Here is a 115,343-nt window from a genome sequence, read left to right as displayed (position 1 = left end):
CGCCTGAAGGCACGGCTCTGGGACGCCCGCGACCGGGGCGACACCGCCGCGGCGCAGCGGCTCGTCCCGCGGCTCCTGGCGCTGATCGACCGATTCTGACACTCCACAAAGGACTCGAATGACGAACGACACCCTCGTCCTGGTCACCGGCGGGACCGGGCACCTCGGCGGCCACACCATCGCGCGGTTGCTGGCGGGCGGCCACCGCGTCCGCACGACCGTGCGCGACCTGGGCCGGGCGGCCGAGGTCCGGGCCATCGCCGGTGCGCCGGACCTGGAGGTGGTGGCCGCGGACCTCGGCGCCGACGCCGGCTGGGCCGAGGCGGCCGAGGGCGTGGACTTCGTGCTCCACGTCGCGTCCCCGTTCCCACCCGCGTCGCCCGTCTCGTCCGTCTCGCCCGAGGAGGTGATCCGCCCGGCCCGTGACGGCGCCGTCCGGGTCCTGGCGGCGGCCCGGGAAGCCGGCGTCCGGCGGGTGGTGCTGACGTCGTCGTTCGCCGCGGTCGGCTACAGCGCGACGCCGCGCGAGGAGTACACCGAGGCCGACTGGACCGATCCCGCCGACCCCAACAGCGCGTACATCCGGTCGAAGGTCATCGCCGAACGGGCCGCGTGGGAGCAGGTGCGGGCAGCGGGCGGCCCGGAGCTGACGGTGATCAACCCGGCGGGGATCTTCGGCCCGGTCCTCGGCGGGCGGCTGTCGTCGTCGGTCGCGCTGGTGCGGGCGATGCTCGACGGGGCGATGCCGGTGGTGCCACCGCTGTCGTTCGGAGTGGCCGACGTCCGGGACGTCGCGGACCTGCACGTCCGGGCGATGACCCACCCACGGGCAGCGGGAGAGCGCTTCCTGGCGGCGGCGGGGAGGTCGATCAGCTTCCTGGAACTGGCTCGCATCCTGGCGGCGACCGTCGGGGGCGACGGCCTCCCGACGGCCGAGCTGACGGCGGAGCAGGTGCGCACCGCAGCCGAGACCGACCCGGCGATGCGCGAGGCGGCCGGCCGTCTTGGGCGGGTGCCGGTCATCCGCACGGATAAGGCGAGGGACGTGCTGGGCTGGCGGACCCGCCCGATCGAGGAGACGGTGGCCGACACCGCTCGCAGCCTGCTGGCCGCCCGGGTCGGTTAGGGCCGCGCGTGCGGTCCGCCACGCGTGAGCTGGCACGGCCCGCAGCCTGCTGGCCGCTCGGGTCGGTTAGGGCCGCGCGTGCGGTCCGCCACGCGTGAGCTGGCACGGCCCGCAGTCTCCTGGCCGCTCGGGTCGGTTAGGGCCGCGCGTGCGGTCCGCCACGCGTGAGCCGGCACGGCCCGCAGCCTGCTGGCCGCCCGGATTGACTAGTGCCGCGGCGTTGGGGCTGCGTGCGGCTCGCCGCGCATGGGCCGGCATCGCCCGCCGCCGGGATCGGTCGGCCCGGCGCCGTTGGGGCTGGGTGCGGCTCGCCGCGCATTCCCGACACCGGCCGCAGCCGGGATCGGTCGGCCCCGCGCAGGCAGGGCTGTGTGCGGCTCTCCACGCATCCCCGACACCGCCTGGCCGCCTGGATCGGCCGGCGCCGCGCGGCCGGTCTGCGTGCGGCCCGGCACGCATGAGCCGGCGTCCGAACCCGCCGTCGGCCCACGGCCGCGATGCCACCCAATCGGCCAGTCGCAGCCCACAGTCCACTTCGGACGGTCAGGCCAGGCCGGCCGCCTTGCGCAGCAGCACCGAGCGTTCCCTCTCGTTCGTGCACAGCCGGGCCGCCAGCTCCAGCTCGGCGCGCGCCTCCGGATGCCGGCCGAGGCGGGTCAGCAGCTCGCCTCGCACCGTCGGGACCAGGTGGGAACCGGGCAGCCGGTCCGCCGCGACCAGCTCGTCCACCATGGCCAAGGCCGGCGCCGGCCCCGAGGCCATCGCCACCGCGACGGCCCGGTTGAGCTCGACCACCGGCGACGGCGCGACCCGGCCCAGCGCTTCGTACAGCAGCACGATCCGGTCCCAGTCCGTCTCCTCGACCGAGGCCGCCGCCGCGTGGGTGGCCGCGATCGCCGCCTGCAGGCCGTAGGGGCCGAGACCGCGCGCCGATGCCTTGGCCAGTGCCGCCAGCCCGCGGCGGATCGCCGAGACGTCCCGGCGGCGGCGGTCCTGGTCCTCGAGCAGGACCGGCTCGCCGTCCGGGCCGGTGCGGGCCGGGAACCGCGCCGCCGTCAGCTCGCACAGCGCGAGCAGGCCGTGCACCTCCGGCTCGGCCGGCAGCAGCGCGGCCAGTGTGCGGGCCAGCCGGATCGCCTCGTACGCGACGTCGGGGCGCAGCAGCCGCTCGCCCGACGTCGCCGTCGACCCCTCCGTGAAGATCACGTAGATAACGCTGAGCACCCCGCCCAGCCGCTGCCGGCGCTCGCCGGCCGCCGGCAGCTCGAAGGGCACCCCGGCCGCCGCGATCGTCTTCTTGCCCCGGGTGATGCGGGCCTGCACGGTCGGCACCGGCACCAGGAACGCGCGGGCGATCTCCTCGCTGGACAGCCCGCCGACCACGCGCAGGGTCAGCGCCACCCGGGCCTCAGGGGAGAGCACCGGGTGGCAGCTGACGAACATCAGCGCCAGGACGTCGTCCTCGATCCGGTCGGGATCGACGTCCCCCTCGGTCTCCGGGGCGGCCGCCAGCAGGGCGTAGCGGTCCTGGAGCGCGGTCCGGCGGCGGATCGCGTCGATGGCCCGCCGCCGGGCCGTGGCCCGCAGCCAGCCGGCCGGGTTGGCCGGCGGGTCGAGCGGCCACGACACCAGCGCCTCGGCCACCGCCTCCTGGGCCGCGTCCTCGGCCAGCCCGAAGTCGCCGGTGAACCGGGTCAGCGCGGCGATGATCCGCGCCGACTCGATCCGCCAGACGGCCTCGACCTCGGCCGTGTCCATCAGTTCCCGGCCTCGGGGACCTCGTCGTCCCCGGCCACCCGGCGGACCTCGATCTTGGACCCGCGGGCCGCCGGCATCCGCCTGGCCCACTCGACCGCTTCCTCCTTCGAGGCGACGTCGAGCAGGAAGTAGCCCCCGAACAGCTCCTTGGTCTCCCCGTACGGCCCGTCGGTGACCACCGGGACCTCGGCGCCGAAGTCGACGACGACGCCGCGCTTCGGGTCGTCCAGCCCTTCGGCGGCGAGGAGGACGCCCGCCTTGAGCATGTCTTCGATGTACTCGCGGGTGGCGGCCATCGACGCGTCGATGTCGGCCATCATGGCCGCGTTCGACTCGTCGGTGCCCCGCATGATCAGCATGTACTTCGCCATCGTCGTCTCCTCGTCCGGCGGGGCCGCCTCTCGGCCTTCGCCCCCTTATGTCGAACGGGCGACGCGCGGATCAACACGACCCCGGAAGTATTTTCACCCGAGCTCGTCGAGCAGCCGGCGCGCCGCCACCGTCGCCCCGTCGGTGCGCATCTCGCGGCCCAGCGCCGCGGCCCGCGCCCGGGTCTCGGGGGCCAGCGCCGTGTCGAACGCGGTGGTCAGGGACTCGAGGGTCGCCGTCGGGCCGTCGAGGGCCGCGCCGGCCCCGCGGGCGGCCACCTGCCCGGCCCAGTACGGGTTGTCCGCCAGCGGGATGGGGACCACGACCTGCGGGACACCCGCCCGGGCGGCCGTCTGCGTCGTGCCCGCGCCGCCGTGGTGGACCACCGCGGCCAGCTCGCCGAACAGGCGCTGGTGGTTGACGTCGCCGATGGCGAAGCAGTCCGCCACGTCGAGGTCCGCCCAGCCACGGGAGACGAGGACCCGGTACCCGCGGGCCCGGGCCACCTCGACGGCCCAACGGGCGATGTCCGGCGACGGGCTGATGCTGCCGAACCCCACGTAGACCGGCGGTGCGCCGGCGTCCAGGAACTCCACCAGCTCGGGCGGCAGCGGACGCTCGTCCGCCAGGCTCCACGCGCCGGTCTGGACCACTTCCCGGCCCGGCGCCTCGGGCCACGGTCCCAGGACCGGGTCGGCCGCCAGCCACGGCCGGTCCGAGTAGACGTGGTCGCGGACGTTGTCCACCGGAGGCAGGCCGAGCGCGGCCCGGTGGCCGTTGAGCGGCGCGCGGAACTGCGCGTTCACCCGCTGGGCGTCCTCGTCCCACCGCGTCGCGTTGGCCCCCTCCGGCTCCGGCCAGCCCGGCCGCGGTGGCGGCGCGTGGTGCGGGGACGGCAGGTTGACCGCCGCGTAGGTCGCGTAGACGTACCGGATGCCCGCGGCTTCGGCCACCGACCGCGCGGCGACTTGGGCCAGACCGGCGGCCACCAGCGCGTCGCAGCCGTCGGCCGCGGCGGGGAAGACGTCGAACTGCGTGTTGACCAGTTCGGTCCGGTAGCGGGACAGCTCCGCCGCCGACGGGGGAGCTGTCGCGCGCATCAACGCCCGGACCGGCGGGCCGACCGGCACCAACTCGATGGCGAGGCCGCCGAGCCGGTTCGCGAACTCTTCGTCCGGCGGGGTGCACATCCGTACCTCCGCACCGAGTTCCCGCAGCCGCACCGCGAGTGCCACCAGCGGTTCGACGTCGCCGCGCGTCCCGTACGTGGACAGCAGCACTCGCATTCGCGCCCCTCTTCGCCGCCGATTCGGTCGTGCCCGCGGGAAGTTTACCGGCCGGCCCGGTGATCGACTCGCTCTCGCGCGAAGCCGCCTTCGGTGACTACTGTGGCGCGTAAGGGCTCCTGACCGTCAACAGAACTTGAGGGCCATTCGATGCCTGTTTCGTCCGGACCCATCCCCGACGTTTCGATCATCCTGCCGTGCGCCGGACTGGGAACGCGCTTCGGAGCGCCGTACGCGAAGGAGCTGCATTGCCTGGCGCCCGGGGTCACCATCCTGGACCGCAGCCTGGAGGCCGTCGTCGAGCTGGTGAAGAGCGGGCTCACCGTGCGCGTGGTCGTCGTGTTCGGGCCGCACAAGCTGGACACGGTGAAGTACCTGGCGCGCTACGCCGGGACCTTTCAGATGGTCTTCGTCTACCAGGACGACGTGGCCGAGCCGGGACTCGACGGGGCGATCCGCTCGGCCTTGCCGATGACGCGGGGACCGGTGGCCCTGGTGCTACCTGACATCGTTGTCAGCGAGGTCGGCAGCCTGCTCGCCGCCCTGCGGCAGACCGGCGTGGCGGGGTGGAGCGTGGTCGCCGCCGAAGAGCGGGATCCCGGCACCCTGCGGCAAATGGGCGCGCTGGCGGTGGCCGGCGGGGACGGCGTCGTGACCGTCGAAGCGGCCGCGGAGAAGCCGGCGGACCCCGCGGGCTTCAACGCGCTCTGGGGCATCGTGGCGGTCGCCGAGAACGAGGCCCACCGGCTGCCGGACGTGGCGCGGAGGGACGCGGACAGCCCGCTGGCCGGCGCGGTCGCCCTCATGGTGGAGCGGATCGTCAACTACAACACCACCGACGGCTGAACGTCCACAGTGGACTTCACGAGGAGAAGCATGCTCGACGACGTGATGACGGCGCTCGGTACCGTCCTGCCCCGGCTGGCCGCGGTCACCGGCACCCCCGGGGTCGCCGTCGCGGTGGCGACGAGCGACGAGCTGCGCACGGCCGCGACCGGGTTCGCCGACCTGGCCGCGAGCACGCCGATGACCGCCGACACCCCGGCGCCGGCCGGCTCGCTCACCAAACCCGTGACGGGGCTGGCTTTCATGCAGCTGGCGGAGGCGGGCATGGTCGGTCTCGACACGCCGGTCGACGAGGTGCTGCCCGCGGGACTGCGCGGTTCCGGCGCGGCGCCCGTCACCACCGCGATGCTTGCCGCCCACCAGGGCGGCTACTACAGCGACATCGTCACCGCGACGGCGCGCACCGCGCCGGCCGAGCCGATCCTCGGCTACGTCCGGCGCCGGCACGAGATCGGGCGCGCCGTGGAGTACGGCGGGGTGCTGCCGCTGGTGACCACGCCGGGGTCCTACTCCTACTCGAGCTTCGGCGTCGGGGTGCTGGGCGGCGTCGTCGAGCACCTGACGGGCGAACCGTACGGTGCCCGGGTCGAGCGGGACGTGTTCGCCCCGACCGGGATGCGGGCCACGAGCATCGACGACGGCACGCGGAGTCCCGGCGGCGCCACCGGGTACCTGGCGTTCGGCGACTGGTGCCTGCCGAGCCCGCCGCTGCGCACGTCGGCGTACCCGGGAGTCGGGATGTACACGAGCGCCGCGGACTTCGCGCGGCTGCTGCAGTCGTTGCTGCGCACCAGTGGGGGCGACCGCGGTCTGGTCGGCCCGGACTCGCTCGCGGCGATGGTGACCCCGCGCGCGCCCCGCCCGAGCCCGCACGGCGTCCGCTCGTTTTCCGGACTGACGCTGGAACTCGCCGACCCGGACCTGGGCGACGACTGGTGGTGGGGGCACACCGCGGCGTTCCCGTGGGGGTTCTGGTGGGAGGCGCGGGTCTGGCCGCACCGCGACCTGGCGGCGGTGGCGGTGGGCAACCGCTGGGACATGGCCCGCTTCCACAACCCGGCCACCCGCAGCGCCCCGGGCCTGGCGGTCGAGTGGGCGGGCCGCTGGGCGGCGTCCGGCGCCCCGGCGAAGCTCCCCGACATGGACGGGCGCCCCCGCTGGACGGGACCCCGGCCCACCCCGGAAAGCTCACGCTGGATGGGAGTCCTGGTCGGCGAACGCACCCACGGCCTGCTCGCCGTACCCGAGCCCTTGCCGACGGCGAAGCTGACCGCGGGCGCCCGTTCCCTCGGCGACGGCGACTCGGACGGCTGGGACCCGGACGCGTTCGCGCGAGGAGTGGAGCAGGCACGGGCGGTGGCCCCGGACCCGGAGGCGCTGGGGGTACTGGGCCGCGAGCTCGGCCCGGCGGCGGCGCTGTGGATGCTGGAGTGCGGAGCATCGAGCGCGGACGTGACGATGCCGGTCGGCTTCTACGCCCGCGCCTGACAGCGAGCGCTGCTCCGCTGTGGCCCGGTCGGGTTTGTCGGCCGGCCGCCGGCGCCCAATGTGGCCTTGGGGCGCGGCCAAGCGCGGCTCGCCCGCTCAGCGCAGGCGGCCCGCCGCCGGCGCCCCGATGCGGGTCGCGTCCCACGCACCGAAGGCCACATCGGGCTGCGGCCAAGCGCAGCTTGCCCCGTTCAGCGCAACCGCACCTCCAGCGCGACCCGGTGGCGGCCACGCGGCAACGGCACCCACGCCGGCTCACCCACCGGCCGCACCGCCGGGAACCGGTCGAACAGGCTGCGCAGCGCGACCTCGGCCTCCACCTTCGCCAGCGCCACACCCAGGCAGAAGTGCGGCCCCCAGCCGAACCCCACACTGCCCTCGCGGCCGCCGTTCGCGGCCTGCCAGCGGACGTCCGCCGCGTGGGGGTGGGCGAACTGGGCCGGGTCGCGGTTGGCCGCGCCCAGCACCACCTGGACCGCGTCGCCCGCGCTGATCCGGACGCCGCCCACCTCGAGGTCGGTCGCCGCGTAGCGCAGGCGGGCCAGCTGGACCGGGCCGTCCGTGCGGACCAGCTCGCGCACCGCCGCCGGCCACAGCTCCGGCTCTGTGCGCAGCAGCTCCCGCTGCCCGGGGTCGCGCATCAGCGCGAGGGCCGCGTTGGACAGCATGTGCGCCATGGTTTCGTGCCCGGCGAGCACCAGGAACACCACGAGCGCCACGGCGTCGACGTCGGTCAGGTCGTCCTGCGCGACGACCTCGCTGAGCAGGTCGTCGCGCGGCTCGGCCCGGCGCCGGTCGACCAGCGCGTGGCAGTAGGCGAACATCTCGCCCAGCGTCGGCGTGATCCGCGCCGGGTCGCCCTCGACGAGCACCTTGCCCCAGCGCCACCAGTCCGCCCAGTCCGCTTCGGGCACCCCGACCAGCTCGCAGACCACCGCCATGGCCAGGGGATAGGCGTACTCGTCGATGAGGTTCGCCGTCTCGCCCAGGCCGTCGAGCAGCCCGTCGACGATCTCCTGCACCCGCGGGCGCAATGCCGCGACCCGGGACGCGCTGAAGGCGTGGCTGATGCTGCGGCGCAGCCGGGTGTGCTCGGCGCCGTCGAGGCTCAGCAGGCTCGCCCGCAGGTACGGCAGGTGCTCGGGCGGTGTGCCCAGCGCGAGGAACGCTTCCTCCTGCGTCTGCGCGCCCTGCCCCGGCAGGCCGGTCGGGTCGTTGCGCACGGCCGGGTCGGAGAGCACCGCGCGGGCCGCGTCGCTCCCGGTGACCAGCCAGCCCACTTCGCCGCCGGCCAGCCGGGCCCGGCAGACCGGTGCCTCGGCGAGGACGCGGTCGTAGCCGCGCATGGGGTCGTCGAGGACGGCCGGATCGCGGACGTCCACCACAGGTTCGGACGACATGTCAGCCTTTCAGCGGGCCGCCGTTGATCGCGACGCGGTTTCCGAAACGGGTGTACGGGTAGTAGTCGTACGTCGCGTGGTGCTGGACGCAGCGGTTGTCCCAGAACACCAGCGTGTTCGGCTCCCAGCGGACCCGGCACGCCAGCATCGGCCGGTTCGGCACGACCGAGAACAGCAGGTCGAGCACCGCCTGGCTCTCGTCGGCCGACAGCTGGGGGATGCGCGAGGTGTAGGCCGGGTTGACGTACAGCAGCGGACGGTCCGTCTCCGGGTGCCGCACCACCACCGGGTGCTCGCTGACCGGGGGCTCGTAGCCCGCCGGGATCTTGTGACCGCGGAAGGCGTGCGCGCCGTCGTGGATCGCGGTCAGCCCGGCCAGCAGCTCCTTCAGCTTCGGCGACAGCATGTCGTACGCGAGGTGCATGTTCGCGAAGAGCGTGTCGCCGCCGCTGCCCGGTTCGGGCATCCGCGTGATGTGCAGCATCGAGCCCAGCGACGGCTCGGCGTCGGCGGTGCCGTCGGCGTGCCAGCCGTTGCCGAACACGGTGGCCGCCTCCGGGGCGGTCGCGACCTCGAGGATGTACGGGTTGCCGTGCTCGGGCGGCGGGTTCACCGGCCGCAGCTCGCCGAAGTGCGCGGCCAGGCGCTGGTGGTCGTCCGGCGTGATGTCCTGGTCGCGGAACACCAGCACGTGGTGGTCCAGGAACGCCGTCTTCAGCTCGGTGAGCTGCTCCTCGGTCAGTTCGCGGGACAGGTCGAGGCCGGTGACCTCGGCGCCGATGACCGGGGTCAGGCCCCGCACTTCCAGGGTCCGGAAGTCGCGCGCCGGTCGCGTGGTGATCCGCTTGACGGCGTCGAGTTCGTACTGCTCCATGGTTTCCTTTCCGTGGGTCTCACAGTCCGATGGCGGCGGCCACCGCGGTGACGTGCGGGGTGCGCACGATGCCGTAGTGGGTGGCGGGCAGTTCATGCCAGTGGCTCGGTTCGGGCAGGAGGGCTCGCCAGCCGCCGCGGTCGGCCACCGGCAGGCCGGGCTCGGGTTCGGTGGCCAGCCAGACGTGGCTGGGTGTCGTGGCCAGGCGCGGCAGCTCGTGCCCGGTCATGCTGCGCAGGTTGGCCCGGCACGCGCGGGCGAGCCGCCGGGCGTGCTCGCCCGCGGTGCCGCCGGAGGCGCCCAGCTCGCGCTCGAACACCGTTTCCAGCTGCGCGTCGCTGTAGTCCGCGGCGCTCGCGCCGGGCGGCGGCGGGTCGATGAGGTGCAGCGCCCGCACCGGCTGCCCGGCCGCCTCGGCTTCGGCGGCCATTCCGGCCGCCACCCAGGCGCCGAACGACCAGCCGGCCAAGTGCCAGGTGTGGCCGGGAAACCGCTTGTGCAGCGCCGCGTAGTAGCGGTGGGCCCGGTCCGCCACCGGCCAGCCGGGCGGTTCGGACCGGCTCAGCGCGGGGTCGGCGATCACGCAGACGCCGAGTCCGGGAGCCAGCGCCTCGACGAGCGGCCGGTAGGCGTGGACGTCCCCGCCGACCGGGTGCACGAGGCACACGACTTCGCGGCCGGCTCCCTCGCGCCAGACCTGCACCGCTACTTCGCCGGTGTCGGCGGCTTCGGAGAGCTTCGCCAGCAACGCGGCCATCGTGACCTCGGGCCCGAGCCACGCGAGGTCGAGGTCGACGCCGTAGAGACGTTTCACCGAGTCGACGACGTCCAGCAGCGTCAGGGAGTCGGCGCCCAGGTCGTAGAGCGGGACGTCCGGGTCGAGTTCGGCGACGCCCAGCAGCGCGCGGACCTCCTCGGTGAGGTCTGCTTCGGCCGGTTTCGGCGTGGCCGGCGTGGTGTCGCGTTCGTGGAACCCGCGGGCGGTCTCGAGGCCGGTCGTCGCGACCAGGAGCTGCGGGAGTCCCGTCCCCAGCGCGCGGGCGAAGGTGCGGCGGCCTTCGTCGGCGCTGAGGCCGACTGTGAGGTGCGCCTGGTGCCGGGCGTCGGTTTCCAGTGCGGTGACGGCCATGCCGGTGTCACGCCAGACGTCCCAGCCGATCGAGAGGCGGGCGGTCGGGCCGTCGCGGTGGGCGAGGGCGTCGAGGAAGCCGTTGGCGGCGGCGTAGTCCAGCTGGCCGGTGCCGCCGAACTGGGCGGACAGCGACGAGCAGTAGACGGCGTAGGCGGGCCGGTGGCGTTCGATGAGCTGTTCGGTGAGCAGGGCGCCGGCGAGCTTGACGGACTGCGTGCCGTCGCCGCGGGTGGCGATGAGCCCGCCGTCCGGGGTGCCGGCCGCGTGCACGATCCCGGCGAGGGGAGTGCCGATGTCGTCGGCGGTGACGGTGGTGACGTCGGCGGCGAGCAGGTCGACGCGGTCCGCCCAGGGTTTGAGCGCGTCGGGCAGGAAGGGGTGGCGCGCCAGCAGGATGACGCGGCCGGCGGTGCGGGTCAGCAGCTCTTCGGCGACGGCGGTGCCGATGCCGCCGGTGCCGCCGAGGACGAGGTGGGTCCCGTCGGTGATGGCGGGCAGGCCGGCATCGACGGGCGCGCTTTCTTGCGTCCACCAGAACCCGGCGCGCAGGGCGACGCGGTCCGGCGGGGTCGGGCCGGTGAGGAGATCGGCGAGGGCGTCGAGGTCCGGGGTGGGGAGGTCGGCCCAGTGGCCGGGGATCCGGCTTTCCTGCGGTCCGACGGAGGTGACCCCGGCGAGCAGCCCGGCTTCGGGGCGCGTGACGGCGCCGTTCGCGGGCGCGGCCCCGGCGGAGACCCACCACGTCCTGAGTGGACGGTCGTGGGCGGCCCGCAGGAGTGCGGCGGGGGTGTCGAGACAGGCCCAGGTCGCCTGGCGCACCGATGGTTCGCCGAGAGGGCCGGTGATGCCGAGCGGGAGGGTGTGGAGCCAGTCGATCTCGTTGCCGTGTAGGGCGTCGAGGACTTGACGCAGGGACGCGGTGTCGGCGGGGTCGGCTTCGAAGGTGTCGGGGCCTAGGCGGGCGAAGTGGTCTGCCGCGTGGACCCGCACGACGCGCGGGTAGGCGGCGTCGAGGGTGGGGGCGGTGAGCGGGCCTTCGCCGGAGATGACGAGGACGCGGTCGGTGCGGGTGGTGGGTGTGGTGGTGGCTCGGCGGAGACGGACCCAGGTGGGCTGGTGCAGCCACGCGCTTTCGGGCAGCCGGGAGACGGCGGCTTTCCGCGGGAAGTCGAAGTCGCGGGCGTCGAAGGCGGGGGGCGGGAAGTCCCATGGTGCGGGGGTGGGGGAGTGGCCCCAGTCGATGGAGGCTCCGGCCAGCCAGGCGGAGGCCAAGTCGGCAGGAGGCAGCGATGTGGTGAATGAGCCGTTCACGTCACCGGAGCCGACCTCGCGGGGCTCGGCCGTGCGCAGCCAGGCGACCGCCGCGGCCGCGTCTTCGCACGCCGCCGCCAGGCGCCAACGGCCCTCCGGACGGCCCGACTGCAGATGCCGCAATACGTCCACATAGGACTCCGGGTGCGCCGCCAAGTACTCCGCCACCCGACCCGCCTCGAGACGCAACGCCGAAGCGCTGCGAGCCGAAAGCACCAAGCACCGCACGGGTTCCGCGCGCGCCGCCGGCACCGGGCGGACCGGCTCCAGCACCACGTGGGCGTTCGTCCCGCCGATGCCGAAGCTGCTCACCCCGGCCACCCGCGGCCCCGCCGGCCACGGCTCCGCCCGCGTCGGCACCCGGAACGGCCCCAGGTCCAGTGCCGGGTTCGGGGCGTGGAAGTCGACCGTCGGGGGGAGTACTCCGTGGTGGATCGCCAGGCTCGCGCGGATCAGGCCCACCACGCCCGCCGCCGCGCCCAGGTGGCCGATTTGGCTCTTCAGCGAGGAAAGCGCGCACGAGGAGACGTCGGGCATCGCCTCGCGCAGGGCCGCCACCTCGATCGGGTCGCCCAGGCGCGTCCCCGTTCCGTGCGTCTCCACGTACCCGACGTCCGCGCCCGAACGCCCGGCCCGCCCCAGCGCGGCCTGGATGGCCGTACGCTGCCCGGCCGGGGACGGTGCGCTGTACCCCTGTTTCACCGCGCCGTCGTTGGTCAGCGCCGAACCCGTTATCACCGAATACACCGTGTCGCCGTCGCGGCGGGCCGCCGACAGCGGCTTCAGCACCACCACGCCGACGCCGCTCGCCCCGACCGTGCCGTCCGCGTCGTCGCTGAACGGGCGGCAGTGCCCGTCCGCGGAAAAGATGTGCTGCGGCCGGTAGCGGTACCCCTCGGCCAGGGTGACGTCGACCAGCACGCCGCCCGCCAGCATCACGTCCGCTTCGCCGCCGCGCAGCATCGCGGCCGCCTGGTGGACGGCGACCAGCGAGCTCGAACACGCCGTCTGGGTCGTCAGCGCGGGGCCACGGAGATCCAGGTGGTACGCGACCTTCGTGGCCAGGAAGTCCTTCTCGTGGTGCAAAGCGAGCTGGAAGCCGTCCGGCAGCGCGGCCGGGTCGGCTTCGCGCAGCATCCGCTGGAAGTACGTGTTCTCGCCGCAGCCCGCGATCAGCCCGACGCGCCCCGCCGCCCCGCCGGCGTGGGACAAGCCGGCGTGGGACAGGGCTTCGACGCAGGCCATCAGCAACTGCCGCTGCTGCGGGTCCATCAGCGCCGCATCGCGGTGGCTGATCCCGAAGTGCTCCGGGTCGAACGCCAGTGGCCCGTCGAGGAGGCTGCGCGCGCCGACGAGCCCCTCCGGGGCCGCGAACTCCTCGATGCCCCGGCGGCCGGTGACGACGAGGTCCCAGAACGCGGCCAGGTCCGGCGCCCCGGGCAGCCGCACCGCCATCCCGACGACCGCCACCGGCTCGTCGGCGACACCGGCGGTAGCACCGGCGGAAGCCGGGGCCGGGCCGCTCTCCACGTGCCGGGTCAGCTCCCGGAGGGTGACGTGCTCGAAGAGGTCGGCCGCGGTGAAGCGGTACCCGGCCTCGGCGCAGCGCAGGTGGAACCGCATCAGCGAGAGACTGGTGGCCCCGGCGGCGAAGAACGTCTCGTCCGGCCCGATCGGCGCCCCGGTCACCTCTTCGAACAGGGTCGCCAGCTCGCTCGACGACGACGTCCCCCGCCGCAGATCCGTGCCCGGTGCCCGGGCGGCGGCGTCCCGGTCGAGCTTCCCGCTGGGCGTGCGCGGCAGGGCGGCGACGACGCGGAAGCGGTCGACCCGCGCGTGCGGCGGCAGCAGCGGCGCCAGGTGTTCGCTCAGCTCGTGCGCGGCCGGCGTCCGGCGGCACTCCAGGAACGCGGCCAGCCTGCCGTCCTCGGGCACGACCACCGCGTTGACGACGTCGGGGTGCCGCAGCAGCGCCGCCTCGACCTGCCCCAGCTCCAGGCGGTACCCGCTGAGCTTGACCTGCCGGTCGGCCCGGCCGTCGAAGTGCAGCAGCCCGGCGCGGTCGAAGTGCGCGAGGTCGCCGCTGCGGTAGTACAGCTCCGGCAGCTCCGCGAACTTCTCCGGAGCCGCTTCGCCGAGATAGCACCGGTTCGCCGCGAGACCGCCGATGAGCAGCTCGCCGACCTGGCCCGGCGGCAGGGGCGCGCCCGCGGCGTCGGCGACCCGCAGCACCGCGTTCGCCACCGGACGGCCGATCGCGGGCCGCTCGGGCCACTCCGCCGGGTCGCCGTCGAGGGTCAGCGCGCTCACGACGTGGGTCTCGGTCGGGCCGTAGTGGTTGTGCAGGCGCGCACCGGGCAGCCCGGCGAACCACCGGCGGATGGCCGGCGTGCACACCAGCTGCTCGCCGGCGGTGATCACGTCCCGCAGCCGCGACGGGTACCGCCCGAGCCGCACGCCGTGCTCGGCGAGCAGCTGCAAGGCGACGTAGGGCAGGAAGATCCGCTCGATCCCGGCGGTTTCCAGCTGCTCCAGCAGCGCCGGGACGTCGTGCCGCCACTCCGGCCGGACCAGGTGCAGCCGGCCGCCGCCGCAGAGGGTCGTGAAGATCTCCTGGAACGACACGTCGAACGACAGCATCGAGAACTGCTGCGTCGACGCGGGCGGCGCGTCCTGCCACTGGAGCAGGTTGGCCAGCGTGCGATCCGGGACGCGCACGCCCTTGGGCACGCCGGTCGAGCCCGACGTGAACAGCGTGTAGAGCGGCCGTCCGGCGTGCCGGACCGGGACGTCCGGCGCCGGGCCGTCGGCGAGCGTGACGAACCGCCGTTCGACGCCGGCGTCGAACGTTTCCCCCGGGGTGAGCAGGACGCAGCTCGGCCGGACCTGGTCCAGCACGTCCCGCAGCAACGCGGGCGGGTACGCCGGATCCAGGGGCACGGCGGTGATGTTCAGCCGCGCCAGCGCGAGGAGCGCGACGACGTGCTCGGCCGACGGCCGCAAGTACAGCGCGACGTCGGTGGCGTCTTCGGGCAGCGTGGCGGCCAGCCGGGCCGCGTGCGCGTCCAGCTCGGCGTAGGTCAGCGTCGTGTCGCCGGTCAGCGCCGGGGCGTCGGGCGTCCGCGCGACCTGCCGCGCGAAGCCCTCCGCCACGGTCTCCCACGTCAGCTCCGCCGCGGCACCCCGGCCGTGGTCCCGGTGGTCCGGAGTCCGGGCGTCGCCGTGCAGGGCGCGGTCGAAGACGTCGCCGAGGGCCGTCGCCTCGGCTGCGGTGAAGTGGCCTTCCCCGTACTCCCACAGGCAGTCGAAGCCGTCCGGCCGCTCCACGACCGACAACGTGAGCGCGCACTTCGCCTCGGCCGCTTCGATCCACTGTGGACTGACCGAGCAGCCGGGCAGCCGCAGTGCGCCGAAGTCGGTGTTCTCCAGGACGAACAGGTAGTCGAAGGCCGCGTAGCCCGGATCGAGGTCGGCGAAGGCGACGTCCTGGCCGTCCAGCGCCGCACCGGACGCTTCGCCGAGCCGGCGCAGCTGGGTGTCCAGGTCCTCGTCCGGGGCCACGGAAAGGGGCAGCCGTACGGTGTTGGCGAACATCCCCACGCTGTCTTCGAACTCCCGCACCGGCCGGTTCGCCACCGGCGCGGCGATCCGGGGCCGGGTCCGCCCGGTCACGGCGTAGAGGCTCCACGCGAACACGCCGAGCAGCAGCTGGAAGCGGGTCAGGCCCAGCTCGGCCGCCCAGGCGTCGACGCGCTCGCGGTCGATCCGGGTCGTGTGCAGCCGCCCGGCCAGGGACGCTTCGCCGAGAGGCTCGGCTTCGTCGGACCGTTCGCTCAGTTGAGCGTGGTAGCCGGGGGCGGCGAACCAGCGGGACTGCCAGCCGGCGAAGTCGAGGGGCGTGTGCGCGTCCGATCGTGCCGGCGCGCCGGACAGCTCGCGGAAGAGGATGTTGAGCGACCAGCCGTCGACCGCGATGTGGTGCAGGCACAGCAGAAGCGTCCCGTCGGGCCGCCAGGCCGCGCGCAGCGGCCGGCCCGACGCGAGGTCGAACGGTGCGGTGAAGAAGTCGTCGGACGGCTCGGTCCACGGGTCGTACGGCGCCTTCGCGACCTGCCGCAGGCCGTCGGGGGTCGCCTCGAAGGCGGTGCGCAGCGCCGGGTGCCGGTCCACGAGCGCCCGCACGTCCCGGCGAAGCGCGTCGACGTCGGGTGAGCCGGTGACGCGGAAGGCGAGCGGCACGTGGTAGGCGGTGGAAGCCGGATTCCGCTGCTGCAGCAGCCAAAGCCGTTGTTGCTCGCTGGTGGCCGGTGCGGACGTCGCCGTCGTCGGGGCACCCGGTTCCGGATAGGCCGCGCGCCCGGCACCGGCGACGGCGGCCGCGAGATCGGCGAAGGTGCCGCGCTGCACCACCGAAGGCGCCAGGTCCGCGCCCCAGCGTTCCCGGATCGCGAACCGCAGCCGCAACGCCTTGAGCGAGTCGCCCCCGGACCGCAGCCACGTGTCGCCCGGGTGGAGCTCCGGGACGTCGAGGACGGCCGACACGACGTCCAGGACTTCGCGCTCCCAAGAGGTCGCCTCGCCGCCGGTGTCCGGCCGCCACGGCGCGAAGCCGCCGGCCAGCAGCGCGGCCTCGTCGACCTTCCCGTTCGCGTTCCGGGGCAGCTCGCCGACGCGGACCACGTGCTGCGGCCGCATGTAGGACGGCACGGTTTCGCTCAGATGAGCTTCGAACGCCTCGTAGGAGAGGTCGCCCGCGACGAGGAAGGCGAGCAGCTCGGCCGTGGCCGCGTGGCGCACGGCCACGTGCACCTGCCGGACTTCCGGGTGCGCGAGCAGCCGCTGCTCCAGCTCGCCCGGCTCGATCCGGAACCCGCGGACCTTCACCTGCCGGTCGGTCCGCCCGGCGTAGGCGAACCGTCCGCCCGGCAGCACGCGGACCAGGTCGCCGGTGCGGTAGAACCGCGCGCGGCCCTCGTCGAGCCACGGCAGCCGCACGAACCGCTGCCCGGTTTCCGCGGGCAGGCCGCGGTAGCCGAGCGCGACCCCGGCCCCCGAGAGGTACAGCTCCGCCAGCTCGCCTTCGGCGGCCACGCGCTCGTCCGCGGTCACCGCGACCGCGCCGGTGCCGGGCAGCGGGCGGCCGATCGGCACGACGTCGCCGTCGAAGCCCCGCGGGATGGCGTAGCTCAGCGCGAACGTCGTCGTTTCGGTGGGGCCGTAGCCGTTCTGCAGCCGCGTCGGCGCGTCCGGGTTGGCCCGGTACCAGCGGCGGATCAGCGGGGCGTTGAGCTGCTCGCCGCCGATGACGACCCGGCGCACCGTCGCGAAGCTGTCCGGCACGGTCTCGGCGACGGCGTTGAACAGCGTCGCGGTCACGAACATCGTGTCGACGCGTTCCCGGACCAGGGCATCGGCGAACGCGCGCGGGTCCCGGACGGTGTCGTCGTCGAGGATCACGCACGTGCCGCCGGTCAGCAGCGGCACCCACACCTCGAAGCTGATCGCGTCGAACGCGGGGTTGGCCAGGCAGGCGAACCGCGTGCCGTGGTCGAGCCAGCCGGGTTCGGCGAGCCGCAGGACACCGGCGTCGCGGACCTCGACGCCCTTGGGCCGGCCGGTCGTGCCAGAGGTGTAGAAGAGGAACGACGCCGGCGCGGGCTCGGCGGGGACACCGGCCTCGGCCGGCGTCAGCTCGGGCAGCTCGTCCTGCACGACGACGACCGCGCCCGCGTCGGCGAGGATGACGTCGCGGCGCGCGGGCGGGCTCAGCCGGTCCAGCGGCACGACCTGCGCGCCCAGGCGCAGCACGCCCAGCATGACGAGGATCAGGTCCGCCGACCGCGGTAGGCCCACGGCGACCGCGTCACCCGGGCGAACCCCGCGGCGGGACAACGATTCCGCGACCGCCGCGGCCCCGGCGTTCAGCTCGGCGTAGGTGAGCCGGCGCGGGCCGTCGGACACGGCGACGGCGTCCGGGTGCCGCAGGGCCCGGTCGTGGACACGGCGGGCGATCGAGGTCATCGCGCCGCCAGCTCGGCGGTGATCACCTTGGCGACCAGCGGCAGCGCGTCGCTTTCGAGCATGTCCCAGTGCCCGCAGTCCGCCGGGACGACCTCGAACTCGCCGCGGACCCGGCGGCGCCAGAACTCCGCCGTGCCCGGCACCGTGTCCTCGCCGACCGCCTGCACGAACACCACCCGCGCCGCCGACTCGCCGGGATCGTGCTCGCGCGCGGTCCGCCGGTTGTGGTTGTACGTGCGGTGGTAGCGCTCGATCTGCGCGTCGTCGATCCCCGGGTACATCCCGTTGAAGCGGACCAGCTTCTCGCGGAACTCGGCCGCGGACACCGGCTCGATCGCGGCCTTCGCGGCGGGGTCGTCGGTGGCGGTGGTGTCGAGCAGGACGACGCTCACGCGCGGGTGGTGCGCCGCCAGCCGCCGGCCCATCTCGTAGGCGACCAGGCCGCCGTAGGACAGTCCACAAAGGACCAAGGCTTCGCCGGGCCGCGGGTCGACGAGCCGGAGGTACTCCTCGGCCATCGCTTCCACGCTCGGCAGGGGCTCTTCACCGGCGTTGAGCCCGGGGGACTGGATCCCGGCGACACCGGCGTCGCCGGGCAGCGCGGCGCTGAGCGGCAGGTAGCAGAACGCGGTCCCGCCGGCCGGATGCACGCACACGACGCGGGCCGCGCCGGCACCGCGGCGGAACTCGATCAGGCTGCCGGCGCCGGACGGGCCGTCGGTACGCAGCAGCGCGGCCTGGGCCTCGATGGTCGGGTGCAGGATGACGTCCCGGATCGGCAGCTCGCGGCCGAACTCGGCGCCGATCGCGTGGGCGAGCTTGATCGCCGAGATCGACGTGCCGCCGACGTCGAAGAAGTCGTCCGAGACGCCGATCGCGGGGTGCAGCAAGAGGGTTCGCCAGATCGTCAGCAGCGCGAGCTCGACGTGGTCGCGTGGAGCGGCGGTGTTGACCGCTGCGGGCGCGCTCGCCCGGGCGTGCGCCAGGACGGCGTCGCGGTCGAGCTTGCCGCTGCGGCTCAAGGGCAGCCGGTCGAACTCGGCGAACACCGACGGGATCATGTAGTCCGGCAGCCGGTCGGCGAGCGCGGCGCGCCACTCGTGTGGCGAGCGTGCGCCGCCCGCGATCCCGGCGACCAGCCGCGGCTCGCCCTCGCGGTCCACGAGCACGGCGGCCTCCCGGACGCCCGGGACGGCCAGCAGCGCGGCCGTCACTTCGCCGGGTTCGATGCGGAACCCGCGCAGCTTGATCTGGTCGTCGCGGCGGCCGGCGTACTCGGCTTCGCCGCTCGCGAGCCACCGCGCCAGGTCGCCGGTGCGGTACATCCGTTCGCCCGGGACGAACGGGTCCGCGACGAACCGCTCGGCGGTCAGCCCCGGCCGGTGCAGGTATCCGCGGGCCAGGCAGTCGCCGGCCAGGAAGACCTCGCCCACGACGCCCGGCGGGACCGGCCGCAGCCGCTCGTCCAGCAGGTACAGCCGCGACCCGGGCAGGGGCCGCCCGATCGGCGCCGGGCGCTCGGACGGCCGGGGGGCGAAGTGGGCGGTGGCGTAGAGCGTGGCCTCGGTCGGTCCGTAGCCGAAGCAGATCCGCAGGCCGGGCAGGGCCGCTTCGAACCGGGCGAGCGCGGCGTCGGTCAGCGGTTCGACGCCGGTGAGGACCTGCCGCAGCGCGAGCCCGGCCACCCGGCCGGGGTCCTCGTCGATCCACCGGACGTAGGCGGGCGGCAGGAACGCCTGCACCACAAGGTGTTCTCGCAGCCAGGCCATCAGCGCGGCGGGGTCGGGCCGGACGTCCTCGGGCACCACATGCAGCACGGCGCCGGTGGTCAGGGGGAGCAGCAGCTCGTGCACCGAGGCGTCGAAGCCGATGCTCGACCACACCGACGTCGCCTCGCCGGGGGTCGCGCCGAAGCGGTCGAGCCACTGGTCGAACAGGGCGAGGACGCTGTGGTGGGTCACCGCGACGCCCTTCGGACGCCCGGTCGACCCCGAGGTGTAGATGACGTAGGCCGTCTCCCCGGGGCCGGTCGTGACCGGGTGCCGGGTCGCGTCGCCTTCGGCTTCGAGGGCCGCGACGTCGTCGCCCAGTACCAGCACGGGGCGCGCGTCCTCGACCATCGCCGCCCGGCGCGCGGCCGGCTGGGCCGGGTCGAGCGGGAGGTAGGCGGCGCCGGTCTTCAGCACTCCCAGCACGGCGACGACCAGCTCCACCGACCGTCCACTGAGGACGGCCACGACCGCGCCCGGCCCGGCTCCTCGCGCGCGCAGGGCGTTCGCCAGCTTCGTGCTGCGACGGTCCAGTTCGCCGTAGGTCAGTGCCGAGCCGTCGCAGACGAGCGCGGGGGCGTCCGGGGCGCGGTCGGCGTGCGCGGTGAACCGGTCGACTAGCCCGCCCGGTCGCCGGCGCGGACTCGGCCCGGTGCTCCAGGTCGTGAGGATCTCGCGGCGTTCGGCGTCGTCGAGGAGCTCGTAGCTCGCGATGTCGGCACCGGGTCGCGCGGCCAGCTGTTCCAGCAGCCGCACGAGGTACCCGCCGTACCGCTGTGCGGTGGCGTGGTCGAAGAGGGCGACGGCGTAGTCGAGGTGGCCGAGGACGTCGCCGTTCTCGTCGGCCAGGCCGAGCGCCAGGTCGAACTTCGCGGGGGCGTGCTCGACGTCGAGGGATTCGACGGCCACGCCGGGCAGCTCGAGGACGTCGTGCAGGGTCGGCACCCAGGCGAACATCGTCTGGAACAGCGGGGTGTGCGCCGGGCTGCGCGGCGGGTTGACCAGCTCGACGACCCGCTCGAACGGCAGCTCGACGTGGTCGATCGCGCCCCTCAGGGCCGCGCGGACCTGCTTGAGCAGGACGGCGCCGGTGGGGGAGCCGCCCAGCTCGGCGCGCACGGCGAGCGTGTTGACGAAGAAGCCGATCGTCTCGGGGTACTCGCCTCCGCCGCCGCGGTTGGCGGTGGGGACGCCGACAACGATGTCAGTTTGCGCGGAAAGCCGGGACAACAGGATGAACCAGCAGGTCAGGATGGTGGAGTAGAGCGTGACGCCGTGCTCGCGCGCCACCGCCTTCAGCCGGGCGGTGAGCTCCGGCCCGAGCGCGACCGGCACCCGGGCGCCGCGGTGGTCCTGCCGGGCCGGGCGCGGCCGGTCGGCGGGCAGCTCCAGCACCGGCGGCACGCCGTCGAGCCGGTCCTGCCAGTACGCCTCGTGCGGCGCCGGGCCGGGGCCGGCCAGCCAGTCCTGCTGCGCCCGGGCGTGGTCGCGGTAGGGGCGGGTTTCCGGCAGGTCGGCCGACGCCCCGCTCATTTGAGCGGCGTAGAGGGCGCCCAGTTCGCGCAGCAGCAGTGTGCGGGACCAGCCGTCGAAGACGACGTGGTGGACGGTGATCAGCAGGACGTGGTCCTCGTCGCCCGCGGCCAGCAGCCGGGCGCGGGCCAGCGGGGCACGCGTCAGGTCGAACGGTTCGAACGGGTCGGTGCGCCGCAGTTCGGCCGCTTCGCCCGGTCGTCCGGCGACGTCGGTGACGACGCAGGGAAACCCGTGACCGGCGGATTCGACGATTTGCACGGGCCCGCCGTCCTCGACGACGATCCGGGTGCGCAGGGTTTCGTGGCGGTCGGCGAGCGTGTCGAACGCCCTTCGCAGCGCCTCGCGGTCCAGCGGGCCCCGCAGGGCGAAGGCCATGGTTTCGTTGTAGGCCGGGCCGGCGCCGTCCAGCTGGGAGACGGTCCACAGGCGTTGCTGACCGGACGACAGCGGCGCGGACACTCGCATCGAGGGCGGCCTTTCGGGGCGGGCGGGCGAACCGGTACTGCGTTGTTCCGTCGCCGCCGAGGTCGGGGAAACGCTCTCTGTCTGTCCGGACAGTTAACACCACACTGTCGGGTGAGGACGAGGGGTGACAGAAGTTTGCCCGGAAGTCCTTCGCACGCAGGGACGGCCGCTTCGGCGTCAGATCTTGCGGTACCGGCTTTCGAGCAGCGCGAACACGCCGTAGACCGCGATCCCGGCGGCCAGCACCAGCAGCAGGATCTGCCCGTACGGCTGGACGGCGAGGGTCTTGAGCGCCGGGTCCAGACCACCGGCCTTGGCCGGGTCGTACTCGACGGCGGCGACGACGAACATCGCGCCCACGGTGCCGTAGGCGAGCGCCATGGCGCACCAGCCGACCTGGCCGAGCCGCTCCGTCGACCGCCGCACCGCCGGGGACGCCCCGTCGAAGTCGAGGTCGTGGACGAACTTCTTCCTGATCCCGCGGTAGGCGAGGAACGCGGCCACCGCGACCACGGCTCCGCCGGCCGAGACCACCGCCGCGGCGCCCCAGTCCTCGGCCAGGACCGTGGCCACCACCGAGCCCGCTTTGCCGGAACCGCCGATCGCGGTCTTCGCCGCGCTGTAGGCGACGAGGCCGTACAGCACCACCTCGACGCCGCTGGCCGCCCGCCGGACCCACCGCCGTCGCGGTGCGGCGTGCCGGTGCCCCGCGATCGCCTCGGTGAGCTGCCACAGCGCCAGCAGCCCGGTGCCGGCGGCGATCAGCCAGAGCAGCCACGCTCCGCCGCCCGTGGCCACGATCTGCAGGGCGCCGGCCTTGTCGGCCTTTTCGTTGTCGCCCAGCGCGACCTGGGCCGCCAGCCACGCGACGACGAAGTGCACGACGGCGTAGCAGGCGAGGCCGATTCGGGCGAACAAGGTGAATCCTCGGATGTCGGGCACGGGGGAATCCTGGTCCACGCCGGCCCGATTGACCAGGTGTCCGCCCGTTTTCGCCGTCGATCAGCGGATCGCGTCGTGCGGCAGGACCGCGTGCACACCCCAGGTCTCGTTGGCGACCTGGGTGATCCGCAGGTCCACGACGGGGCTGGCGAGCGCCAGCGCGGTCGGCTTGTCGACGTCGTGGAGCCGCTGCAGCCAGGTCAGCATGGCGTCCAGCGCGTCGGCCGTGGCCTGGTTGAGGTCGGCGTCGAACCCGAAGGTGAGCCGGCCTTCCGGGGTCACGGCGTGGATGCCCGGGACCTCCGGTTCCGCCGCCAGCGTCAGGGTGACTTCGGTGGTCATCGGGCATTCGATCGCCGTCCCGCCGACTTCGCCGTGGCCTTGCGCGGCGTGGCCGTCGCCCAGGTGCAGCAGTGCGCCGGGCACGGTCACCGGCAGGACCAGCGTGGACCCGGCCACCAGGTCGCGGCAGTCGATGTTGCCGCCGCCGGCCGCTCGCGGCGGAATGGTCGAGTGGGGTCCCGGCTCGGCCGGGGGAAGGCCGACCACGCCGAGGAAGGGCGCGACGCGGACGGTGTGGCCGAGGTTGCTGGTGGCCGTGTCGTCGCCGATGTCCCACGTCAGGCGCGCGGCGGGTCCGCCGGCGACGCCCAGCCTGCGGTTGAGCGCGGTGTCCTTCACCCCCGCGGTCGTCCAGCCCCAGTCGCCGGGCGTGATCGACCCGAAGTGCACCCGCAGGACCATCCCCGGCTCGGCGCCGCGCACTTCGATCGGCCCGGTCAGGCAGTGCCCGCGCCGGTCCGCGAACAGCGTGGGGCCGTTCAGCCGGCGTTCCAGGTAGCCCCCGGCGTCGAGCGAGCCGACGACGACGGAGTCGCCGGAGGACACCGTCAGCACGGGCGGGGTGGCCCGGTCGAAGACGTCGATGGTGGTCTCGCGGGTTGCCGGCAGCCGGTGCTCAGCCATGGTTCGCCTCCTGGTGACGAGCGTGGTCAAGGCTCGCACGAAGGATGATCACACCCGCGGCGGCCCGGTCGGCGGGGTGTGTTTACATGGAAACTTCGGGGTCAGTCAGGTGACTGAGGCGGGGGACGGATGAGCAACCCATTGGTCGCGGAGACCAAGGATTCGACGACGGCGTATTCGGGGATTTCGCTGCTGGAGTCGGCGGCCGACCTGAAATCCGCGATCGAAAGCGGTGACTGGGCGTCGGTCGCGATGGGTGCCGTCGGTACCGCCCTCGACGCCCTCTCCATGGCCATGGACCCGTTCGGGGCGATCCTCGCCGCCGGCGTCGGGTGGCTCATCGAACACGTCGGCCCGCTGAAGGAAGCCCTCAACGGACTCACCGGCAACGCCGACGAAATCGCGGCACAGTCGGAGACCTGGAAGAACATCGCGACCGAACTGGGCAGTGTCGGGGAAGACCTGACCGGGATGGTCAAAGCGGACACGACATCGTGGGCCGGGACCGCCGGCGACACTTACCGGCAGCGGGCGCAGGACACGGTCACGTTGCTGGAAACCGCGCAAAAGGGCTGTGAAGGCGCTTCCAGCGGGGTGAAGACCGCCGGTGAGGTCGTCGCGGCGGTGCGGGCGCTGGTGCGTGACATCATCGCGGAGCTGATCGGGCACTTGATCAGCTGGGCGCTGCAGGTGATCTTCACCTTGGGCATCGGTATGACCTGGGTGGTCCCGCAGGTCATCGGCGCGGTCGCGAAGACGGCGTCGAAGATCGCGGATCTGGTCAAGCGGCTGGTGACCGCGCTCAAGGCGTTGGTGCCGCTGTTGAAGCGAGCGGGTGATCTGTTCGGTGACGCGGCGAAGGCGCTGAAGAACATCAAGCCGGGCAAGGCCGCGCCGCCGCCGAAGCACGCCGACATCAAGGGCAACCCGAAGGACCTGGACGGGCCCAAGGGCAAGGGCGGGGACGACTCCACCACGGCCGCGGGCGACCACTCGCCGCCCAAGGGCGACCCGCCGCCGAAGACCGATCCGCCGCCGGCGAAGAACGACCCGCCCAAGACCGATCCGCCGCCGGCCTCGCGCGGCCTCGACGACCCGCCCGGCGGCGACTCGACCAAGTCCGCCGGCGCGAAGGACTCCGGCGGCTCGAAGGGGCCCGACCGGAACACCGCCGAGACCAAGGAACCGGTCTGCAAGGAAGGCAGCGGCGACCCGATCGACGTCCAGACCGGGGACGTCCTGGTCACCGAGACCGACCTCGCCGTGCCGGGGCCGCTCGGCCAGCTCATCGTGCGCAACCACGTCTCGTCCTACCGGGCCGGACGCTGGTTCGGGCCCTCCTGGGCGTCGCTGGTGGACGAGCGGCTGACCGTGGCGGACGGGACCGTCACCTACTACAGCGTCGACGCGATGATCCTGCGGTTCCCGCTGCCCGCGCCGGGCCGGTCGGCCACCGCCCCGCACGGTCCGCTGCGCCGGCTGCACGGGCAGGGCGCCGAGTACGTCCTGGAGAACCCCGCGCGCGGCACCCTGCACCGGTTCGTGCCGGCCGACGGGAACCCGGACCTGTTCCTGCTCAAGGAGATCCGCACCGAAACCGGGGGGTACGTCGAGCTGGACCACGACGCCGACGGCGCGCCCACGCTGCTCACGCACTCCGGCGGCGCCCGGATCGCCTTCGACGTCGGCGGCGGCCGGATCCGCGCGGTCCGCGCGCTCTCCGAAACAGGCGACGTCCTCGTCGCCCGCTACGACTACGACCCCGCCGGGCACCTCAGCCTGCGCGCGAACTCCTCGCCCCGGGCCGCCCGCTACACCCACGACGCCGAGGGCCGGATCACCGGCTGGACCAACCACGTCGGCGCCTGGTACCGCTACGTCTACGACCAGCACGGCCGCTGCGTGCGGGGCGTCGGCGACCAGGGCTACCTCGACACCACGCTCGCCTACGCCGACCGGCGCACCACCGTCACCGACTCCTTCGGCAAGCAGACGGTGTACGAGTTCGACGACGACGGCAACACGGTGGCCTTGACCGACCGGCTCGGCGGCGTGACCCGCCGGGAGTGGGGGCCGCGGGACGTGCTGCTCGCCCGCACCGACCCGCTCGGCCGGCGCACCGAGTTCGAGCACGACCCGGACGGGCGGCTGGTTTCGGTCCTGCGCGCCGACGGCTCCCGGGTGCTGATCACCGGCCGGAGCGAAACCGAGCTGACGATCGAGGTCGCCGACGGCGGCCGGGTCTTCCGCCGCCGCTACACCGCCCCGAACCTGCCGGACCCCTACACCGACCCGCTCGGTGTGACCGGCGACCAGCACCACGAGCACACGGCGGAGACCGGGACCGCGCCGGACCTCCCCGCGCCCCGCGTCGAGGCCGATCTGTTCGGGCGGCCGCGGGCGATGGAGGGTGCCGGCGGCCGGGCCGCGTACGCGTGGACGGTCGAAGGCGCCCTGCGGGAAGTCCTCGCCCCGGACGGAACCCGCCGGCAGTGGACGTTCGACGGCGAGAGCGAAGAGACGTCCCGCACCGACGAGCTGGGCCGGGTGGTCCGCACCGAAAACGGTCCGATGGGCACGGTCACCGCCATCGTCGACGCCGCCGGCGCGCGCACCACCCAGCGCTACGACACCGAGCTGCGGCTGGTCGCCGTGACCAACCCCGCCGGGCAGACCTGGCACTACGCCTACGACGCCGAAGAGCGGCTGCTCGCCCAGACGGACTTCGCCGGCCGGGTCACCCGGTGCGCGTACGACGCCGCGGGACAGCGGGTGCGGCTCACCGGCCCGGCCGGGGAGACCGTGGAGTCCCGGTACGACCTGCTGGGCAACCTGACCGAGCGGATCAGCCCGGCGGGCACCGAGACCTACCGCTACGACCCGGTCGGCCGCCTCGTGCGCGCGACCGGACCGGACGGCGTGCTCGAGCTGACGCACGACGCCGAGGGCCGCGTCACGCACCAGACCACCGCGGCCGGGACCACCACCTTCGGCTACCCCCGCGGCGCGAAGACCCGGCGCACTCCGTCCGGAGTGGACGTCCAATGGGGACAGCACCCGGACGGCGCGGAGCTGCTGCGGATCGCCGGCACCGAGCTGACCCTGCACCAGGACGCCGCCGGCCGCACGCTCGGCCTCGCCGCCGGGCCGAACCCGTTGCTGCGGCAGGAGTTCGACGCGGCGGGCCGGCTCGCCGCGCAGCACACGCCGGCCGGGGTGACGCGCTACCACCGGCGTCCGGACGGCAGCGTCGGCACCCGGGAGGACCCGGCCGGGGGAGTGCGGTACGAGTTCGACCACGCCGGCCGCGTCACCGCCGCCGTCCACCACGGCGGAGCCGAGCGCTACGCCTACGACGTGCTCGGCAACCTGATCTCCTCCTCGCCGGGCACCGGTCCCGAGGCGGGCCCGCGCCAGTACGCCGGTGGTGTGCTCGCCGCGGCGGGCGCGGTGCGCTACGCCCACGACGCGCAGGGCCGGCTGGTCGGCCGCACCCTGCCCGCGCCGGACGGGACGGCACTGACCTGGACGTTCGGCTGGGACGCGCACGACCACCTGGTCGCGGTGCGCACGCCGGACGGCACCCGGTGGCGCTACCGCTACGACGCGCTGGACCGGCGCGTCGCCAAGGAACGGCTGGACACCGCGGGCGCGGTCGCCGAACGCGTCGACTTCGCTTGGGACGGCACGAGTCTCGTCGAAGCCCGGCACACCGCCGGGGGCGCGCCGGTGGAGACGCTGACCTGGATCCACCACCCCGACGAGGACCGCGTGGTGGCGCAGGCGCGCACCCTGCCCGACGGGCGGGTCGAGGTCTCCGCCGTGGTCACCGACGAGGTCGGCACCCCGACCGAGCTGGTCAGCCCGGACCACGGCACGGTCAGCCCGGTGCGGACGAGCCTGTGGGGCCTGACCGCGGCCGGCGCGCGCCCGCCGACGCCGCTGCGGTTCCCCGGACAGTACTTCGACGCGGAAACCGGCCTGCACTACAACGTCTTCCGCTACTACGACCCGGCCAACGCGCGCTACATCTCGCCGGACCCGCTCGGCCTGACCCCGGCGCTGAACCCCGAGACCTACGTCGAGGACCCGTTCCTCGCCGCCGACCCGCTCGGCCTGACCCGCAACAGCGGCAAGGTCGTCAACTACGCCGACGACCCGACCGCGTTCCTCGACGACGACGCCACGTTCGAATCCGCGGCCCCGTGCAAGAAGGCCTCGAAGAAGCGCCCGAACCCGAACCAGGGCGCCGGAAACGGGGCCTCCGGGTCCGGCTCCGCCGTCAAGAAGCCCCGGACCGGCCGGTACGACCCGCCGATCACCGGCCAGGACAACGTCTCGCACGGGAACTCCGGCCGCACGGTGATGGAAGGCGGCGGGAAGTCGGGCGGCGGCTCACTCGACGGGTCCGGGCGGGGGAGCCGCCCCGGCGGCACCACCCCGGCGGGCAACCACCTCACCGACGTCAACGAGCTGAACGGGACCAAACACGCGAACTTCGACCCGCGCCTGCAGGCCGAGCTCGACAAGCTCAAGGGCGATGGCAAGAACGGCTACAAGCCCGACACCGACGAGGGCTACTTCATCAAGGGGCACCTGAAGAACAACGAACTCGGCGGCTCCGGAACCGCCGACAACATGACCACGCTGTCCCGCAAGGCGAACTCCCAGATGTCGGGCAACTTCGAGAGCAAGCTCAAGCAGGCCGACATCCAGATCGGGCAGTTCAAGGACACGGTCAACCGGATGGGCGACACGGAGCTGCAGCGGAAGATGAACGACTGGGGCATCAGCGGGAAGCCCGCGGACTTCCGCAAGGAAGCCCAGGGCCTCAAGGTGGACTACTCGGTCACGGCCAGCGACAACGTCAAGTGGCCGGACGCCAAGAACCCCTCGGAACGAGGCATCCGGGACCACGTCACGCTCGACGCCGGCTACGACGGGCTCACTTCGAACGTGCAGAAGTTCATCCAGCACAACAAGCCGGACAACTTCCTGACGGAGTTCCCGCCGAAGGGGACGAAGCTGGACACGGTCAGCGGGGCGTTCGACCCGCCGATCAGCTGGGGGTCGAACCGGCCGATGCCCAACCTCGCCGAATGACGCGGTGCCCGGGCGGGATCGTCCCGCCCGGCCGCCGGGGCTAGCGTCCCACCTGGGGGCCGATCATCGAGTTCACGTCGATCGGCCGCGGGATCGCGCCGAGCTGCAGCAGCAGGTCGGGAACCCGCTGCAGGCGCCGCGAGTCCAGCGACGAGCCGTAGCCCGGCAAGGTGAGCAGCTTGGCGGTGTCCTCGTCGATCTTGGCGAACCGCACCAGCAGCGGCTCGACCTTGGAGCGGTCGTTGAGGGCGTCGTGGGTGGCCTTCTGCATGGCGCGCTGGAACGCGGCCAGGGTCTTCGGGTTGTCCCGCACCCACTTCCTCGTCGCGCCGTAGCCGGTCAGCGGGAAGTCCTGCGTCGCACCGGTGTTGATGTCGATCACCGGGATCGCGCCGGCCGTCTTGGCGGCCTGCGTGATGTACGGCTCCGGCAGGTACGCGGCGTCCGCCTCGCCCTGCTGCAGCGCCGCGGCGATGTTCGGCAGCGGGATCAGCACCCATTTCACCTTGCCGAAATCGACGCCGTGATCCTGCATCACCGAGCGGGTGAGGAGATCCGAGGCGGTGTTCTTGGCCGTGATCGCGATCTTCTTGTCGGCCAGGTCGAAGATTGTCTTCACGGGAGAGTTCGGAACGGTGACGATCGCATTGGACTTCGGGTTGACCGAGGTCGCGTCGGCGACCAGCTGCATGTCGGCGGCGCCGGTGCTCTTCGCGGTGAAGAACGGCGGGTAGGTCGAGAACGCGATATCGGCTTCACCGGAGATCGACTTCGTCAGCGAGGCCTGGCCACTGGCGGCGATGATGGAATCGACGCTGAGGCCTTCGGCCTTGAAGTAGCCGTTGTCCTGGGCCAGCCAGAACGGTGCGAGATCGGTGGTGGGCAGGATCGAGACCTTCAGTGTCGTCTTTTCCAGGCCGCTGCCGCTGGACGAGGAGCTCGTGCTGGCCGAACCGAGTGCGCCGCAGCCGGTGAGGACCATGACGGCGGCGACGGCGAGTGCGCCGTGACGAGCGCGAACCCGGCCACTGCTCCTGGTGATTCCAAACAAGTCGTGCTCCTCGAAGGAGATGACGGTTGATCTACCGAATCCGGGGAAGATCCGTGATTCATTCCCCGGTGTCTGTCAAGCAGGCCACTGTAGGACCTCGACAACACTTGGCAGGTGCCATGACCGGGAATTCACCACAATGGAGGCATCAATGCTTGATCGAGGATCTTGGTCCGGTGGCCGAACCGCGGACATTTCTACGGATCATGATGGCTGATTGAGGTTCGGGCCACCGATTCCCGGATGTGCGGCCGCCGGAAACGCGGATTCGAGGGGGCTGCTCCGATCGGGTAACCGATGTCGCGGACCGTGCGAACGGATGCCCGATCGGCCCAATGGGAGGTGACCGATAGCGAGTGTCCGCACAATTTGCGATTAATCGCAAAAGCGTCGTCTCGACGGTCGTGCGGCGTCGTCGGGAACCGGCGCGCCGGCGGTCTTGTGGCCGGCGCCGCTCGCGAGGCACTTCGGAGATCCGCTTCGGGAACGGGCCGGAGTGCGCCGCGGCGGACTGCGGAAAACGTGGCCCCGAGGACGTCGCGCAATGCAAAAGTCAGGGGTCCGGTGATCACGCTCGCGGCGGCGGCGGACCGGCGAATTCATGCTATCGAAATCAAATGGTTGCCGTCGTTGTTCCGGCCGGCACGGTATAATCAGGGGCTTGAGCCAATTGCGGAGGAAGCCCGCGGGGGAAGCCGGAATGATCGGGCCGGCATCGGGGTGGCCGTCGGGGTGGCATTGTCGAAATCGTCGAACGATGCGTGCCGCGGACATGGGGACGGCCGCAGCGGGAAGGGGTGCTCCCGGCTGCGGCCGCGGGGGCCGGTTCCCTCAGTTGTAGCCCATTTCGTCGGGTGAAACACCGATCGGCACTCGGTTGTCCGGCCCGGTGACGTGGCTGGACTCGGATGTCTTGTCCGTGCCACCGGCGGCGACCGCCGCGGCAGCACCCGGAACGCTCAGTGTGAAGACGCTCAACGTGACCGCGGCGCCGATGGCGACCGCTCGCTGAACCCGCATCATTCCTCCGGTGGTCGATCGTGCACGAATGACTGTTCGGGGTTGGCGGACCTTTTGCGGCGCCGGAGTGACCGGCGGATGGTGATCCACCACTACCGGTGGTGGAATCACGCTGTGATCACGAATCGGGAAATTTGTCGAAATGGATGTTTGAGGACGGACTGCGGCTGCCCATCCGGGCCGTCCAAGCATACCTCTTGTTGGGTAACGTTTTTCCTTCTATTATCGCCGGTGTGCGACCGCTCACGGACGGTTCCGAGCTTCTGGTCGGTCGGGACGACGAGCTGTCCCGGCTGGTCGGCTGGATTCGTGAGGCGGTCGAGGGGCGCGGCCGGGCCGTGCTGGTGGACGGCGAACCGGGCATCGGCAAGTCCGCGCTGGTGCGCGCCGGCGCTGCCGCCGCCGAGAGCGCGGGTTGCCAGGTGTACTGGGGAGCCGGTGACGAGCTCGGGCAGGCGCTGCCGCTGCTACCGCTCCTGGACGCCCTGCAGATCGCGCCGGTGACGCGGGATCCCCGTCGTGACGCCATCTCCGGACTGCTGGGCGGCGAAGCCGTCGCGGGCAAGGGCGCCGACCTCGCCGCCGCGGCCGCCGAGCAGCTGATCGCGCTGGTGGACGAGCTCTGCCAGGACGGGCCGGTCATGCTGGTCGTCGACGAGCTGCAGTGGGCCGATCGCACGACGGTGGCGGTGTGGAGCCGGATCGCCCGCTCGGTCCGGCGGCTCCCGCTGCTCCTGGTCGGGGTGATGCGCCCGGTGCCGCGCCGCGACGACCTCCGGTCGCTCTTCCGGGTCGTCGGTCCGGCCGAGCGGCTGCGGCTGAGCCGGCTGGCGGAACCGGCGGTGCTCGAACTGGTGGCCGCGCTGGCCGGTGGCAGACCGGGTTCCCGGCTGGAGGAGCTCGCCGCCGGTGCGGCCGGGAACCCGTTGTACCTCACCGAACTGCTCGACGCGCTGGCCAGGAGCTCGTGCCTGGAAGTCGATCCCGCCGGTGTCGCGGAGCTGACCGGCACGGCCAAGCCGGACTCCCTGCCGGAGGCGATCGCGGACCGGCTGGGTTTCCTGTCCGAGGCGGCGCGCACCGTGCTGCGGGCGGCGGCGCTGCTCGGGGACGGCTTCTCGGTCGCGGACCTCGTGACCGTGCGGAACAGCTCGCTCGCCGAGCTGATGCCGGCCCTCGACGAGGCGCGGGCCGCCGGGGTGCTGGTGGCGGCCGGTGACGACCTGGCGTTCCGGCACACGTTGATCCGCCGGGCGTTGTACGACGAGATGCCGACGGCGGTCCGGGTCGCCTGGCACCAGGACGCCGCGTTCGCGCTGGCCGAGGCGAGCGCCCCGGTCGAGCGGGTCGCGCGGCAGCTGCTGCCCATGGTGTCCACAACGGACAGCCGGGTGCCGGTGCCCGCCTGGGCCGTGCGGTGGTTGCTCGACGTGGCCACGCCGTTGATCGGCCAGGCCCCCGAGGCCGCGGTCGCGCTCCTGCGCCGGGCGGTGCGGGACGCGCCGCTCGACGACGCCGTGACCGGCGCGCTGGCGTGCCGGCTGGCCGACGCCTACTACCGGGTGGGCAACGTCGCCCAGGCCGAGCGGATCGCCTCCCGCGCGCTGGACCGCGTCCGCGACCCCGACGTGGTCGTCGACCTGCACACGACTGTCGTGCAGTGCCACGGGATGACCGGCCGCTCCGCCGAATCCCTCGCCACGCTGACCGAAGCACTGAAGCAGCCGGGGCTGGAAGCCCGGCACCGGGCCCGGTTGCTGGTGCTCATCGCGCGCACCCACCGCGACCTCGGCGAGGTCGACACCGCGGGCCGGGTCGCCACCGCGGCGCTGGTGGAGCTCGGCGCGGTCGAAGACCGCTGGGCGACCGGCTGGGCGCTGCACGTGCTGAGCCTGGTCGCGATGATGCGGGGCGACTGGACCGGCGCGCTGCCGCTGTTCGAGCGCGCGATGGTCATCGTGCGGGGCGATCCCGCGCTGATCGACCTCACCCTGCTGCTGCGCATCAACCAGTCGGTCACCTTCGGCGCGCTCGACCGCTACACCGACGCGCTCGCCGCCGCCGGGCGGGCGCGGGAGCTGGCCGACCGCACCGGCAGCGCCGTGCGGCTGAACCAGGTCCAGAGCGCGCTCGGGCAGCTGCTGCTCGGCGCCGGGCGCTGGGACGACGCGCTGGCCGAGGTGGACGTCGTCCCGGACGAGCGCAAGGACCCGAGCGTCGTGTGCTGCGACCACGGGGTCGCCGCGATCATCCACTTCCACCGCGGCCAGGCGGCCGCGGCGAGCCGGCACCTCGAGATCGCGGCGCCGTACTCGGAACGCATCGGCGACCGGGTCGTGGAGTCCCTGGTGCGGGCCCGCTGCCTGGCCTTCGAGCACGCCGGCACCCCGGAGCTGGCGCTCTCGCTGCTGATCGACGTGCTGACCGGCGAGGACGCGGGGGAGGACCTGCTGGGCGACGCCGCCCGGCTGGCCGCGGCGACCGGCGACGCGGGGACCGCGGCGCAGATCGAAGCCAGGGCACGCGCGATCGCCGCCGAGTCCACCGTTCCGCACCGCCTCGCGCTCGCCTTGTACTGCCGCGGTCTGCTCGAGCGGGACGCGCCGACGTTGCTGCGGGCCGCCGACGGCTACGGCGAGGCGGGCCGGCCGCTCTCCCGGGCCAAAGCGCTGGAAGCGGCCGCGTTCGCCTTCGCCAACACCGAGGCCGAGGCCGAGGACCGCGGCTCGGCGCGGGCGGCGTTCACGCACGCCATCGACCTCTACTCGGAGCTGGACGCGCAATGGGACGTGGCGAGGCTGCGCGCCCAGTTCCGGGCGTTCGGCATCCGGCGCGGCCCGACGGCGAAGCACCGCCAGGCCACGCACGGCTGGGACAGCCTCACCCCGACCGAGGACAAGATCGCCGCGCTCGTGGTCGAAGGCATGTCGAACCCGCAGATCGCGGCCCGCCTCTACCTGTCCCCGCGCACGGTCGGCACGCACGTTTCGCACATCCTGACCAAGCTCGGCGTGAACTCGCGCATCGACATCGCCCGCGAGGCCCGGCACCGGTTCGCCTAGGGCCGCGCCCCGGGGCAGCGGACGTCCGAAGTGGACGGTGCGGGTCATCGTCTCAGACTCCGACCTCCGGAGCGCTGTCCTGGGGGCGCACGACGAGAGCGCGCGAAACCGGCTTCGCCGAAGTGGTCCGGCGCGTCACCGCGGCGTGCCCGCTGACCACCTGGCCGAGCAGGATCGCCAGCACCAGCAGCAGCGGAGTCCGCCAAGTGCCGGTGTAGGTGTGCAGCCAGCCGCAGGCCAGTACGCCGAATCCCGCGATGACGTAGCCCACTCCCTGCACGACGGCGGACAGGGAGAGCGAGCTGCCCTTGCTGCGCAACGAGATCGTCGTCAGGGCGAACGCGAGCCCGCCCATGCCGGTGCCGGTGGCCGCGGCCCACAGCCAGGGCGCGGCCGCCGGGGCGAGGAGCAGGCCGCCGACGCCGATGACGTTGGGCACGGCCAGTGCGACGACGAGCAAGGTCTGGTTCTGCCACCGGCGCGTCCAGCCCGGCACGAGCCACATCATGGGCAGCCCCATGGCCATCGACAGCGCGAGGCACGCACCCGCGGTCCCCGGTGGGACGCCCGCGTCGCGCAGGATGCCCGGGAGCCAGCCCATGACCAGGAACGTCACCGTCGAGATGAGCCCGAAGTGAATGGTCAAGGCGGAGGCCGGCACCCACCCGGTGGCCGCCCGCGGCGACCCGAACTCGCCGGGGGTGCGCTGCCACACCTGCTGGGCCAGCAGGGCCACGACCGCCCACAGGCCGAGGGCGACCCGCCACGACGACGACATCACGACGGCCGGCGTGACCAGCGCGCCCGCCGTGCTGCCGAGCCCGAGCCCGAGGGTGAAGGCGGCGGACCCGTTGGCCAGCAGGGGAAGCATGGTGCCGAGCACGGCGATGGACAGGCAGGCCAGCGCCGTCCCGATCAGGAGTGGCGCCGGCCCGCCCAGTACCCGGCCGGCCAGCGACAGCACCAGCCCGAGGAGGGCCACGGTGATCGTCCGGTGCGTTCCCACCCGGCCGCACAGCCACGGGGTCGCCCAGCCGCCCAGACCGATCGCCCACAGGGGCAGCGCGACGAGCACGGCGGCGACGAGGGCACTGGCGGCGGAGATGTCGGGAAGAGCGGCGCCCAGGCTGGTCACGGCCGGTCTGAGGTTGATGGCGAGGATGAAAATCACGGCCGTGGAGACGGTGGTAGCACGGAACATCGCTCCTCCTCGGGGGTGGAGGTCCGGAGCGGCGTACTCCGTAGAGCAATGCTTCTTCACACGTGTGAAGCAGACATCCGTCACCTGACGTATGTACGAAGTTACGTTGTGGCGCAACGATTGTGTCGTGCTTCGGCAGCCTGCGGATGGGCGTGCATCGGCACGGCCGAAGGGGATCTCGGCGGCCCGTGGTGTGACTAGTTCACGCCGGAAAGAGTGGATCAGTGGAAGATTCTGCCCTCACTTCGGCCCGGACGCGCACTTAGAGTGACACGCGTCCCGAGCGCCGGGCCCGCCTCCGGGGCCGGACCCGCCGACCGAAAGAGCAGACCCATGCCGGACCAAGCGCGCGTCCCCGGAGACGGCGTCCTCGACGGGCTGATGCAGCCGCGGCCGCTCACGATCGCGCACATCGTCGACCGCGCGGAGCGGCTCTTCGCGCACAAGCCGGTCGTGACGGCCGGTTCCGGGCGGCTCACCTACGCCGAGGTGGCCGGCCACACCCGGCGGCTCGCCACCGCGCTGGACGCCCTCGGCGTCCCGGCCGGCGCCCGGGTCGCCACCTTCGCGAGCAACAGCCGGCGCCACCTGGAGCTCTACCTCGGGGTGCCGGCCACCAAGCGGGTGCTGCACTCGATCAACATCCGGCTGTCGGCGGAACACCTCGAGTACATCGTCAACCACGCCGAAGACGACGTCGTGTTCGTCGATCGCGGGCTGCTGCCGCGCATCTGGCCCAGCGTCGGCCGGCTGCCGCTGGTGCGGCACTGGGTGGTGCTGCCCGACGGCACCGACGGCGAGATCCCGGCGGACCCCCGCATCGCGCACTACGACGAGCTGATCGCCGCGGCCGAGCCGTTCGCGGGGTCGTTCGAGGACGCCTTCGAGCTCGCGGACGAGAACCTGGCGTCCGGGCTGTGCTACACCTCCGGCACGACCGGGCCGCCGAAGGGCGTGCTCTACAGCCACCGCTCGACGGTCCTGCACTGCCTGGGCACGCTCGCGGCCGGCCTCATCGGGATCAGCGAGAGCGACGTCGTGCTGCCGATCGTGCCGATGTTCCACGCCAACGCCTGGGGCCTGCCCTACGGCGCGATGATGGCGGGCGCCGCGCTGGTCCTGCCCGGCGCGTCCGCGGACCCGGCGCACCTGCTGGGGCTGATGGCGGCCGAGCGGGTGACCGTCGCCGGGGCCGTGCCCACGGTCTGGACCAGCCTGGCCCCGCACCTGCGCGAGCACGACCTGAGTGCCACGCGGTTCCTGCTCGGCGGCGGCTCCGCCGTCCCGCCGGCGCTGTCGGAGACCTACCGCGCCGCGATCGGCGTCCCCATCACCCATTCCTGGGGGATGACGGAGGTCAGCCCGGTCGGCGTCATCGGGGGCACGCGCACCCAGCACCGGGACGCGAGCGAGGCCGGGCGGCTGGCCGTGCGGGCGGCCCAGGGCCAGCCCCTGCCGCTGGTGAACGTGCGGATCGCCGACGTCGAGACGGGCCGGGAGCTGCCGTGCGACGGCGTGGCCGTCGGCGAGCTGCAGGTGGCCGGCCCCTGGGTGGCGGGCGGCTACTACCGGGTGGACGCCCAGAGCAGCTTCACCGGGGACGGCTGGCTGCGCACCGGGGACCTGGCCACCATCGACGCCGAGGGCTACCTGCGGCTGGTGGACCGGATGAAGGACCTGATCAAGTCCGGCGGCGAGTGGATCTCGTCGGTCGAGCTCGAGGGCGCCATCGCCTCCCACCCCGACGTCGTCGAAGTCGCCGTGGTCGCCCGGCCGGACCCGCGGTGGATGGAACGCCCGGTCGCCTACGTCGCCCTGCGCGAAGGCAGCACCGCCACGGCCGAGGAGCTGCTGCGGCACATCACGCCGCTGGTCGCCAAGTGGTGGCTGCCCGACGAGTTCGTCTTCCTGCCCACGCTGCCCAAGACGGGCACCGGCAAGCTATCGAAGCTCGCCCTGCGGGACTCGGCCCGGATCGCCTGAGGCGCCTCACGCCGGGGTGGTCGCGCGGAGCTGGTGCAGCCGCAGCCCGAGCCGCAGTTCCAGGTCGTTCTCGCGGCGCCAGTCGAGGCCGAGCACGGTGCCGGCCCGGTCCAGCCGCTTGAGCAGGGTGTTGACGTGCAGGTGCAGCGCCCGGGCGGTCGCCGCGACGTTGGCGTGGTGGAGGTAGTAGGCGCTGAGGGTGTCGACGAGCCCGGCGTTGCGCCGCTCGTCGTAGTCGAGGAGCGCGCCGATGGAGCCGGCGAGGAAGCGGTCGAGCTCGCCGGCCCGTTCGGGGTCGAAGACCATGGCGTACAGCGCGTACTGGCGCGTGGTGGCGCCCAGGTCGGTGTGCCCGAGCGCGCGGACCACCGCGCCGCAGCGCCGGGCGAGGGAGAAGGCGCGGGACCAGTCGTGGTCGACCGCGCGTTCCCCGACGACGACGAGCGGGCTGCCCAGGGTGCGCCGCAGTCCACTGTGGACTTCCGCGGCGGTCCGCTCGTCGTCGCCGCCGGGGAGGATCAGCGTGGCCCGGCCCAGGTGCTCGCCCGCCAGCCCGGCGCGCTCCCGCGCGATGCCGTGCAGGTGGCGCGAAAGATCGGTCGAGGCCACGGTGGGGGAGTCCGCGACGAGGACCAGGTCCAGGGCGTCGACGTCGATGTTGCGGGCGCGGGTGCGGGCGCGCTGGGCCGTGCTGATCCCGGGGCCGCCGACCATGAGCTCGGTCAGCAGCTCGCCGCTCAGCCGCTCGCCGGCGTCGGCGACGGCCCGCTCCTTGAGGATGAGCAGCCCGAGGATGTGGGTGGCCCGCTCGAGGGTGCGCAGGTCCATCGCGTCCGGGACTTCGGTGCCGCCGGCGGGTTTCCGGCTCCACGCGAGGGCACCGAGGTAGCTGTCGCCCGCCTGGATCGCGGCGACGCTGTGGGCCGTCCCGCCGGCGCCGGCCGAGAACGCGCACCGGCCCGAGCGTCGTGCCTCCTCGACGGCGCCGGCCAGCTCGGCGTCCACCGGATCCGGGCACGGACTCGACGCCGAGTCCCGCCGGACGACGGCGGTGCCGGTGTGGCCGACGAGCGTCACGCTGCCGCCGAGCTGGTCGGCGAGCAGCTGGGCGACCTCGCCCGGCGTCCCGCCGCCCAGCACCGCACCGGTCAGCGCTTCGTGGATCTCTTGCGCCCGTTCGCTCTTCCGGTACGCCACCCGCAGCTCTCGCAGCGCGGTCCGGCTCGCCTCGTAGAGCCGGGCGTTGTCGATGGCCACCGCGGCGTGGTCGGCGAACGCGTTCAGCAGCGCGATCTCGTCGGCCTGGAAGGACCGCTCGGAGCGGTCCGCGGCGAACAGGGCGCCCACCGCCTCGCCCCGGATGACCAGGGGAACACCGAGCAGTGCCACGAGTTTCTCGGTGGTGACCAGGCGGTCGAAGTCGCGGTCGTGCTCGATCGCGGTCGCGGCGGCGTAGTCGCGCACCCAGTGCGGGCGCCGGGAGGCCAGCACCTTGCCCCCGAGTCCCACCCCGGTCGGGATCGCCGCCGCGAGGAAGGTGGGGGAGACCGTGCCCTCCGCCGCCTTGGCCGACAACCGGCCGTCGGCGCCGACGAGGGAAAGGTAGGTGAAGTCCGTGCCGATCAGGTCGTGGGCGTGGTGGACGATCGACTGCAGCACCTCGTCGAGCTCGCCCAGCGCGGTGAGCGACTTGACGGTCGCGTACAACGACGCCAGCTCCCGCTGCCGCCGTGTCTCCGCCGTACCGGATCCACTGGCCACGGTGCCTTCCTTCCTCGGCGGTGAGTGGACGAAAGCGCCACCGTTGGGGCGGCAGGAGTGGGTGGTCCACACCTCAACCCCAGCGTAACGGCGTCCTAACATGACCGCCATCACCGGGCTGCGCTCAAAGACGAAGGCGGCATCCATGGCAATTCCCCTCACCCAACCCGAAGGACAGTCCGGCCACGCCGACGCCGGCTCGTCCCCGACCCGGCGGCGGGCCTTCCGCAGGCTGCTGGCCGCCGGGCTCGTCGGCAGCTCGATCGAGTGGTACGACTTCTTCCTCTACGGCACCGCCGCCGCCTTGGTGTTCCCCAAGGTGTTCTTCCCGCACGCTTCGGCGCTGACCGGAACCCTCCTCGCGTTCAGCACGTTCTGGGCCGGCTTCGTGGCGCGGCCGATCGGCGGGGTGCTCGCCGGGCACCTCGGGGACAAGTACGGGCGCAAGCCGGTCGTCGTCGCCTGCCTGGCGGTCATGGGGGCCGCCACCTTCCTGATCGGCTGCCTGCCCACCGCGGCGAGCGTCGGCGCGCTGGCCCCGACGCTGCTGGTCATCCTGCGGTTCGTGCAGGGGCTCGCCACCGGTGGCCAGTGGGGCGGCATCGTGCTCCTGCTCACCGAGTCCGCCGGCCCCAAGCGGCGTGGTTTCGCCGGGACCTTCGGGCAGACCAGCGTTCCGGTCGCCGTGATCCTCTCGAACCTGATCTTCGTCGGCGCCAGCGCGCTGATGCCGGACGCCGCCTTCCTCAGCTGGGGCTGGCGGATCCCGTTCCTGCTCAGCGTCGTGATGTTCTCGGTGGTCCTCTACATCCAGGCCAAGGTGGAGGACACGCCGGAGTTCCGCGAGCTGCAGAAGGAAACGGCCAAGCCCGGCGAAGCGGTGGTCCGGGCCCCGCTGGCCCAGGTCCTGCGCAGCAAGGGGGGCACCATCCTGCTCGGCTGCGGGCTCCTGTCCGCCACCAACAGCCTGTTCTACGTCAGCATCTCCGGGCTGTTGAGCTACGGCACCGGTTCTCTGGGGCTCAAGCGGAATTCCCTGCTCGCGGTCGTGCTGCTCGCGTCCGTGGCGATGCTTGTGGTCATCCCGTGGTCCGGCCACCTCTCGGACAAGGTGGGCCGCCGGCCGCTGATCCTGATCGGCGGTCTGGGCGTCGCGGTGTGGGCCTTCCCGTACTTCGGGCTCGTCGGCACCGCCTCGCTGCCGCTGATCTTCGTCGCGGTGACGGTGGGTTTCATCTTCCAGACCCTCACCTACGGCCCGATCGCGAGCTTCCTCGGCGAGCTCTTCGCGCCGGGCGTCCGCTACTCGGGCGCGTCGCTGGCCTACCAGCTGTCCGCGATCATCGTCAGTGGCGGCACGCCGTTCCTGATGACCGCGCTCATCGCGGGGACCGGGAACACCCTGGCGGTCGCCGGCTACATCACGCTGATGGGGCTGATCACCTTCGCCAGCGCGTGGTTCCTGCCGGAGACGAACCCCGCCGAAGTCCGGGACGACCCGCACGCCATCCCCGGCGCGCACCTCTACGCCGGGAAATGAGGCCCGAGTGAAGCGAACGACCCGCCGGCTCGCAGTGCCGGTGCTGACGCTCCTGGTGGCGACCGCCCTGGCCGGACCCGCGGCCGCGACGCCGGCCTCGACCCCGCCGGCACCGGGGTGCGCCGCGCTGAACCAGCTGAAGATCCCGGCGTCGGTCATGAGCCTGCCGACGACCGGCGGCCGCGTCACGGCGGCCGCGGTCACGACCGCCGTCGTCAGCGGCAAGACGATCCGGTTCTGCCAGGCCGACGCCGACGTCTTCCCCGTCGACCCGGCCGCGCCCGCCATCAAGCTGCGCGTCGACCTGCCCGACGACTGGAACCACAAGGCGCTGATGTTCGGCGGTGGCGGCTACAACGGCACCATCCCCGATCCGGCGTCGAACGTGCCGTTCGGCCCGGCGGACCAGCCGGCGCCGCTGGCCCGCGGGTACGCGACGTTCGCGAGCGACTCCGGCCACCAGCAGAACCCGGCGTCCCCGCCGTCCCTCGACGGGTCGTTCGGGGCGAACGACGAGGCCCTGACGAACTTCGCCGCCGGTGACGCCCTCAAGAAGACCCTCGACGCGAGCCTGTTCCTGATCCGGCACGGCTACGGGACGAAGCCCGCCGAAGTCTTCTTCTCCGGCGGATCGACCGGCGGCCGCGAAGCGCTCAACGTCGCCCAGCGGTGGCCGACCGCGTTCGACGGCGTGATCGCGGCCTACCCGGCCTGGAACAACCTCGCCGAGATCCTCGACCTGGGGTACCTGGCACAGGTCCTGTCCCGCCCCGGCGCGTTCCTCGGCGTCGACAAGCAGACGCTCGTCTACACCAGTGTCGTCAACGCTTGTGACCGCCTGGACGGCTTGGTGGACAAGGTGATTTCGAACCCCGGAGCTTGCCACTTCGACCCTCGCGCGCTCCGCTGCCCGGGCGGCACCGACGCCGGTCCGGCCTGCCTGTCGGACGCGCAGATCGGGGCGGTGACGGCGATGTCGTCGCCGTTCCGGTGGCCGTACCGCGTCGCCAGCGGCGAGACGCAGTACCCGGGCTTCCCGTTCCTCTCGGGGGCCGACATGCGGACCCCGTTCCTCGGGTTCGGCACCACCGCCCCGGCGAACCCGATGCCGGTCACGAGCGGTTACGGGATGCAGTACTGGGACCAGTGGGTCAAGTACTTCCTGACCAGGGACCCGCTGCAGAACTCCCTCGACATCGATCCCCGGCACCCCGGGAAGTGGCTCGGCCGGGTCAGCGCGTTGTCCACAGTGGAGGATCGCAACAACGCGGACCTGCGCCCGTTCGCCCGGGCAGGCGGCAAGCTGATCCTGCTCCACGGCGCCGCGGACGAGCTGGTTTCGCCCTACTCGACCAGCGACTACTACGAGCGGGTGCGCGCGGTGTCGGGTTCGCGGGCGACCGACGCGTTCCTGCGCTACTACGTCGTGCCCGGAGCGAACCACGCCAACTTCGGCACCCCGGCGGTCAGCGCGAGCTGGGATTCGTTGTCGGCGCTGGAACGCTGGGTCGACCGGGGCCAGCCGCCGGTGAACCCGGTCGTGACCGACACGACCCATGCCCGCACGCGGCCGCTCTGCGCGTACCCGGAGTGGCCGCGGTACCGGAAGGGGGATCCGAGCCTGGCCTCGAGCTTCGCCTGCACGCGCTGAAACCGGTGCGCGCCCGGGTCAGGCGTCGGCCTGCTCGTCGGTGATCGAGTCGAGGATGTCGGCCGCGATGGTGCGGGCCGCCGGCCGCAACTGCTCGCTGAGCGCGAAGAACAGCTCCTGGGCCGGCTCGGCGGGCCAGTCCGCCGGCAGGTGCTCCCGGGGCAGCCGGGGGTCGGTGCGGATGGTCTGCAGCCAGTCGGACTCCAGGAGCAGGTCGCGGGCGAGGCTGTCGGGCACCTGGGCCGCGGGGTCCCGCCAGCGGGCCAGGAACGCCCGGTAGCGCCCGGCCAGCCCGTCGGTGTCCCAGGCCTCCCGGACGATCCCGGCGACCTCCGTCGGCGGCAGCGCCCGGGCCTGGAACACCTTGACGTGACCGTCCGCGCCGAGGCCGTCGAGCAGCGGGACCGGGTCGACCTCGCCCGGTGCGATCCAGAGGCCGCCCTGCAGGCTGCCGAACCCGGCCCACAGCAGCCGGGACCGCAGGGCGTGCCGCTGGCGCTGCCACGACTCGGGCATCGAGAACCCGAGCAGCGTCCACGTGCCGTCCCACTGCCGGTTGACCGCGCCGGCCCGCCAGATGCGGCGCTCGCCGTCGTGCAGGATCGCCCGCGACCGTTCGGTGAGGCCGACGTAGACGTGCCGGCCGCGGCGCACCCGGTGCAGCAGGCCGCGTCGCGCCATGCGGCTCAGCGTGGACCGGGTGGCGTGCTCGGAGACGCCGACGCGGTCCAGCACGTCGAGCACGCTCGCGGTGGCGACGTGTATCCCGCGGTCGAGGACGTGGCAGGCGAAGAACGTGAGCAGCAGCGTCTGCGGACGCGGGGTGTCGGCGCCGATGCCCTCGGCGGCGGAGACGGCCAGATCGCTCACGCCCGCGAGCATAAGCCCCCTCCTGATGTTGGGCAGTGTCTTGACGGTGGTCACCAAAGTGCTTAACGTTCGTCGCGACGTGACGCGGGTCACGTGGGGACGGCGACGAGGCAGGAGCGATGGCAGAAAACCTCCGCTCGCGGGCGCAGCTGCGCCGCGCGGTGCTCTCCAGCTACTTCGGCAGCGTGATCGAGTACTACGACTTCCTCCTCTACGCCACGGCGTCGGCGGTGGTGTTCAACAAGGTCTTCTTCTCGAACCTGGACCCGGTGCTCGGCACGATCGCCAGCCTCGGCACCTTCACCACCGGCTACCTGGCGCGGCCGATCGGCGGGATCGTCTTCGGGCACTTCGGCGACCTGCTGGGGCGCAAGCGGATGCTCGTGATCACGATGTCGATGATGGGCGTCGCGAGCACGCTGATCGGCGTCCTGCCGACGTATGCGCAGATCGGGGTGTGGGCGCCGGTCCTGCTGATCGTGCTGCGCGTGCTGCAGGGCATCGCCGTCGGCGGCGAGTGGGGCGGCGCGGTGCTGATGTCGGCCGAGCACGCGACCAGCCGCCGCGGGCTCTGGGCGAGCTTCACCAACGCCGGGGCACCCAGCGGGATGGTGGTGTCCACGCTGCTGCTCACGCTGATGGGCGCGGTGACCACCGACGCGCAGTTCCTCTCGTGGGGCTGGCGCGTGCCGTTCCTGCTCAGCGTCGTGCTGCTCGCGATCGGCCTGTTCGTCCGGCTGAAGGTCGACGAGACGCCGGTGTTCGCCACGGCCGAACGGTCCGCCGGAGCGCCGCTGCTGGAGGTGCTGCGCCACCACCCGAAGAACCTGCTCCTGGCGATCGGCGTGGGGTTCGGCGCCTTCGTCGCGCAGGGCACGCTCACCACGTACCTCCTGTCCTACGCCGTCCACGCGGGGTTCGCGCGCCAGACCGTGCTCAACGCGATCACCGTGTCCTCGGTCGGTGCGGTGATCGGCATCATCGGCTACTCGGCGCTGTCCGACCGCGTCGGGAGACGTCCGGTGGTCATCGCCGGGGCGCTGGCCATGGGCGTGGTCGGGTTCGTGCTGTTCCCGCTGATCGACAGCGGTTCGGCGGCCCTGCTGACGCTGGCGGTCGTGCTGGGGCAGTCGGTCGCGCACCCGGCGATGTACGGCCCGCTGGCCGCGCTGTACACGGAGCTGTTCGCCACCCGCAGCCGCTACACCGGCGCGTCGCTCGGCTACCAGATCGCCGGCCTCGGCGCGGGCATCGGCCCGGTGGTGTTCGCGGCCGTCGCCGGCGCGGGGACGGGCCTGATCTCCGCGGTGATCGCGGGCTGCTGCCTCGTCACGGTTCTGTGCGTGCTCGTCCTGCGCGAAAGCCGCGACGTCGACTTGGCGGATCCGGCCGGGGTGGTCGCCGGGAGCGCGTGATGACGGTTCGCATTACAGTCGGACTCGTTGCGCGGCGCCCCCGGCCGTCTCCGAGCAGAGGAGTTCGCATGCAAGGTGTGGATCCGTCGGTGCCACCCAGCGGCACGGGCTGTGCGGACTGCGACACCGCCGATCCGCAGGGCTGGTGGTTCCACCTCCGGCGCTGTGCCGAATGCGGGCACATCGGGTGCTGCGACTCCTCGCCCGGTCAGCACGCGAGCGCCCACGCCGCGGCCTCGGGACACCGGTTCGTGCGCAGCTTCGAGCCCGGCGAAGAGTGGTTCTGGGACTACGGCGAGCAGGCGATGTACGAGTCCGGTCCGGAGCTCGCCGCTCCCGGGCACCGGCCGCTGACCCAGAGCGCGCCGGGTCCGGCCGAGCGCGTGCCCGAGGACTGGAACCAGCGCCTGCACCAGTGAGCGGCGCTTTTCCTGTCCTGTAGACAACCTGGGACGTGCGCCCCTCCGGTGCTACCCTCGCTTGAATCGTTTCAAGTAGGGTGGGTGGAGCGGTCATGGCCGGTTGTCGCGCACGAGTCCTGCTCGCTTTCCTGGCCGCGTCGCTGGTGACGTCGTTCGCGACGCCGGCCGCGAGCGGGTCCGAAGGGCAGCTCCAAGCCTTCGACCTGCGGACCGACAACGTCGTCGACCCGCTGGCCGCGAGCGCCACCCCGTCCCTGAGCTGGAAGCTCCGGTCCGGACAGCCCGGCGCGCGGCAGACGGCGTACCGGATCCTCGTCGCGAGCAGTCCCCGGCTGCTCGCCGAGAACCGGGCCGACGTCTGGGACAGCGGCCGGGTCGCGAGCGCCGAGTCCGTCGCGGTGCCCTACCGCGGGCCCGCCGCCGGCGTCGGGAAGCGGAACTACTGGACCGTCGAAGTGTGGGGCGCCCGCGGGGGATCGCCGGCCAAGGCCGCCCCGGCGTGGTGGGAGACCGGGCCCAGTCGGCCGGCCGACTGGGCGGGCGCCGAGTGGATCACGCCGGACACCGGCGGTGCCTACGCCTGGCAGGACTTCGTGCTGGACACCGACTTCACGATCAAGTCCGCGGCCGCGAGCGTGGTCTTCCGGGCCACCGGGCCCGACGACTTCCTGATGTGGCAGGTGAACGCCGCCACCACCCCGGGCAAGGTGCTGCTGCGGCCGCACGCCAAGACCCACGGATCGTTCGCGCTCCTCGGGGAGACCGACCTGGGCGCGGTCATCACCCCGCAGACCGTCGGCGCGCCGCACCACCTGCGGATCGAAGCGCGGGGGAGCACCGTCGTCACGGCCATCGACGGCACCGAGGTGGACTCCCGGACGGTCGACGCGGTGCGCGCGGGCACCATCGGGTTCCGGACCTCGGTCAGCCAGGGCACGCCCGAGGCCGCCGCCTACGACAACCTGGCCGTGCACGGTCTCGACGGCGCGCCGTTGTTCTCGGACGACTTTTCGGCCACTCCCGACGCCCGGTTCCGCGGCGCCACGATCACCGGCGGGATGCTCGAACCCCAGGGCGACCCGCTCCTGCTCGCCCAGTCGCCGGACGCGCCGTTGCTGCGCCACGAGTTCACCCTGGACAAGCCCGTCGCGAGCGCCCGCGCCTACGTCTACGGGCTGGGCTTCTACGAACTGAGCCTGAACGGCGGCAAGGTCGGCGACCAGGTGCTGTCGCCGGGGAGCACGCCGTACGACAAGCGGAACCTGTACGACTCCTTCGATGTGACAAACCAGGTCCACATCGGACGGAACGCCGCGGGCCTGTGGCTGGGCAACGGGTACGGGTCGCGCTTCAGCCAGTACGGGTTCCGCTGGACCGGGCCGAAGCAGGGGATCGTGGCGCTGGTCGTCACCTTCGCGGACGGGACCCGCCGGACGGTCACGACCGACGAATCCTGGCGGTGGTCGGACGGCCCGGTGACGGCCAACGACCTCTACGCGGGCGAAAGCTACGACGCCCGGCTGCGGCAGGACGGCTGGGACCGCCCCGGCTTCGACGACTCGGCCTGGCACCCGGTGAAGGCCGCGACCGCGCCTTCGCCGTCGCTCACCGGCTCGACCGCGCCGCCGATCCGCGTGGTCCGCACCCTCCGGCCCGTCGCGGTGAAGCAGCCGCGTCCCGGTGTGTACGTCTACGACTTCGGGGAGAACTTCGCCGGCTGGGCACAGCTGCGCGTCGCCGGACCGGCCGGAACGACCGTGCGCATGCGGACCGCGGAAGAGCTGACCTCGGAGGGAATGCTCGACACGACGACCAACCGCAACGCCGCGTCGACCGACTCCTACACGCTCGGCGCCGCACGCGGGGTCCAGGTCTACGAGCCCCGGTTCACCTACCACGGCTTCCGCTACCTCGAGCTCACCGGCTTCCCGGGGACGCCGGACCTCGGCAGCGTCGCCGGTCGGGTCGCGCACGCCGACGTCGCCGCCACCGGGCACGTCGAGACGTCCGACCCGCTGCTGAACGCGATCTGGGCGAACAACCGGCGCGCGGTCCTGAACAACTCGATGAGCCTGCCGACGGACAACCCGGTCCGCGACGAGCGGACGCCGCCGGGCATGGACGTGCAGGCCTACCACGACGCGTCCGTCCTCGACTTCGGCATGGACACCTTCTACGGCAAGTACCTGCTCGACCTGCCGCCCGGCACGGCGCTGCCCAGCGACGACGGCAACGCCCAGCTGCCGGACATGGGCGGCGGCTCGGTCGACCTGGCCTGGTCGCTCTACGAGCAGTACGGCGACCTTCCGCGCCTGGCCGCCGCCTACCCGGCGATGAAGGCGTTCGTGGACACCAACGCCGCCACCTACCCGGGTCTCGTCTGGCCGGAGGACCGCGGGTTCGGCGACTGGTGCCCGCCCGACCCGAACGCCGGTGGGGGACAGGGAAACCCGTCCGCCGGAGCGTGCTTCAGCGAGCGCTCACTGGTCAACACCGCGCTGTCCTACCGGCAGGCCGACGATGTCGCGAAAGCCGCGCGGGCACTCGGGAACACCGGCGACGCGGCGCACTTCGCGGACCTGGCGAAGGCGATCGCCGCCGCGTTCAACGCGCACTTCCTCGACGGCGCCACCTACGGCGACGGCCGGCAGACGGCCGGCATCCTGCCGCTCGCCTTCGGCATGGTGCCGCCGGACAAGGTGGCCGCCGTCGGCGCGAAGCTGGCCGACACGATCCTGACCAAGGACGGCGGGCACCTCGACACCGGCATCTTCGGCACCCGGTACCTGCCCGAGGCGCTCGCGGCGGCGGGGCGGATCGACGTCGCCTTGACTGTGCTCCGCCAGAAGACGTACCCGGGCTTCGGGTACGAGATCGGCCGCGGCGCGACGACGCCGTGGGAGCAGTGGACGTACGAGTCCGGCATGGAAACCCACGACCACGCGATGTTCGCCGGGATCAACGCCGCCTTCTACACCCAGTTCGCCGGCATCACGCCCGCGGCGCCGGGGTACGCGTCGATCGCCATCGCCCCGCGGGTGCCCGCCGGACTCGGGCACGTCGCGGCGTCGATCGACACGGTCCGCGGGGTGGTCTCGTCGGAGTGGACGCAGACCGGCTGCCGCTTCGACCTCACCGTGACCGTGCCGGCCAACACGACCGCCACGGTCACCCTGCCGACCGGGCAGCGGATGCCGGTCGCTTCGGGAACGTCGAAGTTCACCGTGCGCCACTGCGCCTGAGGTCAGCCGGTGTTGTCGGCGTAGTTCACCGTGACGTTCTTGAAGCCCAGCGACTGCAGCAGGCCGACCAGCATCGCCTTGGTGTTGCGCTCGGCGTCGGCGACCAGCGTGCTCTTCGCGGCCGCGCCCTCGATCTGCTTCTGCGCGAGCTGGTACAGCGCCTGCTGCGAGTTCGGGTTGCCGCTGAGGAAGTCGTTGATCCGGGTGAACAGGCCCTGCTGCTGCGCGTAGACGTAGGACTCCTTGGTGTCCAGGGTCGCCGGCTCGAGCCGGGCGTGCGCCAAGGTGAGCGTGGCGGACAGGCGGTCGTCGGAAACCTTGACCGCGTCGCCCTTCAGGCCCGAGAAGTCGACGTAGGCGTTGTCCGTGCCGACGCCGATGAACAGCGTGTCGCTGCCGGAGAGGAAGCTGGGCAGGATCGAGCTGGTCTTGATGTCGACGACGACCTGGAACGACCCGCTGGCCGCCTCGTAGCGCGACAGCTCGACGATCGACTGCAGCAGCACCGGACCCGAGCGCTCCTCGGTCTTCTCGGCGAACGGGTTGCGCAGCTGGGGTAACAGGTGCACCGCCGACGCGACGAGTACTGCCACGGCCAAAAGCACCACTGCCGCCGCGATCGCGACGAGTCGCTTGCCCCATGCGCCCATGGCGGGAAGGTTACCCACTCCGCTGCGCGGTCAAGCGCGGGCGGCGGTACCGTGATCCGCCTACGTGGTCGGATCTCCGCAGAGGGGAAGCTTCGTGCGCAAGTCCGTGTGGCTGTGGGTCCTGCTGGTCGTCCTCGCCATCCTGGTGCTCGGATTGATCTTCGGCGGCTATCGCAAGGGCGAGAAGATCGGCGCGCCCCTGGGCGATCAGTCGACGTCCATCGCGTTCGGGTCCTTCTTCGCCGCCCAGTAGTCGGCGATGTCCTTGTCCGTGATGTTCTTGAGCGACGGCGGGTCGAGGTCGCCGCGGTCGAGGGCGGCCCACTCGTCGGCCGTCGGGTTCTTGTAGAAACCGCCGTAGCCCGGCCATTCGCCGGTGCGCGCCGCGTCGCGCGCGCCGTGCATCTCGGCCGCGTCCCACTTGTCGATCGGCTTCGTGGTCACGTGCCCGGTGCCGTCGACCGTGTGCCCGCCCGCCGGGACGGCCTGGCCCGTCTGCGGGTTGTACCGCATGCCCTCGCCGCTGGAGTGCATGTCGTCGACCATCTTGTGGTACGAGTCGTCGGCGATGTCCATCCGCTTCCGCTCGTCGTCGTAGGTCTTCCGGCTCGGGTCGTTCGGGGCGGCGTCGGCGGCGGCGTCGCGCCGGTCCTGCTCGGCCTTCGCCGCGTCCGCTTTCTTCTCGTCGTACAGCGGGTGGTCCTTGTTGTGGACGTGGTTGGGATCGTCCCCGTGGTAGACCTTGTCGGAGAAGCTGTGCGGGTCGGGGTGACCCGCCTTCATGGTCTCCGGCGTCTGGAACCCCTGCTGGTGCCCGTAACCGAGCTGGTTGAGCTGGACCGCGGTGCTCGGGTCGTTGGCCTCGATGGCGTTGCGCTGCGCGTTCCGGTACGAACCGAGGCGGTCGTTGTACCCGAGCTTGTCGTCCTTGGTGACGTTGGGCTCGTCGCGGACGTCACCCTTGGTGAACCCGGATTCGTGGCTGCCGCTGCCCTTGCCCGTGCCCGGGTGGTACCGGTGGTTGGGGAAGTCCTCGTAGTACGCGTTGGCGTTGTTCTCCAGCGGCCCCTGCTCCTTGCGAGGCAGCTTCGTGCCGCCGTTGTCGCTGAGGATGTCGAAGCCGCCTGCGTGCTCGGACTGGTGCGTCTTCTTGCCGTTGATCGTGTAGTCGTGCTTGTCGTCGAGCCGCTTACGCTCGGCGTCCTTGTCGCCGTAGGTGCTTTCGGGGTACTTGCGCTTGCTCGTCGACGGCCCGGAGTTCCCCCGGGCGTAGGGGTGCGCCTGAGCCTTGGCGGCCGCGGCCGCGCACGGCGTGGTCCGCGTCGGGCCCAGGCCGAGCGGGTCGGTCATGGCGGTCGGGTTGCCGACGTAGGCCAGCGAGTCCGGCGCCGGGGTCAGGCCCAGCGGGTCGTGGGACAGGAACCGCCCGGTCTCGGGGTCGTAGTAGCGGTACCGGTTGTAGTGCAGCCCGGTCTCCGGGTCGTGGTACTGGCCGGGGAACCGCAGCGGGGTACTCGCCGTTCCGCCGGCCGAGACCCCCGGGCCCCACAACGCCGTGTGCAGGTGCCCGGCCAGCGCCCCGGTGTCGTCGACCAGCTCCGCGGGCGCCCCGACCAGGTCGGGGACGAGCGCGTGGAACCGGTCTCCGCCACTCGCGCCGAGGACGCGTTCGGTCTGGGTGAGGGGGAGCGGCGAGCCGGGCGCGTACTCCCACACCGTGGCGACCGGCGGCCGGCCCGGTCCACTGTGGACCTGTTCGGCCGGCACCTGCCCGTCCCACGCGAACTCGACCTGCTCGGCGACCGCGCCGTTCGCGTCCAGGCGCTGCTTGGCGATCCGGCGGCCGAACGGGTCGTAGCGGTAGCGCCACGTCGTGCCGTCCGGCGTGCGTACGCCGAGCAGCCGGTTCTCCGCGCTCCACTCGTAGGTCCAGCGCTGCCCGCCGCGTTCGCGGGTGACGACGCGGCCTTCCCCGTCGTGGCCGTAGGCGGTGGGACCCGCGGCGGTGAGCAGGGTGCCGGTGTAGGCGCGAGGCCCGCTGGCCTGGGGCGCGCCGAGCCAGCCGGCTCCGGTGACCGCCCCGGTCACGTCGTAGTCGTAGGTCTCCTGCCACCGCGGGCCGCGCACGGACCGGACCCGGCCGACGGCGTCGACGTCGAGGGTGCGCTGCCCGGAGATCAGGTCGTTGACCCCGGCGAGGTAGCCGTCGGGCAGGTAGCCGTATTCGCGCCGCTGCAGGGTTTCCGGGCCCCGCAGGACCGTCTGCGCCGCCAGCTGCCCGGTGGGCGTCCAGTCCTGGCGCAGCTCCGCGACCGGTCCGGCGCCGCCGTACAGGCCGCGCACGGTTTCCCGGCCCGCGGCGTCGTAGCCGAACCGCAGGGTGCGCCCGGCGGTGGCCAGCACGGTCGGGCGGGCGGCCGGGTCGTACCCGACCACCGACTCCGCGCCCGAGGGTGTCCGGCGGCCGACGCGGCGGCCGAGTGCGTCGAACCGCGAGTGCACGACCCGGCCGTTGATCGACTCGGACAGCACGCGGCCGAGCTTGTCGTAGGTGAACCGGACCTCGCTGTGCGCGTTGGCCGCCGACAGCATCCGGTCGGCCTCGTCGTAGGTGAACACGGCGACCTCGTCGGCGCTGCTGCGCCGCACGACCCGGCCCACGCTGTCGCGCTCGAGGGTGATGGTCTGCCCGGCGCCGTTGGTGCGGAGCACGAGCCGTCCCACGGGGTCGTAGCCGTAGCGCAGGACGCGTCCGTTGTAGTCGGTCTCGCCGACCTTCCGGCCGGCGGCGTCGTACTCGTAGCGCCACACCAGGCCACGCTCGTTGGTGACCGAGGTGAGCCGCAGTTCGGTGTCGTAGCCGTACTTCAGCGTGCCGCCGTCCGGGGCCCGCTCGCTGACCGCGACGTCGAACTGCGCGTACTCGATGCGGCTGACGCCCCCGCGCGCGTCCGTGCGCTCCTCGAAGTTGCCGCGCGCCGTCGAAGCGAACCGCTCGATCGCGCCGTCGGCGTCGCGCGCTTGCACGACGCTGCCGGCGGCGTCGCGGACCACCGTGCTGGTGTTGCCCGCCGGGTCGGTCTCGCTGGTGATGTTGCCGAGCGCGTCGTAGCCGTAGCGCCACACGGCGCCGTCCGGCTCGGTGATGAGCAGCGGGAGCCCGGCGGCGTTGGCCTGGATCCGGGTGACCCCGCCGAGGGCGTCGGTCACCGAGTCCACGGTGCCGGTGAAGGGGTCGTAGGTGTAGGCGGTCGCCGCGCCGGCCGGGTCGACGGTGCGGGCGAGGCTGCCGCGCCGGTCGTATTCGTAGCGCCACACGCCGCCGTCCGGGCCGGTCACCGCGACGGGCCGGTGCCGCTCGTCGTAGCCGTAGACCACGCGGCCGCCGTCGGGCCGCGTGACCGCGACGAGGTTGCCGATCTCGTCGTAGTCCCAGCGCGTGACGTGGCCGAGCTCGTCGGTCTCGGCGACCACGCGCCCGAAGCGGTCCCGTTCGGCACTGGTGGTGTGCCCGAGCGGGTCGGTCTGGCCGACCACCCGCAGCCGCTCGTCGAGCCGGTAGCGGGTGACGGCGCCGAGCGAGTTCGTGACGGTCGTGACGCCGGGCTCGTAGGCCAGTTCGGTGTTGAGGTAGTTCTCGGTGCCCTGGGCACGCACGCAGCGGCCCTCGGCGTCGTAGCCGTAGCGGTACCAGCGGCCGTTGACGTCTTCCCAGCGCGAGAGCCGGCCGTCGGCGTCGTAGGTGAACTTCTGCGGGGTGCCGACCGCGTCGACGACCTCGGTCAGCCGGCGCGCGGAGTCGTAGGTGTACTCCGCCAGCGGCACCGGGGACCCCGCGGTGCGCAACGCCGTGACCAGGCCGTCGGCGCTGTCGATCTCGACGCGGTAGCCGCCGGAGTGCTCGATCGCCACCGGCACGCCGTCGCGGTGGCGCAGCACGATCCGGTTCCCCGCGCCGTCCACGACCGCGCGCAGCGGCAGGGTGGTGTCGCCGCGGCGGCCCGCGAAGTAGCGCATGCGGTCGGACTGCGGGTCGCCGACGATGAAGCCGTGCCGGACCCGGCGCAGCGCCAGGTACGGGCCGCTCTCCGGGACCACGGCCTCCACGCCCCGCGGGACCGGGAACCGCAGCAGCGTGCCGTCGGCCAGCGCCAGGTGCAGCCCGTCCGGCTCCACCTCGAGCCGTTCGTCGAGCGTCGAGGCCCAGCTGGGGCCGAACAGCCGGCCGGCGCGGTAGGTCGACAGGTGCGTGCGCTCGACCACGAGCGGCAGCGCGCCGGGGAGCGAGACGTCCTCCTGCACGAGGATCACGGCGCCGGTCGCGACGTCGATCGGGTCGCCGCAGTCGGTCTTGTCCTTCGTCTGCGTGGTGTGCTCGTCCGGCTTGCTGTTGTTGTCCTTGATCCGCGACCCGTCGCCCTTGGGGTCGCCCTTCGGCGTGCCGGAGGGCGTGGTGTTCCCGTCCGGGCCCTTCGAAGCGGGCGGCGGCGTCGGGTCCGGGCTCTTCGGCGTGTCGTCGGGGCCCTTCGAGGCGGGCGGCGGGTCGGTCTTCGGGGGAGTGTGGTCCCCGGACGGCGTGGTGTTGTCGCCCTTCGCGCCCGACGCGCTGGTGCTGTCGTCGCCCTTGGGCGTCGGCGGCGGGTCGGTCTTCGGCGGCGGCGCGTCCGGTCCGCCCTTGCCGTTGGGCCCGTCGAGACCCTTCGGGTTGCCCTTGATGTCGATGCTCTTCGGCGGCGGCGCGGCCTTGCCCGGCTTGATGTTCTTGAGGGCCTTGGCGGCGTCGGCGAACAGGTCGCCGGCCCGCTTGAGCAGCGGGATCAGCGCCTGCAGCGCCTTGACGAGGCGTTTGGTGATGTCGGCGATCTTCGACGCGGTTTTCGCGACGGCGCCGATGACCTGCGGGACGACCCAGGTCAGGCCGATGCCGAGAGTGAAGACGACCTGCAGGGCCCAGCTGATGAGGTGGCCGACGAGCTCGGCGATGATGTCGCGGACGAGCGCGCGGACCGCGGCGACGACCTCACCGGCGGTCTTGACGCCGCTGGAGGCGCCTTCGCAGCCCTTCTGGGCGGTTTCCAGCAGGGTGACGGTGTCCTGCGCGCGTTGGCGGTAGGTGTCGCCGGCGTTCCCGGTCCACGACGCGGTGTCGGTCTTGACCATGCCGGTGAGGTCCTGGCCGATGCTGCCGAGCTCGGTGGCGACGTTCTTCCAGGTCTCCGACTGGGCGGCGATTTCGTCGGCGTTGCCGGTCAGGCCGTTGAGGGCTTCCTTGAGTGGGCCGACGTGTTCGATGAGCCAGCCGACGCCGGCGGCGAGGATCGCCCCGAAGGGGTCCATGGCCATCGAGAGGGCGTCGAGGGCGGTGCCGACGGCGCCCATCGCCACGGACGCCCAGTCACCGCTTTCGATCGCGGACTTCAGGTCGTTCGCCGACTCCAGCAGGGAGATCCCCGAATACGCCGTCGTCGAATCCTTGGTTTCCGCGACCAACGGATTGCTCACGTGCTGACCTTCCCCTTCACCTGCCGAGCGACCACCACCGAAGTTAACAAGCGGTGTACGCATGATGGTCGCCAGCCCCGCGGGATGCCTTTTCGACCAGCCGATCGTGCCCTCGGGCCGGTGACGTCACACCCGGGTCGCGTCAGCGGCCGAGCAGGCGGGCGCTCTCCTCCGCGCGGTGCAGCGCGGCCAGCAGCGCGGCCCGGCCCCGGTGGTCGATGTCCTCGGTGAGGGCGTCGACCGCGGCCTCCCCGCCCCGCTGGAGCTGCTCCACCAGGTCGCGGTGGACCGCGGCCAGGCGCGCGGCGTCGAAGTCCGGCCGGACGAAGGTGAGCAGCAGCCGGACCTCGTCCTCGCACCGCTCGTAGCCCGCCAGCAGGTGCCGGTTGCCGGCGGCCGCGACGATCGACCGGTGGATCGCGCTGTGCGCCCGCGTCAGCTCACGCCACGGCGGGTCGGGAGTCTGTGCGGCCAGCGCCTCGAGCCGGTCCACTTCGGCCAGCACCGGGCCGAGATCGGCGCCCGCCGCCAGCGCCATGCGCAGGGCACCGAGCTCCAGGACCTTGCGGAAGTCGAAGACCTCGTCGATGCGCCGCTGGCTCAAGGGCGCGACGACGGCACCCCGGTTCCGCTCGTGGACCACCAGCCCGCGTTCGACGAGCAGCCGCAGCGCCGCGCGGATCGTGTGCCGGCCGACGTCGAAGCGCTCCGCCAGGTCCTCCTCGCGGAACCGGGTGCCGACGGGGTGCGCTCCGTCCAGCAACTCGTCTCGCAGCGCACTCGCGACCCGCTCCGGCGCGGTCTCCCCTGGATTCACGAACGTACGATACAGCGGAATATTGTGCTACAAAACGACCGGCTCCCGCGCTCCGGTGCGCTCCGCGCCGACGCCGGCCGCCACGACGAACAGCACTCCCGCCGCCGCGGGGAGGTCCGGGACCTGGTGGAGCACGACCAGCCCGATCGTCAGGGCGATGGCCGGTTCCAGGCTCATCAGCGTCCCGAACGCCGAGGTGTTCAGCCGCCGCAGGGCGAGCATCTCCAGGCTGAACGGGACGACCGGCAGCAGGATCGCGAGCCCGAGGCCGATGAGCAGCAGCTCCGCCGTCACGTGCCCGAACACCGCCGGCCCGTAGGCGAGCGTCGCCACGATCCCCGCCACCGGCATCGACACGGCGAGCCCGCGCACGCCCGCCACCTCGTCGCCGACCCGTTGCGTCAGCAGGATGTAGGCCGCCCAGCAGACCGCGGACGCCAGTGCGTAGCCGACGCCGAGCAGGTCGGCGCCGCCTCGCCACGGTTCGGTCAGCAGCACGACACCGAGTGCGGCGAGCACCGGCCACAGCTTCTTGCCGCCGCGGCCGCGCGTGACGGCCACCGTGAGCGGGCCGAGGAACTCCAGCGCGCTCGCCGTGCCGAGCGGCAGGCGGGCGACGGCCTCCATGAACAGCATGGTCATCCCCGCCGTGACCACGCCCAGCCCGCAGCAGGCCAGGAAGGTGGCCCGCCGGAACGACGACGGCCGCGGCCGGACGAAGACCAGCAGCAGCACGCCGGCCCACGCCAGCCGCAGCCACGCCGCGCCCTCCGGGCCGATGCGGTCGAACAGGCCGACGGACACGGCGAGGCCGAGCTGGACGCAGAGCATGGCGGCGACCGCGAAGGCCGCACCGGTTCGGGTGGAGGACAGCACGAACCCAGCAAAACCGATCCGGACCGTTCGTGTCCACGTGCCGATCGTGGATGTACTGTTCAGGAATCATGGACACTCGACGGCTCCAGTTCCTCCTCGAGCTGTCCCGCCACGGCTCGATGCGCGCGGTGGCGGACGTGCTCGGCACCACGACGTCGACGGTCTCGCAGCAGATCGCGGTGCTGGCGAAGGAAACCGGTGCCCCGCTGCTGGAACCGGACGGCCGGCGCGTGCGGCTCACCCCCGCGGGACGCCGCCTGGCCGAGCACGCCGTGACGATCCTCGCCGCCGTCGAGGCCGCCCGGGCCGACCTCGACCCCCAGGCCGAACCGGCCGGCACCGTGCGCGTCGCCGGGTTCGCCACGGCCGTGCGGCGCTCGGTGCTCCCGGCCGCCGCCGCGCTCGCCGACGGCCACCCGCAGGTGGAGCTGCGGATCAGCGAATACGAACCGCACGAGGCCTTCGCCGCGCTGCTGGCCGACGACATCGACCTCGCGCTGACCTACGACTACGACCTCGCCCCGGTCGTCACGGACCCGGCGATCACGGTGAGTCCACTGTGGACGGCGCGGTGGGGCCTGGCCGTCCCGGCGGCCGACGCGGCCCGGGCGCGGGGCGAGAGCACCGTGGCCGTCTTCGAGGCGTTCCGCGACCACGACTGGATCGTCAACTCCCGCAACAGCGCCGACGAAGACGTGATCCGCCGGCTGGCGTCGACGGCCCGGTTCACCCCGCGCGTCACGCACCGCGCGGACAGCCTGGAACTGGTCGAGGACCTCATCGCGACCGGCCCGGCGCCCGCCGTCGGCCTGCTGCCGGCCGGCCGCGCCACGAGACCCGGGGTCGCATTGCTCCCGCTGGCGTCACCGGACGTGCGGCAGCGCGCGTTCGCCTGCACCCGGCGCGGGCGGGAGGTGTGGCCGCCGCTCGCGCTGGTGCTCGGGCTGCTCGCCCGCTGAGGCACAACTGCGGCCCGGGTGGTGGCTGCAGTACTCGGGCCGGAGCACGAACCTGTGCGCAAGACACCGGTCGGCAGCCAGGCCGCCAACCAGGTGTTCCAGCAGACCTGCGACAGCGCGAACCCGCACCAGGTCTGGCACCAGCACCTGAAGGAGTCCGGCTGCACCCGATGCCTTGCGGCGCTTCCGGAACGTCAGTTCTGACGCCGTAGCGCGGACGCCTCACCGCGGCCCAGCGCCGCGACGTGCTCGGCGAGAGCGAACGTCTCGCTGAGCGTGGCTCCCGCGTCGAGCCGGTCGATGACAGCGGTTTCGGCCCGCTTGATCGCGAGCGCGCCGTCGAGGAGGTCGCCGATGCGGTCGGGCGCCACCACGATGAGCCCTTCGCCGTCGGCCAGCACCAGGTCGCCGGGGTTCACCGTGACCCCGCCGCACGTCACCGGCACCTGCAGCTCGCCGAGCTTCGACGACGTCCCGGACAGTGGGGTGACGAAGCGGCTGTACAACGGGAGTTCGCAGCCGCCGACGTAGGCCATGTCCCGGTAGCCGCCGTCCACGACGATGCCGCCGAGCTGACGGACGAGCGCGCCGCGGGCGAACAGCTCGCCGCCGAGGGCGATCTCGCGCGCACCGCCGTCGACCACGATCACGTCGCCGGGCGCTGCTGCTTCGATGGCTTGGAGCACGCCGAGGAAGTCGTCGCGGCAGCGGACCGTGAAGGCGGGCCCGAAGATGCGCTGCCGGGCCGATCGGGGGCGGAGCGCGCTGTGCACCACCCGGGTCGTCTTGTCGACATCGCAGAGGGCGGTGGTGTCCACCGCGAGGAACTTCTGGGCGAGCTCGTCGTTCACCGGCATCGCGCGATGCTACCGGCGGCTACACCGCCAGATCCGAACGCAGCGGGTCGCCGCGCATCGCTCGCCACACCGCCGCCGGGGTCAGCGGCATGTCCGCGTGGCGGACTCCGTACGGTGCCAGCGCGTCCACCACCGCGTTGACCACCGCCGCCGGCGAGCCGACCGTCGCCGACTCGCCGATGCCCTTCGCGCCGATCGGGTGGTGGGGGGACGGCGTCACCGTCTCGCCCAGCTCCCACGACGGGCACTCCAGCGCCGTCGGCAGCAGGTAGTCCATGAACGAGCCGCCCAGGTGGTTGCCGTCCTCGTCGAACGCCACCAGCTCCATCAACGCCATCCCGATGCCGTCCGCCAGTCCTCTGTGGACCTGGCCGGCCACGATCGCCGGGTTGATGCGCACCCCGCAGTCGTCGACCGCGACGAACCGGCGGACCCGCACCTGACCCGTGTCCGCGTCGACGTCGACCACGCAAACGTAAGCGCCGAAAGGAAAAGTCAGGTTCGGCGGGCTGTACACCGTGGTCGCGTCGAGGTGCCCTTCCACGCCCTCGGGCAGCGCGAGGTCCGAATGCGCCGCCAGCGCGATCTCCCGGATCGTGTGGCCGCGGTCGGGCACCCCGCGGACGAACCAGCGCCCGCGCTCCCACTCCAGGTCGCCGGGATCGACCTCCAGCATCGCCGAAGCGACCTGACGCGCGCGCTCGCGGACCTTGCGGGCCACCGTCACCGCGGCCGCGCCGGACACCGGGGTCGAGCGGGAGCCGTACGTGCCCAGCCCGAACGGGGTCTGGTCGGTGTCGCCCTGGACGATCTCGACCTCGTCCTCGGGGATCCCCAGCTCGTGCGAGACCAGCTGGGCGAACGTCGTCTCATGGCCTTGGCCCTGGGACATGCACGACAGCCGCAGCACCGCCGAACCGGTCGGGTGCACGCGCAGCTCGGCGCCGTCGGCCATGCCGAAGCCGAGGATGTCCATGTGCTCGCGCGGGCCCGCGCCGACCGCCTCGGTGAAGAAGCTGATCCCGATGCCCATCAGCTCGCCCCGCTCCCGCCGCTCGGCTTGTTCGCGACGCAGCTCGGCGTACCCGGCCATCTCGAGCGCCAGCGCCAGCGCCCGCGGGTAGTCGCCGGAGTCGTAGTTCCAGCCGGTCGCGCACGTGTACGGGAACTGCTCGGGCCGCAGCAGGTTCCGCTCCCGCAACGCGGCCGGGTCGACGTCCAGCTCGCGGGCGAGGACGTCCATCATCCGCTCGACGACGTAGACCGCTTCGGTGATCCGGAACGAGCACGCGTACGCGACCCCGCCGGGAGCCTTGTTCGTGTGGACGCCGGTGACGGAACAGTGCGCCGCCGGCAGGTCGTAGGAGCCGGTGAAGACGTGGAAGAACCCGGCCGGGAACTTCGACGGCTGGGCGGTGCCGTTGAACGCTCCGTGGTCGGCGATCACCCGCACCCGCAGGCCGAGCAGCTTGCCGTCGCGGGTGGCGGCGATCTCGCCGTGCATGTGGTAGTCGCGGGCGAACGACGTGCTCATCAGGTTTTCCGACCGGTCTTCGACCCACTTCACCGGCCGCCCGGTGAGCATCGCGGCGACCGCCGCGCACAGGTAGCCCGGGTAGACGACGACCTTGTTGCCGAACCCGCCGCCGATGTCCGGGGCCACGACCCGGATCCGGTGCTCGGGCAGACCGGTGATCTTCGCGTACATCAGCCGGTGCGCGTGCGGGGCCTGCGCGGTCGACCACACCGTGAGCTTCCCGCTGATGACGTCGACCTCGGCGACCGAGCCGCAGGTCTCCAGCGGGGCCGGGTGCACCCGCGGGTAGAGCATGTCCTGCCCGACGACGACGTCCGCGCGCGCGAACGCGGCGTCGGTCGCCTCGGCGTCGCCGGCGGTCCAGTCGAAGACCTGGTTGTCGGTGCGGCCCAGGTCGTCGCGGATCACCGGGGTGCCGGGGGACAGCGCGGTGCGCGCGTCGACGACCGCGGGCAGCGGCTCGTACTCCACGTCGATCAGCTCCAGCGCGTCGCGCGCGGAGTACCGGTCCTCGGCGACGACGAACGCGACTTCCTGGCCCTGGAACCGCACCTTGTCCGTGGCCAGCACGGCTTGGACGTCGTGGGAGAGCGTGGGCATCCACGCCATCCCGCGCTCGGCGAGCATCGCGCCGGTCAGCACCAGCCGGACCTTCGGGTGCGCCTCGGCCGCGCTGGTGTCGACCGACACGATCCGCGCGTGCGCGTGCGGGCTGCGCAGGACGGCGCCGTGCAGCATGCCGGGCCGGACGAGGTCGTCGACGAAGGTGCCGCGGCCGCGGACGAACCGGGCGTCCTCCTTGCGCGTCCGCGAGCCGAACCCGCCGGTCATCGCCGTCCCTCCGGGTTCTCGGCGGCCCAGCGGATGGACCGGACGATGTTCTCGTAGCCGGTGCAGCGGCACAGCTGCCCCGAAATGGCTTCGCGGATGACGTCGTCGGCGGGGTCCGGGTCCCGGTCGAGCAGCCAGCGCGCGGTCATCAGCATCCCGGGGGTGCAGAACCCGCACTGGATGCCGTGGCAGGCGACGAAACCCTGCTGCACCGGGTCGAGCGCGGCGCCGTCGGCGAGGTCTTCGACGGTCCGGACCCGCTTGCCGTCGGCCATCGCGGCCAGCACCGTGCACGACTTGACCGGCACGTCGTCGAGCCACACCACGCAGACCCCGCAGTTCGAGGTGTCGCAGCCCCAGTGCGTGCCGGTGAGGCCCAGCTCGTCGCGGAGGAAGTGGACCAGCAGCAGCCGGGGCTCCACCGAACGGCGGTGCCGCTCGTCGTTGACGGTCACGGTGATCTCCACGTCAGGCCTCCGCGCGGGTCTTGGCGAGCGCGAGCGCGCGCGTGGTGAGGGTGGCGACCAGGTGGCGCTTGTAGTCCACCGGGCCGCGCTGGTCGGCGGTGGGCCGGCAGTGCTCGGCGGCGATGGCGCCCGCCTCGGCGAACCGCGCGGCGGTGGCCGGCCCGCCGCGGAGGAAGTCCTCCGCCTCCGCGGCGACGAACCGGGCCGCCCCCACGGCGGTGAGCCCGATCCCGGCTTCGGCGACCGTGCCGCCGTCCAGCGTGAGCGCCGCCGCGGCCGCGGCGACCGCCCAGTCGCCCGCCCGCCTGCCGACCTTCGCGTAGGCGCTGCTGCCCGGGCCCGGCCGGATCGGGACGCGGATCTCGATCAGCAGCTCCGCCTCGCCGACGGCGGTTTCGTAAGGGCCGTCGAAGAAGTCCCGCACCGGCACGACGCGCTCACCGGCCGGGCCCCGGATCACCGCTTCGGCCCGGACGGCGGTGAACGCCGCGGAGAGGTCTTCGGACGGGTCGGCCTGGCACAGCGAGCCGCCGACCGTGCCGCGGTTGCGCACGATCGGGTCCGCGACGACGCGCTCGGCGTCGTGCAGCACCGGGAACAGCGCCCCGGCCCCGGGCGAGGCGAGCAGGTCGGCGTGCCGGGCGAGCGCGCCGATCCGCAGCGTCTCCGGCGTCGCGTCGATCCCGCCCAGCTCGGTCAGCTCGTTGATGTCGACGAGCACCTCGGGCGCCGCCAGCCGCAGCTTCATCATCGGGATCAGGCTGTGCCCGCCCGCGATGACCCGCCCGGCCGGGCCGTACTTCTCCAGCAGCGTCAACGCGTGCTCGACGCTGGTGGCGCGCTCGTACTCGAAAGGGGCGGGCACCTGCATAGCGGTCGATCGTTCTCCGCGCGGACCGGCACCGCAACCGCCTTAAGCAAAGGGTTAATCGCGCGTTGTCGCACCTGGAGTGCGGGTGAAAGATCGATTCACACCAGGACCGACGGCGAAGCGGGGGCGCGGGATGCGGATCGAGTCCGACGGGCACAGCCGGGACAACCCGCGCATGTTCGAGCTGGTCGAAGACGCGCCGAAGGACGGCGGCAGCCCCACGGTGTGGGCGTACCCGGAGCTCGTCGACTTCCTCAAGGTCGCCGGCCGCCCGGTCGCGGGGCCGTGGCCGCCGCACCAGCGGCCCCGCCCCGATCCCACGGACGAGTCGCTGCCCGTGGCCGTGCCCGACCCGGCCGCGCCCGCTCGAGACGACTGAGGGAGCACCGTGTACCCGACCCGGTTCCGCTACGAGGCGCCCCGCTCGCTGGACGAGGCGATCCGCACCCTGCACGACGGCGGCGAGGACGCGAAACTGCTCGCCGGCGGGCAGAGTCTCGTGCCGCTGCTGAAGCTCCGGTTCGCCTCGCCGACGCTGCTCGTGGACCTCAACACCGTGCCCGGCCTCGACCACCACGAGCTGGACGAGAACGGGAACCTGCACGTCGGCGCGTTGTGCCGGCACGGCGACCTCGAGCGCTCGGACCTGCTGAAGAGCACCCAGCCGGTGATGGCGGCGGCCGCGCGGCTGGTCGCCGACCCGCTCGTGCGCAGCCGCGGCACGCTCGTCGGCTCGCTGTGCCACGCCGACCCGCAGGGCGACTGGGCGTCGGTGGTGCTCGCCCTCGGCGGCTCGGTCGTGGCCGCCGGACCCGGCGGGCGGCGGACCATCCCGGTGCGGGACTTCGTGCACGGCCCGTTCCAGAACGCCCTCGAGCACGACGAGATCGCGGTCGAGGCGGTGATCCCCGCGCCGGGCGGGACCCCGGACGGCGGGTACCTCAAGCTCGAACGGCGCGTCGGGGACTTCGCGACCGTGGGCGTCGCGGTCGCGATCGAACGCGACGGGGACACGGTCACCCGCGCCGGGATCGCGCTGACCGGCGTCGGCGCCGCGACGATCGAAGCCGCCGACGCCGCCCAGGCGCTCGTCGGCGGACCGCTCACCGGCGACGTCATCGACCACGCGGCGGGCCTGGCCGCGCAGGCCGCGCGGCCGAAGAGCGACCACCGCGGCTCGGCGGACTTCAAACGGCACATGGTGCGCGTGTTCGTGCGGCGCATCCTCGAGCGAAGGGTGGCGTGAGATGACCAGCGTGCGCGTGATCCAGGACGGCCAGGACTCGGACGACGTCCCGACGCGGCGGATCACCGTCACCGTGAACGGGCGCCGCAGCGTCGTCGAGTGCGAGCCCCGGCTCCTGCTCTCGCACCTGCTGCGCCAGGGCCTTCAGCTCACCGGCACCCACATGGGCTGCGACACCACCAACTGCGGCGCCTGCACCGTGCTCGTCGACGACCGCCCGATCAAGTCGTGCACGATGCTCGCCGTCCAGGCCGACGGCCGCGCGGTGACGACCGTCGAAGGCCTCGCGACGCCGAGCGGGCTGCACCCGCTGCAGGAGGGCTTCAAGGAGGAACACGGGCTGCAGTGCGGGTTCTGCACGTCCGGGATGCTGATGGCGGCGAAGGCGCTGCTCGCGGAGAACCCCGACCCGACCGAGGACGAGGTGCGCTGGGCGCTGTCGGGCAACCTCTGCCGCTGCACCGGGTACCAGAACATCGTGAAGTCGGTGCTGTGGGCCGCGGCCCGGCTGCGCTCCGACGAGCCCGAAGAGGAGGCCTGACGTGTCGCGGGCGCTGGACGAGAACAAGATCGGCGGGCTCGGGGCCAGCCGCCGCCGGGTGGAGGACAACCGCTTCCTGCGCGGCAAGGGCAACTACACCGACGACATCGTGCTGCCCGGCATGCTGCACATGGAGATCCTGCGCAGCCCGCTGGCCCACGCGCGGATCAAGTCGATCGACACCAGCCGCGCCTGGGAGATCCCGGGCGTGCGGCTGGTGCTGACCGGCGAGATGGCCGCGACCCGCAACCTGGCCTGGATGCCGACGCTGTCCTACGACACGCAAGCCGTGCTGGCCACGGACAAGGTGCGCTTCCAGGGTCAGGAGGTCGCCTGCGTGGTGGCCGACGACCCGTACATCGCCAAGGACGCCTGCGACGCGATCGACGTCGAGTACGAGCCGCTCCCGCCGGTCGTCAACCCCGAGCAGGCGATGGCCGCGGACGCGCCCGTCATCCGCGACGACAAGGCCGGCCGGCGCGACAACGTCATCTACGACTGGGAGGTCGGCGACCGCGAGGGCACCGATCGAGCGTTCGAGCGGGCCGACCACGTCTCCAAGCTGCGGCTGCACTACCCGCGCTCGCACCCGTCGCCGATCGAATGCTGCGGCTCGGTGGCGGACTTCGACCGGGCGACGTCGAAGCTGACCGTCTACCTGACGTCCCAGGCACCGCACATCGTCCGCGCCGCCGTCGCGATGATCGCCGAGCTGCCCGAGCACATGATCCGGATCATCTCCCCGGACGTCGGCGGTGGCTTCGGCAACAAAGTGCCCGTCTACCCGGGGTACGTGTGCTCGATCCTCTGCTCGATCCTGCTGGAAAAGCCGGTGAAGTGGATCGAGGACAAGACCGGCAACCTGATCTCGACCGGGTTCGCCCGCGACATGTACCTCGACAGCGAAATGGCGCTGACCACCGACGGCCGCATCCTCGGGGTGCGGATGAACGCGGTGGCCGACCACGGCGCGTTCTTCGCCGACGCCCAGCCCAGCAAGTTCAAGATCGGCCTGCTGCACTCCGCGTTCGCCTGCTACAACGTGCCGCACGCCTACTTGGCCGCGCGCGGCACCTACACCAACAAAGCGCCCGGCGGCGTCGCCTACCGGTGCTCGTTCCGGGTCACCGAGGCGATGTTCTTCCAGGAACGCATGGTGCACCAGGCCGCGCTGGACCTCGGCATCGACCAGGCCGAGTTCCGCCGGCGCAACTTCGTGCGCGACGACCAGTTCCCGCACCGCACGCCCTACGGCTTCCTGGTCGACTCCGGCCAGTACGAGAAGTGCCTGGACGTCGGTTTGAAGGCCGTCGGCTACGAGGACTTCCTGCGGCAGAAGGAAGAAGCCCGCGCCCGGGGCCGCAGGCTCGGCATCGGCATCTCGACCATGACCGAGCCGCTCGGCGCCGGCAACAGCCGCGAGTACGACATCCTCGGCATCAAGATGTTCGACTCGGCCGAGCTGCGGGTGCACCTCACCGGCAAGGCCCTGCTGCGGATCGGCGCGCAGACCCAGGGCCAGGGCCACGAGACGACGTTCGCCCAGATCGTCTCGCACGAGCTGGGCATCCCGGCCGACGACATCGTCGTCGAGCACGGCGACACCGACACCGCGCCGTTCGGCATGGGCACCTACGCCTCCCGCAGCACGCCGGTCGCCGGCGCGGCCACCGCGATGGTGGCGCGCAAGATCCGGGCCAAGGCGCGGAAACTCGCCGCGCACCTGCTCGAAGTGTCCGAAGAGGACGTCGAGTGGGAGCTGGGCCGGTTCTACGTCCGCAGCGCCCCCGACCGGGGCGTCACGATCCAGGAGTGCGCGATGGCCGCGTACGGCAACATGCCCGACGGCATGGAACCCGGCCTGGAGAACGTCGCCTACTACGACCCGCCCAACCTGACCTGGCCGTTCGCGGTCTACATCGTCACCGTCGAGGTGGACCCGCAGACCGGTGTGTGGGACGTGCTGAACCTGGTCGCCGTCGACGACTGCGGCGTCCGGATCAACCCGATGATCGTCGAAGGCCAGATCATGGGCGGGCTCACCGAGGCCTACGCGATGGCGAACATGCAGTTCATCACCTACGACGCCGAGGGCAACTGCATCGGCTCGAACTACATGGACTACCTGCTGCCGACCGCGTGGGAGACCCCGGGGTTCGAGCTGCACAGTGAGGTCGTCACGCCGTCGCCGCACCACCCGATCGGCGCCAAGGGCGTGGGGGAGTGCGCCGCGGTGGGCGGCCCGGCGGCCTTCGTCAACGCGGTGATGGACGCGATCGACGACACCGGGGTGCGCAACATCGACATGCCGGTGCTGCCCGACCGCGTCTGGGAAGCGTTGCGGGACCGCCACGACGTGTCCGGGATGCCCCCGCTGCGGACGTCGGACGGCTGAGGAGAACGCGATGCACGACTGGACGTTGTTCGAGCGGGCCCGGGAACTCTCCGACCGCGGTGAGAGCTTCGCCTGGGCCACGGTGGTCTGGCGCCAGGGCCCGTCGTCGAGCAAGGAAGGCTGCCGGGCGATCGTCACCGCCGACGGCGTCCTCGACGGCTGGATCGGCGGGGCCTGCGCCGAACCGGTCGTGGTCCGGGAGGCGCGGCAGGCGATCGCCGACGGCGAACCGCGGCTGCTGCTGCTCGGGACGTCCGGCCAGTTCGGCGAGGCGGTGCCCGACGGCATGACGGTCGTGCCGATCGCCTGCCAGAGCGAAGGCGCGCTGGAGATCTACATCGAGCCGGTCGAGCCGGCGCCGCACCTGCTGGTCGTCGGCCGGTCGCCGATGGCGCGCACGCTCGTCGACCTCGCCACCGCGCTCGGCTGGTGCGCCGAACTCCTCCCGCGGGCGGAGTTCGACGACGTCGGCCCGCGCACCATGGTCGTCGTGGCCACGCAAGGACACTTCGACGAGGACGCGGTCGAAGGCGCGCTGCGGGCCGGGCCCGCGTACGTCGGGCTGGTCGGGTCACGCCGGCGCGGTGAGGCCGTCCTCGGGTATCTGGCCGATCGCGGGTTGCCGCGCGCAGACCTGGACCGGGTGCGCGTCCCGGCCGGGCTCGACCTCGGGCGGGTGCCGCACCGGGAGATCGCGGTCGCGATCCTGGCCGAGCTGGTCGCGTTCCGCGCCGCGCCGCGGGCGTCCGCGCTGTCGGTCGAGGACCTGGTCGACCCGGTCTGCGGGATGACCGTCGAGCCGGTCGGCGACCCCGTCGAACACGGCGGGAAGGCCTACTACTTCTGCTGCGCCGGCTGCCGCGACGCGTTTCGCGGGGACCCCTCGAACTACGCGAAGAAGGACGTCCGATGCTGATCCGGAACCGGTTCGACGTCGCCCAGCCGGTCGAGAAGGTCTGGCGGTTCTTCGACGACGTCCCGCGGGTCGCCGTCTGCCTGCCCGGCGCGGAGCTGACCGAGGACCTCGGCGACGAGCACTACCGCGGCCGCGTCAGCGTCCGGATGGGCCCGGTGTCGCTGAAGTTCCGCGGCACGGCGGAGATCAGCGAACGCGACGACGCGGCCAAGCGGATCGTCGTCGTCGCCGAAGGATCCGAAGAGAAGGGGCGCGGGACGGCGGGCATGACGCTCACCGCGACCCTCGTGCGCGCCGGGGCGGGCACCCGCGTCGACGTCGACCAGGACCTGCAGGTCTCCGGCGCCGCCGCGCAGTACGGCCGCGGCATGATCGCCGACGTCTCGTCGGTGCTGATGCGGGACTTCGCGGTGAACCTGCAGGACGGCATCGACCGCGTCGAACGCGGTGAGGAGCTCGTCGCCGGAGCGGCGCCCGCGCGCGGGTTCCGGATCGGCGTGCAGGCCGCGCTGCTGGCGCTGCGGCGCGTGTTCCGCCGGTTCTTCCTGCCCTACCGGAGCGCTTGAGGAGGACGTCGTGGCCCTGTGGTGGATCGGCAACGCCGTGCTGCTGTTCGTCGTGCTGCCGGTGGTGATCGCCCTGCTGAACCGGGTGCTCGCCGCCGTGGAGCGCATCCGCGGCGCGGCCGACGAAATCCTGGCCGGCGGCGGCCGGCTCGCCGGGCAGCTGGAGCCGGTGCCGGCCGCGCTGGCGCGGACGGCGACGACCATCGAAGAAGTGTCCGCCGGCGCGACCCGGTACGCCGGCAGCGTCGCGAAACTGCTCGGCTGAAAGGAAACGGTCATGCTCGCAGCCGCCTGGGTCACGCTCGTGATCGCCGGCCTGATCATCCTGTTCGCGGCCGTCGGCCTGCTGCGCGTCATCCTGCACCTGGCGCACGTGCGGAAGACGCTCGGCGGAGTACTGGGCGGCGTCCGGCTGGTCGCCGAACGCACCGCGCCGGTGCCAGGGGCGTTGGAGAACGTCAACGCGGACCTGAAACCGGTGCGCGACTTCTGCGAGACGGTGTGAGGAGGCGGGCATGACGACGGGCTGGATCGTCGGGTACGTGATCGGGGTGGTGGTCGTGCTGGCCGTCGTCGCGCTGGTGGTGCCGATCCTGGTGCTGGCGCGGTCGATCGGCCGCGCGGCGCCGCTGATCGACGACGAGCTGCAGGCGGCGGTGCGGCACACGGCGGCGTTGCGCGGGCTGCGCACGACGATCGACCACGCCGAGGTCATCACGGCCGGCCTGCGCCGCGGCCGGGAACGCCTGGGAGGCTGAGGTGTCCGACGAGACGCTGTGGTGGATCGCGATCGTGGCCGGGTTCGTGGTCGCGCTCGCGGTCGCCGGGCTGCTGAGCCTGCTCATCCGGTACGTGCGCGTCATCGACGAGCGCGTCGCCGGGATCCGCGGCACCCTGCGGGACGCGGCTTCGAACACGGCTGACACCGCTCTGATCCCGGAAACCGCCGGTCGCGTCGACGGGGTGCTCGCCGAAGGGCTGCGGCACCACCTGTTCCTCGGCCGGGTGCTCGGAAAGGTGACGTCATGACGTCGCTGCTGGTGGTGCTGACCGTCGTCGACATCGTGCTGCTGACCGCGGTGCTGGCGGTCTACCTCTTCTGGGTGGGTTCCCTGCTCGGCCGCATCGCGGCGAACCTCGAGGACTGCGCGGAGAAGGTGCGGGAGATCAACGGCCACGCGGAGGCGATCGTCCCGGGCGTCGAGCACATCAACCGCACGGGCGGCGTGGTGGCGGGCGCGTTGCCACTGCTGTACGGAATGGCGGAGGACATCGTCACCGGCGCGACGTACCAGCCGCCGACCGAAGAACGGCCGCCCGCGCGGCCGGCGTCGGGAACCCGGCGCTCGCGGCTGCATGAAATGGTCGGGTTCGTCCCGCGCTAGCGGCTGTGGCCGATCCAGTGCTCGGGCCAGTTGTGTTCGAACTGCTCGGCGTTGCACTGGGGTCGGTACACCGTGAGAAGTTCCCGCACGATCTGCTCCCGGTGCGCTTGGCCCGCGCCGGGAGCTTCGTACGTGCAGATGTGGACCTTCCACTTCGAGCCGGCGCGCTTGATCCAGCAGGACGCCCGCGGGTGCTGGAACGGGAAGCGTTCGCGCGAGAGGTCGTCGCTGTGCCCGACGTACACCACCGCGTACCGGTCGGGGCGTTCGTCCGGGTCGGGTTTGTACAGCACCGCGTACACCGCCGCCGACGCCGGCGGGGTCCAGCCGCCCAGCAGCCGGGGGCCTTCGAACGGGTAGCCCGCCGCCGAGCCGAGGCGGATCATTCGTCGTCCTCGCCCAGGACTTCCGTGCGCACCACCGGGTACGCCGGGAGCCCGGCGGTCGCCACGGCGCGGCCGAAGTCCTCGGTGGCCAGGGTGATCGCGGTGTCCCGGTCGGGTGCCTCGACCAGCAGCTGCGCGCCGTAGCGCGTGGAGCCGATGCCGCTCGCGATGCCGCCGCTCGGCGCGACGGCGTCAGCCAGCTCGACGATCTCCTCCCGCGTCAGCACGCGGTCCCCGGCCGCCTCGATCGACACGCTCCAGCGCATCCGCGCCTCCTATCCCAGCCGTGGCAGCAGCGCCGCCAGCTCTTCCAGACTGCGCAGGTCGTGCCCCGGCACGACCACGTCGACGTGCGGCGCGACGACCAGCATCCCGGTGGCCGAACGGCGCCCGTGCGGGTTCGTCCACACCAGCCGGTGGCACAGCCGCGACAGCCGCTCGGCGGCGTTCGCCAGCACCTCCGGATCACCGCGGTCGAGTCCGTCCGAGCAGACCACCACGACCGCGCCGCGGCAGATCCCGCGCCGGCCCCACCGGCGGACGAACTCGGCCAGCGAGTCGCCGATGCGGGTCCCGCCCTCCCAGTCGACGACGGTCCGCGCCGCCTCGGCGAGCGCGACGTCGGCGTCGCGGCTGCCCAGCTCGTCGGTGATCCGGGTGAGCCGCGTGCCGAAGCAGAACACCTCGACCCGCGCCGCCGCCCGCCGCGCGGAATAGGCGAACTGCAGCAGGTGCCGCGAATAGTCCGCCATCGAGCCCGAGACGTCCAGCACCAGCACGAGCGGCCGCGGCTTGACCCGGCGGCGTCGCCGGCGCAGCTCGTCGATTTCCCCGTACCGGCGCAGGGTTCCGCGGACCGTCCGGCGCAGGTCGGGGATCGGGCCCCGGCGCGCGGGCCGCGTCCGGCGGGTGCGGCGGCGCGGCGGGGTGAGCCGCAGCCGGGCCATCATCCGCCGGATCGCCGCCAGCTCCTCGGGCGTGCACGCGCCGAACGCCTTGTCCTTCACCGATTCGGCGTCGGACGCGGTGAGCCCCAGCACCGCCTCGGCTTCGCGCTCGGGGCCGTCGCCTTCGGCCTCGGGCAGCGCGAGGACCGCTTCGCGGGCGACTTCCGCGACGAGCGTCTCCGGGAGGGGAGCACCGCCGAGGAAGTAGCGCTCGAAGACCTCGTCGTACCGCGGGATGTCCTCGTGCCGCCCCAGGAGCGTGACCCGGCCACCCCAGTACACATCGGACAGATCGGCCGGGTCGAGCACCGCGGCGGCCCGGCAGAACGTCAGGACGTCACCCGGCCCGGCCGCGATCCCGGCGGTCCGCAGCGCGCGGGCGAAGCCGACGAACAGGGGGACGAACGCCTCAGCCACCGGAGGTGATCTCCGCCAGGTTCGCGCGGACGACGTCGAGGTCGTCGCGGTCCTTGACCACCGCGCCGAGCGTGTCCGCGTCCAGCTCGTCGAGCCCGAGGAAGCGCAACATCCGCGCCCAGTCGATCGTCTCCGCGACCCCCGGCGGCTTCGCCAGGTCCAGCTCGCGCAGCCGGTGCACGGCCGCGACCACCTTGCGCGCCAGCAGTTCGGGGAGCTCCGGCTCCCGGGTCAGCACGATCTCGACCTCGCGCTCGGCGGTGGGGTAGTCGATCCAGTGGTAGAGGCAGCGCCGCTTGAGGGCGTCGTGCAGCTCCCGGGTGCGGTTGGAGGTCAGCACGACCAGGGGCGGGCTCGGCGCCCGGATCGTGCCGATCTCGGGCACGGTCACCTGGAAGTCGGCCAGCAGTTCCAGGAGGAAGGCTTCGAACTCGTCGTCCGCGCGGTCGATTTCGTCGATGAGGAGCACGGCTCGCGCGCCCTGCCGGACGGCGGTGAGCAGCGGCCGTTCCACCAGGAACTCGGGGCCGAACAGGTCGGCCACGGCGCGTTCGCCCGTTTCCGCCGCGGAGAGGGCCCGGATGTGCAGGAGCTGGCGGGCGTAGTCCCATTCGTAGAGCGCCTGCGCGGTGTCGATGCCCTCGTAGCACTGGAGGCGGACGAGCTGCCGGTCGAAGACCTCGGCGACCGTCTTGGCCAGCTCGGTCTTCCCGACGCCGACCTCGCCTTCCAGGAGGATCGGCCGGTGCAGGCGGGTGGCCACGAGCAGGGCCGTGGCGAGGCCGCGGTCGGCGAGGTAGCCGGCGCCGCGCAGCCGCTCGGTCAGGCCGGCGACGGTGTCCGGGTACTCCCGCGTCACGGTTGCCGGTCGCGGCCGAGAACGAGGTCGCCGACGGTGGTCGCGCCCGCCTCGAGCTTGCCGTCGGCGGCGAGCTGGTCGCGCCAGCTCGAGGTGAGCCCGTCGAAGCCGACCGCGCGCGTGCTCTTGCACGCCTTCTGCGGACCGCACGCTTCTTCGACGTCTTCGCTGCTCTGCCCGGTGGCGTCCCAGATCTCGCGCAGCACCCGGAGGGTCTCGTCGGAATCGGCCATCAGCCGAGGCTAGTGGCGGACCGTGGCCGTGCCGGCGGTCGATTAATGCTTCCCTTAAGCTGTAGTGTCTCGTGATCGGCTCGACGGAGAACCTGGGACCATGACTCTGGGCCAGCTCAACGCGTTCGTCCTGGTGGCCCGGCTCGGCTCGGTCACGGACGCCGCCAAGGCCCTGGGCGTGAGCGAGCCCGCGGTGTCCCAGGCGCTGGCCGCGCTGCGCCTGCACCACGGCGACAAGCTGCTCATCAAGCGCGCGGGCGGGATGACGCTGACCGCGGGCGGCAGCCGGCTGCTGCCGATCGCCTCGCAGATGGTGGCGCTCGGCGCCGAGGCGGACGCGGCGGTCCGGCAGGCCAACGGCGTGGCGGCGCGGTTGCAGCTGGCGGTGACCAGCGAGATCGCCGAGTTCGTGGCGAACCCGTTGCTGGAGGCGTTCACCCGGCGTTCGGGCAACTCGATCGACGCGTCGGCCGGGCTGGCCCGCACCACGGAGCTGGCGGTCCTGGTCGCCAACCGGCTCGCCGACGTGGCGCTGGGCCCGGAGCTGACCGGCGACGCGGCGAAGGGCCTCGACTGCGTCCCGGTCTTCCGCGGTTCGCTCGTCGTGGTGGGCTCGCCGAACAGCCGCCACCAGGGCGGTCCGGCGCACTGGCGCTGGCTGCTCGACCCGGCCGGCGCCGACCCCGGCAGTGACACGCTCCGCCTGCTGCGCCGGCTGGGCGTACCGGACGAAGGCATTCAGATCTTCCCCAACCAGACGGCGGCCTGGTCGGCCGCGGCGAGCGGCGCGGGGGTGTCGGTGGCGCTGGAGCACCTGGTGGCTCCTCAGCTGCGCCGTCACGAGCTGGCGGTGGTCCCGGCGCGGGGGACGCCGATGTCGCTGTGCTGGCACGTGACGACGCTGCCGACGGACCGCCGTTCGGGGGCGGCGAATTCTCTGCGGCACTTCCTGGGGACGCCGGCGGCGATGCAGGTGATGCGCTCGCCGGGGAGCGGGGTGCCGCCGTCGCGGTTCCGGCCGCCGGTCTACGTGACGATCTGGAGCTGACGCCTACGAGATCTTCCGGCGATACGCGGCCGCCGCGAAGACGTAGGCCACCACCAGGATTCCCGCGCACCACGCCAGCGCGACCCCGATGTCCGTGCCGATCGGCTGCCCGGTGAACAAGGCCCGGATCGTGTTGACGATCGACGTCACCGGCTGGTGCTCGGCGAACCAGCGCACCGGCCCGGGCATCGTCGCGGTGGGCACGAACGCCGAGCTGAGGAACGGCAGGAAGATCAGCGGGTAGGAGAACGCGCTGCCGCCTTCGGCCGTCTTCGCGGTGAGGCCGGCGAGCACCGCGATCCACGTCAGCGCCAGGGTGAACAGGACCAGGATGCCGGCGACCGCGAGCCACGACGTCACTCCCGCGCTCGTGCGGAAGCCCATGAGCAGGGCGACCCCCACGACGATCACGAGCGAGATCACGTTGGCGACCAGCGACGTCAGCACGTGCGCCCACAGCGCGGCCGAGCGGGCGATCGGCATCGAGTGGAACCGCTCGAAGATCCCGCTCTTCAGGTCGGTGAAGAGCCGGAGCGCGGTGTAGGCGACGCCGGAGGCGATCGTGATCAGCAGGATGCCGGGCAGCAGGTAGTTCACGTACGAGCCCGGCCCGGTGTCGATCGCGCCGCCGAACACGTAGACGAACATCAGCATCATGGCGATCGGCATCACCGCGGTCGTGATGACGGTGTCCGGGCTGCGGGTGACGTGGCGCAGTGACCGTCCCAACAGGACAGTGGTGTCGCCGGCGACGTGCGTGGTCATGGTTGTCCGTCCCCTTCCGTGCGGGAGCCGACGACCGCGAAGTAGACGTCCTCGAGCGTCGGCTGCTTCTCGACGTATTCGACCTCGGCGGGCGGGAGCAGCGCCTTGAGTTCGGCGAGCGTGCCGTTCACGATGATCCGGCCCTCGTGCAGGATCGCGATCCGGTCGGCGAGCTGCTCGGCCTCGTCGAGGTACTGGGTGGTGAGCAGCACCGTCGTGCCGCGCGCGGCGAGACCCTTCACCGCGTCCCACACTTCGAGGCGCGCTTCGGGGTCGAGCCCGGTGGTGGGCTCGTCCAGGAAGATCACCGGCGGATCGCCGATGAGGCTCATGGCGATGTCCAGGCGGCGGCGCATGCCACCCGAGTACGTCGACACCTTCCGCGCGCCCGCGTCGGTCAGCGAGAAGCGCTCCAGCAGGTCGTCGGCGATCTTGCCGGGTTGCTTCCGGTGCCGCAGCCGGGCGATGAGCACGAGGTTCTCGCGCCCGCTGAGGATCTCGTCGACGGCGGCGAACTGCCCGGTGAGGCTGATGGCGGCCCGCACGTCGTCGGCCTGCGCGACGACGTCGAACCCGAGGACGCTGGCCGCGCCGGCGTCGGCCTTGAGGAGGGTGGACAGGATCTTCACGGCGGTGGTCTTGCCCGCGCCGTTGGAGCCGAGCAGGGCGAAGATGCTGCCCCGCTCGACGTCGAAGTCCACTCCGCGCAGCACTTTCAGTGTCTTGTAGGACTTTTCCAGCCCGCGCACCCGGATCGCGGTCATCTCGCGGTCCCGTCTTCGCCGGCGGCCTGGTCGATGGCGCTGGTCAGCCGTTGCCGCTCGCGGGCGACGTAGCCGCCCTTGGCGTAGTTCCGGATCAGCTCGTCCACGAACTCGACGGGATCGTCGCCGACGATCTCGCGGATCGGCGTCCCGTCCGCCGCGGCCCGCTCGAACAGATCGGCGACGTCCTCGAAGAGGGAGGCGGCGTTGTCGCTGTCCAGCGACCCGAAGTGCATCAGGTACCGCTCGATCGCCTCGACGGCCGTCCGGTAGTTCGGCGGGAGCCGCTTCACGCGGGCCTTGTACTGCCGCCACCGCCGTTTGTCGCCGATCACGAGCGTGATGAACTTGGCGATGAAGCCGCCGTCTTCGGTCTCGGACATGGTCAGTTCCCTCCTTCGTGGAGCTGCGCGAGCCGTTCCGAGAGAAAGCCCCAGGTCTTCCAGAACTCGTCGAGGTACTGCCGCCCTTGAGCGTTGACGGCGTACACCTTCCGCGGCGGTCCCTTCTCGGACGGGACCTTCTCGACATCGACGAGCCCGCGGCGCTCGATCCTGATCAGCAGCGCGTAGACGGTGCCCTCGGCGATGTCGGAGAAGCCCTGCTCCCGCAACCACGCGGTGATCTCGTAGCCGTACGCGGACCGCCCGGCCAGGACCGCCAGGACGATGCCCTCCAGCACGCCCTTGAGCATTTCCGTCATCTGCTTGCCCATGTACCGCCTCCCGGTGCTACTCAGTCTTGCTGAGTACCGGTAGATAGTAACACTGACTAGTGGAGGCAGGGCAAGCACGCAAAAGAGGCCACCGCGGAGTGCTTCCGCGATGGCCTCACCGAGTGACCGGGTTTCAGGCGCCGGGGGCCCGGCGGTCCCGGTGGTGGGCGCGACCCCCAACGACGCGCCCGCCACCGGGTCGCCCCGGCATTCCCCCTCTTTCGCCGTGCCCCTAGGGTTCCCGAAGCCGTCCTCGTTTCGTCCTCGCGCCGGCATCGACGGCTCCACCAGCGCGTTCCGGAGCCGGGCGCCGGCCGCTAGCCTGGGACACGAGGGGGGATGCGATGAGGTTCCGGATTCTCGGGACGCTGGAAGTGCTTGCGTACGGGGATCGGGTGACCCTGGCGAGCCCGCGCCAGCAACGCGCGCTGGCCGCTTTGCTGCTCAACCCCAACTCGGTCGTCCCGGTGGAGCGCATGATCGACGCGCTCTGGGAGGACGAGCCGCCGGCGACGGCCGTGAAGCAGGTGCGCAACTGCGTGTCCGCGCTGCGAAGCCGGCTCGGCGAGACCGGCGGCATGATCGTCACCGACGGACCCGGGTACCGGCTGCAGACCGACATCGACGACCTCGACTCGCTCCGGTTCCGCCGCCACGTCACGGCGGCGCGGGCACTCGCGGGGCAGGCGAAGCTCGTCGACGCCGTCGAGGAGATCCGCAACGCCCTCGCCCTCTGGCGCGGCCCGGCGCTCGACGGGCTGCGGACGACCACGCTCGCCGGCCGGGCCGCGGTGCTCGACGAACAACGCGCCGACGCCGTGGAGCTCTGTGCCGAATGGCGGCTGCGGCTGGGCGAAACGGGTGAGGTCGTCCGCGAGCTGACCGAGTTCTGCGGCGAGCACCCGATGCGCGAGCTGTCCCACCTGCTCCTCATGCGCGCCCTCGCGAAGGAGGGCCGCTACGCCGAAGCCTCGACGCTGTTCCACGGCCTGCGCCGGCGGCTGGCCGACGAGCTCGGCGTCGACCCGAACCCCGACCTCCGGCGGCTGCACGACCAGATCCTCGCCGAGGCCACCGCGAGCGACCCCGAACCCGAGCCTGAGCCGGACGCGCCGCCGGTGCACCACCCTTTCGACCGCGCGGTCACCGAGCTGGCCGAAGCCGTCACGTGGCAGTGGCGCGCCGAAGCCGAGCTGCGGTCGCTGCACCGGCCGCAGCCGATCGTCCTGCGCTGGTCGGCGCTCGCGCGGGCGGGCAAACCGGCGCGCCGCGGCGACCTCGACGACATCGCGGAGACGTTCACCGCGCTGCCCGTGCGGCAGCTGGTCGTGCTCGGCGATCCCGGCTCCGGCAAGTCGGTGCTCGCCCTGATGCTGACGCTGGAGCTGCTGCGCGCCCGCGTCCCGGGCGCCCCGGTTCCGGTCCTGCTGTCGCTGGCCTCGTGGGACCCGCGGCGCGAGCACCTCGACCGGTGGCTGGCGGGCCGGCTCGCCGAGAACCACCCGGCCCTGCTCAACGCCAAGGAGTACGGGCCCGGCGCGCCGACGCGGCTCGTCCTCGGCGGGCACGTCGTCCCGGTCCTCGACGGCCTCGACGAGATGCCGACGGACTTGCGTGCCGCAGCGCTCGACGCGCTCGACCAGACCATGGCCGTGGGCCGCTCGCTGGTGCTGACGTGCCGCTCGGCCGAGTACGAGCAGGTGACGCGCGAGTCGGGCGCGGCGTTGAGCGTCGCCACCGTCGTGCGGCTCGAACCGGTCGCCCGGCAGGAGGCGATCACCTACCTGTCCGCGCGGGAGGGCACCGGCCACGACCGCTGGCGCCCGGTGGCCGAGCGGCTGCGGCGGGACCCGGACGCGGCGCTGGGCCGGGTGCTGCGGACGCCGTTGATGGTCGACCTCGCGCGGATCGAATACGGCCGTCCCGGTGCCGATCCCGCCGAGCTGCTCGGCGCCGGAGACGCCGAAGCCGTCGAAGGGCAGTTGCTCGATTCGTTCGTCCCCAACGCCTACGCCGACGTGCCGCAGCCGCCGGGGCGGAACCCGAAGACCAGCCCGTCCGGGCGGTACACGGCCGAGCAGGCGACCCGCTGGCTGGGGTTCCTGGCCCGGCACCTCGAGCAGGCGCGCAGCCGCGACCTGGCCTGGTGGCAGCTGTACCGGGCGGTGCCCGCGGGCACCCGGGCGGCCCTGGTCGGCGGGCTGATCGCGCTGCTCTTCGTCGTCACCGGCCTGCTCGACGACGGACCGGCGCTGGCCGCGATCTACGCCCTTTCCTTCGGTGGCGCCGGATACCTGACGCACCGCTTCGGGCGGGCGCCGGAGCCGCTGCGCACCGAACTGCGCTTCGCCGGGGCCGCCCGGAAGTTCGCCGGCCGGTTCGCGATCGGCGCCGTCGTGGGCACCCTGCTCGGCCTGGGCTGGTCGCTGGCCGCCGGCCTGGTCGTCTTCCTGGCACTGGTGTTCGGCCTGGTCTTCGCGGTGCACGTGTGGCTCGCGAAACCGGTCGACGCCAGCCGCGTGTCGAGCCCGCGGACGATCCTGCGCAACGAACGGACCGGCGCGGTCGCGCTGTCCGTCTCGTTCCTGGTGTCGCTGGGGCTGTTCGACGGGATGGCGTTCGCGTTCACCGCGAACACGCGGTTCCTGCCGGTGCTGGGCGGCCGGTACGACCTGGCGCTGGCCATCGCCGGCGGGCTCGCGGGCGTGGCCTTCGGCTGGTTCATGGCCCGCGGGGTCGCCGCCGTCTGCTACGGCCTCGCGGGCGCGATCGCGGGCGGCCAGGTGTTCCCGCCGGCGACCAACCCGGTCCTGCCGGTCGTGGTCGGCCTCTTCTTCGGCGGCGGCATCGGCCTGTCGGTGCTCGTGACGCGCGCGTGGGGCAACTACTTCGTCCACCACGTCTGGCTCGCCGCGACCGGCCGGCTTCCCTGGCGGCTCATGCACTTCCTCGACGACGCCCACCGCCGCGGCGTGCTGCGGCAGGCCGGCGGCGTCTACCAGTTCCGCCACGCCCGCGTCCAGGAACGGCTGGCCGGAATCCGTCACGACGAGCAGGAGGTGCCATGACCGGCGAAGAGATCGTGCTGGGCCCGTTGCCGAAGGGGATCACGCCGGCCGGGGAGGGGAAGGTGTGGAACGTGCTCGGCCACACCTACTCCCTCAAGGCCGCGAGCGAGTCGAGCTTCGCGTTCGAGACGCTCGACCCGCCCGGCACCGGGGTGCCGCCGCACGTCCACCCGACCCAGGACGAGCACATCTACATCCTGGAAGGCGTGTTCACCCTCTACCTCGACGGCGAATGGACGACGGCGGGCCCCGGCGACACCGTGCGGATGCCGAAGGGCCTCCCGCACGCGTACTACAACCGCAGCGAAGGCCTCACCCGCGGACTGTTCTGGGTGAGCCCGGCCGGGCGGCTGGCGCAGCTCTTCGACCGCCTGCACGACTTGACCGACCCGGCGGAGGTCGTCCGGCTGTCGGCACTGCACGACGTGGACTTCCTGCCGCCGGGTTCGGTCGAAGGCGCCTGATCAGGCGGGGGACAGGACCGCCGCCACCCCGCGGACCGTGCGGGTCCGGTAGAGATCGGCCACCGCCAGGTCGCCGAGGCCGGCCTTGCGGATGCCGTCGACGATCGTGAACGCCAGCAGGGAGTTGCCGCCCGTCAAGAACAGGTCGTCGTCCAAGGCGATCGGACGGCCGAGGGCGCCCGCCCACAGTTCGCCGACCCGGAGCTGCAGTTCGGTCGCTTCGAGGGCGTCGACGAGACCGAGCTCCTCGGTGGCCGCCCGCGGTTCGGGCAGCCGGGCCGGGTCGAGCTTCCCGTTGGCGTTCACCGGCAGGCCGTCCAGCTCGGTGAGCGTGTCCGGCACCATGTACCCGGGCAGCTGGTCCTGGAGTCGTTTGTCCACAACGGACAGATCGAGCCCGGTGCCGGCGACGTAGGCGTCCAGCCGCTCCGAACCCGCGCCCGTGCCGCGCCGGCGCACGACGACGGCCGCCGCGCGGACACCCGGTTCGGCCAGCAGCACCGCGCGGATCTCGCCGAGCTCGACGCGGTGGCCGCGGATCTTGACCTGGTCGTCGAGCCGGCCCAGGTACTCCAGCTCGCCGTCGGGCAGCACGCGGCCGCGGTCGCCGGTGCGGTACCAGCGCGCACCCCGTTCGCCGAGGAACTTGGCCGCGGTCAGCTCGGGCCGCCGGTGGTAGCCGTCGACGATCCCGGCGCCGCCGAGCAGGATCTCGCCCGGCACGCCCGGGGGCACGCGCCGGCCCCGCTCGTCGACGACGTCGACCCGCCAGCCCGGCACGGCCCGCCCGACCGAGCGGCTGCCCGCCGCCGCGGCCTCGCGGGTGACCGGGTGCCAGGTGCACGCGACCGTCGTCTCGGTGATCCCGTACATGTTGATCACCTGGCACCGCCGCTCCGGGTACCGCTCGAACCACCGGAGCATCAGCGCCATGTCCAGGGGCTCGCCGCTGAACATGAGCAGCCGCACGGAAAGCCGTTCGGCGCGGTCGGCGTCGACCGCCGCCAGCTGCGTGAACACCGACGGGGTCTGGTTGAGCACGGTGACGCCTTGGGCGGACAGCAGGTCGTGCAGGGCGTGCGCGTCGCGGGCGGTCTCCTCGGGCACGATGACCAGCCGTCCGCCGGTGGCCAGGCAGCCGAAGATCTCCCACACCGAGAAGTCCCAGGAGTAGGTGTGGAACAGCGCCCAGCTGTCGGTGGAACCGAAGCCGAACCCGAACACCCGGGCCGCGTCGAGCAGGCTGCAGATCTGCCGGTGCGCCACCACGACGCCCTTCGGCTGGCCGGTGGATCCGGAGGTGTAGATGAGGTACGCGCCGTCGTCCGCGGTGCCGGTCATCAGGAACGGCTCGGCCCGGTCCGTCCACACGCCGTCGTCGACGACCAGCGTGGGCAGGCCCAGCTCGGCGGGGGAGTCCGCGAGGACGAGCGACACCTCCGCGTCCTCGGCGATCCGCTTCAGCCGGGCGATCGGGTTGCCGGGCGCGAGCGGGACGTAGGCGGCGCCCGTCTTGAGCACCGCGAACATCGCGGCGATCAGCTCCGGCGACCGGGCGAAGGTCAGGCCGACGCGGCTGCCCGGGCCGCAGCCGCGCTCGGCGAGCCGGGACGCGAGGACGTCCGCCGCCTGGCCGAGCTCCCGGTAGGACACCGCCCGGTCCCCGGCCGTCACGGCGATCGCGTCCGGATGGGCCAGCACCCGCCGCTGGATCAGCTCGTGGAGCGTGTGCTCGCCGTCGAGCCAGTCCGGGGCGGCTTCGCCGGGCAGCACCGGCGCCGGGTGCTCGCCGCCGGTCAGGTCGGCCGAGCCGATCGTGGCACCGGGCTCGCGGGCGAACAGGTCCAGCACGACGCGGACGCCGTGCAGCAGCCAGCGCGCCGCCGTCTCGTGGACGTGCTCGCGGCGGAACCGGCAGCGCAGCCGTCCCGGGGTGAGGTCGAGCACCAAGGGGAAGTCGCCGTCCGGCACGCCGATCGCGACCGGCGCCGGCCCGGTGTCGGCCGCGGCGCCGACGAACACCTCGGCGAGGTAACGGGAAGCGGGCAGGTCCTCGGCCACCGGGAGGATCCAGGTCCGCGACCCGCGAGCGTCCGGCAACGAGATCCGCGGGGTCTCGCCGGAGAACCGCGCCAGCACGACGGCGGTCGCGGCCGCGAGCGTCCGCACGTCCGTGGCGCTGCTCGCGGGAAGGGTGGCACTCACTTCGGCGGGCCCGGTTCCGGCCGGGTCGAAGGACATCCAGTGGTCGCTCATCGGGCTCCTTCCCTTGCCGGGACGGCGAACCGCGCGGCGAGCAGGTCCAGCAGCGCGGCCGGGTCGGGCAGGAAGTACATGTGCTCGCCCGGAAGTTCGGCGACGTCGAAGCTGCCGGAGGTAACACTTTCCCAGCCGGCCAGGTCGGTCCGGGACACGAGCGGGTCGTCCGCGCCGCGGACCGCGAGCACCGGCACCGGCAGGCGGGTGCCGGCGGGGGCCAGGTACGCCTCGCGCGCCAGGAGGTCCGCGCGCAGCGGTGGCAGCAGGATGTCGCGCAGCTCCGGCTGGGAAAGCGCGGGGTGGGCGTAGCCGATCAGCCGCTCGACGGCGGCGACGAACTCCTCGCCCTCGAGCCCGCGCAGGCCGAGGTCCAAGGGCGTCACCGGATCCGGCGCGCCGCTGACGACCAGCCCGGCCAGCCGGAACTCGCCCGACGCCGCGATCGCGCGGGCCGTCTCGAACGCGACCGCGGCGCCCGAGCTGTGGCCGAACAGGACGATCTCCTCGCCGGCCACGGCGGTGCGCCGGATCTGCCCGAGCGCGTGCGCGGCCGCGCCGGCGACGTCTTCGTGCGGCGGGAGGCCGAACTGCTCCTCCCGGCCGGCCAGCTGCACCGGCCGGATCTCGATTTCCGCGGCCGCGGGCGGCGTCCAGGAACGGTAGACGCTCGCGCCGGCGCCGGCGAAGGGACAGCAGTAGAACTTCATGCTCACCAGACCATCCTCGTACGGGGCAGCGATGCGTTTTCCGACGTTAGTGCCCGCCCCGGTGGCGCCGTGCCAGTGTCGTTCCCGGTTTTCGCGGGACGAGCATTCTGCCAGGACGCCGACTTCTAACCTGGCCGCAGGAAACAGAAATGTCCCCGCAAATGGATTCCGCTGTTTTTCGCTGCCGTGGCCGTTTCGAAGGAAAGGGAATTGTCGACGTGAAGCTGCTGGAACAGCCGGCCCCGGTGGGCACCAGGTTCGAAGCGTACGGACCGAGCAAGCTCGACGAAATCCTGAAGAGGTTCCCCGTCCCGGAAGGGCTCGCCGAAACCATCCGGCTCTTCTCCCTCGTCCTTCCGTTCCGGGTGAACGAGTACGTGCTGACCGAGCTCATCGACTGGGCGAACGTGCCGGCGGACCCGATCTTCCAGCTGGTCTTCCCGCAGGACGGGATGCTGTCGAAGGAAGACGAGCGCGACCTGGCCCGCGCGGCCACCGGGCCGGGTCGGCGCGCCGACCTGCCCGCCGTCGTGCGGCGGATCCGCCAGAGCCTCAACCCGCACCCCTCGGGCCAGCTGGAGCTCAACGTGCCCACCCTGGGCGGTGACGAGCTGGGCGGGCTGCAGCACAAGTACCGCCACACCGTCCTGTACTTCCCCCAGCAGGGCCAGACCTGCCACACCTACTGCACGTACTGCTTCCGCTGGGCGCAGTTCGTCGGCGAGAAGGACCTGCGGTTCGCGGTGAAGGAGGCCGACCGGCTCGTCGAGTACCTGCGGGAGCACCCGGAGGTCACCGACGTGCTGGTCACCGGCGGCGACCCGATGGTGATGTCCGCCGAGCGGCTGCGGGTGCACCTCGAGCCGCTGCTGGCGATCCCCACCGTGCGCACGATCCGGATCGGCACCAAGTCCGTCGCCTACTGGCCGCAGCGGTTCGTGACCGACGCGGACGCGGACGCCGTGCTGCGGCTCTACGAGGACGTCGTCGCCTCCGGGCGCACGCTCTCGGTGATGGCGCACTACAGCCACGAACGGGAGCTGGCCACGGACGTCGCGGGCCAGGCGGTCAAGCGGATCCTGGCCACCGGCGCCCGGGTGTACTGCCAGTCGCCGCTGATCGCGCACGTCAACGACGACGCGGACGCGCTGGCCGGCCTGTGGAGCACCGAGCTGGCTCTGGGTGCCGTGCCGTACTACATGTTCGTCGCCCGGGACACCGGTCCGCACGACTACTTCAAGGTGCCGCTCGGGCGCGCCCAGGAGCTGTTCGCCGGGGCGTACGGCCGGCTGCCGGGGCTCGCCCGCACGATCCGGGGGCCGGTCATGTCGGCGACGCCGGGCAAGGTCGTCGTCGACGGCACGGTCGAGCTCGGCGGGGACCGGCTGTTCCAGCTGAGGTTCCTGCAGGCCCGGCGCCCGGGGCTGACCGGCAGGCCGTTCTTCGCGCGGTACACGCCGGACGCCGCCTGGCTCGACGAGCTGGAGCTGCTCCCGGACACCCCGCCCGACATCGCGGAGGCGGTCCGGTCGCAGCACGTCGTGGGGCGCGGAGGTTCCGTGAGCGGCACGCGTGGCGTCCCGGTGGACCTCGGCCTGGTCGCGGACACGCGGGGAGGGGTCCGATGACCGCCGCGCACGCCGTCTCGCCCAACCTCGCGCTCGACGAGGCCGTGAGCCGCCGGCACGCGGCCGGCCAGCCGCTGATCCACCTCGGGTTCGGCGAGTCCCGGCTGCCCCTGCCGGACTTCCTCGCCGACCGGCTGCTCGCCGGCGCCCGGCGCACCGCCTACGGGCCGGTCGCCGGGGCCGAAGACAGCCGTGCGGCCGCGGCCGGCTACTTCACCCGCCGGGGCCTGCTGACCGAAGCGGAGCAGATCGTGCTGGCGCCGGGGAGCAAGCCGCTGCTGCTCGCGCTGATGGCGGCGATCGACGGCGCGGTGGTCCTGTCGCAACCCTGCTGGGTGACCTACGCCCCGCAGGCGCGCCTGTTCGGCCGTCCGGTGCTCGAAGTGCCCATCCCGGCCGGCTGCGGCGGTGTGCCCGACCCCGACCTGCTGCCCGGCGCGCTGCGGGCGTTCCGCGCGGCCGGCGGGCGGCCCCGGATGCTGCTGCTGACGCTGCCGGACAACCCGACCGGCACCCACGCCCCGCCGGACGTCGTGCGGCGGCTGTGCGAGATCGCCGAAGCCGAAGACCTGCTGATCGTCTCCGACGAGATCTACCGCGACATCCTGCACGACCCGGCCGATCCGTACGCGAGCCCGGCCGAGTTCGCCCCCGAGCGCACGGTGGTGACGTCCGGGCTGAGCAAGAGCCTCGCCCTCGGCGGCTGGCGGATCGGCTTCGCCCGGTTCCCGGCGACCGTCGCCGGCCGGGCGCTGCGCTCGACGGTGCTGGGGCTGGCCAGCGAGATCTGGTCCACGCTGGCGGGTCCCATGCAGGAGGTGGCCTGTCTCGCGCTGACCGAGCCGCCCGAGGTGACCGCGCACCTGCGGGCCAGCACGCGCCTGCACGGCGCCGTCGCGGACGCGGTGCACCGGATCGTCACCCAGGCCGGTGCGGTGTGCCGCCCGCCCACCGGCGGCTTCTACGTCTACCCCGACTTCGAGCCGGTGCGGGACGTGCTGGCCGCGAAGGGCATCACGGGGTCGGCGTCGCTGCAGGAGCACCTGATCGACCGGCTGGGGGTCGCTGTGCTGGGTGGTGAGCACCTCGGCGACGACCCCGGCGCGCTGCGGTTCCGCGCCGCGACGAGCATGCTGTACGGCGCCGACGACGCGGAGCGCTGGGCCGCGCTGCGGTCGCCGTCGCCGCTCATGCTGCCGCACATCGTGGAGACCCTCGACACTCTTCGCGCGGCGTTCACCGGCTTGACCAGCTGAATCGCATAACGAACCCGTCAAGGCCACCTCAGGGGCGTGCATCGCACTTGAGGTGGCCTTAACATATGTCAAAAGGATTATGTCTTCGCGGTGTTTCGCCCGCGCCCGGTCCTGTCAACCGCCGGACGGGATTCGAGGAGAACATCTAAACCGCACCGACCGAACCGTTCGGTGGGTGGGGTCACCGTACGGTCACCCGGAGTGCCACAGGATTAGGTCGCACTCACCCGTTCGTGTTGACGCTGGTGACCGCCCGTTCCTAGGGTGAGTCCTGACGGTGGCACGGCCGGCGCACCCGGCACCGAAGCCACCGGATCCCGCATCGCCCGACTACGAACCGGTGGTTTTCCATGCCCGAAATCCAGGTCCACGGCTCGGTGACCGACTCCCCTTTTTCCCTCGACCGGGAAAAAGAGATCGGGGGCGAGTACCAAAGAATGTTCTCGTCCTTCTTGGATAATTCGGACGTCTCTTCGGCGATTCTCGACGACCGGCTGCGGGTGGTCGCGGCGAACCGCGAGATGCTGGGCCTGTTCGGCCGCACCGCGGCCGAGGTCTGCCGGGCGGACCTCCCCGGCTTGCTGCACCCGTTCGTGTCCGAACGGGTCCAGCGCCGCCTGTCCCGGCTCGTGCTGGAGGGGGAGCGCGGGTTCCGCGAGCGGTTCACCCCGCTCGTGCCCGCGGCGGGCGCCCTGCCGGTGACGCTGATCGCGGCGGCCCTGCCCGGCCGCCGCCCGGCCGCGGCGGCGGCCCTCCTGCTGTTCCTGCCGGACCGCGTCCAGCGCCGCGGCATCGACCCGGCGGGCCGGAACCGCGCGATGAGCGAGATCGAGACCCAGATCCTGCAGGGCGTCGCGGCCGGAGCGAGCACGGCCGAACTGGCCCGGCGGCTGTACCTGTCCCGGCAGGGCGTGGAGTACCACATCCACCGGATGATGCGGTTCCTGAAGGTGAAGAACCGGACGGAGCTGGTTTCGCGCGCGTATGTGGCGGGGTTGCTCGCACCGGACGTGTGGCCGCCGCAGGTCCTGCCGGGGCGGCTGAGTGCCGGGCAGGCCGCGGTTTCGGTTCGGTAGGTCCTGCTGGGTTGGGTTGCTCGCTCCGGATGCGTGGCCGCCGCGGGGAGAACTGGGCTCCCGCGCCTGGGTGGCTGCGCTGCTCGCGCCGGATGGGCGGCCGCCGCAGGAGTTGCCGCCGGGTCGGAGTGCCGCGAGGCGAAGAACCGCATCAAGCGCGCCTTCCGCGCCTGCGTGGCCGGGTTGCTCGCGCCGGCCGTCGCGAGCGCTGCCGGTCAGGCGGCCGTGCCGGTCCGGTAGATCCGCGTTCCGGCGGGGATCGCCAACGCCAGGACCGCGATGAGCACCACGAGTGCGATCACCGTCGCGTTGCGCTGGGGGAAACCCGCCCCCGCCGTCACCAGGTCCGGGTTGCCCCACAAGCGGCGGCACGCGGCCACCACCGAACTGACCGGGTTCCACGCCGACACCGTCGCCAGCCAGGCCGGCAGGCCGCGCAACGGGACGAACGCGTTCGACACGAACGAGCCGACCACCATCACCAGGGCCGCGATCGCGCTGATCGCCTCCGCGCCGCGGGTGAGCAGGCCGATCAGGGCGCCGAGCCAGAGCATCGCGTACGCGAACAACAGCAGCAGCCCGAACCCCGCCAGCCCCGGCAGCAGTCCACTGTGGATCCGCCAGCCGATCGTGTACGCGATCCCGGTGGTGGCCCCGATGCCGGCCGCCGCCAGGACCAGGTCCGAGAGCGTGTGGCCGAGCAGGACCGCCGACCGCGGGATCGGCAGCGAACGGAACCGGTCGGCCAGGCCGCCGGCCAGGTCGTCGGCGATGCCGAGCCCGCTCGTGGCCACCAGCGTCAGGCCCACCTGCGCGGCGACCCCGGCGGTCAGGTAGTCCACGTACGGCGCACCGCCCGGCAGGGTGATCGAGCCGTCGAACAGGAAACCGAGCACCAGCACCAGGCTGATCGGCATGAGCAGCACGCCGACGATCTTCGCCGGCGACCGGACCGTCGCGCGCAACCGGCGGCCGGTCAGGGCCGCGACGTCGCTGAGGAGCGTGTTCATACCGCCTCCGAAGTACGGGTGAGAGCGAAGAAGACGTCGTCGAGTGACGGGCGGCGCAACGCGAACTCCTGCACGGCGATCCCGTTCGCGTGGAGTTTCCCCGCCACCGCGGCGATTCCCGCCGTTCCGTCGGGAACGGGCGCGCTCAGCCTGCCGTCGGCGACCTCGACGGATCCGGCCACCGACGCGAGGATCTCCCGGGCTTCAGCCGTGCGCGACGGATCGGTGACGGAGACCTCCAGCCACTCGCCGCCGACGTCACGCTTGAGCTGCTCCGGGCTGCCTTCGGCGACGACCTTGCCGGCGTCGATGACGACGACGCGGTCGGCCAGCTTGTCCGCCTCTTCGAGGTACTGGGTGGTGAGCAGCACGGTGGTGCCGGCCGCCGCCTGCTCGCGGACGGCCGCCCAGAGCACGACCCGGCTCGCTGGGTCCAGCCCGGTGGTCGGCTCGTCGAGGAAGACGACCGGGGGGTGGGAGATCAGGCAGCTGGCGAGGTCGAGCCGGCGCCGCATGCCGCCGGAATAGGTCCGGACCTGCCGGTCGGCGGCGTCGGTGAGGTCGAACTGGGCCAGGAGCTCGCGGGCGCGGGACTTCGCGGCCGGGCGTCCGATGTGGAGCAACGTGCCCAGCAGCACCAGGTTCTCGCGGCCGGTCAGCCGGTCGTCGACGGCGGCGTACTGCCCGGTCAGCCCGATCCGGGTGCGCACTTCGGCCTGCTGCCGCACGACGTCGAGGCCGGCGACGAACGCGCGGCCGGAGTCGGGGACGAGCAGGGTGGACAGGATCCGCACGGTCGTGGTCTTGCCCGCGCCGTTGCGTCCCAGCACCCCCAGCACCGTGCCCGCCGGCACGTGCAGGTCGACCCCGCGCAACGCCTGATGACTGCCGTACCGTTTGGTCAGACCCTCGGTTTCGATTGCTGCGGTCACTCCTCGGCCCTTCTCTTCCGGCGACGGCGCGAGCCCCATTCCAGCAGCGGGCCCCTTTGCCGCCCGCCAGCAGTGGTGGCGGATTGCCAGTGGCGGCGCGGCTAGCGTCATTTCGGCAAGCCACCCCAGTGCCCGGGAAGACGGGCGGGAATCGGAGGGAAGAAATGCCGGAGCGGAACGAAATTCCTCCTTTCGCGGTCATTTCCGGCCGGCAGGTCTCGAACGTACTGGCCGGGAACGAAAAAAAGGTGGTCGACCTCGTCGAGGCGGCCTACCGGCTGCACGGCGCCGGGAACACGGTCAACCCGCCCTCCTACTTCCTGCGGTTCCCGGACCGCCCGGACTCGCGGATCATCGCGCTGCCGGCCTCGCTCGGCGGGGATGACGGGGTGGACGGTCTCAAGTGGATTTCCAGCTTCCCCGGCAACGTCCGGCACGGGATCCCGCGGGCGTCCGCGGTGCTGATCCTCAACGACCCGGCCACCGGCTACCCCTTGGCCTGCCTGGAAAGCTCCATCATCAGCGCCGCCCGCACGGCCGCCTCGGCCGCGCTCGCCGCGTCGGTGCTGAGCACGGTCCGCGGCCGCCCGCGCCGCGTCGGGTTCGTCGGGACCGGCCTGATCGCCCGCTTCATCCACACCTACCTGCAGGCGACCGGCTGGGAGTTCGACGAGATCGGCGTCCACGACCTGCACGCCGAGTCGGCCGACGGGTTCCGCGACTACCTCGAAGGCACCGGCACCACCGCGCGGGTCACCGGCCACCGCGACGCCGAGAGCCTGATCCGCGCCAGTGACCTGGTCGTGTTCGCCACCGTCGCCGCCGAGCCGTACGTCACCGACGTCGACTGGTTCGCCCACGACCCGCTGGTGCTCAACGTCTCGCTGCGCGACATCGCCCCGGAGATCGTGCTGGTCTCCACCAACGTCGTCGACGACGTCGACCACTGCCTCAAGGCGAACACGTCGCCGCACCTGGCCGAGCAGCTGACCGGGGACCGGGGTTTCCTGTCCGGCACGCTGTTCGACGTGCTGACCGGCCGCCTCGAACCGCGGGCCGGCCGTCCGCTGATCTTCTCGCCGTTCGGCCTCGGGGTCCTCGACCTCGCCGTGGCGAAGTACGTCTACGACGAGACCGCGGCGGCGGGGGAGCTCCCGGTGGTCGACGGCTTCTTCCACGAGCTGGACCGGCACCGGCCCCCGGCCCGCTAGCCCGGACCGCGGCGATCCCGCCCGGCCGGTTCTCTCCCGCACGAATAGGGGTTGTGCGTGCCCATCATCTCGGCTCCGCAGGAATACAACGAAGACAACCTGTACGTGGATCTGCGGCCGGTCTTCGGCCCCGCCCTGTACCTCAAGTGCGAGGCGTTCAACTTCGCCGGCTCGGTGAAGCTGAAGGCGGCGCTGGAGATGATCACGAGCGCCGAACGGCGAGGGCTGCTCACGCCCGGCTCGACGCTGGTGGAATCCTCCTCGGGCAACCTCGGCGTCGCGTTGAGCATGATCGCCGCCGACCGCGGCTACGGCTTCGTCTGCGTGACCGACGCGCGCTGCAACGAGGCGACGCGGCGGATGATGGAGGCGTTCGGCGCCCGGGTGCACGTCGTCACCGAGCCGGCCGCCGAGGGCGGGTTCCTCGGCGCGCGCATCGCCCACGTGCGGATGCTGTGCGCGCAGAGCGGGTTCGTCTGGCTGAACCAGTACGCGAACCGGGACAACTGGATGGCGCACTACCTCACCACCGCGCCCGCCATCGCACGGCAGTTCCCCGGCATCGACGTGCTGTTCGTCGGCGCGGGGACCACCGGGACGCTGATGGGGTGCGCCCGGTACTTCCGCAACGCCCGGCGGGCGCCGCGGATCGTGGCGGTGGACGTCGAAGGGTCGGTGACCTTCGGCCGGGCGCCCGCGCGCCGGCTGATCCCGGGGCTGGGCACCAGCGTCCGCCCCGGCATCCTGAACGAGTCCTTTGTGGACGAAGTGGTGCACGTGACCGAGCCGGACGCCGTGCGCCGGTGCCGCGAGCTGGCCGGGCGGGGCTTCCTGTTCGGCGGCTCCACCGGCACGGTGGTCGCGGGCGCGCTGGCCTGGCTGGACGCCAACGCGGCGGGCCTGCCCGTCACCGCGGTCGCCATCGCGCCGGACTTCGGGGAGCGCTACCTCGCCACCGTCTACGACGACGCCTGGGTGCGCGAGTCCTACTGGCCCGAATACGAGCCCGCCTACGAAGACGGCCGCCTGTCCGAACTGAACGCCGCGCACTGACCGGGAGAACGTCAGCATGTCGCAGAATCCATCCGGGGCCGCCCTGCCGCTGTCGGCCGCGCAGCTCGAAGTCTGGTACGCCCAGCAGCTCGACCCGGGCAACCCGATCTGGAACATCGCGGAGTACTACGAGATCGACGGCCCGCTGCGCGAGGACGTCTTCGCCGACGCGGTGCGCCGCGCGGTGACCGAGGCGGAGTGCCTGCGGGTGCGGTTCGAGGCCGAGGGCGACACCGTGCGCCAGGTCGTCGAGCCGCTGACCGGGTCGCCGCTGACGGTGCTCGGCTTCGCCGCGGAGCGGGACGCGCTGGAGTGGATGCGGGCCGACGTGCGCCGCGCGGTGGACCCGGCGGATCCCGCCGCGGCGTTGTACGAGATGGCTCTGCTCCGGCTGGATGCCGAAAAGCACTACTTCTACACGCGGGCGCACCACGTCCTGTGGGACGGCTTCAGCGAGGCGGTGTTCGCCCGGCGCGTCGCCGTGATCTACACCGCGCTCGTGGACGGCGGCGACCCGGCCGAAGGCGCGTTCGAGCCGCTGTCGGTGCTCCTCGACGACGAACAGTCCTATCTGGACTCCAAGCAAGCCGAGCGCGACCGTGAGTTCTGGGCCGGCCGGTTCCCGGAGACCCCGGAGCTGACGACCGTGTCGAGCCGTCCGGTGGTGCCCGCCGACGGCTTCCTCCGGCGTGGCGCGACCCTCGACGCCACCGCCGCCGCGGCCCTGCGCGCGCTGGCGTGGGAGGACCGGGCGGCGTGGCCGACGTTCGTGATCGCCGCGATGGGCGCGTACCTGCAGCGGCTGACCGGCGGCCCCGAGGTCGTCCTCTCGCTGCCGGTGACCGCCCGCACCACCGACGCGACCCGCGCGATCCCCGGCATGCGCGCCAACGTGCTGCCGCTGCCCCTGGCGATCCGCCCGGCGATGACCCGCGGTGAGCTGCTCGGCCACGTCGGCAAGGAGGTCCGCCGGACGCTGAAGCACCAGCGCCACCGCGGCCGCGAGGTGCGCGGGCTGATCGGCCTGCCGCCGACCGACACCCGGCCGTTCGGGCCGGAGCTGAACGTCGCGTCCTTCGTCGAACAGCTGCGGTTCGGCCCGTGCCCGGGCCGCACGCACAACCTGTCCACGGCACCGAACGACGACCTCTCCATCACCGTCTACGACACCGAAGACGGCGAGCTCGGCGTCCTCTTCGACGGCAACCCGCTGCTGTACACCGAAGCCGACCTCGACCGGCTGGCCCACCGGTTCCTCGGCTACCTGCGCGACCTGGGGGACTGGCCGGCCGACCGGCCGCTGGGCGGGATCGACGTGCTCGACCCGGTCGAGCGCGAGCTGCTGGCCCGGTGGACCGGCACCAGCGGCGCCCCGGAATTCACCGGCGTCGTCGAGCGGGTCGACGCGATCGCCGCCGCCCGGCCCGACGCGGTCGCGGTGGTCGACGACGCCGGTGAGACCACCTACGCCGACCTGTGCGGCCGCGCGGCCGCCATCGCCGGACAGCTGGGGGAACGCGGGCTGGCGAAGGGCGACCGCGTCGGCATCCTCGACGGGCCCGGCTCCGGGTTCATCGCGGCGATGCTCGGGGTCTGGGCGGCGGGCGGTGCCTACGTCCCCCTCGACACGCGCGCCCCGGCCGCCCGCACGGCACAGCTGATCACCGAAAGCGGTGCCACGGCGGTGATCGCGGCGCCCGAGCACCGGGACGCCGCCGTCGCGCTCGGCGTGGACCCGCTCGTGCCCGAAGGCGCCGTCGCCGGCCGGCTGCTCGACGCGGCCGTGCCCACCGCGGCCGACGACCTCGCCTACGTCCTGTTCACCTCCGGCTCCACCGGCACGCCCAAGGGCGCGATGGTCACCCACGGCGGGCTGGTCAACCACCTCCAGGCGAAGATCGACGACCTGGACCTGCACGGCGAGGACGTCGTGGTGCAGAACGCGCCGCTGTCGTTCGACATCTCGATCTGGCAGATGGTCTGCGCCGTGGTGCTCGGCGGCCGCGTGCGCGTGGTCGGCCGGGAGGTCGCCGGCGACCCGGCGGCGCTGTTCGGCCTCACCGCCCGCGAAAGCGTCACGATCCTCGAGGTCGTGCCCTCGCTGCTGCGGGCCGCCCTCGACTCCTGGGACGACGGCGCCGCGGTGCCGGCCCTGCCGGAGCTGCGCGAGCTGGTCGTGACCGGCGAGCCGCTGCCCCCGGACCTGTGCCGCCGGTGGTTCGCCCGGTTCGGCGGGATCCCGATGGTCAACGCCTACGGGCCGACCGAATGCGCCGACGACGTCACGCACGCGGTGCTCACCTCCGGCAGCCCGCTCGACGGGCCGCTGGTGCCGATCGGGCACGCCGTCCGCAACACCCGGCTCTACGTGCTCGGCGACGGCCTGCGCCCGGTCCCGCCCGGTGTCCCGGGGGAGCTGTACGTCGCCGGGCACGGCGTCGGCCGCGGCTACCTGGCCGACCCCGGCCGCACCGCCACGACGTTCCTGCCCGACCCGTTCCAGCCCGGGTCGGGCGCGCGGATGTACCGCACCGGCGACCTCGTGCGCCACCGGGAAGACGGGCAGCTGGAGTTCCTCCGGCGCCGCGACCGCCAGGTCAAGATCCGCGGGCACCGCATCGAGATCGGCGAGGTCGAGGTCGCGCTGCGCGCGCTGCCCGGCGTCACCGACGCCGTCGTGGTCGTGGGCACCGACCCGGCCGGGCAGAAGCGGCTCGTCGGCTACGTCGTCGGCGACGGCGACCCCGAGCGGTGGCGGGCCGCGACGGCCGAGCGGCTGCCGGGGCACCTGGTGCCGTCGGTGTTCGAAGCGCTGCCGGCGCTGCCGCTCACCCCGAACGGCAAGGTCGACCTCAAGGCCCTGCCGGAGCCCCGCGTGGACACCGGCGCCGACGTCCGCGCCCCGCGCACGGCGAACGAGGAGCTCGTCACCACGGCGTTCGCCGACGTCCTCGACGTGGCGCGGGTCGGCGTCGACGACAACTTCTTCGACCTCGGCGGGCACTCCCTGCTCGGCACGCGGCTGATCGGGAAGCTGCGCCGCGCCACCGGGATCGAGCTCTCGCTCAAGGACCTGTTCGGCGCGCCGAAGGCCGCCGACCTGGCCGCGCTGCTCGACGGCCCGATCCGCCCTCGGCCCCCGCTGACGCGCGCGGAGCGGCCGGCGCGCATCCCGCTTTCGCCCGCCCAGCAACGGTTGTGGTTCCTCGACCGGCTGGAAGGCCCGAGCGGCACCTACAACGTCCCCGCGGTGACGCGGCTGTCCGGCGAGCTGGACCGCGACGCCCTCGAGCAGGCCGTCCGGGACCTCATCGCCCGGCACGAGACCCTGCGCACGGTCTTCCCCGACGACGGCGGCGAACCGCGTCAGCTGGTGCTCGCCCCCGAGGCCGCCCGGCCGCGGCTGGACGTCGTCGAGACCACCGAGGACGACCTCGCCGAAGACCTGGCCGAGGCGGGTGCGCACGTCTTCGACCTCGCCACCGAGATCCCGGTGTGCCCCACGCTGTTCGAGCTGGGCGAGCGGGAGCACGTCCTGCTGGTCGTGGTGCACCACATCGCCGCCGACGGCTGGTCGGCCGCGCCGCTGGCCCGCGACCTGAGCGCCGCCTACAACGCCCGGACGCGCGGGCAGGCCCCGGACTGGACGCCGCTGGAAGTCCAGTACGCCGACTACACGGTGTGGCAGGAGGAGCTGCTCGGCGCCGACGACGACCCGGGCAGCCTCGCGAACGAGCAGATCGAGTACTGGCGGGCCGAGCTCGTCGGGCTGAGCACCGACCTCAACCTCCCGCTCGACCGGCCCCGGCCGGAGAACCGGACGCCGCGGGGCGACACGCTCCACTTCCCGATCGGCGCCGGGCTGCACGCGAGCCTCACCGAGCTGGCCAGGGCGTGCGGCGCGACGCCGTTCATGGTGGTGCAGGCCGCGCTGGCGACGCTGCTGTCCCGGATCGGCGGCAGCACGGACATCGCGCTCGTCAGCCCGGTCGCCGGGCGTACCGAGCCGGTGCTCGACCCGCTGGTCGGGCTGTTCCTCAACACCGTGCTCCTGCGGACCGACCTGTCCGGCGACCCGAGCTTCCGCGCCCTGCTCGCCCGGGTCCGCGAAACCGACCTCGCCGCCTACGCCCACCAGGACGTGCCGTTCGAGCGGCTGATGGAGACCATCCGCCCGGCGCGCTCCGGCGGTGCGAAGACGATGTTCGAGGTCATCCTGACCTTCCAGAACAACGAGCGGCCCGAGGTCGCGATGGACGGGCTGAGCGGGGACTTCGCGCTGGCCACCAACGGCACCGCGAAGTTCGACCTGTCGTTCGACTTCGTCGAGGACTTCGCCGGCGGCGCCCCGGCCGGGATGACCCTCGGCCTGGAGTACAGCACCGACCTCTTCTTCGAAGACACCGTCCGCCTGCTCGGCGAGCGCTTCCTGGCCGTGCTCGCCTCGGCCGTCGCCGATCCCGGCCGGCCGCTGTCCACTGTGGACCTGCTCGCGGCGGGGGAGCGCGAGACGCTGCTCGGGGACTGGAGCAAGCGCGCGGCCGGGGTGCCGGAGCTGCTGGCCGGCCTGCCGGTCGCCGCGCCCGCACGACCGCGCGTCTACCTGCTGGACGAGCACCTGCGCCTCGTCCCGCCCGGCGTCCCCGGCTGGTGGTACGTCGCGTCGAGCCGGCCGCTGACGACCACCGGCACCGGCCCGCTCGCCACGACCCTGGTGCCCAGCCCGTTCGGCAAGGCCGGCACGCGGATGATCTCGACCGGCCGCCGCGGCCGCTGGAGCCGCTACGGCGAGCCGGAGGTGCTCGAACCGGCCCGGCCGGCGACGCCCGAACCCGAGGTCGTCGGCCCGCGCTCCCAGGAGCCGCGCACCCCGGGCGAAGAGACGCTGTGCCGGCTGTTCGCCGAGGTGCTCGGCCGCGAGAGCGTCGGCATCGACGACAACTTCTTCGAGTGCGGCGGGCATTCGCTGCTCGTCACCAAGCTGGTCGGCCGGATCGAGGCCGTCCTGCACGCCGGGCTGACCATCCGCGAGGTCTTCGAGAACCAGACGCCGGCCCGGCTCGCGACGCGCCTCGGCGGCACGGGCACCCGTCCCGAGCTGACCGCGGGCCCGCGTCCCGGCCGGGTGCCGCTGTCGTTCTCGCAGCAGCGGCTGTGGTTCCTCAACCAGTTCGAGGGACCGGGCGCCACCTACAACATCCCGATCGCCCTGCGGCTGAGCGGAACTCTCGACGTCGGCGCGATGCGGACGGCGCTGCGGGACCTCGTCGACCGGCACGAGGTGCTGCGCACGGTGTACCCGCAGGTGGACGGCGAAGGCGTGCAGCTCGTGCTCGCCGCGGCCGAGGCGGAACCGGAGCTCCCGGTCGTCACGACCACGCCGGACGAGCTCGACGGGGTGCTGCGCGAGGCCGCGCGCACCGCGTTCGACGTGACGCGGGACGTCCCGCTGCGGCCGACGCTGTTCGCCGTCGGCCCGGACGAGCACGTGCTCCTGCTGGTGCTGCACCACATCGCCGGCGACGGGTGGTCCGCCGCCCCGCTGGCACGCGACCTCGCCCGGGCCTACGCCCGCCGTCTCGACGGCGTCGCCCCGGACTGGGCGCCGCTGCCGGTGCAGTACGCGGACTACGCGCTGTGGCAGCGTGACCTGCTGGGCGACGCCGGCGACCCGGAAAGCCTGCAGGCGCGCCAGCTCGCGTACTGGAGCGAAGCGCTGGACGACCTGCCCGGCGAGCTGCCGCTGCCGGTCGACCGGCAGCGCCCGGCCACCTCGACCTACCACGGGGACATCGTCCCCTTCACCCTCGACGCGGACCTGCACGCCCGGCTCGACCGGCTGGCCGCCGAGACGGGCTCGACGGTGTTCATGGTGCTGCAGGCCGCCGTCGCCGCGGTGCTCGGCAAGTACGGCGCGGGCGACGACATCCCGCTCGGCACCCTGGTCGCGGGCCGCACCGACGCCGCGCTGGCCGACCTGGCCGGGTTCTTCGTCAACACGCTCGTGCTGCGCGTCGACCTGGCCGGCGACCCGGCGTTCCGGGAGCTACTGGGCCGGGTCCGGGAGACCGACCTCGCCGGGTACGGCAACCAGGACGTCCCGTTCGAACGGCTCGTCGAGGTGCTCAACCCGCCGCGCGTGCGGGCCCGGCACCCGCTGTTCCAGGTCGCGATCACGTTGCACAGCAACGAAACCCCGCGCGTGGAGCTGCCCGGCCTGACGCTGGGCGGCGAGCTGGTCCCGACCGGCACCGCGGACCTGGACCTGCACTTCGAGTTCGCCGAAGAGCGGACCGGCGAGAACGCGTGCGCCGGCGTCGTCTCGCTGATCAAGTACAGCACCGACCTGTTCGACCGCGAGACGGTCGAACGGCTGGCCGCCGGGCTGGCGCGGTTCCTCGACCGCGCGCTCGCCGGGCCGGAGCTGCCGCTCAGCCGGCTCGGGGTGCTCAGCCCCGCGGAGGAACACCGGCTGCTGGTCGAATGGAACGACACCGCACGCCCACTGGGCTGGACCGACGTCGTGGCGCGCGTCCGGGAGTTCGCCGGGCGCTTCCCGGAGCGGATCGCGGTCGGCGACGAGCACGGCGAGACGACGTACGCGGATCTCGTCCGCCGCGCGAACGCGGTGACCACCCGGCTGCGCGACGCCGGAGCCGCGACCGGCTCGCTGGTCGCGCTGCTGGCCGAACCGGGAGCCGGTTACGTCGCCGCGGTGCTGGGGGTCCTCGGTGCCGGCTGCGCCTACCTGCCGCTGGACGCCGCCGCGCCGGTCGTCCGGAACGCCGGTCTCCTGAACGAAAGCGCTCCGGTCGTCCTCCTGGCCGACCCCGCTCACGGGACGCTCGCCGCCGAACTGGCGGGCGGCGTTCCCGTCCTGGCCCTCGACGGCGCGACCGCCGACGACGCGCCGCCGCTGTCCGGCGAGGAGCTGGACCTGGCGTATGTGCTGTACACGTCCGGGTCGACCGGCCGGCCCAAGGGCGCCATGGTGGCGCGCCGCGGCATGGCCAACCACCTGCTCGCGAAGGTCGAGGACCTCGGGCTCGGCGAGCGGGACGTCGTGGTGCACAACGCGCCCGTCACGTTCGACATCTCGGTCTGGCAGATGCTCGCGCCGCTCGTCGCCGGCGGGCGCGTCCAGGTGACCGGCCGTGAGTCCGCGCGGGATCCCCGCGCCCTGTTCGCGACGGTGGCCGGGCACGGCGTCACCGTCCTGGAGATCGTGCCGTCCCTGCTGGCCGCCACCCTCGATGCCTGGGAGATCGAGGGTGGCGCGCCGGCCCTGCCCGCGCTGCGCCTGTTGGTCGTGACCGGGGAGGCCCTGCCACCGCGGTCCTGCGAACGCTGGCTCGCCCGGTTCCCCGACGTCCCGCTGGTCAACGCCTACGGGCCGACCGAGTGCTCGGACGACGTCACGCACGCCGTGCTGACGTCGGCGCCCGCCGGGATGCGGACGCCGATCGGCTCGCCGCTGCGCAACACCGCGCTCTACGTCCTCGACGACCACCTGCGGCCCGTCCCGGCCGGCGTGCCGGGCGAGCTGTACGTCGGCGGGACCGGCGTCGGCCGCGGCTACCTGGCCGACCCCGGCCGCACCGCCGCGACCTTCGTGCCGGACCCGTTCCGGCCGGTCGCGGGGGAACGGATGTACCGCACCGGCGACCTCGTCGTGCTGCGCGCCGACGACCGGCTGGAGTTCCTGCACCGCCGCGACGACCAGGTCAAGATCCGCGGCAACCGCATCGAGCTCGGCGAGATCGAGGCCGCGCTGCGGGCCCAGCCCGAGGTCCGCGACGTGGTCGTGCAGCCCCACGGCGACGAGCTGGCCGCCTACGTCGTGCTCCACAGCGCGCTCCCCGACGACGAGCTGCGCGTCCGGCTCGCCCGCGCCGTGCCCGGCTACATGGTGCCGGGCGCCTACGTCCGGCTGGAGACGCTGCCGCTGACCCCGAACGGCAAGGTCGACCGCAAGGCGCTGGTGCCGCCGAGCACCGGCGCGACGGAACCCGGCCGCGCCCCGGAAACCGAGCGCGAACGGCGACTGCAGGCCCTCTTCGCCGAGGTCCTGCGCCGGGACGTCGGCGTGACGGACGACTTCTTCGCCCACGGCGGGCATTCGCTGCTGGCCACCCGGCTGGCCAGCCGGATCCGGACCGAGCTGGACGCCGAGGTGTCCGTCCAGGACCTCTTCGACCACCCGACGGTCGCCGGGCTCGCCGGCCGGCTGGACCGGGCGCGGACCCGGGCCGCGCTGGTGGCCCGGCCGCGCCCCGGCGTGCTCCCGCTGTCGTTCGCGCAGCAGCGGCTGTGGTTCCTCAGCCGGTTCGAGGAGCAGAGCGCGGCCTACACGCTGTCCGTCGCGGTGAAGCTCACCGGCCCGGTCGACACCGGTGCCCTCGCGGCCGCCTTCGACGACGTCGTCGCGCGGCACGAGAGCCTGCGGACGGTGTTCCCCGAACACGACGGGGTCCCGTACCAGCGGATCATCGAGGTCACGGGGTTGTTCACCGCTGCCGAGGTCCCTGCCGGGGAACTGGCCGACGCCGTGCGCGCCGCCACCCGGCGGGGCTTCGACCTCGCGGTGGAGCCGCCGCTGCGGGCCACCCTGCTCAGCACCGGCGAGCGGGCCCACGTGCTGGTCGTCGTCGTGCACCACATCGCCGCCGACGGCTGGTCGTTCGGGCCGCTGACCCGCGACCTCTCCCACGCCTACGCCGCGAGGCGGGCCGGGCGGGCGCCGGAGTGGGCGCCGCTGCCCGTGCAGTACGCGGACTTCGCCCTGTGGCAACGGGATCTGCTCGGCGCCGAGGATGACCCGGACAGCCTCGCCACGCGGCAGCTGGCGCACTGGCGCACCGCTCTGGACGGGATTCCCGACCAGCTCGAGCTGCCCACCGACCACCCCCGGCCCGCCGTGGCCGACGGGCGCGGCGACCGCGTGTACTTCGAGCTGGACCGCGAGCTGCGGGCCGGCCTCGAACGGCTCGCCGCCGACGCCGGGGTCAGCGTGTTCATGGTGCTGCAGGCCGGGCTCGCCACGCTGCTGGCGAAGCTGGGCGCGGGGGAGGACATCCCGCTGGGCACCCCGGTCGCCGGGCGCACCGACGACGCGCTGGACGAGCTGGTCGGCGTCTTCCTCAACACCCTGGTCCTGCGCACCGACCTGTCCGGCGACCCGACCGTCGCCGAGCTGCTCGCCCGGATCCGCGCGACCGACTTGGCCGCCTACGCCCACCAGGACCTGCCGTTCGAGCGGCTGGTGGACGTGCTCAACCCGGCCCGCTCGCAGGCGCGGACGCCGCTGTTCGGCGTGCTGCTGGTGCTGCACAACAACGCCGGGGCGAGCCTCGAACTGTCCGAAGTGGACGCCGAGGTGCTGCCCGAGGGCACCGGGACCGCGCGATACGACCTGTCGTTCGAGTTCACCGAGCACGACGGCGGGTTCGGCGGCTTCGTCGAGTACCGCACCGAGCTGTTCGAAGCCGCGACCGTGACGCGGATGGCGGAGCGCCTGGGCACCGTGCTGCGGGCGATGGCCACCGGCCCGGCGAAGCGGCTGGGCGCGATCGACGTCCTCGGCGCCGGTGAGCGCGAGCGGATCCTGGTGGCCCGCAACGACACCGAGCGGGACCCGGCCGCGACGGCCCTGTCCGACCGGCTGCGGCAGACCGCCCAGCGGGCCTGGGACACGGTCGCGCTGGTGGCCGGCGACACCGAGCTGACCTACCGCGAACTGGACGCCCGGGCGAACCGGCTGGCCCACCTGCTGATCCGGCACGGCGCCGGTCCGGAGTCCGTGGTCGCGCTGGTCCTGCCGCGCTCGGCGGACCTGGTCGTCGCGCTGCTCGCGGTGCTGCGGACCGGGGCCGCGTACCTGCCGATCGACCCCGGGTACCCGGCCGAGCGGGTCGCCTTCATGCTCGACGACGCGGCTCCGGCGGTGGTCGTCACCACCCCGGGCACCGAGACGGGCACCGCACCGCGGGTGGTGCTCGACGACGCCGTCCTGGCGGAGTTCCACCCCACTCCGCCGGACGGCGCCGTCACCCGGCCGGGCAACGCCGCGTACATCCTGTACACCTCGGGTTCGACCGGCCGGCCCAAGGGCGTCGTCGTCCCCCTCGGCGCGCTGGCGAACCTGCTGGACGACATGGTGTCCCGCACCGGGATCACGTCGGAAGACCGCTTCCTCGCGGTCACCACGCCCGGGTTCGACATCGCCAACCTGGAGATTCTGGTGCCCCTGCTCGCCGGGGCGCGGCTGGTGGTCGCGGCCCGCGACGAGGTGCGCGACCCGGCGGTGCTCGGCGCCCTGATCGTCCACAGTGGAGCGACGATCATGCAGGCCACGCCGACGCTGTGGCAGGAGCTGGCCGACACGGCGCCCGGGACCTTGGGCGGCCTGCGGGCGCTGATCGGCGGCGAGGCGGTCAGCCGCGCGCTGGCCGACCGGCTCGGCGAGGTCACCGGAGGCGTCACCAACGTCTACGGCCCCACCGAGACGACGATCTGGTCGACCGCGGCGGACCTGACCGCCATGCCCGGCCGGCCCGGCGCGCCGACCATCGGCGTGCCGCTGGCCAACACCCGGGTCTACGTGCTCGACGCGGCGCTGCGGCCGGTGCCGGACGGCGTCGCCGGCGAGCTGTACATCGCCGGCGCCGGGCTCGCGCGGGGCTACCTCAACCGCCCGGGCCTCACCGCGCAGCGGTTCGTCGCCGACCCGTTCGGCGCGCCGGGCACGCGGATGTACCGCACCGGCGACCTCGTGCGGTGGGGTACTGACGGGCAGCTCGACTACGTCGGCCGGACCGACCACCAGGTGAAGCTGCGCGGGTTCCGGATCGAGCTCGGCGAGATCGAAACCGCGCTCCTGGCCGTGCCGGGCATCGGCCGCGCCACGGTGCTCGTCCGCGAGGACGTCCCGGGCGACCGGCGGCTCGCGGCCTACGTCGTCGGCGAAGGGGTCGAACCGGCGGAGGTGCGGGCCCGGCTGGGCCGGACGCTGCCGGACTACATGGTCCCGGCCGCGGTGGTCGTGCTGGAGCGCTTCCCCTTGACCGCCAACGGGAAGCTCGACCGGTCGGCCCTGCCCGCACCGGCCGTCCAGGCCACGGCGGGCCACGACCGGCTGCGGACCCCGGCCGAAGACCTGCTGTGCGCGGCGTTCGCCGACGTGCTCGGCGTGCCCGCGGTCGGTCTGCACGACGACTTCTTCGCGCTGGGCGGCCATTCGCTGCTGGCGACCCGGCTGCTGAGCCGGGTCCGGGACCGGGTGGCCGGCGGGCTCGGCCGCGGTGAACTCGGCATCCGGGACCTGTTCGACCACCCGACGCCCGCGCGGCTGGCCCGGCGGATCGAGAGCACCGCCGGCGGGACGTCCTTCGACGTCCTGCTGCCGCTGCGTCGGGAGGGCACCCGGGAGCCGCTCTTCTGCGTCCACCCGGCGGGCTGCGTCAGCTGGTCCTACCACGGGCTCGCCGCGCACCTGGCCGACCGGCCGCTCCACGGCCTGCAGTCCCGCGGGATCGTCGACGACGCCGAGCTGCCCGCCGACGTCGCAGCGATGGCGGCCGACTACCTGGCGGAGATCCGCCGGGTCCAGCCGCACGGCCCCTACCACCTGCTGGGCTGGTCGTTCGGCGGCGTGGTCGCGCACGAGATCGCCTGCCGGCTGCAGGACGACGGCGAGCGGGTGGCGCTGCTGGTGAGCCTCGACAGCGCACCGGGCAGCGACGACGCGCTGCCGGACGAGGAGGAGCTGGCGGCGATCGTGCTGCGGTTCTTCGGCTACCGCGGCGACGAGGAACCCGTGCGCGGCCCCGACTTCGCCGGCCTGCGCGAGCTGTTCGCCCGCGAAGCCAACCCCCTGGGCGAGCTGACCGCGGAGCAGCTGAAGCGGTGCTTCGCCGCCTGGCGCAACAACCTGAAGCTGCAGGAGGAGTTCGTGCCGCGCACCTTCCGCGGCACACTGCTGCACTTCGCCGCGGCCGCCGACCCGGACAACCGCACGGCCGCGGCCTGGACGTCCCATGTGGACGGTGCGATCGCCGTGACCGAACTGCCGGCCGGGCACGACGCCATGACCGGAGCCGAACCGCTGCGGCGGATCGGCGAGGCGATCGAACAGTACCTCGCGAACGAAAGGAGCGATCGGTGACCAACCCCTTCGACGACGAGACGGGCACCTTCCACGTGGTCGTCAACGCCGAAGACCAGCACGCACTCTGGCCCGTCTTCGCCGACCTGCCCGACGGGTGGGACCGCGTGCACGGCCCCGAGACCCGCGCCGCCTGCCTGACCTACGTCGAGGAGAACTGGCGGGACCTGCGCCCGCGCAGCCTCGCCGCCGAGCACGCCGAATAGCCCCCGCGACCCCGGCAACCCCGAACCGAAGGAAGAACGAAGATGACCAGTACCGAAACTTCCACGCGCACCGCCCGGATCAAGGAGATCGTCTGCGACGTCCTGGAGATCGACGAGGACGAGATGACCCCGACCAGCCTCTTCATCGACGACCACGGCGCCGACTCGCTGCTCGCGATCGAGATCCTCGCGCTGCTCGAGAAGGAGTTCAAGGTGACCATCGAGCAGGCCGAGCTGCCGCGGATGGTGAACCTGACCGCCGTGCACGAAGTGGTCGCAGAGAGCGCGGGCTGGTGACCGGCCACCGGGTGGTGCTCACCGGGCTCGGCGCGCTGTCGAGCATCGGCCTCGGCGCCACCGAGTTCGCGGCCGGCCTGCGGGCCGGGCGCAGCGGCGCCCGGGACATCACCGGCTTCGACACCACCGGGTTCGAGCACTCCCGCGGCTGCGAGGTGCGCGGGTTCGAACCCGGCGACTGGATCCGGAACCTGCCGGTGGAGTCGCTGGGCCGGGCCACCCGGTTCGCGGTGGCCGCGGCCCGGATGGCCCTCGACGACGCCGGCCTGGCGCCCGAGGACCTCCGGTCCCGGCGCGGGATGGTCGCGGTCGGCACCACCGACGGCGAGTCGAACGAGCTCGACGAGCTCGCCGCGGCGGGGATCGCCGGCGGGCCGGAGTCGCTGACGCCGCAGCAGGTCCGGCGGGTGCCGCCGAGCCGGCTCTCCACGGCGATCGCCCGGGAGCTGGAGCTCGGCGACGTCGAGGCGACCACCATCGCCACGGCGTGCTCGGCGGGCAACTACGCGCTCGGCTACGGCTTCGACGCGGTCAAGGCGGGCGAGGCCGAGTTCGCGCTGTGCGGCGGCGCGGACGCCATCTGCCGCAAGACCTTCGCCGGGTTCTACCGGCTGGGCACGATCGCGCCGGACAACTGCCGCCCGTTCGACATCGGCCGCAAGGGCATCCTCACCGGCGAAGGCGCCGGGGTGCTCCTGCTGGAGACGCTGGACTCCGCGCTCGCCCGCGGCGCCCGGATCCACGCCGAGGTGCTCGGGTACGGCCTGAACTGCGACGCCTACCACCAGGTGGCGCCCAACCAGGACGGCGTCGCGCAGTGCATGCGGCTGGCCCTCGAGGACGCCGGGCTCGACCCGGCCCAGGTCGACCTCGTCTCCGCGCACGGGACGGGCACGAAGGCCAACGACGTCACCGAATGCGGTGCCATCCACGACGTCTTCGGTGCCGACGCCCCGCGCACGGTCTCGCTGAAGTCCATGCTCGGCCACACCATGGGGGCGGCCAGCGCGCTCGCCGCGATCGCCGGCGCGCTGGCGATCCGCGAGGGCTTCGTGTTCCCGACCATCAACCACGTCGAGACCGACCCCGAGTGCGCGGTCGACTGCGTGCCCAACCACGCCGTCGACGCCGAGATCGACGTCGTGCAGAACAACGGGATGGCGTTCGGCGGCAACAACGCGAGCGTCGTCCTCGGCCGCTACCCGGCGCTGGCCGGGTCCGGCCGCGCAGCCTAGTGAGGGAGTGAGCAGATGAGCGCAACGGCGACCGGCGCGGTGATCACCGCGTGGTCCGCGGTGTCGCCCTTCGGGATCGACCACAAGCATTTCCTGGACGGGCTGCGCAGCGGCGAGCCCGCCCGGAACACCGCGCGGGCCGAAGGCGGGGTGCCCGGCGAAAGCGGCCACGCCGTCCCGGACTTCGACATCCGGGAGGTGCTGGGCCGCAAGGGAACCCGGGCCATGGACCGGGTGACCGCGCTGGCGGTCACCGCGGTGGGGCAGGTCTTCGACGCCGGGGCCGCGCCCGGCGGCACGGGGCTGGTGCTCGCCACCAGCGGGAGCACCCAGAGCATGATGGACTTCACGCGGTCGTCGCTGCTGGGGGACAAGCCCTACCACGTCGACCCGGCCCGGATGCCCAACACGGTGATGAACTGCGCCGCCGGCCGCTGCGCGATCTGGTACGGGCTGAACGGGCCCAACGTCACCCTGGCCAGCGGCCGCGTTTCGGGCCTCTCGGCGTTCCGCTACGCGACCCGGCTGCTCGCCCGCGGGCGAGCCGACACGGTGCTGGTGGGCGGGGCCGAGGAGTACTCCGCCGACCGGGCGTGGCTCGACTTCCACAGCCGCGAGGACGGGCCGGCCCCCCGGCCGCTCGGCGAGGGCGCCTGCATGATGCTGCTGGAGCGAGCCGAGACCGCGGTCGCAGGCCGGCCGCAGGCTCTCGCGATCACCTCGCGGGTCTTCACGGCCGACGACCTGCGCGCGGCGTTGCGCGACTGCGTGCTCGCGGCGCTGGTCGAGGCCGGCGTCGCCCCGGCGGCGGTGGACGTCGTCGTGCCCTCCGGGGCGGGCGGGCGGACCGGCGCGCAGGAGAACGAGGTCCTCGACGAGGTGTTCGGCGTGGCCCACCGGCTCGACGTCGGCGCCCTGATCGGGGACACCGGCGCCGCGTCGGCGTGCTTCGGGGTGGTGGCCGCGCTCGGTGAGGCCGAGACGGGGGCGCGGGTCGCCGTGGTGACGTCGGCCGACGCCGACGGGTCCGTGGCGTGCGGCGTCTTCCGGCTGGCGGGGGACGAGCGTTGACCGGGACGGCGAGCCCGGTCCGGGGCGCGGTGGAGGTGCTGGAGGCCGGCGTCCGGGCGGACGGCGGCTGGCACTCGAAAGCCCGCTTCGGGGTCCGCGAGATCGAACCGGTCTTCGCGGGCCACTACCCGGGACTGCCGCTGTTCCCGGGCGTCTGCCTGGTCGAGTGCGTGCACCGCGGCGCGGTCGCGGCGCGGCCGCCCGGCACCGGGGAGCTGCGGCTGGCCGAGCTGGGCTCCGCCCGGTTCGTCTCGGCGGTGGTCCCGGGCGACGTGCTCGAGCTGGCCCTGGACTGGCGGCGCGAGGACGGCGGCTGGCGGGTCTCGGCCAAGATCGGCACCGCGCGCGGCCGGGCGGCGAGCGTCCGGCTGCACTACGCGGAGGACCCGGCGTGATCGGCGGCGCGGGGGTGCGGGAGCTGCTGCCGCACCGGTACCCGATCCTGCTGGTGGACCGGGTGGTGGAGCTGGAACCGGGCGTGCGGGCGGTCACCGTCAAGGCCGTGACGGCGAACGAGCCGTGGTACGCGACGCTCGGCGAGAACGTGGCCGAGGAGCAGCTCGCCTACCCGGACGTGCTGCTCGTCGAGTCCTTCGCGCAGTCGGCCGGGGTGCTCGGCGTCACCGGCGGCGCTTCCGGCGCCGGGCGGGTGACGCTGATCGGCGCGGTCTCCGGGGTCCGGTTCCACGGCAAGGTCTTCCCGGGCGAGTTGCTGGAGCACCGGCTGCACGTGGTCCGCGTGTTCGACGACAGCGCGATCGTCGCCGGGGAGAGCACGGCCGGCGGGCGCCGGGTGCTGAGCGTGGAGCGCATGACGCTGGCGTTCCGGCCCGAGGCGGACCTGGACACGATCGAGGAAAACGGGACGGGAGAGGGATGAGCGAGGAGAGAGACGCGCCGCGGGTGGCCCTGGTCAGCGGCGGGTCGCGCGGGATCGGTGCGGCCGTGGTCCGGCGGCTGGCCGAGGACGGCTGGGACGTCGGGTTCTGCTACCGCTCCGACGAGCGGGCGGCGACCGAGGTGGAGAAGCTGGCCGGGGAGTCCGGCGTGCGCGCCCTGGGGGTGCGCGTCGACGTCGGCAACGCGGCCGAGGTGCGGGACTGGGTGGACCGCGTCGAAGGGGAGCTGGGCCCGGTCGGGGTCGTGGTCACCTCGGCCGGGATCACCCGCGACCAGCCCCTCGCCCTGATGTCCGACGAGCAGTGGAACGACGTCGTCCACACCAACCTCGACGGCGTTTACCACGTCTGCCGCCCGGCGGTCTTCGCGATGATGAAACGGCGCGCGGGCTGCGTCGTGAACCTGTCGTCGGTTTCCGGGGTCTACGGGAACGCGACGCAGACGAACTATTCGGCCAGCAAGGCCGGGATCATCGGGTTCACCAAGGCACTGGCCAAGGAGGTCGGCCGGTACGGCGTCCGGGCGAATGCCGTCGCACCGGGGATCATCGACACCGAGATGACGCGCGTGATGACGGAGTCCGCGCGCGAGAAGATGCTGAAGGCAATTCCGCTGCGGCGGTTCGGCACGGCGGACGAGGTGGCCGATCTGGTTTCCTTCCTCGCCTCGCCGCGCGCGGCCTACGTCACCGGTTCCGTTTTCCAGATCGACGGCGGAATCACCGTCTGAGTGCGAAGGAGTCCGTTCATGGCGCGCAGGAACGCGCAACCGCGGTGGTACTTCTCCCTGCGGAGCCCGTATTCGTGGTTCTGTTACCGGGAGCTGCTGGAAACCGAGCCGGCGGTGCTGCACGCCGCGGAATGGATCCCGGTCTGGGAACCGGACCCGCTCTCGGAGCGGATGCTCGCCGAACGCGGCGTCGAGCTGCCGGTGGTGCCGATGTCGCGGGCGAAGAACTTCTACATCCTCCAGGACACCCGGCGGCTCGCGAAGGAGCGGGGCCTGCCGATGATCTGGCCGGTCGACCGGGCGCCGGTGTGGGAGGTCGCGCACCTGGCCTACCTCGCGGCGACCGACGAGGGCATGGGCCGCCCGTTCCTCGACCGCGTCTGCGCGGCGCGCTGGGAGCGCGGGGAGGACATCTCCGACCCCGCGGTGATCGGCGCGGTCGCGGCGGGGCTCGGCCTCGACCCGGCCCGCTACGCCGGGGCGGTGGACGACGAAGGGTTGCGCGAACGGGGGATCGACGTCCTCGAACGGGTGGCCGACGAAGGCGTCTTCGGCGTCCCGATGTTCGTGCTGGGCCGGGAGAAGTTCTGGGGCACCGACCGGCTCGGCCGGTTCCTCGAAGCCTGGCGGGCCCGCGCCGCCACCGCACCCGCGGAATCGGGCTCGGATGAGCGGCGGGAATTCCCCGAGCTGGCCAAGGCCGTCTCGGACGGTGGACACGCGGGCGGCTGCGGTTAGCCGAAAGTTGACGCACGAGCCAATCGAAAGTTGACAAACGGACAAAGGCCGCGTGCCCCGTTCAGTGGATTACGCGCGAGTAGGGGGCGGATTTCCGGTCAGGTGACCGGAAAGTGAAAGGCGAAAGAATTTCAAATACATTTCCTGCCCGTCCGGGACAGGGTTCTTGCCCGCGGTTACCCGGCTTCCCCTGATTCGCCCGTGTTGGCCCTTGTCCGCCTGACGGCCTTGTGATTTCTTGGACTTCGATCACGGACTGTCGCAGCGGGCGCACCCAGTGGAGCGGTCTTCGTTCGCCCCGGGGTGGGCGCCTGCCCAGCGGAAACGGTAGGTGGCACTTGGCTTCCCGGACCCCGTTCTCCCCGCCGCCGGCCAGGCTGGTGGGGCGTCGGCGAGAACTCGACCGCGTCACCGCGAGCCGGCGGCAGGCCGGGGACGGCCACGGCCACGCACTGCTCGTGCGCGGCCCGGCGGGGATCGGCAAGACCAGCCTGCTCGCCGCGGCCCTCCACGACGCGGCGGCGGACCTGCCGGAGCCGGGCCGGATCCTGACGGCCTCGGCCGCGCGGAAGGACGCGAACACCGCGTACGGCGTCGTCCGGGAGCTGTTCGCCCCCTTGGGGTTGACCGGCGAAGCGGGCGAGTCGCTGCTGCAGGGCAGTGCCCGGTTCGCCCGGCACGCACTGACCACGGACGCGGTCGCGGAACCGCCCGCCGTGAGCTCCTACGCCGTGCAGCACGGGCTGTACTGGCTGGCCGCGTCGCTCGCGACCCCGGGGCCGCTGCTCCTCGTCGTGGACGACGTGCAGTGGTGTGACGAAAGTTCACTCCGCTGGCTGGAGTACCTGGTGCGCCGCGCCCAGGACCTCCCGCTGCTCGTCGTGCTGGCGCAGCGGAGCGGGGAAGCGATCCCGGCCGATGGGACGCTCGCCGAGATCGCGGGTGCGCACGACACGCGGACCCTCGACCTCGGCCCGCTGCCGCTCGCCGCGGTGGCCGAGCTGATCCCGGAGCCGCTGGCCACGCGGGACGGCCTGTTCGCCCGCACGTGCCTCGCCGAGACCGGCGGGAACCCCTTGCTGCTGCGCCGGATGCTCGGTGAGCTGACCCGGGCGCGGGCCGGCGACGAGCCGGTCTCGCTGTCCTCGCTCGCCGGCTCGGGCCGCGCCGTCCTGGCGACGTCGACACTGGACCGGCTCTCGGCGTCCACCCGCGCCGTCGCGATGGCCGTCGCGGTGCTCGGGGACGACGAGCCGGACTTGCTCGCGAAGCTGGCGGAAGTACCCGGCGCCGTCGTGTCGGCGGCCCTGGAGACGTTGCAGGCACACGAAATCCTGCTCGACGGCACCCGCGAGTTCGTGCACGAGCTGGTCCGGGCCGCGATCCTCGACGCCGGGGGCGCCGGCGAGCCGGCCCAGTGGCGTCGGCGGGCCGCCCGGCTGCTCAGCGACGCGGGCCGGCCGGCCGAGGAGGTGGCGGGGCACCTGCTCCTGCTGCCGGAGCTGGACGAGGGGTGGATGGCCGGCATCATGCGGGAGGCGGCGAAGAGCGCCACCGGCCGCGGCGCGCCCGGCACCGCGGCGCGGTACCTGAAGCGGGCGCTGGCCTGCGCGGGCTTTCGGGGGCTCCGGGAGGCGGAGCAGCCGGCCCCGGGCGAAGCCCCGGATGTCGCAGACGGGGGCTTTCGGGAGCTCCCGGCCCGGGGCGAAGTCCCGGATGTCGCAGGCCCCGCCGACGTCGGCCTGCTGCTGGAGCTGGCGGCCGCGCTGGCGCCGGCGGAACCGGTCGCGGCGTTCGACCTGCTGCAGCGGGCGCGCGGGCTGGCGGTGGACGTGCGGGAGCGGGCGCGGATCGCCGTCCGGCTCGGCATGGTCGCGTTGGCCGTCCAGCGGGCGCCGGAGGCGGTGACCGTGCTGCGCGACGTGGCGGCCGAGCTGGACACCCGGCTCGGCGAACCGCGGTCCGTCGCCGACGCCGGGCTGCGCACGCTCGTCGAGTCGATGGCGCTGATCACCGGTCTGGACCAGGTGGGCACGGTGCCCGCCGCGCTCGCCCGCGTCCGCGAGCAGCCCACGCCGGCGGGCGACGACCCGGCCGAGTGCCAGCTGCTGGGGATGCGCGCGGCGGCGCGGGCGCTGGAAGGCGATTCGGCGGCGACGGCGGCCGCGGAGGCGACCCGGGCGCTGCGCGTCGACCCGGCCGGGCTGGGCGGCTGGGCGGCGCTGGGTGCGGGTCTCGCGCTCCAGCTGGCCGACGAGCTGAAACCGGCGCAGGACGCGCTGGGCCGGTTGATCGAGCACGCGAGCGGCGCGGGCGACGCGTGGACGTACTGCCTCGCGCAGTGCACGCGGGCGATGTTCTGGCACTGGGCGGGCGACCTGACGGAGGCCGGCGCGGACGCGCAGGTCAGCTTCGACCTGGCCCAGCAGGAATCCTGGGGCGAGACGACCACGATGCCGCGGATCGCGCTGGCGACGGTACTGGCCCCGCGCGGCGACGCGGCCCGCGCGGAGGAGCTGCTCGACGGCATCACCCGTCCGCGGCTCGACCGGTTCGCGCTGGAGTACCACTGGTACCTCATGGCGCGAGCGCAGGCGCGGGCGGCGCTCGGCGACCCGTCCGGTGCCTTGGAGTACTTGCGCACGTGCGGCGAAAGCCTGGCGGGCGCGGGGATGGCGAACCCGGTGTTCGTCCCGTGGTGGCTGGACGGCGCGTGCCTGCTGGCCGAGTCAGGTCGTCTGTCGGAGGGCCGGGAGCTGGCCGAGCACGGCCGCGAGCTGGCCGCCCGCTGGGGCACGCCCCGCGCGGTGGGCATGGGCCTCCTCGCGGCGGGGGTGACGACCGCCGGCGCCGAGGGCGTCGAGCTGCTGACCGAGGCGGTCCGGACCCTGGAGGGCGGGCCGGGTCTCCGGGAGCACCAGCGCGCGGAGTACTTGCTGGGCCGGGCATTGCTGGCCCGCGACGACCGCAAGGGCGCGCGAGAGCACTTGAGGCGAGCGGCGGACGGCTGCACCCGCACGGGCGACCGCCTCCTCCTCGACGCGGCGCGGACGGCCCTCCTCGCCGCCGGGGGCCGCCCGGGCCCTCAGGGAGGCTCGGCCCTCGACACCTTGACGGGTAGCGAGCGCCGAGTGGCGGAGCTGGCCGCCGCCGGCGACGGCAACCGCGCGATAGCGGAGGCACTGTTCGTGACGGTGCGCACGGTGGAGATGCACTTGACGAGCGTGTACAAGAAGCTGAACGTCGGCGGGCGAGCGGATTTGGCCGCCTCGCTGTCTCGGAGGGACCCGAGGTGACGGGCGGCGGAAGAGGTGCCGGGGCGACCCGTCCCGCTCTCGGCGCCCGCCTTGCGGGTCGCGTGATCGCTTGCGGCGGTTTCGAGTGGGGTGCGCCGGGCGCAGGCCGCTTGGTCGGCTGCGGCTGCGGCTGCGGCTGTGGTGCCGGGCCGAGCCGGCCTGCTTGCGCCGCCGGCCCCGGGCATCCCGCGCCGCGCTCCCAACCCGCCGCCCTCCGTCCACATCGGACTCCGACGGGCTGGTGCGGGGGATGACCGTGCTCACCGGGGCTCCCGGGGCCGAGCTGCTCGCCGAGCGGGTCAGCGAAACCGCGCTGCTCACCGGCCTCCTCACCGATCTCGAACACGGCAAGTCCGGCATCGCCGTCGTCACCGGGCTGCCCGGGACCGGCCGCACCAGCCTGCTCTCCCTCCTCGCCGCGCGGGGGCAGGACCGGCCCGTTCAAGTGCTCAGTGCCCGGGGCTCGCTGACCGAATCCGCGCTGCGGTTCGGGGTCGTCTCGCAGCTGGCCTCCGCGCTGCCCGATCGGGCCGTGGCCCGCGCTCTGGGTGAGCTGCTCGCCGGGGGTGCCCCCGGGGATCCCGGGTCGCCCGAACTGTGGCATCCCTTCGTCGAGGCCGCGCGGCGGCGGCCCGTGCTTCTCCTGCTCGACGACGCCCACCTGATGGACGACAGCTCCAAAGCCTGGCTCGGCGCCCTGCTGCGGCGGCTGTGGCAGGTGCCGCTGCTGGTCGTCATCACCGGGGCCGGCGTCGTCCTTCCCTTCTTCGACCAGGAAACCGCCGAACCGTGGCAGCTGTCCGGGCTCAACTGGCACGCGACCCACGTCGTCCGGTTGCGGCCGCTGAGCCGGTCCGGGGTCGCCGAGGTCGTGCGCGCGCACGGGGCCGGGCCCGGCGGCGACGACTTCGTCACCGAGCTGCACGCCGCCACCGGGGGCAACCCCGCCCTGGTCCGCGTGGTGCTCGACCACTGCCGGACCGATCCCGAGCCCGGCGCACGCCCCGAGCGGCTGGCCGCCGACGCGCGCCGTGACCAGATGCTCGGGCTGCTCGGCCGGCTGCCCGACGACCTGCGCCGGCTGCTGCGGGCCTTCGTCGTCGCGGGGCACGTGCTCTCGCCGGAACAGCTCGGGCCGCTCGCCGGCCGTCAGACGCTCTCGCCCGCGCGGGCGTGGCGGGTGCTCGTCGGCATCGGGCTCGTGCCGGGACGCGGCCGGTCTGCCGACCCCGGCATCGCGACCTGGGTCCTGGCCGGGATGACCCGCGCGGAGCGGGCCGAGCTGTACGGCGCCGCCGCGGAGCTGGCGCACCGGTGCGCACTGCCGGAGGAGGACGTCGCGCGGCTGCTGCTCGGCGCCGGGCCGGCCGGGACGCGGTGGGCGCTCGACGCACTCCTCACCGCGGCGAGGAACGCCGCCGGCCAGGCCGGCGAAGCGGCCCCGTACTACCGCCGCGCGCTGCGCGAACCCCTCGCCGACACCACCCGCGCGCAGCTCACGCTGGAGCTGGCCGCCGCCGACGGGGCGGCCCCGCACACCGGGGAGGTGCGGCTCGCCCGCGCCGCTTTGACGGCGACCACCGACCGGCTGCTGTGCGAACGGCTGGCCGCGGCGGACCTGCTCGTCACGCGCTGCGCCCCGGAACGGGCGGCGGGCCTGCTCGCCGGGCTCGCCCCCGGGGCCTCGGCGCCCGACCGCGGCTCCCTGGCCGCGCTCCACTGGCTCGCCACCGACTCGCCGGACGGGGTGCCCGCGCTCGGCATCCCGGCGGCGGCCTACGCCGAGGACCGCCTCGACCCGGACCGCGCGGGCGTCGCCGCCTGGCTCACCGCGACCCGGGGCACGGACCCGCGACGCGCGCGGAAACTGGCCAGGGTCGCGCTCACCCCAGGCCGCGGCGGCACCCGTCTCTACGCGCCGCGGATCGCCGCCGCGTGGACGCTCATGGCCACCGACGATCCCTTGGAAGCGGCGGAGGCCCTCGACGGTGTGCTCGCCGACGCGCGCCGCCGGGGCTCGCGGGCCGCGGCCGCGCTCGTTTTGCTCAGCCGCGGCCGGCTCAGCCTGCGGCGAGGACGGGTCGCGGCCGCCGAAGCCGACGCCGAAGCCGCGGTCGAGGGCTACCCGCTCACCCGGTGGCCGCCGCCGATGGCCCGGGCGCTGCTGGGCCTGCAGATCCTGCTCGGCCTGGCCCGCGGTGACCGGGACGCGGCGGAACGGGCGGCCGCGACCCCGGCGCGGGGGACGGCGGCGCGCCGGGGCCGTCACCACCTGGACACGCAGCTGCTGTTCGCCCGCGGCCTGCTCGACTGGACCGGGCAGCGCCCGCGGGCCGCGCTGCACCACTTCCAGGAGTGCGGCCGGATCCTGCTCAGCCGCGGCTGGGTCAACCCGGCGCTGCTGCCGTGGCGCTCGCTCGCCGGCGTCGCCCAGCGCGACCTCGGCCATCCGGAAGCCGCGGAGGAACTGGTCACGGCCGAGTGGGAACTGGCCAGGGCGTGGGGAACCCGGACCGCGACCGGGCTGACCCACCTGTTCGCCGGCATCGCCCTGCCGACGGGGAGCGCGTCGTTCCGGCTCACCCGCGCGGTCGACGCGCTGCGGGACTCGCCGGAACGGATCTGGTACGTCACCGCGGTGCTCCGGCTCGCCGAGGCGCAGCTGGACGCCGGCCAGCCGGCCGGGGTGTCCGGCCTGCTGCACGAGGCCGGGCGCCTGGCGAAGGCCTACCGGCTCGACGGGCAGTCCGCGCGGGTGCTCGACCTGACGGCCCGGCTGGCCGCGCAGCCCCGCCCCGCCGGCTCGGCCCAGCGCGCGGATCGCAAGCGCCAAGCCCTGTCGGAGACCTCGGCGCGGGTCGTGGACATGGTGGTGCAAGGGCTGCCGAACGCGGAGATCGCCCGGCGCCTGACGGTCGGCAAGCGGGCCGTCGAGGTGCGGCTCACCCGCATCTACCGGCACTTCGGCATCACCGGGCGTGCCGAGCTGCGGGCGTTGTTCGCGTTGGAGGACGGGGAGTTCGGGACGCCATGCTGATCGAGCGCGACGCCGAGCTGGCGGTGCTGGCCGACCTCCTGGACGCCGGCGCCGGGGGAGCCGGTTCGCTGGCGGTGATCGGCGGGCGGCTCGGCTGCGGCCGCTCGGCGCTCCTGCACGCCGTGGCCGGGCTCGCGGCGGGGAAGGGGATGCGCGTGCTGCGCGCGTCCGCCGCGCCCACCGAGCGCCGGTTCCCGCACGGGGTGGCCCGGCAGCTGCTGGAGCCGCTGGTGGCCGAGGGCCGGGACCTGCCCGCGGAGCTGAGCCTGGTCGACCCGCCCGAGGCGGCGGCGCTCGCGATGGGCCGGCACGCCCTGCTGCACCGGCTGTGGGTGCTGGTCGCCGAAGTCGCGGCGGAGCGGCCGGTGGTGCTGCTCGTGGACGACCTGCAGTGGTCCGACGCCGAGTCGCTGGGCTGGCTGGCCCACCTCGTCAACCGGCTCCGGGCGATGCCGCTGGTCGTCGTGGCCACCGTGCTCGACGGCGACGCCGGTGCCGACCGCCCGGTGGTCGGCGACCTGGTGCGCGCGGCGGCGGTCGTCCTGCAGCCCGGGCCGCTGTCGCCGGCGGGGACGCGGGCGTTCCTGAGCCGCCACTGCGGAGAGCCGGCCGACGAGCAGCTCGCCGTCTCGTGCCGGGAAATCACCGGGGGCAGCCCGATGTTCCTCGGCGCCCTCGCCGACGCGATGCTCGCCGAAGACCTCGGCCCGGCCGACGGGCAGCTCGCCGAGGTGCTGGCGCTGCGGCCGACCGGCCCGTCCCACCACATCGCCCGCTGCCTGCGCGCCCAGCCGACCCGGGTGGCGGAGCTGGCGCGGGCGCTGACGTCGTTCGGCGAGGCCGGCGACGCCGGTGCGCTCGGGCGGCTCAGCGGGCTCGACCCGGCGGACCTCGACGAGGCCGCGGGAGCGTTGCGGCGCCTGGGTTTGCTGGCCGGCGACGGGCTCCGGTTCGCCGGTGCCCGGATCGCCGAAGCCGTCGCGGGCACCATGACCGTGTCCGAACAGGACGAGCTGCGCCTGCGCGCGGCCGAAGTGCTCTACACCGACGGCGCGCCGCTGGAGCGGATCGCCCGGGAGCTGCTCGCGACGACGGCCGAACCGGCGCCGTGGGGCACCGAAGTGCTGCGGGGCGCGGCCGCGGCCGCGGCGGACCGGGGTGAGGCCGAGCAGGCGGCGCAGTACCTGCGGCACGCCTTGCTCTACACGACGTCCGAACGGGGTGTGCTGCTCGCCGACCTCGTCGCGGCCGAACGCGGGCGCGACCCCGGCGCCACGACCAGGCACCTCCAGCAAGCGCTTCCCCTGCTGCGGACCCCGGCCGAGCGGGCGGACCTGCTCTGCCGGGTGCCCGCCCTCGCGACCGCGCGCAGCCGCGAGGAGACCGAGCTGCTGCGCGGCACCCTCGTCGAACTGGCCGCGAACGGCGGCGAGGAGGACCTGCGGGCGCGGCTGGAAGCCCGGCTCTGGCTGCACGGCCAGGACAACTCGAGCACGTTCACGGCGGCGGCGGACCGGCTGCGCCGGCTCGGCCCGGACCCGGCACCGGCCGGTCCGGGGCAGCGCGAGCTGGTCGTCGCGCTCCTGCACGCGGCGACGCAGGCCGAGACGGTGCCGCGGCGGGTGGCCGCCGACCTCGCCCACCGGGTGCTGGGCCGCGAACCCGGCGGTCCGGCCCAGATGTTCACGGTGCTGCCGCTGGTGACCGCGGTGCTGGTGGCGGCCGACGCCACCGAGGGCCTGGAGTCGTGGTTGCTGGCGGCCGCGGAGCCCGGCCAGGGCGAGCCGGGGCTGGCGGCGCTGCAGGCGTGGACGAACCAGGCGAAGCTGTGGGCCGCGACCGGCGCTCCGGTGCGGGCCAGGGACCGCGCGCTCGAAGCGCTCGGGCACGCCGCGCCGGACTGGTCCGCGGTGGTCACCGACTGCGTGGTCCTGCTGGCGCGCTTGGCGATCGAACTGCGCGACGACGAGCTCGCCGTCCGCGCCCGGCAGGCCGCCGGGGACGCGCGGCTCGCGCCGTGGGAGCTGTCGATGGTCCACGGCGCGGTGGCGGTGACCACCGGGGACCTGCCCACCGCGATCGAGTACGTCGAGGACTTCGGCCGTCAGGTCAGCCGGGCCGGCCGGACCAACGTGGCGTGGTACCCGTGGCGTCTGCTGGCCGCGACCCTGCACAGCCGGGCCGGCCGGCGCGCGGCCGCGGCCGAACTGGTGGAGCACGAGTACGAGTGCGCGCAGCGCTGGGGCGCCCCGGCGGCGCTCGGGCGCGCGTTGCGGGCCCGGGCGGCGCTGGCCGCCGGCGCACCGGGGATCCGGCTGCTGCACGAGTCGGTGGCGGCCCTGGCGACGTCGGGGGACCGGCTGGAGCTGGCGAAGTCCCTGATCGCCCTCGGCCGGCGGCCCGGCGTTCCCGACGCGGAGGACCACCTGCGCCGGGGCCGCCGGTTGCGTGTGCTGTGTGACCTGCCCGACCCGGCTCCCGGCGAACACCCGGCCGGCCGCGCCTTCCCGGTCGACCCGGCGTTGACGACGACCGAGCAGCGGATCGTGGAGCTCGTCGCCCGCGGCGGCCGCAACCGCGACATCGCCGAAGAGCTGGGCGTCACGACGAGAGCGGTCGAGAAACATTTGACCAGTGCGTACCGGAAGCTGCGCATCAAGGGCCGGGCGGAGCTGGTGACGGGCACGGCGCCGGTCGCCGGCCACCACGACTTGGCGGACCCGCGCGCGGGATGACTGGGGGTGTCGTGGGGGGGGGAAAAGGTTCTCCCCCCCTTTTTCCCCCCCCACCCCTCTTTTCTAACCACTTGGAAGCTTTTTCCGCCACAAAAGCTTCCGCCCCAACTTT

At 73.3% G+C, this 115,343-nt stretch carries 81 protein-coding genes (1 of these 81 only partly in view); 46 read left to right on the top strand and 35 right to left on the bottom strand.

The genetic code is table 11. The features are described from left to right. Together ACZ7PG_RS32765 and ACZ7PG_RS32760 are read left to right on the top strand one after the other, a co-directional pair. Window positions 1-99: the 3' end of a MerR family transcriptional regulator gene (locus ACZ7PG_RS32765; RefSeq protein ID WP_470243004.1), read on the top strand. It extends 351 nt beyond the left edge of the window; the window shows 99 of its 450 coding nt (coding positions 352-450); the start codon falls outside the window, past its left edge; the stop codon is at window positions 97-99. Window positions 100-118: 19 nt separating this feature from the next. Continuing rightward, entirely contained in the window at window positions 119-1,126 is a 1,008-nt protein-coding gene (locus ACZ7PG_RS32760; protein ID WP_470243003.1) for an NAD-dependent epimerase/dehydratase family protein, read from the top strand. A 543-nt stretch (window positions 1,127-1,669) separates the two neighbouring features. On the opposite strand, the gene ACZ7PG_RS32755 is transcribed toward ACZ7PG_RS32760, so the two are convergent. From ACZ7PG_RS32755 to ACZ7PG_RS32745, 3 genes are all read right to left on the bottom strand, one after another. Next, window positions 1,670-2,884, bottom strand: coding sequence for an RNA polymerase sigma factor (locus ACZ7PG_RS32755; RefSeq protein ID WP_470243002.1), 1,215 nt, complete (start codon window positions 2,882-2,884; stop codon window positions 1,670-1,672). After that, window positions 2,884-3,255: a YciI family protein gene (locus tag ACZ7PG_RS32750; RefSeq protein WP_470243001.1), complete on the bottom strand. Its 372-nt coding sequence runs from the start codon at window positions 3,253-3,255 to the stop codon at window positions 2,884-2,886. Before ACZ7PG_RS32750 ends, ACZ7PG_RS32755 begins: the two co-directional genes overlap by 1 nt. 93 nt (window positions 3,256-3,348) lie before the next feature. Next, on the bottom strand, window positions 3,349-4,539 hold the full coding sequence (locus tag ACZ7PG_RS32745; protein WP_470243000.1) for a glycosyltransferase: 1,191 nt from the start codon (window positions 4,537-4,539) through the stop codon (window positions 3,349-3,351). Between the two features lie 150 nt (window positions 4,540-4,689). On the opposite strand from ACZ7PG_RS32745, the gene ACZ7PG_RS32740 reads away from it, so the two are divergent. Then, the gene (locus ACZ7PG_RS32740) at window positions 4,690-5,385 is read left to right on the top strand and encodes a glycosyltransferase family protein (protein ID WP_470242999.1); all 696 of its coding nucleotides are present in this window, start codon (window positions 4,690-4,692) and stop codon (window positions 5,383-5,385) included. 30 nt (window positions 5,386-5,415) lie between these two features. Then, window positions 5,416-6,873 (top strand): serine hydrolase, encoded by a 1,458-nt coding sequence (locus ACZ7PG_RS32735; RefSeq protein WP_470242998.1) that lies wholly within the window; start codon window positions 5,416-5,418, stop codon window positions 6,871-6,873. Between the two features lie 191 nt (window positions 6,874-7,064). Here the strand turns inward: ACZ7PG_RS32735 and ACZ7PG_RS32730 are convergent, their stop codons facing one another. From ACZ7PG_RS32730 to ACZ7PG_RS32705, 6 genes are all read right to left on the bottom strand, one after another. Continuing rightward, window positions 7,065-8,273 carry a cytochrome P450 family protein gene (locus ACZ7PG_RS32730; protein WP_470242997.1) on the bottom strand — a complete coding sequence of 403 codons (1,209 nt, stop codon included), beginning with the start codon at window positions 8,271-8,273 and terminating at the stop codon, window positions 7,065-7,067. A gap of 1 nt (window position 8,274) precedes the next feature. Next, a complete protein-coding gene (locus ACZ7PG_RS32725; protein WP_470242996.1) occupies window positions 8,275-9,147 on the bottom strand; it encodes a TauD/TfdA dioxygenase family protein in 873 nt (290 codons plus the stop codon). 19 nt (window positions 9,148-9,166) lie between these two features. Continuing rightward, a complete protein-coding gene (locus ACZ7PG_RS32720) occupies window positions 9,167-17,611 on the bottom strand; it encodes an amino acid adenylation domain-containing protein (protein ID WP_470242995.1) in 8,445 nt (2,814 codons plus the stop codon). Then, on the bottom strand, window positions 17,608-21,381 hold the full coding sequence (locus tag ACZ7PG_RS32715; protein ID WP_470242994.1) for a non-ribosomal peptide synthetase: 3,774 nt from the start codon (window positions 21,379-21,381) through the stop codon (window positions 17,608-17,610). Before ACZ7PG_RS32715 ends, ACZ7PG_RS32720 begins: the two co-directional genes overlap by 4 nt. A 177-nt stretch (window positions 21,382-21,558) precedes the next feature. Further along, window positions 21,559-22,299 carry a DUF1206 domain-containing protein gene (locus ACZ7PG_RS32710; RefSeq protein WP_470242993.1) on the bottom strand — a complete coding sequence of 247 codons (741 nt, stop codon included), beginning with the start codon at window positions 22,297-22,299 and terminating at the stop codon, window positions 21,559-21,561. A gap of 84 nt (window positions 22,300-22,383) precedes the next feature. Continuing rightward, window positions 22,384-23,289, bottom strand: a complete 906-nt coding sequence (locus tag ACZ7PG_RS32705; protein WP_470242992.1) for an acetamidase/formamidase family protein — start codon at window positions 23,287-23,289, stop codon at window positions 22,384-22,386. Between the two features lie 129 nt (window positions 23,290-23,418). On the opposite strand from ACZ7PG_RS32705, the gene ACZ7PG_RS32700 reads away from it, so the two are divergent. Then, on the top strand, window positions 23,419-28,392 hold the full coding sequence (locus ACZ7PG_RS32700; RefSeq protein WP_470242991.1) for an RHS repeat-associated core domain-containing protein: 4,974 nt from the start codon (window positions 23,419-23,421) through the stop codon (window positions 28,390-28,392). 40 nt (window positions 28,393-28,432) lie between these two features. On the opposite strand, the gene ACZ7PG_RS32695 is transcribed toward ACZ7PG_RS32700, so the two are convergent. After that, window positions 28,433-29,443 carry an ABC transporter substrate-binding protein gene (locus ACZ7PG_RS32695; RefSeq protein ID WP_470242990.1) on the bottom strand — a complete coding sequence of 337 codons (1,011 nt, stop codon included), beginning with the start codon at window positions 29,441-29,443 and terminating at the stop codon, window positions 28,433-28,435. Between the two features lie 831 nt (window positions 29,444-30,274). Beyond that, on the bottom strand, window positions 30,275-30,463 hold the full coding sequence (locus ACZ7PG_RS32690; protein ID WP_470242989.1) for a hypothetical protein: 189 nt from the start codon (window positions 30,461-30,463) through the stop codon (window positions 30,275-30,277). Between the two features lie 233 nt (window positions 30,464-30,696). Between ACZ7PG_RS32690 and ACZ7PG_RS32685 the strand changes: the two genes are divergently transcribed. Beyond that, window positions 30,697-33,525 (top strand): helix-turn-helix transcriptional regulator, encoded by a 2,829-nt coding sequence (locus ACZ7PG_RS32685; RefSeq protein ID WP_470242988.1) that lies wholly within the window; start codon window positions 30,697-30,699, stop codon window positions 33,523-33,525. Window positions 33,526-33,577: 52 nt separating this feature from the next. On the opposite strand, the gene ACZ7PG_RS32680 is transcribed toward ACZ7PG_RS32685, so the two are convergent. Then, window positions 33,578-34,726, bottom strand: coding sequence for an MFS transporter (locus ACZ7PG_RS32680; protein ID WP_470242987.1), 1,149 nt, complete (start codon window positions 34,724-34,726; stop codon window positions 33,578-33,580). A 333-nt stretch (window positions 34,727-35,059) separates the two neighbouring features. Between ACZ7PG_RS32680 and ACZ7PG_RS32675 the strand changes: the two genes are divergently transcribed. Continuing rightward, complete coding sequence (locus ACZ7PG_RS32675) at window positions 35,060-36,709, top strand: long-chain fatty acid--CoA ligase (RefSeq protein ID WP_470242986.1); 1,650 nt, start codon at window positions 35,060-35,062, stop codon at window positions 36,707-36,709. A gap of 6 nt (window positions 36,710-36,715) precedes the next feature. Here ACZ7PG_RS32675 and ACZ7PG_RS32670 read toward each other — a convergent pair whose 3' ends face one another. Further along, complete coding sequence (locus tag ACZ7PG_RS32670) at window positions 36,716-38,470, bottom strand: helix-turn-helix domain-containing protein (RefSeq protein ID WP_470242985.1); 1,755 nt, start codon at window positions 38,468-38,470, stop codon at window positions 36,716-36,718. A 145-nt stretch (window positions 38,471-38,615) separates the two neighbouring features. On the opposite strand from ACZ7PG_RS32670, the gene ACZ7PG_RS32665 reads away from it, so the two are divergent. Both ACZ7PG_RS32665 and ACZ7PG_RS32660 read left to right on the top strand, forming a co-directional pair. Continuing rightward, on the top strand, window positions 38,616-40,010 hold the full coding sequence (locus tag ACZ7PG_RS32665) for an MFS transporter (protein ID WP_470242984.1): 1,395 nt from the start codon (window positions 38,616-38,618) through the stop codon (window positions 40,008-40,010). A 157-nt stretch (window positions 40,011-40,167) separates the two neighbouring features. Beyond that, window positions 40,168-41,661: a tannase/feruloyl esterase family alpha/beta hydrolase gene (locus ACZ7PG_RS32660; RefSeq protein WP_470243656.1), complete on the top strand. Its 1,494-nt coding sequence runs from the start codon at window positions 40,168-40,170 to the stop codon at window positions 41,659-41,661. 18 nt (window positions 41,662-41,679) lie between these two features. On the opposite strand, the gene ACZ7PG_RS32655 is transcribed toward ACZ7PG_RS32660, so the two are convergent. Continuing rightward, entirely contained in the window at window positions 41,680-42,531 is an 852-nt protein-coding gene (locus ACZ7PG_RS32655) for a PaaX family transcriptional regulator (protein ID WP_470242983.1), read from the bottom strand. A gap of 119 nt (window positions 42,532-42,650) precedes the next feature. On the opposite strand from ACZ7PG_RS32655, the gene ACZ7PG_RS32650 reads away from it, so the two are divergent. The 3 genes from ACZ7PG_RS32650 (at window position 42,651) to ACZ7PG_RS32640 (ending at window position 47,610) form a co-directional block, all read left to right on the top strand. Then, entirely contained in the window at window positions 42,651-43,946 is a 1,296-nt protein-coding gene (locus tag ACZ7PG_RS32650; RefSeq protein WP_470242982.1) for an MFS transporter, read from the top strand. A 68-nt stretch (window positions 43,947-44,014) separates the two neighbouring features. Next, a complete protein-coding gene (locus ACZ7PG_RS32645) occupies window positions 44,015-44,365 on the top strand; it encodes a UBP-type zinc finger domain-containing protein (protein ID WP_470242981.1) in 351 nt (116 codons plus the stop codon). Between the two features lie 95 nt (window positions 44,366-44,460). Next, complete coding sequence (locus ACZ7PG_RS32640; RefSeq protein ID WP_470242980.1) at window positions 44,461-47,610, top strand: family 78 glycoside hydrolase catalytic domain; 3,150 nt, start codon at window positions 44,461-44,463, stop codon at window positions 47,608-47,610. A 2-nt stretch (window positions 47,611-47,612) separates the two neighbouring features. Here ACZ7PG_RS32640 and ACZ7PG_RS32635 read toward each other — a convergent pair whose 3' ends face one another. Next, window positions 47,613-48,260, bottom strand: coding sequence for a DUF4230 domain-containing protein (locus ACZ7PG_RS32635; RefSeq protein WP_470242979.1), 648 nt, complete (start codon window positions 48,258-48,260; stop codon window positions 47,613-47,615). A 94-nt stretch (window positions 48,261-48,354) separates the two neighbouring features. Here ACZ7PG_RS32635 and ACZ7PG_RS32630 point away from each other — a divergent pair, with 94 nt between their 5' ends. Beyond that, complete coding sequence (locus ACZ7PG_RS32630; protein ID WP_470242978.1) at window positions 48,355-48,513, top strand: hypothetical protein; 159 nt, start codon at window positions 48,355-48,357, stop codon at window positions 48,511-48,513. On the opposite strand, the gene ACZ7PG_RS32625 is transcribed toward ACZ7PG_RS32630, so the two are convergent. From ACZ7PG_RS32625 to ACZ7PG_RS32615, 3 genes are all read right to left on the bottom strand, one after another. Beyond that, window positions 48,468-53,762, bottom strand: coding sequence for an RHS repeat-associated core domain-containing protein (locus tag ACZ7PG_RS32625; protein ID WP_470242977.1), 5,295 nt, complete (start codon window positions 53,760-53,762; stop codon window positions 48,468-48,470). The two genes, ACZ7PG_RS32630 and ACZ7PG_RS32625, sit on opposite strands and share 46 nt — an antisense overlap. A 142-nt stretch (window positions 53,763-53,904) precedes the next feature. Further along, window positions 53,905-54,579, bottom strand: a complete 675-nt coding sequence (locus tag ACZ7PG_RS32620) for a GntR family transcriptional regulator (protein ID WP_470242976.1) — start codon at window positions 54,577-54,579, stop codon at window positions 53,905-53,907. Between the two features lie 27 nt (window positions 54,580-54,606). Further along, window positions 54,607-55,455: an EamA family transporter gene (locus ACZ7PG_RS32615; RefSeq protein ID WP_470242975.1), complete on the bottom strand. Its 849-nt coding sequence runs from the start codon at window positions 55,453-55,455 to the stop codon at window positions 54,607-54,609. A gap of 68 nt (window positions 55,456-55,523) precedes the next feature. Between ACZ7PG_RS32615 and ACZ7PG_RS32610 the strand changes: the two genes are divergently transcribed. Both ACZ7PG_RS32610 and ACZ7PG_RS32605 read left to right on the top strand, forming a co-directional pair. Beyond that, entirely contained in the window at window positions 55,524-56,414 is an 891-nt protein-coding gene (locus ACZ7PG_RS32610) for a LysR family transcriptional regulator (protein ID WP_470242974.1), read from the top strand. A 54-nt stretch (window positions 56,415-56,468) separates the two neighbouring features. Continuing rightward, window positions 56,469-56,618, top strand: coding sequence for a hypothetical protein (locus tag ACZ7PG_RS32605; protein ID WP_470242973.1), 150 nt, complete (start codon window positions 56,469-56,471; stop codon window positions 56,616-56,618). Here the strand turns inward: ACZ7PG_RS32605 and ACZ7PG_RS32600 are convergent. Genes ACZ7PG_RS32600 through ACZ7PG_RS32585 form a run of 4 tightly spaced genes read right to left on the bottom strand, consistent with a single transcriptional unit; the run spans window position 56,609 to window position 60,977 of the window. Then, window positions 56,609-57,271 carry an RraA family protein gene (locus ACZ7PG_RS32600; protein WP_470242972.1) on the bottom strand — a complete coding sequence of 221 codons (663 nt, stop codon included), beginning with the start codon at window positions 57,269-57,271 and terminating at the stop codon, window positions 56,609-56,611. The genes ACZ7PG_RS32605 and ACZ7PG_RS32600 overlap by 10 nt on opposite strands. A gap of 19 nt (window positions 57,272-57,290) precedes the next feature. Then, window positions 57,291-59,639 carry an aerobic carbon-monoxide dehydrogenase large subunit gene (locus ACZ7PG_RS32595; RefSeq protein WP_470242971.1) on the bottom strand — a complete coding sequence of 783 codons (2,349 nt, stop codon included), beginning with the start codon at window positions 59,637-59,639 and terminating at the stop codon, window positions 57,291-57,293. Next, complete coding sequence (locus tag ACZ7PG_RS32590; RefSeq protein ID WP_470242970.1) at window positions 59,636-60,106, bottom strand: (2Fe-2S)-binding protein; 471 nt, start codon at window positions 60,104-60,106, stop codon at window positions 59,636-59,638. The genes ACZ7PG_RS32595 and ACZ7PG_RS32590 overlap by 4 nt, the downstream gene beginning before the upstream one ends. Window position 60,107: 1 nt before the next feature. Next, window positions 60,108-60,977, bottom strand: a complete 870-nt coding sequence (locus ACZ7PG_RS32585; protein WP_470242969.1) for an FAD binding domain-containing protein — start codon at window positions 60,975-60,977, stop codon at window positions 60,108-60,110. Between the two features lie 133 nt (window positions 60,978-61,110). Between ACZ7PG_RS32585 and ACZ7PG_RS32580 the strand changes: the two genes are divergently transcribed. Genes ACZ7PG_RS32580 through ACZ7PG_RS32530 form a run of 11 tightly spaced genes read left to right on the top strand, consistent with a single transcriptional unit; the run spans window position 61,111 to window position 68,026 of the window. Beyond that, the gene (locus tag ACZ7PG_RS32580) at window positions 61,111-61,356 is read left to right on the top strand and encodes a hypothetical protein (RefSeq protein WP_470242968.1); all 246 of its coding nucleotides are present in this window, start codon (window positions 61,111-61,113) and stop codon (window positions 61,354-61,356) included. Between the two features lie 9 nt (window positions 61,357-61,365). Then, entirely contained in the window at window positions 61,366-62,223 is an 858-nt protein-coding gene (locus ACZ7PG_RS32575; RefSeq protein ID WP_470242967.1) for an FAD binding domain-containing protein, read from the top strand. Window position 62,224: 1 nt separating this feature from the next. Continuing rightward, a complete protein-coding gene (locus ACZ7PG_RS32570) occupies window positions 62,225-62,764 on the top strand; it encodes a (2Fe-2S)-binding protein (RefSeq protein WP_470242966.1) in 540 nt (179 codons plus the stop codon). 1 nt (window position 62,765) lies between these two features. Then, window positions 62,766-65,159, top strand: a complete 2,394-nt coding sequence (locus ACZ7PG_RS32565) for an aerobic carbon-monoxide dehydrogenase large subunit (protein WP_470242965.1) — start codon at window positions 62,766-62,768, stop codon at window positions 65,157-65,159. A gap of 10 nt (window positions 65,160-65,169) precedes the next feature. Beyond that, the gene (locus ACZ7PG_RS32560) at window positions 65,170-66,075 is read left to right on the top strand and encodes an XdhC family protein (protein WP_470242964.1); all 906 of its coding nucleotides are present in this window, start codon (window positions 65,170-65,172) and stop codon (window positions 66,073-66,075) included. Next, window positions 66,069-66,641, top strand: coding sequence for an SRPBCC family protein (locus ACZ7PG_RS32555; protein ID WP_470242963.1), 573 nt, complete (start codon window positions 66,069-66,071; stop codon window positions 66,639-66,641). The genes ACZ7PG_RS32560 and ACZ7PG_RS32555 overlap by 7 nt, the downstream gene beginning before the upstream one ends. Window positions 66,642-66,651: 10 nt before the next feature. Continuing rightward, the gene (locus ACZ7PG_RS32550) at window positions 66,652-66,906 is read left to right on the top strand and encodes a hypothetical protein (protein WP_470242962.1); all 255 of its coding nucleotides are present in this window, start codon (window positions 66,652-66,654) and stop codon (window positions 66,904-66,906) included. A 12-nt stretch (window positions 66,907-66,918) separates the two neighbouring features. Beyond that, complete coding sequence (locus ACZ7PG_RS32545) at window positions 66,919-67,146, top strand: hypothetical protein (protein WP_470242961.1); 228 nt, start codon at window positions 66,919-66,921, stop codon at window positions 67,144-67,146. A gap of 10 nt (window positions 67,147-67,156) precedes the next feature. Beyond that, window positions 67,157-67,399, top strand: coding sequence for a hypothetical protein (locus ACZ7PG_RS32540; protein ID WP_470242960.1), 243 nt, complete (start codon window positions 67,157-67,159; stop codon window positions 67,397-67,399). A gap of 1 nt (window position 67,400) precedes the next feature. Continuing rightward, complete coding sequence (locus tag ACZ7PG_RS32535) at window positions 67,401-67,670, top strand: hypothetical protein (protein ID WP_470242959.1); 270 nt, start codon at window positions 67,401-67,403, stop codon at window positions 67,668-67,670. Continuing rightward, window positions 67,667-68,026: a hypothetical protein gene (locus ACZ7PG_RS32530; RefSeq protein WP_470242958.1), complete on the top strand. Its 360-nt coding sequence runs from the start codon at window positions 67,667-67,669 to the stop codon at window positions 68,024-68,026. The genes ACZ7PG_RS32535 and ACZ7PG_RS32530 overlap by 4 nt, the downstream gene beginning before the upstream one ends. Here the strand turns inward: ACZ7PG_RS32530 and ACZ7PG_RS32525 are convergent. Genes ACZ7PG_RS32525 through ACZ7PG_RS32505 form a run of 5 tightly spaced genes read right to left on the bottom strand, consistent with a single transcriptional unit; the run spans window position 68,023 to window position 70,868 of the window. Continuing rightward, window positions 68,023-68,412: a hypothetical protein gene (locus tag ACZ7PG_RS32525; protein WP_470242957.1), complete on the bottom strand. Its 390-nt coding sequence runs from the start codon at window positions 68,410-68,412 to the stop codon at window positions 68,023-68,025. The two genes, ACZ7PG_RS32530 and ACZ7PG_RS32525, sit on opposite strands and share 4 nt — an antisense overlap. Further along, entirely contained in the window at window positions 68,409-68,678 is a 270-nt protein-coding gene (locus ACZ7PG_RS32520) for a hypothetical protein (RefSeq protein ID WP_470242956.1), read from the bottom strand. Before ACZ7PG_RS32520 ends, ACZ7PG_RS32525 begins: the two co-directional genes overlap by 4 nt. A 9-nt stretch (window positions 68,679-68,687) precedes the next feature. After that, window positions 68,688-69,776: a vWA domain-containing protein gene (locus ACZ7PG_RS32515; RefSeq protein ID WP_470242955.1), complete on the bottom strand. Its 1,089-nt coding sequence runs from the start codon at window positions 69,774-69,776 to the stop codon at window positions 68,688-68,690. Next, entirely contained in the window at window positions 69,769-70,635 is an 867-nt protein-coding gene (locus ACZ7PG_RS32510) for an AAA family ATPase (RefSeq protein WP_470242954.1), read from the bottom strand. Before ACZ7PG_RS32510 ends, ACZ7PG_RS32515 begins: the two co-directional genes overlap by 8 nt. Further along, the gene (locus ACZ7PG_RS32505; protein ID WP_470242953.1) at window positions 70,632-70,868 is read right to left on the bottom strand and encodes a hypothetical protein; all 237 of its coding nucleotides are present in this window, start codon (window positions 70,866-70,868) and stop codon (window positions 70,632-70,634) included. Before ACZ7PG_RS32505 ends, ACZ7PG_RS32510 begins: the two co-directional genes overlap by 4 nt. 100 nt (window positions 70,869-70,968) lie before the next feature. On the opposite strand from ACZ7PG_RS32505, the gene ACZ7PG_RS32500 reads away from it, so the two are divergent. Further along, window positions 70,969-71,916: a LysR family transcriptional regulator gene (locus ACZ7PG_RS32500; RefSeq protein ID WP_470242952.1), complete on the top strand. Its 948-nt coding sequence runs from the start codon at window positions 70,969-70,971 to the stop codon at window positions 71,914-71,916. Between the two features lie 3 nt (window positions 71,917-71,919). Here the strand turns inward: ACZ7PG_RS32500 and ACZ7PG_RS32495 are convergent, their stop codons facing one another. The 4 genes from ACZ7PG_RS32495 to ACZ7PG_RS32480 are packed head-to-tail and all read right to left on the bottom strand — an operon-like array spanning window position 71,920 to window position 74,160. Continuing rightward, window positions 71,920-72,681 (bottom strand): ABC transporter permease, encoded by a 762-nt coding sequence (locus tag ACZ7PG_RS32495; protein ID WP_470242951.1) that lies wholly within the window; start codon window positions 72,679-72,681, stop codon window positions 71,920-71,922. After that, the gene (locus tag ACZ7PG_RS32490) at window positions 72,678-73,445 is read right to left on the bottom strand and encodes an ABC transporter ATP-binding protein (protein WP_470242950.1); all 768 of its coding nucleotides are present in this window, start codon (window positions 73,443-73,445) and stop codon (window positions 72,678-72,680) included. Before ACZ7PG_RS32490 ends, ACZ7PG_RS32495 begins: the two co-directional genes overlap by 4 nt. After that, window positions 73,442-73,828, bottom strand: a complete 387-nt coding sequence (locus ACZ7PG_RS32485; RefSeq protein ID WP_470242949.1) for a DUF1048 domain-containing protein — start codon at window positions 73,826-73,828, stop codon at window positions 73,442-73,444. Before ACZ7PG_RS32485 ends, ACZ7PG_RS32490 begins: the two co-directional genes overlap by 4 nt. A gap of 2 nt (window positions 73,829-73,830) precedes the next feature. Then, the gene (locus tag ACZ7PG_RS32480) at window positions 73,831-74,160 is read right to left on the bottom strand and encodes a PadR family transcriptional regulator (protein ID WP_470242948.1); all 330 of its coding nucleotides are present in this window, start codon (window positions 74,158-74,160) and stop codon (window positions 73,831-73,833) included. Between the two features lie 344 nt (window positions 74,161-74,504). On the opposite strand from ACZ7PG_RS32480, the gene ACZ7PG_RS32475 reads away from it, so the two are divergent. Together ACZ7PG_RS32475 and ACZ7PG_RS32470 are read left to right on the top strand one after the other, a co-directional pair. Then, a complete protein-coding gene (locus ACZ7PG_RS32475; protein WP_470242947.1) occupies window positions 74,505-77,228 on the top strand; it encodes a BTAD domain-containing putative transcriptional regulator in 2,724 nt (907 codons plus the stop codon). Further along, window positions 77,225-77,692, top strand: coding sequence for a cupin domain-containing protein (locus tag ACZ7PG_RS32470; RefSeq protein ID WP_285479112.1), 468 nt, complete (start codon window positions 77,225-77,227; stop codon window positions 77,690-77,692). Before ACZ7PG_RS32475 ends, ACZ7PG_RS32470 begins: the two co-directional genes overlap by 4 nt. Here ACZ7PG_RS32470 and ACZ7PG_RS32465 read toward each other — a convergent pair whose 3' ends face one another. Both ACZ7PG_RS32465 and ACZ7PG_RS32460 read right to left on the bottom strand, forming a co-directional pair. Further along, window positions 77,693-79,948: a non-ribosomal peptide synthetase gene (locus ACZ7PG_RS32465; protein ID WP_470242946.1), complete on the bottom strand. Its 2,256-nt coding sequence runs from the start codon at window positions 79,946-79,948 to the stop codon at window positions 77,693-77,695. Next, complete coding sequence (locus tag ACZ7PG_RS32460; protein WP_470243655.1) at window positions 79,945-80,658, bottom strand: thioesterase II family protein; 714 nt, start codon at window positions 80,656-80,658, stop codon at window positions 79,945-79,947. The genes ACZ7PG_RS32465 and ACZ7PG_RS32460 overlap by 4 nt, the downstream gene beginning before the upstream one ends. A gap of 218 nt (window positions 80,659-80,876) precedes the next feature. Between ACZ7PG_RS32460 and ACZ7PG_RS32455 the strand changes: the two genes are divergently transcribed. From ACZ7PG_RS32455 to ACZ7PG_RS32445, 3 genes are all read left to right on the top strand, one after another. Further along, on the top strand, window positions 80,877-82,286 hold the full coding sequence (locus tag ACZ7PG_RS32455; RefSeq protein WP_470242945.1) for a KamA family radical SAM protein: 1,410 nt from the start codon (window positions 80,877-80,879) through the stop codon (window positions 82,284-82,286). Next, window positions 82,283-83,542 carry a pyridoxal phosphate-dependent aminotransferase gene (locus ACZ7PG_RS32450; RefSeq protein ID WP_470242944.1) on the top strand — a complete coding sequence of 420 codons (1,260 nt, stop codon included), beginning with the start codon at window positions 82,283-82,285 and terminating at the stop codon, window positions 83,540-83,542. The genes ACZ7PG_RS32455 and ACZ7PG_RS32450 overlap by 4 nt, the downstream gene beginning before the upstream one ends. A 350-nt stretch (window positions 83,543-83,892) precedes the next feature. Next, window positions 83,893-84,618 (top strand): helix-turn-helix transcriptional regulator, encoded by a 726-nt coding sequence (locus ACZ7PG_RS32445; protein ID WP_470242943.1) that lies wholly within the window; start codon window positions 83,893-83,895, stop codon window positions 84,616-84,618. 215 nt (window positions 84,619-84,833) lie between these two features. Here the strand turns inward: ACZ7PG_RS32445 and ACZ7PG_RS32440 are convergent, their stop codons facing one another. Both ACZ7PG_RS32440 and ACZ7PG_RS32435 read right to left on the bottom strand, forming a co-directional pair. Next, a complete protein-coding gene (locus ACZ7PG_RS32440) occupies window positions 84,834-85,628 on the bottom strand; it encodes an ABC transporter permease (RefSeq protein WP_470242942.1) in 795 nt (264 codons plus the stop codon). After that, a complete protein-coding gene (locus tag ACZ7PG_RS32435) occupies window positions 85,625-86,560 on the bottom strand; it encodes an ATP-binding cassette domain-containing protein (protein ID WP_470242941.1) in 936 nt (311 codons plus the stop codon). The genes ACZ7PG_RS32440 and ACZ7PG_RS32435 overlap by 4 nt, the downstream gene beginning before the upstream one ends. A gap of 164 nt (window positions 86,561-86,724) precedes the next feature. On the opposite strand from ACZ7PG_RS32435, the gene sbnB reads away from it, so the two are divergent. The 14 genes from sbnB (at window position 86,725) to ACZ7PG_RS32365 (ending at window position 115,231) form a co-directional block, all read left to right on the top strand. After that, entirely contained in the window at window positions 86,725-87,771 is a 1,047-nt protein-coding gene (gene sbnB, locus ACZ7PG_RS32430; RefSeq protein WP_470242940.1) for a 2,3-diaminopropionate biosynthesis protein SbnB, read from the top strand. Window positions 87,772-87,828: 57 nt separating this feature from the next. Beyond that, on the top strand, window positions 87,829-88,824 hold the full coding sequence (sbnA, locus tag ACZ7PG_RS32425; RefSeq protein WP_470242939.1) for a 2,3-diaminopropionate biosynthesis protein SbnA: 996 nt from the start codon (window positions 87,829-87,831) through the stop codon (window positions 88,822-88,824). 16 nt (window positions 88,825-88,840) lie between these two features. After that, complete coding sequence (locus ACZ7PG_RS32420; protein WP_470242938.1) at window positions 88,841-100,987, top strand: amino acid adenylation domain-containing protein; 12,147 nt, start codon at window positions 88,841-88,843, stop codon at window positions 100,985-100,987. Continuing rightward, entirely contained in the window at window positions 100,984-101,193 is a 210-nt protein-coding gene (locus ACZ7PG_RS32415) for an MbtH family protein (RefSeq protein ID WP_470242937.1), read from the top strand. The genes ACZ7PG_RS32420 and ACZ7PG_RS32415 overlap by 4 nt, the downstream gene beginning before the upstream one ends. A 42-nt stretch (window positions 101,194-101,235) precedes the next feature. Next, the gene (locus ACZ7PG_RS32410) at window positions 101,236-101,490 is read left to right on the top strand and encodes a phosphopantetheine-binding protein (RefSeq protein WP_155547004.1); all 255 of its coding nucleotides are present in this window, start codon (window positions 101,236-101,238) and stop codon (window positions 101,488-101,490) included. After that, window positions 101,487-102,725: a beta-ketoacyl-[acyl-carrier-protein] synthase family protein gene (locus ACZ7PG_RS32405; RefSeq protein ID WP_470242936.1), complete on the top strand. Its 1,239-nt coding sequence runs from the start codon at window positions 101,487-101,489 to the stop codon at window positions 102,723-102,725. Before ACZ7PG_RS32410 ends, ACZ7PG_RS32405 begins: the two co-directional genes overlap by 4 nt. 15 nt (window positions 102,726-102,740) lie before the next feature. Then, on the top strand, window positions 102,741-103,796 hold the full coding sequence (locus tag ACZ7PG_RS32400) for a beta-ketoacyl synthase N-terminal-like domain-containing protein (RefSeq protein WP_470242935.1): 1,056 nt from the start codon (window positions 102,741-102,743) through the stop codon (window positions 103,794-103,796). Continuing rightward, on the top strand, window positions 103,793-104,191 hold the full coding sequence (locus tag ACZ7PG_RS32395; RefSeq protein ID WP_470242934.1) for a 3-hydroxyacyl-ACP dehydratase FabZ family protein: 399 nt from the start codon (window positions 103,793-103,795) through the stop codon (window positions 104,189-104,191). The genes ACZ7PG_RS32400 and ACZ7PG_RS32395 overlap by 4 nt, the downstream gene beginning before the upstream one ends. Beyond that, window positions 104,188-104,676: a 3-hydroxyacyl-ACP dehydratase FabZ family protein gene (locus ACZ7PG_RS32390; protein WP_470242933.1), complete on the top strand. Its 489-nt coding sequence runs from the start codon at window positions 104,188-104,190 to the stop codon at window positions 104,674-104,676. Before ACZ7PG_RS32395 ends, ACZ7PG_RS32390 begins: the two co-directional genes overlap by 4 nt. Next, complete coding sequence (gene fabG, locus ACZ7PG_RS32385) at window positions 104,673-105,425, top strand: 3-oxoacyl-[acyl-carrier-protein] reductase (protein ID WP_470242932.1); 753 nt, start codon at window positions 104,673-104,675, stop codon at window positions 105,423-105,425. Before ACZ7PG_RS32390 ends, fabG begins: the two co-directional genes overlap by 4 nt. An 18-nt stretch (window positions 105,426-105,443) precedes the next feature. After that, window positions 105,444-106,163 carry a DsbA family protein gene (locus ACZ7PG_RS32380; RefSeq protein WP_470242931.1) on the top strand — a complete coding sequence of 240 codons (720 nt, stop codon included), beginning with the start codon at window positions 105,444-105,446 and terminating at the stop codon, window positions 106,161-106,163. Between the two features lie 338 nt (window positions 106,164-106,501). After that, window positions 106,502-109,459, top strand: a complete 2,958-nt coding sequence (locus tag ACZ7PG_RS32375; RefSeq protein WP_470242930.1) for a helix-turn-helix transcriptional regulator — start codon at window positions 106,502-106,504, stop codon at window positions 109,457-109,459. Between the two features lie 250 nt (window positions 109,460-109,709). Then, the gene (locus ACZ7PG_RS32370) at window positions 109,710-112,496 is read left to right on the top strand and encodes an AAA family ATPase (RefSeq protein ID WP_470242929.1); all 2,787 of its coding nucleotides are present in this window, start codon (window positions 109,710-109,712) and stop codon (window positions 112,494-112,496) included. Beyond that, window positions 112,490-115,231, top strand: coding sequence for an AAA family ATPase (locus ACZ7PG_RS32365; protein ID WP_470242928.1), 2,742 nt, complete (start codon window positions 112,490-112,492; stop codon window positions 115,229-115,231). The genes ACZ7PG_RS32370 and ACZ7PG_RS32365 overlap by 7 nt, the downstream gene beginning before the upstream one ends. Window positions 115,232-115,343: the final 112 nt, after the last annotated feature.

Source organism: Amycolatopsis sp. NPDC114504 (assembly GCF_055633595.1).
This window is presented reverse-complemented; position numbering and strand designations above follow the sequence as displayed.

Coding starts and splice junctions, on each gene's coding strand:
- ACZ7PG_RS32730 (WP_470242997.1), bottom strand. CDS start 8,273: ATGTCGTCCGAACCTGTGGTGGACGTCCGCGATCCGGCCGTCCTCGAC.
- ACZ7PG_RS32370 (WP_470242929.1), top strand. CDS start 109,710: ATGACCGTGCTCACCGGGGCTCCCGGGGCCGAGCTGCTCGCCGAGCGG.
- ACZ7PG_RS32705 (WP_470242992.1), bottom strand. CDS start 23,289: ATGGCTGAGCACCGGCTGCCGGCAACCCGCGAGACCACCATCGACGTC.
- ACZ7PG_RS32380 (WP_470242931.1), top strand. CDS start 105,444: ATGGCGCGCAGGAACGCGCAACCGCGGTGGTACTTCTCCCTGCGGAGC.
- ACZ7PG_RS32585 (WP_470242969.1), bottom strand. CDS start 60,977: ATGCAGGTGCCCGCCCCTTTCGAGTACGAGCGCGCCACCAGCGTCGAG.
- ACZ7PG_RS32440 (WP_470242942.1), bottom strand. CDS start 85,628: ATGAACACGCTCCTCAGCGACGTCGCGGCCCTGACCGGCCGCCGGTTG.
- ACZ7PG_RS32720 (WP_470242995.1), bottom strand. CDS start 17,611: ATGACCTCGATCGCCCGCCGTGTCCACGACCGGGCCCTGCGGCACCCG.
- ACZ7PG_RS32470 (WP_285479112.1), top strand. CDS start 77,225: ATGACCGGCGAAGAGATCGTGCTGGGCCCGTTGCCGAAGGGGATCACG.
- ACZ7PG_RS32475 (WP_470242947.1), top strand. CDS start 74,505: ATGAGGTTCCGGATTCTCGGGACGCTGGAAGTGCTTGCGTACGGGGAT.
- ACZ7PG_RS32755 (WP_470243002.1), bottom strand. CDS start 2,884: ATGGACACGGCCGAGGTCGAGGCCGTCTGGCGGATCGAGTCGGCGCGG.
- ACZ7PG_RS32595 (WP_470242971.1), bottom strand. CDS start 59,639: ATGACCGGCGGGTTCGGCTCGCGGACGCGCAAGGAGGACGCCCGGTTC.
- ACZ7PG_RS32675 (WP_470242986.1), top strand. CDS start 35,060: ATGCCGGACCAAGCGCGCGTCCCCGGAGACGGCGTCCTCGACGGGCTG.
- ACZ7PG_RS32555 (WP_470242963.1), top strand. CDS start 66,069: ATGCTGATCCGGAACCGGTTCGACGTCGCCCAGCCGGTCGAGAAGGTC.
- ACZ7PG_RS32480 (WP_470242948.1), bottom strand. CDS start 74,160: ATGGGCAAGCAGATGACGGAAATGCTCAAGGGCGTGCTGGAGGGCATC.
- ACZ7PG_RS32530 (WP_470242958.1), top strand. CDS start 67,667: ATGACGTCGCTGCTGGTGGTGCTGACCGTCGTCGACATCGTGCTGCTG.
- ACZ7PG_RS32690 (WP_470242989.1), bottom strand. CDS start 30,463: ATGCGGGTTCAGCGAGCGGTCGCCATCGGCGCCGCGGTCACGTTGAGC.
- ACZ7PG_RS32680 (WP_470242987.1), bottom strand. CDS start 34,726: ATGTTCCGTGCTACCACCGTCTCCACGGCCGTGATTTTCATCCTCGCC.
- ACZ7PG_RS32580 (WP_470242968.1), top strand. CDS start 61,111: ATGCGGATCGAGTCCGACGGGCACAGCCGGGACAACCCGCGCATGTTC.
- ACZ7PG_RS32485 (WP_470242949.1), bottom strand. CDS start 73,828: ATGTCCGAGACCGAAGACGGCGGCTTCATCGCCAAGTTCATCACGCTC.
- ACZ7PG_RS32495 (WP_470242951.1), bottom strand. CDS start 72,681: ATGACCACGCACGTCGCCGGCGACACCACTGTCCTGTTGGGACGGTCA.
- ACZ7PG_RS32735 (WP_470242998.1), top strand. CDS start 5,416: ATGCTCGACGACGTGATGACGGCGCTCGGTACCGTCCTGCCCCGGCTG.
- ACZ7PG_RS32505 (WP_470242953.1), bottom strand. CDS start 70,868: ATGGCCGATTCCGACGAGACCCTCCGGGTGCTGCGCGAGATCTGGGAC.
- ACZ7PG_RS32640 (WP_470242980.1), top strand. CDS start 44,461: ATGGCCGGTTGTCGCGCACGAGTCCTGCTCGCTTTCCTGGCCGCGTCG.
- ACZ7PG_RS32600 (WP_470242972.1), bottom strand. CDS start 57,271: ATGCCGGTGAACGACGAGCTCGCCCAGAAGTTCCTCGCGGTGGACACC.
- ACZ7PG_RS32750 (WP_470243001.1), bottom strand. CDS start 3,255: ATGGCGAAGTACATGCTGATCATGCGGGGCACCGACGAGTCGAACGCG.
- ACZ7PG_RS32445 (WP_470242943.1), top strand. CDS start 83,893: ATGCCCGAAATCCAGGTCCACGGCTCGGTGACCGACTCCCCTTTTTCC.
- ACZ7PG_RS32610 (WP_470242974.1), top strand. CDS start 55,524: ATGGACACTCGACGGCTCCAGTTCCTCCTCGAGCTGTCCCGCCACGGC.
- fabG (WP_470242932.1), top strand. CDS start 104,673: ATGAGCGAGGAGAGAGACGCGCCGCGGGTGGCCCTGGTCAGCGGCGGG.
- ACZ7PG_RS32570 (WP_470242966.1), top strand. CDS start 62,225: ATGACCAGCGTGCGCGTGATCCAGGACGGCCAGGACTCGGACGACGTC.
- ACZ7PG_RS32540 (WP_470242960.1), top strand. CDS start 67,157: ATGACGACGGGCTGGATCGTCGGGTACGTGATCGGGGTGGTGGTCGTG.
- ACZ7PG_RS32460 (WP_470243655.1), bottom strand. CDS start 80,658: ATGAAGTTCTACTGCTGTCCCTTCGCCGGCGCCGGCGCGAGCGTCTAC.
- ACZ7PG_RS32365 (WP_470242928.1), top strand. CDS start 112,490: ATGCTGATCGAGCGCGACGCCGAGCTGGCGGTGCTGGCCGACCTCCTG.
- ACZ7PG_RS32500 (WP_470242952.1), top strand. CDS start 70,969: ATGACTCTGGGCCAGCTCAACGCGTTCGTCCTGGTGGCCCGGCTCGGC.
- ACZ7PG_RS32490 (WP_470242950.1), bottom strand. CDS start 73,445: ATGACCGCGATCCGGGTGCGCGGGCTGGAAAAGTCCTACAAGACACTG.
- ACZ7PG_RS32665 (WP_470242984.1), top strand. CDS start 38,616: ATGGCAATTCCCCTCACCCAACCCGAAGGACAGTCCGGCCACGCCGAC.
- ACZ7PG_RS32410 (WP_155547004.1), top strand. CDS start 101,236: ATGACCAGTACCGAAACTTCCACGCGCACCGCCCGGATCAAGGAGATC.
- ACZ7PG_RS32635 (WP_470242979.1), bottom strand. CDS start 48,260: ATGGGCGCATGGGGCAAGCGACTCGTCGCGATCGCGGCGGCAGTGGTG.
- ACZ7PG_RS32450 (WP_470242944.1), top strand. CDS start 82,283: ATGACCGCCGCGCACGCCGTCTCGCCCAACCTCGCGCTCGACGAGGCC.
- ACZ7PG_RS32745 (WP_470243000.1), bottom strand. CDS start 4,539: ATGCGAGTGCTGCTGTCCACGTACGGGACGCGCGGCGACGTCGAACCG.
- ACZ7PG_RS32400 (WP_470242935.1), top strand. CDS start 102,741: ATGAGCGCAACGGCGACCGGCGCGGTGATCACCGCGTGGTCCGCGGTG.
- ACZ7PG_RS32420 (WP_470242938.1), top strand. CDS start 88,841: ATGTCGCAGAATCCATCCGGGGCCGCCCTGCCGCTGTCGGCCGCGCAG.
- ACZ7PG_RS32650 (WP_470242982.1), top strand. CDS start 42,651: ATGGCAGAAAACCTCCGCTCGCGGGCGCAGCTGCGCCGCGCGGTGCTC.
- sbnB (WP_470242940.1), top strand. CDS start 86,725: ATGCCGGAGCGGAACGAAATTCCTCCTTTCGCGGTCATTTCCGGCCGG.
- ACZ7PG_RS32660 (WP_470243656.1), top strand. CDS start 40,168: ATGAGCCTGCCGACGACCGGCGGCCGCGTCACGGCGGCCGCGGTCACG.
- ACZ7PG_RS32465 (WP_470242946.1), bottom strand. CDS start 79,948: ATGAGCGACCACTGGATGTCCTTCGACCCGGCCGGAACCGGGCCCGCC.
- ACZ7PG_RS32525 (WP_470242957.1), bottom strand. CDS start 68,412: ATGATCCGCCTCGGCTCGGCGGCGGGCTACCCGTTCGAAGGCCCCCGG.
- ACZ7PG_RS32715 (WP_470242994.1), bottom strand. CDS start 21,381: ATGCGAGTGTCCGCGCCGCTGTCGTCCGGTCAGCAACGCCTGTGGACC.
- ACZ7PG_RS32740 (WP_470242999.1), top strand. CDS start 4,690: ATGCCTGTTTCGTCCGGACCCATCCCCGACGTTTCGATCATCCTGCCG.
- ACZ7PG_RS32725 (WP_470242996.1), bottom strand. CDS start 9,147: ATGGAGCAGTACGAACTCGACGCCGTCAAGCGGATCACCACGCGACCG.
- ACZ7PG_RS32520 (WP_470242956.1), bottom strand. CDS start 68,678: ATGCGCTGGAGCGTGTCGATCGAGGCGGCCGGGGACCGCGTGCTGACG.
- ACZ7PG_RS32560 (WP_470242964.1), top strand. CDS start 65,170: ATGCACGACTGGACGTTGTTCGAGCGGGCCCGGGAACTCTCCGACCGC.
- ACZ7PG_RS32545 (WP_470242961.1), top strand. CDS start 66,919: ATGCTCGCAGCCGCCTGGGTCACGCTCGTGATCGCCGGCCTGATCATC.
- ACZ7PG_RS32700 (WP_470242991.1), top strand. CDS start 23,419: ATGAGCAACCCATTGGTCGCGGAGACCAAGGATTCGACGACGGCGTAT.
- ACZ7PG_RS32760 (WP_470243003.1), top strand. CDS start 119: ATGACGAACGACACCCTCGTCCTGGTCACCGGCGGGACCGGGCACCTC.
- ACZ7PG_RS32645 (WP_470242981.1), top strand. CDS start 44,015: ATGCAAGGTGTGGATCCGTCGGTGCCACCCAGCGGCACGGGCTGTGCG.